Below are 115,343 nucleotides of genomic sequence, written 5' to 3' on the forward strand. Positions count from 1 at the left end.
GCCGATTATACCGATTTTTCGCTTCCAAATTTACAGGGAGGAAGTACGACTGCACTTGATATGATTAACGAAAGCAAGAGTAAAAGTATTTCAGCGGGAGTTTCGGCAGGTCAGGCAAACATTGGTTACAGCAAATCCATAGACGGTGATTCGTATGTAACGCAGACCATGAGCGATTTCAATGGTGACCGTTTCCCGGATTATATTCGTGGAGGAAACATACAGCTAACAGCTCCTGTAGGAAAGGTTTCAGATGAAATAATTAATATTGGAGATAATTTCAGTCATTCTAAAACAAGTTCTGAGGGACCAAATTTTGGCGGAAGTTACAGTCACGGAGCACCTTCAAACTCTTTGAGTGTTACCGTTGCAAAAGCGGATGTGAAAGAGAAATCCTCTGAAGGAACTGCTTCAAAAGAAGCCGAAAAAGGAGGAAACAGCATTTCGGTAAGTGCTTCACAGGGGAAAGGTGAAGACCGTTCTGCAATGATACACAGCGATATTAACGGTGACGGACTTCCGGATAAAATCTCTGAAAACGGTGATGTTTATTTAAATACGGGTTATGGTTTTTTACCTGCTGAAAAATGGAATTTTAATACGCTGAATAAAGGAAATTCAATCGACTGGAGTGCCGGATTAGGATTTAGTATTAAGCAAGGTTCTATTTCTGGCGGAGCAAATTATGCCAGATCACAATCGGATAGCGATGAATCTTTTATGGATATTAACGGTGACGGACTTGGCGATAAAATTCGATATGTTGGCAATACCATGCTAGTTTCATTAAACTTAGGAAATGCTTTTGATGCGCCGGTTGTATATCCGAGATTTCCAGAAATGAGTCAAAATAAAGGGGTGAGTTACGGAATAAATGCCAATGTTTCTATTGATATAATTGCTTGGTTATTGCGTATTACGCCAACAATTGGAGGAAGTAAAGGTTGGAGTACAAATCGTTCTGAAGGAACTTTTACGGATATCGATGGTGATGGAAACCTGGATTATATTGTTTCTAAAGATGATGGACATCTGACAGCACAGCTTTCTAACATCAAAAGAACCAATAAACTAAAAAGCGTTAAAAATGGTGCAGGAAACAGCTATGTGGTAGATTACGAACTGACTAAACCAAGCTACGAAAATCCATCAGCAAAATGGGTTTTACAGTCGGTAGATGTTTTTGACGGACATACCGGAGATGGTATTGATCATTCGATAGCAAAATTCAGATACGAAGACGGCTTTCAGGATCGTCGTGAAAGAGATTTTTACGGATTCGGAAAAGTGATTCAGGAACAGATTGATGTTGCGGATAATTCTGTTTTTATGACGACAGTTCAGGAATTTTACAATCAGGATTATTTTAGAAAAAGTCTTTTAAGACACAGTTATACTTTAGACAAAAATGGCAAAATGCGTCAGGAGTCTGAAAACGAATACAGTTTTGTTGATGTGGCAACTCAGGCGAGCGTTCCGGTTTCAGAATTAAATTTACCTTCCTGTGATGCTAAAAGAATTTTCATAGGATTAATTCATGCCAATCAAAAAGTATACGAAGGAGGAAGTGAGTATTTAGAAACCAATACTTTCAATACTTATGATGCCAACGGAAATATTATTCAGTACGAAGATTTAGGAAATGGTTCTGCAGATGATAAAGTAACGGCAAAAATTAGCTATTACGAAAGTACTACACCATATTACGGTGGAATCCCAAAACAACTGGAAGTATTTACAACAGAAGGATTAAAGCGAAAAAGAGCTACAACAATCAATACTACAACGGCAGAAGTAACACAAATTAAAAATTACGCTGCTGCAGATAAAATTGCGATTACGGATATTGAATATGATACTTACGGAAACCTGCAAAAAATTACAGGACCATCAAATCATAAGGCACAGCGTATGACATTGGAATATGTATTTGATACTGAGAATCATCAATACATGACCGAAATCAAAGATGCATTTGGTTACCAGAATAAAATGGAGTATGATTACCGTTTTGGAATTCCGTTAAAAACAACTGATCGTAATGACCAAAGCACGATTTACACATTAGATGGAAAAGGTCGTATAGCAACTATTAAAGCACCTTATGAAATTGCTTCGGGTAAACCATACACGATTGCGTATGAATATTTTCCGGAAGCCAAAGTACCTTACGCTAAAACCAAAAATTACGATCCAGAGTTTGACAAGGATATTGAAACCTATACCTATACCGATGGTTTAGGAAGAGCTTTGCAGGTTAAAAAAACAGCCAGTTTGTTTACTCAGGCAGGCAGTGCCGATCAGGAAGCTCTTATCATTTCAGGAAAAACAATTTATGATGGATTGGGAAGAGCAACAACAAGCTACTACCCAACTACGACAACAACAATAGATAATAATTTCAGTACAGCAGTATCAAACGTAACACCGACTAAAACAGAGTACGATGAGGTAAGCCGTGCAGTAAAAGTAACGTTGCCAGACGGAAGTACCAATTCGACAGTTTTTGCAATAGAAAGTTATGATGGAGTTCCTGTTTTAAGAACAACTCAAACCGATGCTTTAAACAAAACAACTGGGACTTTTACCGATGCTACAGGACAAAATTTAGCCAGTATGCAGAACGATTTGATCACAAAGTTTGAAACCAATGCGCTGGGCGAAATGATCAAAGTAACCGATGCGATGGATCATATTACCCAAAGCAGTTACGACTGGTTAGGAAGACGTGTTGAGTTTACGCATCCAGATGCAGGAACAACAAAAATGGAATACGATTTGGCAGGTAACCTGACGACTCGTATCACACAGGATATTAAAAATACAGTTCCTAATGGTGGTGCTATACAATATGTATACAATTACAACCGTTTGGAAAGCATAAAATACCCTAAAAATCCGCAGAACAATGTACAGTACAATTACGGAAAAGCAGATGGAACCCCATCTCGCCGTGGCAGATTATGGTTTGTACAGGATGCCAGTGGTGGACAGGAGTTTTTCTATGGAAAATTAGGCGAGATCGAAAAAGAAATTAGAACACTTCGTATTACGCCAACCGATATACAAACCTATATCTCGCAATACGAATATGATACTTGGAACCGTATCCAAAAAATGACGTATCCTGATGGCGAAGTGGTCGAGTATACCTATAACCGCGCCGGAAATTTGCAAAGTATGCAGGGTAAAAAAGAAAGCCATACCTATGATTACATCAAACAATTAAGTTATGATGAATTTGAACAGCGCAAATATTTAAAATACGGAAACGACACCGAAACCAATTATACTTACGATCCTGTTATGCGCAGACTACAGCAGTTACAGGTAAAAAGCGGCACAAGACAAGTCATGAATAATGCCTACGGTTATGATTTGGTCGGAAATGTATTGAGTATAAAAAATACCGCGCCTGTAGTAAATAATACATTAGGAGGAACTTCTGCTCACGAATACCAATACGATGATTTTTACCGATTAAAGTCTGCAAAAGCAGTTTATCAAGGAGAGTTTACCAAGGCGAGTTATGAGCTGAATATGAGCTATAACAAAATGCATAATATTACCAAAAAAGATTTAATTCATACCGTAAACAATGAGCAGAAAGGTTATGTGTTAGATTACAATTACGATAACGAACTGCATCCTAACGCGCCGAATAAAATTGCCGAGACAGGAAAAGCAGAACCAAGACAATACGTTTACGACGGAAACGGAAACCCAACAAGTTACACCGAAGAAAAAAGCTTCAGAAAAATGACATGGGATGAAGATAATCGTTTAATGGGAATCAATGATAATGGAAGAATTCATCAATATACTTATGATGCAGGAGGAGAAAGAGTAATAAAAAGCTCAGGAGATTCTCAGAATGTAGCCATAAACGGCGAAACTGCAGCAACGATTGTGCATACTGATGATTACACGGGTTATGTTTCTCCGTATTTTGTGATTAGTAAAGGAAAGTTTACCAAACATTATTTTGAAGGTGCAGGACGAATTGTAAGTAAATTGGGCAATGGAGCATTTGCACAACCTTTGAAAATAACAGCAGGAGGTGTCAATTACGGCAAACTAACGGCAGAACAGCAAAAAGCATTAGACACTTATGTAAAAAGCTTAGGATTACCGCCAGGCCCGCCAACACAACAAGGAATTTATGCAACCCCAGAATTTACGGGTGATCCGTACCCTAGCGAAGTCATAAAACCGGTAGAAGAAAACCAGGAACCTCCCGAAGGATGGCCAAGAAACCCAATTTTCAATGCTCCGGGTGATGTGCCAGGACCTCCAGTACAGTTTGGACCTCCTGTAGAACCTACAACAGTAAAAGGCGGAGAAGGTTTTACCGGAACAGGAATGCCGGAAAATGATATTTTTTATTTTCATCCGGATCATTTGGGAAGTACTTCGTATATTACAACCAAAAACGGAAGCATAAGCCAGCATGTGGAGTATATTGCTTTTGGAGAGATTTTATTTGAGGAGCATTCATCTAGTTTTTCTTCACCTTATTTGTTTAATGGGAAGGAGTTGGATAGGGAAACGAATTTGAGTTATTATAGTGCGAGGTATTATGATGCTAAGACTAGTTTGTGGTTAAGTGTTGATCCAAAAATGGAAAAATATCCAGATATTGGTTCATATGTTTTTGTAGCCAATAACCCTCTCAATGCTGTTGATCCAAATGGGGAAGATATCGTCTTTTTTAACAATCAAGGGACTGAGATTCACCGTATAAAAAATGATAAAGTATTTGAAACATATGTTTCAAATCCAAAAGGTATAATTTATCCAGGAACATCTCCATTTGGAACTTTTGTTCAGGTACCAATGCCTAAGACAATACAGTCATATACAGATGGAAACGGAAACACTAAAAATACGACAGGTTCTAAATATCAGAAATTTGATTATATGATTGCAGCCCTAACTTATATTTTTAATCAAAACAAAGAAAAAGACATAGTGCCTACAACAGGAGGGAAAATGTTGTCAGATGCATCAACTAAAGTACCTGACCTAGACCCAACAATTGTTAAGGCTATAATTATGGAAGAGACTGTAATGGGAAGTGGTAAAAGCAGAGGAAGCAATGATCCTACCCAAGACATTATGCAGTCAAATGTTTATTATAGTTCAACGAGTAATGATTGGAATTCTGATAAAAAGCAATTTGGATTAACAAAAGGAGGGGGGGCAACACCTTCCCAAAGTATTAAGGCAGGTATTGGTATTTTGTTTCAAAAAGGTTTAAGAGATCCTAGTAACAAGGGTTATACTCAAACAAAAGAATGGTTTGGTGGTGAAAATTGGGAAAATGCTATTCGAGACTATAATGGCTCAAAAAGAAAAGAGGATTATAGGGACGATGTATTAAAAATGATTAATGAGGCGCAATAGTAAACAATTAAGAGAAAAATATAATGAAAAATATAGTGAATATAAAATATATATTAATTTCGTTAGCTGCTTTAGTATTTTACAGCTGTAATTTTTGTAAACAGGAAAAAAAAATCCACAGCAATGTTCGAAATGTTTCTTCGGAAAAGGTAGATAAAGAATTTTTTATGTTAAAAAATATAACAGATAGTATTTTGCAGTGTTTGTATCAAGATTCTACTAAAAGTTTTATCACAGGTGAAAAGAATTTTTTTGCCGTTTATAAATATTCGCAAAAAGGGAATAATTCTAAAATATATCAAGAAGTTCTAAAAAAAGAATTTGATTTAGATAATTCCGAATATATTTCTAGATTTCACGAATCTAAAATTAAATTAAATCCAACAGGGATTAATTTGAATGTAAAGATATTTGAAGATTCAGATATTAAGTATAATTCCTTTCCAGGTTATCAAAAAGTACTTTTGTTAAATGAAAATGCAAAAACAATATCGTTATATTTTTCCGATAGTTTAGTCTTTTCAAATGATAGAAAAATGCATATTTATATGAATGTTAGGGATAAAATTTTTGTTTCTAACTATGAGTATGATGTAAAGAAAGAATATTTTGTAAAAAAGAATGAGGAGTTGTATAAAAAAATAGAATAGTTGAACTACATGTTAGCAAATGTTTAAAATTAGATATTTTACAAAATAATGCTAAATTATAAATTTTGAACAATTGAAAGACGACTTGTTGGTCGTCTTTTTTGTTTTCCTCCCGTCTTTCTAGCAGATCCCTTTATTGTCAAAATGGTTTCGATATCATTTGGGAAGTACTTCGTATATTACAACTCGAAACGGTTCTATTTCGCAACATGTGGAGTACATCGCTTTTGGAGAGGTTTTGTTTGAGGAGCATTCTTCCTCATTTAGTTCGTCTTACCTTTTCAACGGAAAAGAATTGGATAGGGAGACGAATTTGAGTTATTATAGTGCGAGGTATTATGATGCTAAGACTAGTTTGTGGTTGAATATTGATCCTTTGGCGGAGAAAATGCCAGCTTATGGTACTTATGTATTCAATTTTAATAACCCAGTTCGTTTTACTGATCCAACAGGTTTAGAAGGAGAAGATAGTATTGATCCACCGAGTAAGAAAAAAGATTTTGATCTATCTAAACAGGATGGTTTTTATAGAAGACATGGGGATTACGTGAATTCTGATTCAAAAGGTTTTTCGGGTGTTACTATTGGTTATAATAAGGAAAAAAAGAATTTTTCCACTAAAAGTAATGTGAAATTATTTAATGTTGAAGGTAAAAATGTAAGTGGTCGATATTCTAAGTCACTTTCTGCAAAAGCTAGAGGGATTCACGGGGAAACGAAAAATAGATTAGGCACTGAAGACTTTAATATTTTCTATAATGCAGAAGGCTCTGTTTTATATGCTGAAGCAACTGCAGATAATGGTATATTAACAGGAGAGACGGGGAAATATGGATTTAATTTTGGAGGAGGTGCTGAAGCAGGAGCATTTAAAGGAGAAGTGAATTCTGGAGTAACTTATTTTGGTTTTAAAATGGCAACAACTAAAGGAGGGTGTATTGAATGTGTAGGTGCTGCAGCAAACGTTGGAATATATTTTGATGCTAAAAAAGGAAATTTAGTAATAAAGGGTACTGAAATGTTAGGTCTCGAAATTGGAGCAAAACTTGGAGTTTTGGTAGAGATACCGATCGTAAAAATCACAGAAAAAGTAGTTAAAACATTTAATAAATGATAAAGTTGTCTAAACAAGCTAATAAATTAGCTTTGTGTTGTATTTTGGGAGCATTTATTCTAATATTTATATTAGGCTCTTTGGATTTATGGGGAATAGATTTTAATAAGAAGATTGTTGATTTTTTTAAAACGGCGCTCCTTGTTTCGCTTCCTTTTTTAGGTTATTGGGCTGCAATCAAATTGGTTAATCCGAAAGGTGTCAGTAATGTAAATTTGCTATCGAATACAAAAAAAATCAGAGTCAGTTGCTACATAACAAAAGGTTTTATAGAACGTAATAATCAGATATCTTTTGTGAGGTTTTTTTTTGACGATCAAGTTATGTATATGTATTTTAGTAATTTCATAGGTATATATGAAGGGCCCTTTTATATTAAAAGAGAGATTGAAGCTGAATCCGGTATGTTTTATATAGATTCGATAAGTACTTATGTAAATGGTGAATTAACAATTGAAGTAAAACCTAAAAATTCATTAGATCCTTTTTATAAGTTAGTTTTAAAAAATGTTACTAAACCCGATTATGATTTGCTTATAGAGAATAGTAATAAAATTTTATAAAATTAAATATTAACAATGAAAAGAATATTAATAATTACGACATTTTTTTTCTGTAAATTGACATATTCGCAAGTGTCATCAGATGAAATTATCAAAAATTTTTTTGCTGAGTATTCAAAAAGTCCATCTAGAGCAGTGGAAAAAATTTACAATACAAATACTTGGACAATGAGGATGACCGATGGGATTGAAGAAATGAAAAATGAAGTTAATAAGCTTACTGTTGATTATGTAGGGAAATATTATGGAAACGAGTTAATAGTAAAAAAACAACTATCAGATAGCTTTATTTTGTACTCCTACATGCTTAAATATGATAGGCAACCAATTAGATTTATTTTTAAGCTGTACAAGCCAAATGATAAATGGATTTTATTTTCATTAAAAATTGATGATTCCTTAGATGATGAAATTGAACAAGCTGCGAAAATTTTTAATTTAAATTTAGATAAATAATTTATTTTTAAGTTGAAAGCATTTTAACGGAGTAAATAATTATACTTCGGGTAATGTTTCAGATTAGGTATTTTTATAAAAAAGTACTGTAAATAGCTGATAAAGAATTAAACGTTAGTGAAATTTACATAAAATTGAGACGACCCGTTGGTCGTCTCTTTTGTTTTTTTGCTTTTAATGAGCCTTAAAATTACAGTACCCAAGTGAAGTTTTACAACCGGTAGAAGAAAACCAAGAACCGTCGGAAGGTTGGCCAAGAAATCCAATTTTCAATGCTCCGGGCGATGTGCCGGGACCACCTGTACAATTTGGACCTCAAGTAGAACCTACCACTGTCAAAGGTGGAGAAGGTTTTACAGGAACGGGAATGCCCGAAAATGATATTTTCTATTTTCATCCTGACCATTTGGGAAGTACTTCGTATATTACAACCAAAAACGGAAGCATAAGTCAGCATGTGGAGTATATTGCTTTTGGAGAGATTTTATTTGAGGAGCATTCATCTAGTTTTTCTTCACCTTATTTGTTTAATGGGAAGGAATTGGATAGGGAGACGAATTTGAGTTATTATGGGGCGAGGTATTTTGATATGAAGACTTCGCTTTGGTTGAGTGGAGATAAATACAGTGAAAATGATTTAAGTATTGGTAGTTATGTATATTCGTTTAATAATCCCATAAGATTTGTTGATCCAGATGGAAACTGGCCTGATTTACCTAGTTGGAAAGATGTTAAAAAGTCTTATAATGAGGCTAAAAAGTCTACTGCTAACTATATATCACATCAAAGAGAAAAAATTAAAGGAGATCTTAAAAATATTAAAAGAGAACTTTATAACGGAAAAGGTTGGGATGATACTGTTAAGGATGTCAAGAAAATTGGGCATGATATCAAAAAATGGAGTAAAGAAAATAAAGATGGTCTTTTAAAAATTGCGAAAGTAATGCAAAAAACAGGAGATGCTACAACAACAGTTGGATTAGTAGGAGCAGCTGCAGGAGCACCATTTGCAGGTGTCGGAGCTGCACCAGGTCTTGCAGTTGCTGGTTATGGAGGAACAGTTAGTACTATAGGTTCGGTTCTAGAAATTGGGGTCAAATTCATAACAGATGATGATGAAGCAACTAAAGATTTGGGAGTTTTTCTTGTTAGTAAAGGATCTGAAGCAGCAGTAAATAAAATATTACCTGGTGCCGGTACTGAAGCTTCGCAAGCTATTAAGGAAGCTGCTAAAGTTTCGAGAGAAATAATAAAAGGAGAAGTTGGAAACGCTGCTAAAGGAGCGGCAAAAGAAGTTGTTAAATAATTTAAATAAATTTTTAATATGAATTATAAATATTTATTGTATAGTGTGTTATTCCTTATAGGAGCATTTTTATATCACAAATTTAATAAATGGTCTTTAAAAGATCGAGATGGAAATAAAAACCCAGATATATATTCAAAACCTCAAACTAACCTACAAAATTTTAATAGTTGGGCTATTATTTTTTGTCTTGTATTGGCTTCAATAATATATTTTTTTAAATCAATAGGATAGTTTTAAAGAGAATTTTATGATGATATATGAAAAATTTAGATGGATTTTAGCACCTGCTGTATTTATTTTTATTGGTTTGATTATGAAATTTTCAAATAATGAAAAGCAATTTGGTTTGATTTTAAAATATAATAAGTTTTGGTTAGTGTTAATTATCATTGGCGTTTTATTATTTGGAATAAGGTTGTATATGTTTTTAAAAAGTTAAAAATTTGATATTTCTAGAATAATTATTTTGTAGAATCTGAAATTCAATTAACAAAATAGAATAGCAATTCACTATTTATGAAACAAAGGCAATTCATATAGAATTGCCTTTGTTTTTTCAAGCTTCGTCAGAATGAAAATTATCACTAACCAAAAATGGCTCTATTTCACAACATGTAGAGTATATTGCATTTGGGGAAGTTTTGTTTGAGGAGCATTTAAGTTCTTTTCTTCACCTTATTTATTTAATGGAAAAGAATTAGATAGGGAGACAAATTTGAGTTATTACGGAGCCAGGTATTTGGATATGAAGACTTCGTTGTGGTTGAATACCGATCCTTTGATGGAGAAATATCCAAATTACTCAGCTTATAACCTCTGTTTCAATAATCCTCTAGTCTTTATAGATTCTGACGGATTGGATCCTACTCCTTTCTTTAGGAATTTACTTGGACATACTGGCTATTATGCCTGGCGGGCAAGAGATTTTATGAGACAAAATCCAGGTAAACCCGTGCCTGATTATTATATGGGATACGGACACAAATACATTAATCGTTTTACAACTGAAACCAACAAAACAATGTCGAGTTCAGGTAAGACTTGGTTAAAAGAGGCTCGTAAAAACTTGCAAGTGGCAATTGAAGACAGATTAGATCCAAAGAAATATAAAGATGCAAATACTATTGAATTGAATAATGATAAATTTAGATCTTTCGCTTTTGATTCCCACGTTGATGCATATTGGAATGAAAATGGGAAAGTACCATTGTATACATTAGGAGCAGTTGATTTGACAAAAATATTGCTAACACCAGATGTTAAAGACTTAGCAAGTGCAGATGGATTGCGTCAGGTAAAAGATATGATGGGTAAGTTTATAAAGGAAAAACCTAAAGATTTATTACGTATTTTGGGCGATGCTTATGATAATATGGACACAATTCAAACCCTGATGGAAAATAAAGCAAAGAAAGAAGGAGTGCCTGTAGATGAAATTAAAAGGATTTTGAATCCATTATTAATACTTATCCCAGGTAAAGAACAAAAAAAGACTGATTAATGAAAAAACTATTAATGTGCTTATTAGTAATGCTAATAGCGATAGGATGTAAAGATTTTAACGAAAATAATTTAAAGGTTGAAATCATTGATTTTAACGGAATGAAAGGTAAATCGGAGTATATGTACTTTATAAATCCGAAAGAAGGTTATTCATTTAATTATATTACAGAATCGAAAGAGCAGACAGAAGAACAATTAAATGACCCTGATTTTTTTCCTGAATCTACAGATATAGCTAGTATTTATAAAACTACAGATGGTGGTCAAAATTGGAAAAAAGTTACTTCTATTGAAAACAGAAAGTTTTTTAATAGAGTTTTAGTGTTTCAAAATGCTGTCTACATAACATCGAATGATTTTTATAATAAAAAGGTTTTTATTGTAAAGTTTAATGTTTTAACCGATAAAATTGAATTTGAAAAAGAATTTCCTGTTATAGGAGGAATATATGACGATAAATCGGATATATATATTCAGACTGAAAAAGGTAGTTCAGTTACAAAATTTGATAAAAATTTAATCAAAAAAGGCGAAATGCCAATTGATATTGGAAATGACGCTGTTTTTTTAAATAATAAATTATTTTCTATTTTAAGAAATAAAGATGGAAATTCTTATTTACGTCAATATAGTAAAGAAAACATTAAAAGTGTAGAGACACTAATCCAGCCTGAAAATATTGTAAAACAGAACAACGATAAAATTATAATTGCAGGAAACAACAAAACGAATAATAAAAAAATTAGTTTAATTAGCTACGATGTAAAATCAGAGAATACACAAGACTTAAAGGAATTCGATGGCTATACTATTGTACAAGGTTTGCAGAGCAACGACAAAGTAATATGTGGTCTTGTAGGGAATATAGAGGGAACATTTACATCTTATGATTTGTTTTATAGTTTAGATAAAGGTAAAACCTGGCAAATACAGAAACTTACAGAGAATAGTTATATACGTCCCAGTGTATTAATAGATGACATATTGTATATTTTCAGTGGAGGCAACCGAATACAAAAAATTTCATTTAACTAAAAAAGGATAGTTTTTCAGATTAGTATTTTTTTAAAATAACAATTATACTCTTCATTCTAAAAAGAATTCCTTACAAAAAGCTTCTCAATCCCAAAAAAACTTTTGAGATTGAGAAGTTCGTTTGTGCAGTAACGGAGAAAGAAAAGGTAGTTGTAAATAAACTTCTCGAATAATGGAAAATAACAATCTCGAAAAATTTAAGATAAAAGTATTCAATACTTTAAAAAAGAAAAATGAACTCAGGTATTTGGATTACGAAATTGATCTTTCAAAAAACCGAAGTAGATTTAATTTTGGTAATGATATTTATTTAGAGTTTGATCATAAAATATTTGTTTATTATAAAGAAGAAGAAGTTTTAAATAACTCGGGCTATGGTAAAAGACAATACCTAAGTCGCGAAAATACCCTTAGAGAGTTTGACAGTATAGAAGATGCTTTTGATTATATAGAATATCTACAAAATATTATCGCCTGTAAGCAGCTGGAGCAATTTTTTTATTTTGAATTTAAAGTAAGAAATCAGTCCTTGTTTCAGAATTTTTCATTCAAGATAGTAAACAACAAAAGTACTGATGATTATATTATCAGGATAGATAGTTCGGGATCAGATTTTTACATTGTAATTTGTTTTTTTGCCACATATGAATTTAAAGTTGATTTTACACCGACTGATGAAAATTGGGTCAAACATAAAATAAAGAGATATAATCATATTGATGATTTAATTGCCAATTTGGAATGTTTTACTTCTTATGATTTAATTACAATTGAAGAATCAGGAAGAGATATGTTTTAAAAATGAGTTTATGAAGTACATAATGATTATTGTTCTTTTTTCTATCGTATCATGCAAAAACAAAGATCAGAATATTGGTGTAGCTGATTCTTATATGTTGACAGAAAAACATATTTCAGAAGATTGTAGTGCTTATCAAATGCGTTTTAAGAAAGGAGATTATATGTTTAATTTTGCATTATCAGGTACTTGCAAAAAACTTACAATGAAAGATTATACAAATGAATATTCTATGTATTTAGATCTTTATAAAGATAGTTTGATTGTAAAAAAAGGATCTATTTTGATACAGTATTATGGTATTGAAGGTGATACTAAAAAATTTCAGGATTCTATAATAGCTATAACAAAAAGAAATTTTAAGACAAATGTATCTGTTGTAGAGTCAGGAAATGAATTCTTTAGAATTAAAGTAGATAATTTTTCTAAATAGATGAATAATAATCGGAATAAAAAAAATATAAATCCTATCAGTCAAGAAAAAACAACTGTTAAAGATTATTTTAAATTAGGTGTTATATTAGCTATTATAATACTCTTTTTTGTATGGATTGGTGTGTATCTCATTGAAGAAAAATCAGATGAGGTTCAATATATCCGGGAAGATTATACTATTACAAAAGGTATAATAACTGATATAACCTTATATAAAGGGAAATCAGTTACTGTTAAATATTTAGTCAATGGTAAGATATATAAAGAATCTGACGGGATAGATAAAAAAATGACTAAAGTAAGAGGAGATTCCATAAATATAAAATACTCTAACAAAAAACCAGAATTAATGATCAGTGAGTACAATTGGGACTATTAGAAGTGCGCTGGATTATTTAAATGGATTTCTAAGTTTAGGACACGGATTTGGCGATTTATGTTTTTTAATATTTAGTGTTGTGATTTTATTCATAATTACGAATATTTTCTTTATTAATAAATTTGACTCAAATAAAAATTTACTTAGTACTAATTTTGGAATACTTCTTATTTTAATGTCAATACTAATTTTGATATTAAAATTTGCCACATTAAAAAGATCAGAATAATAAAGATTAACTCTTTTAGTAATTTATTGCGAGAAGATCATGAGAGCTAAATCTTTCAATTAAATTGGAAGTAAATCCAGTATGATTTTTCTTGAATTTTTCAGAATAAAGAATGTAAACAACATATTCTTCCATACTACAATATGTTATAAACAACAAATTTGTAGCGGGAAGCAATTCAATTATCTAACCAAATTATCGAAGATTTTTGTAAGATTATTGGATTGGCTTCTTAATTTGCTCCTATAAGAATTCTAATAAAGTAAAAAATAACTTATAATTTAATTTTAAATAGAAAGAAAATGATTACATTTGATTTTATTTATTAGGAAATTATGAATGATCAATCTCATTACAGTTTTATGTTTTCTTATTTAGAGAAAGAAGGTATTAATATTGATTTTAAGGAATTTGCATTTCAACTTAATACTCATCCTGATTTCCCTTCCCTTTATGCTTTTAGTGATACTCTCAAGTTTTTTAAGATTGATAATATTGCAGCCAGTATAGAAAATAAAAACATAGACTATCTACCTGGAATGTTTGTAGCTTTATTGCAAGAGGATAATCAGGCTCCTTTTTTGTCATTTATAGAAAAATCGAATGATCGTTACATATGCAGTAATGAAAACTATAGGAAATCTGTAGATGAAAAGGAATTTCTTCATATCTGGAAAAATATAGTTTTGGTTGTTGAAAAAGCTGAAGACAAATTGATTTACAATCCAAAAAGAAAAATTGCGATAAAACAATTTACTTTAATATTACTGTTTTTTGTAGTATTCGCGATAACTCTGGGATTTAAAATGTCTTCTTTGTACAACATTTATATAATTTTAGGTTTAGCCGGGGTATACTTATCTACAGAAACATTAAGGCAATTTTTTGGAGGTAATTCTTCTTTTGCAAAAGCAGTTTGCAATTCTAATTCGTCAGCAATATCAAACTGTAAAACTGTAATCACGTCAAAAAAAACTTTTAATTTATTCAGTTTAGAATTAAGCGATCTGAGTATTATTTTTTTTGTTGGTCAGTTATTATCTTTTTTTTTAATGGAAATTGGAGGTATGATTGACTATTATTCATTTTATCTTTTGGTATCTTTAACTTTAACCTTACCTGTAGTTATTTATTCTATCTATTACCAGAATTTTATTGAAAAAAAATGGTGTGCCATCTGCCTTATGATAATAAGTGTTTTAATATTGGAGGCTGTTACTTTAGCTGCTGTTTTAAATATCCCTAATCACAGCATTTTTAATTGGATCCCTTTTATGCTTTTTTTCTCTGGATTTATAATTTCGATAGTAATTTGGACCAATCTAAAACCATTTATAAAAGATTTTATTGCATTGAAAGCCTTAAACATAGAACTGTTTCGTTTTAAACGAAATTATCCATTGTTCAAAATGGCTCTTCAATCCTCTAAAAATTATGAATATTATACTTTGGAGTCTGCTATAATTGTTGGCAATCCAAATGCAGGCCTGAAACTAAGTTTGGTAACTAATCCGTTCTGCGGTTATTGCTCAAAGACGCATGAACTTATCGAGACGCTTGTGTTTAAATATCCTAAAGATATTTTGGTAAATTTTCGGTTTAACCTTGATGACAGTGCCGATGAACTATCAAAAGCATTACATTATACCCTTATTGATATTTACTTTAAAGAAGGACAGTTTGCATTTATGGATGTAATTGGAAATTGGTTTAAAAATAAAAATCTTGATGCTTTTTTTGAAAAATATGGAAAAAAAAATTATGCTGATAATAAAATATCTGGATTTCTTAGTAAAATGTACCAACAGAATAAAGATAATGAATTAATGTTCACTCCAGCAATTATCATTAACAATAATTTATTTCCAGAAATGTATAATAGAGAAGATTTAGTCTATTTCATAAATGAATTGATTGACGATGAGGAATTAATTGTAAATGACTATAAACAATTGCAGAAAATAAAATAATAATATACAAAAATAAATGTAAAAAATTATTAATTAATATATCACGATTATGGAAAATTTAAAGTTTTTAAAAGGAGTTGAAATTCTTACAAAAGAACAGCAACGGAGCATTAACGGAGGGGCTGTTGGAGGCGGCTGCGGTGGACCTCTAGTATGTTTACCATTTGCCTGTATATGCGGTCCTGAAGGCACTAATCTCGCCAAAAATTGCTGTCCCGGCTATATTTGTCGAAAAGCAGATAATGATCCAAATATAGGGGTTTGTCTTTCGGCTTAGGGTTTATAAATAATATAAACAATAACTTGTTAAATTAAATTTATGATAAAGTTTCGTTTATTATTAGGTATTCTTTTTAGTGTTATTACAATAAATGCTCAAAGTTTTCAGGGAAAAGTAGTGTATAAAAGTATAGCACTTGATAAGGAACGTTATTTAAATCAATTGGCAGACTTTAGCATTTCTCCATCAAAAAAGGCTGAGCTTCAGGAATCAATTTCAATTTTGGAACGTATGTTTGAAAATTCATATGAACTGATCTTTAATAAAAGTTTATCGAAATTCAAAAAAAAAGCAAAAATTGGTAGTGACGGGAAAGAAGATATTTCTGCTATGTCATCTACTATTTACAAAGACTTTGATAAACACATATATTATGAAGACAAGGAAATTGTAGGCGATAATTTTTTAATATGTGATAGTCTGCCAAAATATGATTGGAAGGTATCTACCGAAGTAAAAAAAATTGGAAAGTATACTTGTAGTAAAGCAAATTTTACCAATTCTATTATTCGATATAAAAGAATTCCCAGTCCAAATGGAGGATTTGAGACAAAGCCTGAGACAGAGGTAATATCAGGGGAAGCATGGTATGCTGCTGAAATACCTGTCAGTAATGGTCCTGATAGATTTCATGGACTTCCAGGATTAATTCTTGAAGTAACTTATAACCAAGGAAAATCAAAAATGATTTGTACCGAAATTGAAATAAATAATGACCAGAAGCAAAAAATTGAGCTGCCTACTGATAAAAAAGCAATTTCGGAAGAACAATATTGGAAAGAAAAGGATATGTAGCTTGATGAATAATGTAGTATTTATCCAAGATATGACTTTTAGGTGGCACTTCTTCCAAGGATAATGTATCAGATGGGTAGCGTTACAGATTAGGTCTTTTTTATAATGTAACTATGTAATGAGCTGAAAAAGAATATAAAATTTTAATCATTAAATAAAAAAGAGGCGGCTCGTCGTCTCTTTCGTTATTATCTTTAATAAGCCTTAAAATGCTTTTGCTTTAGCGTTTCAAATTAGATAATGGAAAATATATGGATGAGCTAATGAAATTTGAAGTAAAGTTAGGAGTACAATTTTACTCTCATTGTAAATTCTCTTCTTCTTTCTTTGTTTAAATTGTCTCAAAACATAATCATTTATTTTTATCCGATTACTCCAATATTTAGACAACGATAGCGCAGATTTTTAATCTGTGTCCGCAAAGAGAATCAGAAAAAGGTAAAAACAAAAAAAGCTCCAGATTTCTCTGAAGCTTTGTCTTAGTAGCGGGAACAGGACTCGAACCTGTGTCCGCCGTGGCGGATATGCCCCCGACATATTAAATTTTAGAAATAAGATTTTTAATAAATTCTCTTCCCACACCAGTTTTTAAGTATTTTTCTCTTTTCATTGCCTCAGATTTTGAGTTGAAAAATTCAACATAAATTACAACCCAAGGTCTAAATTTGAGAGTATAACCTTTTTTTTCAAGAAGATTATGTGATTTAAATCTTTCAATTAAATTGGAAGTAAATCCAGTATAGTTTTTCTTGAATTTTTCAGAATAAAGAATGTAAACAACAAATTCTTCCATATTGCAATATATTATAAACAAAAAAAAAACACCACTTGTAGTAAGTGGTGTTTTGGTTGTAGCGGGAACAGGACTCGAACCTGTGTCCGCCGTGGCGGATATGCCCCCGACATATTAAATTTTAGAAATAAGATTTTTAATAAATTCTCTTCCCACACCAGTTTTTAAGTATTTTTCTCTTTTCATTGCCTCAGATTTTGAGTTGAAAAATTCAACATAAATTACAACCCAAGGTCTAAATTTGAGAGTATAACCTTTTTTTTCAAGAAGATTATGTGATTTAAATCTTTCAATTAAATTGGAAGTAAATCCAGTATAGTTTTTCTTGAATTTTTCAGAATAAAGAATATAGACAACAAATTCATCCATAATACAAATTGTTATAAATGAAAAAAACACCAGCTTTTTCAAGTGGTGTTTTTGCTAGTAGCGGGAACAGGACTCGAACCTGTGACCTTCGGGTTATGAGCCCGACGAGCTGCCTACTGCTCTATCCCGCGATGTTTCGGGTGCAAAGATACACACTAAATACGGTTATGCAAACAATTTTTGTACTTTATTTTTTATATTTTTGAGAAGTGCTGTTTTTTCTAGATTTCAAAATCCAGTAATTCCTGGTAAACATTCCCCTTTAAGCCTAATAATAAGCCGAATGCGGGTTCGGTTTTTATCCCTTTTTCTTTGAGTCTGATAATTTCCAATCGAAAATTTTGGTCTTTTGAAAGTAGGATTTTATTTTCAATAACCATGTGTTTATATCCATTTTGAAGTTCGGTTGGAATATTCTGTCCAAAGATTTCTATTTCAAAAACGTCAAGAAAGAAGTTTGCAACAACCGATTCCCGATCATCAATCAAAACTTCCCTGATTGTAAAATTCATTTCTTTTCCAAAAAGTTGCTTAACTATCTCAATAAAATCCAGTTTGTTTTTCCAGTAACAAATAATATCAAGATCACTGTTTTCAATATCAATATGTATTGGAATAGTTCCTACGAGAATAGGATCAAAATCAGCTAAACTTTCTAAAACTTTGTATTTCGTCAAAACCTCAAAAGCCAATTGTTGTTTTTGATTTCCTGTTTTTAAATACGCTAAATTCTTGAAATCGGTCATTTTGTTAATCCTTATAATTTTTTTCTTTGGCAATTTCCTGCTCTAATCTTTTGTTGATATTGACTTTGGCATTCGTAAAAACAAAAATAGTCGTTCCGTATTCTCTCGCATATTTATTGGTAATCTGCCCCCCAACAAAAGCCTTTTCAAAAAACGGGCTTGTTGTTTTAAATTCGTCACTGTTTTCTTCAAAATTTTTAACGCGAATTAAGTTTTTGTAGTACACATTCAAATCAAACCAATTCACATAATCGGCATTGAAAGAAACGGCTTTAATTCCTTTTTTGGTATAATAATTTATAGCTCCGGCCTGACCGTAATTGTCGCAAAGTACCAAAGTATTTTCTGTTTTTGGAAACAAAGCATAAATCGAATCAGTTTTGCGGGCAAGTTCTTTCCAGCCCAGCATATCGGCAAAATCTTGTGCTAAGTCGTGTTCTTTTCCGTCTTCCCAACGGTGTGTTTCTAATTTTTCGGCAACCAATTGTTCCGGACTTCTATTCGGAAAAGCCATGAAATACATCGGAATAAAAAACAACAATGGAAGCGCAATAAATACAGGTTTTAAAAAGCGTTTCCATCCATTCTGTAAAACGTCTGAAAGAAATACTGACCCGAAAGCAATGTATATGGGATACAAGCCAATGGCATAATAAGATTTCGCTTTGAAGTACAAAAAGATAACCAAAGTGAAAATGATCGAACCAAAAAAGAATCGGTATTTCTCAAATGGTTTGTAAAATAACAACGCATACAAAGAAGCCAGAATTACAAAAAAACTTCCAATAAAAAATAAAACCTGTTCTTTTAAGAATCCTGCTCGTTCAACATTCACCAACTGTGTTTCTGCCAGTTCTTTCATATGATGCACTATCGGAAAGTGATTTCTGTACTGCCATAAAAGATTCGGAATTATAAAAAGAAATCCCATAATCAAAGCAAAATAGAGTTCTTTTTTAACTAATATTTTTCGCTGATTCGAAAGTAAAATAGCAGGAATTAATCCCAGTAACAAAAACAAAATGTTGTATTTATTCAGAAAACCAAATGCAAAAACAAAAGCGCCTAAATAGAGCCAGTTGTTTTTTTCTGAAGTGATGTACTGAATCAGAATATAATAAAATAGCGTCCAGCACAAAACGTCAAGTGAGTTTGGCTGATAAAGCATATTAAGACGCAACAAAGAAGAAAAAACAATGCCCAATGCGCCAAGAATTAGAGCATAAAGATTTCCTTTTAAAAGCTCAATAGTTTTCCAGACAACCAAAAGTGTCAAAGCACCAAAAAGGGCAGGGAAGAACTTAATCCAGAAAACCGAATTACCCAGTACTAAAATAAGACACGAAAACCAGGAAGTTACAGGTGGAACCGATAAATATCCCCACGCCAAGTGATGCGCCTGATCCAGATGCAGGTATTCGTCTCGTTGTAAATCATATTCAGGACTAATTAAAACATATTGTAAAACAAATTTTAGAAGTATAAACCCAATTAAAATCAGTGTCTTTTTGTTCATGAAGTTTTTGGTTTTAAGCGTAAGTGGTTTGGTTTCAGTTAAAAGTATAACGAATATAAAATTTATTTTGATTGAAAGGCTGAATCTGAGTTTGTTATTTGAAAACCGGCAGAATTTCGTCAAGAAATTTTTAGCATTTAGACTAGGTGCATTTATGCAAGTGAAATGCCTTTTAACGTAAAGTAAATTCTATTTTTCTATGTGTTTAAATATAAAACAAAAAAGCTCCAGATTGCTCTGAAGCTTTTGTTGAATTTTATTCCTCTGTTGCCGTTTCAAATTCCATGTGGTCGATCATTTCGACTTCTGGTTTATCTGGTTTTGAAGCTTTTAGGGCATTAAATCTTTCCAGCATTTCAGTTTCTCCTTCTTCACCACTGAAATAAGGGAAAACATCCATAATTGGTGTTTCTGAAATAGATGGAATAGAATATTCACCCATTGTATTTTTCATTATGTGAAGTGTGTTGTCGTAAGCTTCGCGAACATCGTTTGCCTGAACAAGCATATACATACTCGTTTTTCTTTCCTTGCCGCTTTCTTCATCATAAGCAATTAATGTAATTTTAGACTTGAACCATCTGTCAGCATTTTCAAAAGGATGAATTTCGGCATAATTTGCTACTTTTATAGCTGTGATTTTAAATTCTTCACTAGTATAAGCGGCCATTTCTTCGGTCATTCTTTTTTCTGCTTCTGTATAAGACAAAGCATCGACCAAATAAGGTTCGGTTAAAACTTTTTGTCCGCCGGTTTCGTCTGTTTTTCTATATTTTACTTTGCATTCGTACCAAATTGCGCTCATTTTCTTCTAAATTTTAAGGATGCCAAAGATAAATCATACTGCAAAATAAATAGTTAAATATCGAAATAGATATTCACAATTTTATATAGTTTTTGGTAACGTTTTGAGGTTCTGTAAGTTATCTTTTTTACTTCAAAAAAGCTTTGTAATCTTTGTCATTCTTTTAGAATTCTCTGAAAAAATAAAATAAAAGTTGAGTGTAATTTGTTGTATTTCAATGCTTTGTTTGTAGAGTTTTAAAAATGATAAAAAAAAATAATTTAGCTTAAAACCAAATGGTCAATTTGAACGTAAGTGTGGGAAGATAGTGGTCGGGAATGAGGTAAATTCGAATGATAATTAGTTTTTGGAACATACTGAATCTTACCGCATTTCTGGCTACTATTTTTTATGAATTTTAAGAATACTACATGACAGGAAAATTAAACGTTCAGAGATTAAAAGAAACTTTAGATTACTTACAAAGCAAACAGCGTGAGTTAAACAGACAAGGTGAAAATGATACGAGAAGTATCGAATCCATGATTAAATATCTTAAAAAAGACATGCTGGATCAATACAATTTGGCAGATCATCATTTGTCCATCAAACAGGAAATCAAAGACACCGAAACGTTTATACAAAACGTCAAAAGTATTATTGATATCAACTCTTAAACTTTATTTTATAGAAAGAAAACTACTTTTATTCCAGTTTGTATTTTTCGTTTTTACAATCCAGAACGAGTTTGTGATGGAGGAAAAGTTTATTCCCAATCATTCCCTGCATTCCGGAACGTTTCATTAAAAATTTTTGAAGTTCAGAAGTGCCTTCGATATAAGTAACTTCAGAAAGGTCTAAGACTAGATTTCCAAACTGTATTTTCTTTTTCGCGGAAGCGGAATAAACATCCAGCATATTTCCCCAGGAATTTCCTTTTTCGATTTTCAGCGGACTATTTTTGATTTTGTATTGTTTCCAGATTTCCTTTTGTGTAATCAATTCGTAACCGCTACTTCCGGTATCATATAGCAGTTTCAATTCCTGATTTTCAATTTTTGACGGAATCAGTATTTTACGTTTTTTGAATTCAAAAGCGGTAAAATCTTTTTCTTTTATCTGCTCAAGAAAAGAACATTTATTGTTTTTAAAATCTAAAATAGTGATTCGTTTTTCGAGTAAATCAGTTCCAATTGTGCCAATTATATTTTCTGCATTTAGATTATCAAAATCAACATTACTTCCATAGTTTAAAACCTGAAAAGTAGTCGAATTAATCTTCATATTTCCAATTGTAAAAGCAGTTGAAATTTGTTTCTTTTCGGAATCAGTTTTGATTGGATTCGGAAATTTTTCAGAAATTGATTCTAATGATTTTTTATAAAAAACAGTAATTGGCGAACCGGAATCAAACTGCATATAAAAGGTTTTGTCGATTCCGTTAATTTGTACCGGGATCAGTAAAGCTTCATGCTGATTTTCATTACTCGAAATCCATTTTATTGCAATATTTTCTGCTGTTCCTGAAACGTTCAGATAATTCTCCGGCGGTGCGAATTTGTTTTGGAAATAAAAATATCCTCCTAATAAGGATAAAACGATAATCGTTAAAATAATAACGGCAACTTTCTTAAATAGTTTCATGATTGATTTTTTTTGCAACATTCGGATTTAGCTTCCGATTTTCGTGCAAAAACAATGCGACATTTTTACGTCAGTTTTATGACTCTGGTTATAAGAAGTTGTGTTTTAGTTTGATAGCTAATGTTTGGTCTTGATTCAGACTAATGCCATTCAGAACTACAATTACCAGTTTCAAACCCAGAATTGTAATTAACGGAATAAGAAAAAGAGGAAATTTTATCAAAAAAGCACGTTGAATAAACGGACTTAGAATCAATAAAAAGGAAAGTATAAGACTTAGAAAAATTTGAATGGTGATGATTTGTTTTCCTAATTCACGGTTTTTATGATCTTTGGTTTTGTAAGTTAAAATTAAAGGAAAAATGATACTTCCAAACGGAATAATAAGTCCCATTAAAGCTGAAAGATTGATGATTTTGGCTCTTTCTACTTCGCTTTTTTCATTTTTCTTTTTGATGAGGTTTTCCGGTTCTGTTTCCAGAGACTGAGCAAGAGTTTTGAGTGTAAATCCTTTTAGAATACTTCCGGCTTCGATTCTCTGGATTGTTCTTAACGAAAGTCCCGATTTTTCGGCCAGTTCATTTTGAGTCATGTTTTGGTTTTCTCTCAAAATTTTTACGTTGTTCTTCATGTTTTAGGATTGGCAGTTTGATGACGAAAATAAAAAAAAAGTTTAAAATTTTTTCACGCAGATTTTACAGATTTGGGCAGATTCAGCAGATTTTGATTTCAATAATCTCTTGGATTTAATTGTTTTAACATAACTTAAGAGATAGATTTTATAGCCGTTAAAGGCATTTCATTCGCATCAATACACATAGCAAACTATGTGTTAGAAACTAGTTTCTTTTTGTCTCCTTTTTAGGGAAGCAAATAACTATGCTTCTATGTGTTTAATATTTTTTTAAAATTACTTAATGGGTTTATAATAATCTGCTTTTATCTGCTCAAATCTTTTTTAAATCTGCGTGAAACTCTTTTAAAGATTTTTAAGAGAATGTTTAGAAGAATACAATCTTTATAAATAGCATTTCAAAAGTTAAAGTTTAATAAAAATTAAGCCTTTTTCTTTAACAAAATGATTAACTTGTTATAGAATAAATGATTCACCTATATTAAATATCCTAAAAAATACCACTATGCGCGTATCAGTAGTTCGAAAAAACATAAAATTTACACCAGATTCCAGAAGAGTAGTTGCCCGATATTTTATGAATGGGCACGAAAGAACCCAGCAAATGGTGCTTCGGATCATGATGCTCGACGAAAAACAAGTATCACAGACTTTAGAACAAACGCTTCGTGAGTTCGCCAGACGTCATAGAAATATTTCGACAGTTTTCTTTAAACATTGCGAAAGAATAAGGCCTATAATCGAGGAAATGAAAATTGATTATGAAGGCATGTCTCTTGATCGTAAAATGCTAATTGGTTCTTATTGTACAATGGAATATGCAATCGAATCGGCTGCGATTTTTAATCCCTCAATTGTAGAAGATTTTGATCAGACGGGCTTGGAGGCAGGCGAAAAACGTGTCGTGATTTCGTTCAGAGCTACGGGAGAAGGGCATATTTCATCGATTGTTTTTAGAAGAGGAATTCTCGATAGAAATAATGACCTGCATATTATGAAAATTGGAAATCATATTGATAAGGCCGAAATCGAACATAAGACCTTATTCAATAAAGAAAGATTTCTAACAAAATTGGCAGAAATGCATACTACAGATAAGTATATCGAACAAATTATGCACGATCTTCCGGATGAATTTGAGTTTGCCGTACTTAAAAATTTGCTGACAGAAGCGCTGAGCGATCCAGCCATCAGAGAGGAAAGAAAAACAGCTTTACAGGAAATATTATGGCTCGCCAATTCATTTTACGATTTACAGTTCAAACATGATTCGGATATCACGGAACGTGTTATTTTCCCAATTTCCGATTCTGAAAGCCGTGGAATTGAAGACGCCCGTTTTGTTCGTTTTGTTGATGACGATGATTCGGTTCGCATTATGGCAACTTATACAGCTTATAATGGACATACGATTTTACCAAAATTAATTTCTACCGAAGATTTCTATAGCTTTAGAGTAATGCCGCTTCATGGAGAAGGAGCACAGAATAAAAATCTGGCTTTGTTTCCACGAAAAATTAAAGGCAAATATGCTATGCTGGCGAGAATCGATGGTGTAAACAATTACATTATGTATTCTGACAGAGCAACACAATGGAATACACCGATTTTGCTGCAGGAACCTCGTTTTACGTGGGAATTAACGCAGATAGGAAATTGTGGTTCACCGCTTTGGACAGAAGAAGGCTGGCTGGTAATTACACATGGAGTTGGAACAATGCGACGTTATTGTATTGGAGCTTCTTTATTTGATTTGGAAGATCCGTCTAAAGAAATAGGAAGACTTACAGAACCATTACTCGCTCCGTTGGAAGACGAACGCGAAGGTTATGTGCCCAATGTAGTGTATTCCTGCGGTGCTATAATTCACAATAACAGTTTGATTTTGCCTTATGCCGTTTCAGATTATTGTTCAACTTACGGGGTTGTTGATTTGGCGGAATTGCTGGATGCACTTCGAAAAAGTAAATAAAATATTGATTATACACTAAACATTAATAATTCAGTATAAAGCATATTGGTAACGCGGATAAAACGGATTTACTTCGTAAAGACACGGATTAAAACAGATTTATGGCTATTAAATTTAGATAGATTAATAAAAAAATCCGTTTTAATCCGCGTCTTCGCGTTAGCGAATCGGTATCATCCGTGTCTGATTCCATAGATTTTTACTAAGTTCATTCAAAAAAAAATGTTTAAAGAGAAATAATTATTTTCTGCTTTTCAAATCAGGAATCTTTTCAGTCAGATTCTTCCAGTATCTTTTTGGCATGTGTTGGATGTGGAGTTTTGTGTTTTTGCGTGATTCAATGTTGACACTTTTAAAATAATTACGCCATAAACTCTGAAAGAACTCTTCGTTATCATCACATATTTCCGCAAGGAATTTAGAGGAAGAAGAGTTGGCGTCAAACTGCATTTCTACTGTTGATACATTTTCGAGATCATAGTAAATTCCGTATTTGCGTTTAGCATCGTAAATTAACCAGCGTTGGTCGGCGTAACGATTTTTAAAATGATTTTCTATCAGAGGCAATACATTGCAATCTGGCTCTACAATGGCATAATACAAATTGTCTTTAGTCAGCTTGAAACGAACAAAAGCTTTCATTCTGTGGCTTTCTTTACCCGTTAATTGCATTGCTTTTTGCACATTTAAAACACTACTATTGCTGAAATCCTGTTCGATATTAATTCGACTTGCCAAAACATATTGTACATATCGAAACAGGGTTTCTTCAATCTGATTCATTTCAGATAAAAAAGCATAATACAAATTCGAAAATCCGCTGTTGGAAAGGCGTTTTTGAAGACCATTCAAAACACGATCGGCTTTTGCATGATCTGTATCTACAAAATGTTTATTGCAAAAAAGCAAAGCAGTCGAAGTTTCGTCTTTAGCGAAAGCGACATCTTTGAATTTGTATTCATAGATTTCAAAAACAGCCGTAAGCCAGCCTTCATAACTTCCATCGTAAATTATTTGTGTCATTTTGATTAAAATAAAGCCAGCTGATTGGAGAAATTATTTTGGTATTTGCTCTTTTGAAAATTCAAAATATGCTCTTTGATCTGAGCCGAAGTCAGATCTTTTCGAAGTTGAAAAGGAGAAGCAAAAGCCAGAAAATATTTGGAACGGCTGTATGCAATTCCTAATTTTTGTAAATCGGTTGCCTGTAATTTTTTAAACTTTCTGGCAGCAACAATTTTCTTGGCGCTCAAAACTCCAATTCCTGGAATTCTCAGAATCAGTTCTAAATCCGCAGTATTAATATCAACTGGAAACTGATTTAGATTTCGCAATGCCCATCCTAATTTTGGGTCAATATCCAAATCAAGATTCGGTTGGTCAAAACCAACAATTTCATTGACCTTAAATCCGTAAAAACGCATTAACCAATCGGCCTGATACAAACGATTTTCCCGAATCATGGGAACCGGAGTTCCAATGGCAGGCAGTCTGTTGTCATAACTTATTGGAACATAACCCGAATAATAAACCCGTTTCATCTGCATGGTATCGTAGAAATAATTGGCCATTCCCAGAATTTCAAGATCATTTTCCTGAGTAGCGCCAATGACCATTTGTGTGCTTTGTCCGGCAGGAGCAAATAAAGGTGCTTTGTAGTTGGATTTTTTTTCTTCTTTATAACCCGCAATTTCATTTTTAAGATATTCCATCGGTTGAATCACGTCTTTGTGATTTTTGTCAGGAGCAAGCAGTTTTAGGCTTTTTTCTGTCGGCATTTCTACATTTACACTTAAACGATCGGCATATAATCCGGCTTCTTTTAAAAGTTCTTCACTTGCGCCCGGAATGGCTTTTAAATGAATATAACCGTTGAAATTTTCTTCGAGTCGTAATTTTTTTACAATTCGTACTAGACGTTCCATAGTAAAATCAGGATTATCAAAAATCCCCGAACTCAAAAATAAGCCTTCAATGTAATTTCTTCTGTAAAAACCAATGGTAAGATCTACGACTTCCTGAACTGTAAAAGCAGCGCGTTTAATGTCGTTACTTTTTCGGCTAACACAATACGCGCAGTCAAAAATGCAATGATTGGTTAGTAGAATTTTTAGCAGTGAAACACAGCGTCCGTCTTCCGTATAAGCATGACAAATTCCGTGTCCGGTGTCACCCAAACCTTTGTCTTTGTTCTTTCGGGTGCTTTGACTGGAAGAACAGGAAACATCATATTTGGCTGCATCCGCTAAGATCGCCAGTTTCTCCATTACTCTTTTGTGTACCATTTTGATCTTATTTTTTTGTTTTGGAAATGAAAATTCATTCCTTCAAAACTACTCAATTGATCAAAAAATGACTGGAAACCAGCTGTTCCAAATTGTACCAAATTTGAATCTGCTAGAAATTGGAGCTTAAAAATTTTAACGTTTCCAGATATGAAAACAGGTATAAATACCTGTTTTCGGGTTTTTCAAACTTTTTATATTGCGCCTCAGTAAGAAAAAAATCGGTTATCCCCCTTAACAATTGATTTTTGTCTGTAAAAAGGCTTACTAGTATTAGCGAATACTTTATAAACCGAATAGCTAAAACGATGAAATTTGTAAAAGGACAAGATGTCTCCTACACGGCATTGAGTGGGAGGTCTTATGAGGCAAAAGTGATAGAAAGAAAAATGGATTTCAAAAAAGGGCTGATAATAAAATCTACTTCCAAACAGATAGATTTTCATTATCTGATTGAAATTCAAAAAAATGGTACAACAGAAAATATTCTATGTGCCGAGAATAATCTTGAATTATTAGAGAAGAAAAAACGACGGGTAAAGAAAGCAGCCTAAAAGTACTGTTGTTTTTACATAAGTCTAAGATTCAAAACGAATTACACCAATTAGCACGAATTCAGACTAGTGAAATTAATTTCAATAAGTACTTATTTATATAAATTTGTGAAAATTAGTGGAATTAGTTTTAAGATCGATTTGCTTTTTGTGCACATTGCAACCTAAAAATGACAATTTATAAAGGCTTTGGATTTTTATAAAATGTTGTGGTTTTTAGCATGCAACTGTTTCGTTTTGAATTACTTTTTCCTTTTTGGCTTTCGAAATATTTAAGTAAATAATCGCGCCAAGCATTATGGCAATTCCTAAAAGCTGTAGTAAAGTTACTTTTTCACCCAGAATAATATGAGCACAGAAAACCGCGGCAGGTAATTCTAAAGTCAGCAGAACAGAACTTAATCCAGCACCAATTTTAGGCATTCCGAAACTAAAACAAATAGGAGGAATTACAGTTCCGAAAACGGCTAAAAAAGTTCCCCATTGCAATAATCCAAAATCCAAATGGGTACTTGAAGTGATAGCTTCGCAGTTGATTAAAAATATAATCATAGCAGACCCGCTGGTCATTAAAGCGCTTTTTTCGAACATTGGGATTTTCTTTCCGATTTTGCTCGTAAAAACAATATAAAGTGTATAAAGTATTGCCGATAACAAGCTTAAAAGAATTCCTGTAAAAGAAATAGTAGCATTATTTAAGTCTAAAAGATCACCTGCCAGAATTGTTCCTAAAATGACCAATAAAGAAGAGCCAACTTCAACGGTACTTGGTTTTTTCTTAAAAACGATCCATTCAACCAAAATACTTAGCCAGGTTATCTGCATTAATAAGACAATTGCCAGAGAAGCCGGAATATAAGAAACAGACAAATAATAACTGTAAGCAGAAGAACCCATTGTAGTTCCTGCTAAAAGCAATTTCCAGTCTAAAGCCAGTTTCTGACCATTTTTTAGCTTTTTGAAAATCGCAATCGACCATAAAATTAATGTTCCAATAAGTGCCTGGGTTAAGGTAATTTCAGCCGGACTGTAACCTTCTCCGTAAGCGATTTTAGCAAAAGAAGACAACATTCCGAAACTCAAAGCGCCCAAAGCGACAATAATAATATATTTGTTCATTCTGTATTCTAAAAATATGTTTTGTACCGTCAAAAGTATTTATTGTGGAATTATGAACGAAATTTTTAAATTAAATATGTATTTAATTCTTTAAACTGATTTTTTTTATGTTTTTTGTCCTAAAATGAATTATTTTTTATACTTTAACTGGAAAAAATCCGATGCAGGAATTAAGCAAACAAGAAATAGAGCTACTTCGAATCCTTCAGCAAAATGCCAGATTCGATATTACAGATTTAACCGAAAGACTGAATATGTCGCGAACTTCTGTTTACGACCGAATAAAAAAACTCGAAAATGAAGGTTACATCAAAGATTATGTCGCGATAATCGACCCGAAAAAAGTAGGATTGAATTTCACTGTAATTATAAATCTTTCTTTAACAAGTCAGCGTTTAGAATTGGTCGAAGAATTTTCAAGACAAGTTTCAGAATTAGATGAGGTCGTAGAAGGTTATATAACAGGTGGTATCTTCGATTATGTGCTGAAAGTTGTGGTAAAAGATCCGGAAGCATTTAATGATTTTATTCGAAAATTATCTAATATTCCGAATATTAGTAAAGTGCAGAGTTCTTTTGTAATGAGTTATATTAAGCAGTCTACTAAGTTGCATTTTTAGGAGAAATAGTTTTGTAGATTATTCCTGATTAAAGCGAATTTTATTTTCTTTCAGACAATTTTCGATATTGGTTAATGTACCACTTTTTCTGTTTTCGTTGGAGTTGATGTCATGGGCGAGAAAGTGCGTACACATGTTTATTGCCATAGCATCTCTTTCTGCATCAGATTGAAATCCTCCAATAAACTTCCATTGACTTGCTTTTGTTTTGTATTTGTCGGGCGCGTAACGTGGTTTTTCTCCAATGTGTAAGACGGTTACATTTGGAGTTGCACATTTCAAAACTTCCATTGTTAAAGTGTCTACACCTTTAAAATCGCAAACTACAAAATGGGCATTATCCATTTCTAATAATTTATCAATTGCATTTTTATAATAGAACATATAATCATTAAAGCTGAGGTTGCCATTTCCGAATATGTAGACTTTTGGTAGCATTGGTGTTTTTTTAAAATTTAAATAGTTCAGTAAAATCTATCTGTAATGCGTTACATACTTTTTCTAAAGTTGAGAGCGTTGCATTGACATTTCCTTTTTCCAGTCGCGACATATTACTTTTTTCAAAATTACATTTTGATGCTAAATCTTGCTGAGAAAGATTTTTCTGGATTCTGATTTCCTGAATTCGTTTTCCGACTTTTTGTTGTATGGTATCGTTCAAAATAAATTATCTTTTATGATAATTCAAATTTTGTTACATATTTGCCTTACTTGGTTATCATTTATGATAACTATAAAAAATAATATTATGGAAATGAATGAAGTGAAAAAGTTAGAAGAAATTAGAAAATTATCTGCTCGATATTTAAATACACTAAAGTTTTCTGCTAAAAATTCTCCTAGTGCAGAAATCAAAATGTTGAATTATTCAGAGCTTGGCTGTGTTATTACCAATATGTTAAAGCTTTGTATTTTGGCATTAGAACAAGATAATGGTAAAAACAAAGTGATTGATATTGGATTGATTTTAGAACAAGCACTTCATTTATTTCCAACAGATGAAATGGAATTGTTGGATTTGGTTCAGGAAATGTTGGTTCAAGAAGCATAAAAAGAGGTTGTCTCAAAAGAATAGCTTTTTTGACAAGGAAAAATATTCATAAAAAATATTTCACCAAGAAAAGCCCCCAGCGGGGTGAAAATATTTATAGAATTCCCAAATGATAAATGAAAAAAGCTCCGGAGGAGCGACATATATTAAAATTGTAAAAATATGTCGCTCCTCCGGAGCTTTATATTGTAAAAATCTATTCTTTTCTATAAATATTTCGCTTCTCTGAAGCGGTTTTTGTCTAATACCTTTCGGACAAACTCATGCGTTGTAGAATAGTTTGAATTGTTTTTAAAGCTGTTTCATTACTAAGAAGCGTTTTTGGGATTTTAAAGAATAAAAAAAGCTCCAGATTTCTCTGAAGCTCTAATAATTTATTAAATGAAATACTTTTAGAAATTAGTATTAATTTTTTTAGAACGCTCTGCAATATAAGAGATTAACCAGGTTACCTGTCCTTCTTTTACGAAATAGACTTTTTTGGTCGCTAAATTTGGAATACTTTCCAAACACGCAATTAAAATGTTGTTTGCCGAAATAAGATATTTTTGATCGTACGTGTTTAAAACTCTTGCTGCTTCTTTATTCGTTTTAGCAAGGTTCGTAAACTTTCCAAAGTTGTTTTTTAAGATAGCATCGTAATCTACAGCATCTTGTAATGTCAAAGGAATGTAATGGTCTTTAACGTTTTCATCATAATAAAGAGTAGAAAAAGCCCAAACGGCTCCACCAGATAAATACAATTTATCTTTCTTCATCAAAAGCGGATTGGCATCAAATAGTTCTTGTGTTTTTTTACGTAAGATGGTGTTATAGTCAAACGATTTTTCCTGATAAGCAGACATATCATTTGCCTGACTTTTGTTTACTACTGTTTTTTCTACAGCATCGGTAAGCGTCATCGTTCCAAAACTAAGTTCTAAAGGAATAAACTCTAATTTATTGTCTTTAAGTTCGTCGATATAACCACCTTTAGTAGTTTGAGCACCAATATCAAGAAGAAATGCATTAGCATAATCAACAGGAGGGATGGCACCTTTTACTAATGTTTTTGCTTCTTCATTAACGTCAAGAACTTCAAGTTCTTTGTTTGTAAGAGTCGCAATTTTATTTTTTAGAACATCAACGTTGCGGGCAGATGCAAAAACAGGAGCAGCAACGATAAAGATATTTTCGTCAAGCATTTTGTAATCAGTTCTGATTTTTTTCAACTGATCTACTACAATAATACTGGTTTTGTTGATGTCTTCCGGAGTAAGTTGTCCATTTGCACCAATATGATCTGCAAACGGAATTCTCTCAGTCCAGAAAGAAAGAATTTTATAATCTGCTTTTTTTATGTTACTTACATCAATAACAGAAACTTTAATTGCTCTTCGGCCAATTTCAATTCCTGCATAAATACTTTTTTGAGCAAAAGAATTGAGAGTGAAAATTAAATTGAAAAGAATAAAAAATAGAACTTGGGGTTTGTTTTTTTTAAGCATTGTGTTGAATTAGTAATTATAATATAATTTGTTTTTAAAAATTGTACAGCGTTTTTGTGGTATTGATGTGAAAGTCACAATTTTGTATTGAAAAAAAAGGGTTTCATTACAGGATTACAAATTTATAAAAAACATTTGCGAATATAAAGTCGGTTCGTAAGAAAACAATGTTAAGTTTTGCTTTTACGTTTTGTAGCTATGAAAAGACAATAAACGAACTAAACTCTAATTAACTGGTAATGTTTAATTAAATTTGATGTTGGCTTAATAAATGTCTTTTCAAAAAATAAGCGGTATGAAGAGATTGAAATATAACATAATATCCCAGAAGATTGTTGCAGAACAAAAAGACATTCCTTTTATTAGAACGAATAGTAAAAGTAACAGAGAATACAATGTCTTTATTGAAGTATTTGATACAGATTATATAAAGTCTTTTTTCGAAACATTTGATGTGTCTGCTTTATATGCAATTCTAATTTTAGATTTGGAGCATATTTTTATCGATGCTAATTTGAGTTTTATTTCAAAATTTAAAACTCATGATAAACAAATTGCGATTGTCAAAGTAGAACCTAATTTTTTTACTACCGTAAATCATAACAATAGAAATGAAATATCGAAACCATTTTTCTTTCGATCAAATGATTTTGAACAATTGGATTTGGATAAGGTTTTGAGTAAATCTTTATATGAAAGAGAAATTATTTCAGGAAATTTCAGGAAAATCGTTTTAACAATTGATCCTTTAAAAATTTTAGCAAATAAACAAATTGATACCGTTGTTGAATTCTATATCAATAGAACCGAAGCTTTTTTAGAAGAGGTTTTAAAATTAAAAGAACATACCTTAGATGTAAATGCAGATTATATTTCAAAAATTGAAATCAGTTTAAGATAAAAAAAGTTCCGCGTTTCCCTGAAGCTGATTTTATTGTGAAACTTAAAAGTGATATAAGTTTTTTATTTCTCTACTCTTTTGAAATCTAAATCCTGAAAATCAAAACTAAAATCCATATTTGGAGCAATACCTTTCATTTTAATGCCTTGAGCTTTACCCGTTTCGTCAAGCGAAAACAGAACAAGAGCATCACAATTCATGGCTTGGTATTCCCATTTTACGGCAAAGGTGTTGGCATTATAAAAAGCCATTGGACCATTTAATTTTGGAGAACGCAGACATTTGATCCATAATTGTTTATCTTTTAGAAAAACTTCTGCTTTTCCAAACCAGCTGTCTTCGTAAATACCAATAAAGTCTTCGTTTTTAATTTTAATGTTTTTTGCAGAAGCTACTTTTTTCCAAACTTTTTGGGTTACATCATCGCTTTCAGTTTTATCTTCATTCAGCCATTGGGCTACTTTATCTGTCCAGCCATAATCCTCCAGGCCTAAATAGCTGTCCTCAATAGTATTTGATACTGCGGTAAAAAGACCTCCGCCACCGTTTTCAGTATTAGTCAGAATCACAATTCCCAAGTTTAGATCAGGGAACAACGTTACTTTTGATAACATTCCCGGAAGGCCGCCTGTATGTTCTACTTTAAGATTTCCTTTTGTATCTGATAAAAACCATCCTAAACCGTAACCATTAAAATGAGAATTATATCTCGGATCAGAATCAGCAGGCATAATGGTGTGCAGACGCCACATTTCTTCGTGGTTCTTTATAGAGAACAAAGACGATTTCAGATCTTCGCCATACTTACCTTTATTTAATCGTACAATCATCCATTTTGCCATGTCAGCAACGTTGGAATAAATACCTCCTGCGGCACTTGCAATTCCTATATCATAAGCTTCGATTGTTTTGATGGTTCCGGATACTGAAGAATGTGGTACAGCCAGATTTGTTTTGTCTTTCAAAAGATTTCCAACAAAGGTATGATTCATCTGCAAGGGAGCTATAATTCTTTGTTGTACAAATTGCTCATAAGACATTCCGCTGACTTTTGCGATTATTTCTCCGGCAATTATATAAAGTAAATTATCATAGTCAAATTTTGTTCTAAAGGCAGAAACAGGTTTAAAATGCTGAAAACTTTTTGTCACATCTTGTACTGTAAAGTTAGCTCCGTCGGGGAAAAACATCAAATCACCAACACCTAATCCAAGTCCGCTACGATGCGTTACTAAATCCTGAATATTAAAATTCTCTGTAACATAATCGTTATACATTTTAAATTCGGGCAAATAATTTTTAACCTTATCAGTCCATTTCAATTTACCTTCGTCTTCTAAAATTGATAAAGCTGCTGTTGTAAAAGCTTTACTATTGGATGCAATTTGAAAATTGGTGTATTCGTCTACGGCTTTTTTGGTTTCAACAGAATTAACTCCATAACCTTTCGAGTGAATTATTTTTCCATCTTTAACTACCGCAATGGATGCTCCGGCAACTTTAAATCTTTGGAGCGTATTTAGCATTAAAGAATCAATTTTTGCAGATGATAATTGAGCAAATGATGCCGAAGAGACAAAACAAATAAAAAGTAATAAAGCGAAACGAATTCTCATTTTTTTCATATTAATTTCATTTTTGGAGGTATCTAAAAACAATTCAAAAAAGTATAACAGTTTTTAAAATTATAAGCGGATAAGGTATTTAGTGATGACGAATATAAGAAATATCTTTAATCAATTAACAAATTAAGAAAAGCCTGAGAAATATAGATTTCTTAGGCTTTTGTTTTTTAGTTTTTTAATGAGAAGCATCGAAATAGCTAATCAGATTTTCAAAGATTTTTATTTTATTTAGTTTTAGAAAAAGAAGTAACCAACGGATACTTGAAATACACTGTTTTTATTTTTAATTGAAGAGCCCTCTACATTATTAATGTCAGTTAGTCCCAGATTGTATCTGATACCAAAATTAAGTCCGTTTTCAAGTTTGTAACCTACGCCAAAATTAACACCGAAATCAACAGTATTAAACGAATCTTTTAGATCAGTTTTTTCATTTTTAGCAGAAACTAAAAAACCTATTTGCGGTCCGGCTTCAAGACTCAATCCTTTTGTTACATAGTATTTTCCCATTAAAGGAATGTTCAGATAATTTAAGGCAACTATATCATTATCGAAACTATAACCCTGGCGAGAGTACATTAGTTCAGGTTGGAAAGAAAACTTTTCGGACAATGGAATTTCTGACATAACACCAATATTATAGGATGTCACAGAATCAACATTTTCGGTGTTGTCTCCGCCGACAATTGAGAAGTTTAAACCTCCTTTAACACCAAATTTAATTTCTTGGGCATTGACATTTGCAAACCCTAAAACTGTAAAAACAGCTAGTACTAAAATTTTTTTCATAAAAATTGATTTGATTTATTTGAAGCCAAAATTCATAAAAGCAAAATCAGCAGAGGTATCAAAAGCTTAAAAGTGGATAAATTGGCACTTATTTATTGATGTTTTTCTTTTTATTAATGCAACTAGTAAAGCTATTTTCGGTTATTGGGTTTATAATTTATCAAACATACCACCGCTTACTATTTAGCTGTTTGTTAACTTTTTTTTAGCAGTGTGAAACGTTGAAATAGACCAACTCTATTAAAGATTTAAGAGAATAACCGAATGATAATTTGTAATTCAGATCTTATTAATTCTCATTTTGTTTAGTTTTAATTGTAATTCCTTTAACAGTAAATAAAATCAATTAAGTATAGTTTCGTCATGGAAAATTATAGGTAATTACCTAAAAAAAAACAGAAACAGCATCCTAACTAAATACTACGATATAGATTGAACTTTACTATTTTTTTTAACACGGCAATTTTTCAAGGAATAGTTCTTGGAGCAATTATTCTAAAATCACCACTATTTAAGAGTAATGCCAACAGATATCTGGCTTATGCAATATTTGCACTTTCAGTGCTTATTGCCAATCTCATCTTTGAGATAATTGATCTTTACAGCACTATGCCTTTCCTGCGTTTTCTGGATGATGTTGAGTGGGCATTTCTCTTTCCGGTTCTCATTTTTATGTTTGTTGTACATCAGGTAAACCATCCAATTAGAAATTCCAAAAAGATTCTATGGCTGTATGCTCCGTTTCTATATTCGGCCATTACAAATATTTTTTATGATTGCGATGCTGTTGCGCATATTTTTACAATTCCGCACTTTCTTAAAAGTATTCTAGAAACTATAGGAAGTTTTGATTTTTATCTTATTCTGGTATTTATGCCCTTTATGGCTTTTTACACTTACAGTTTTATTAAATTTTCAAAAGATAAACAAGAAAAAAAATGGATCACTTTTTTATGGTTTTTGGTTTATGCATTAATGTTGTCTTGGATGGTGGCTATTCTGACAGGACTGCTTTTTGAATATGATGTTTCGTATGTTATGCAGATTCTGGCGTTGTTTGCTACATTTTTAATTCATTGCACCGCTTATTATGGTGTGTTCAGATACAGATTGGCAGACAATAAAACAGGGATAGAAGAACTGTTAAATAAAAAAACTTTATTAGACAATGAAATAGCTGCTGAAGAAGTAATCCTTAAAAAAGGAAATGATGCAAATGGTTTAGAAATCTTTACAAAAGAAAATCCTTATTTTAAGAGACTGGAAATGCTTTGCGAAGAACATCAAATTTATAAAGACAGCAATCTAAATCGAGAAAAAGTAGCAGAGCAGTTAGGAATAAGTGCGGGATATGTTTCGCAACTCGTTAATGTGATTACGGGAGATAACTTTGCTAATTACATAAATAACTATCGGGTCGAAGCGGTGAAAGAAATGATTCTCGATTCAGACTACGAAAACTACAGTTTATTGGCAATAGGATTAGAATCTGGATTCACTTCGAAGACAACATTTCACAATGCCTTCAAAAAATCTACAGGTATGACGCCAAACAGTTTTCGGAATACCAATAAATAAGTTCGGATTTCTTCAGTCTTAAGCTATTTGGACTTTATCGGTTTTTATTTCATCTAGGTTTGCCATGATAATCAACTTAATCATCTCAAATTTTTATGAAATTAAATCGCCTCATTTTTACGACTGCGATTTTGTCTGCAGTAACGGTTCAGGCACAAACGACCGAAAAAAGGAACCAGCTGGAATTTTCGGCAGGCTATAATTTTGGCTATCTGAAAAATCTGGAATTTGCTCCGGTGGCAATGTACAAGTATGAAGGTCCGGTGTACAAATTGAACTATACACGCACCAGTAAAAAAGAAAATTTATTTGAAGTAAAACTGGATTATCTTTCGTCAGAACTTAAAACAGATAAATTGTCTAATCTTAACTCTGACTATGCGAAAGTTGGAATGGGTTTTTCTTATCTCAAACAGATTTATAGTAAAGATAAAATTGCTATTCATTTAGGGCTTCAATCGCAAACCAATACCTCTGTTTATCTTAATGAGAATTATTCGATTTATGATGATCAGTACTATTTTACGCTTCATCAGGAATTTGGCATTGCAGGCCGATTCAGTTATCAAATCAATGATAAGCAATATATTTCCTCGAAACTAACTATACCGATAGTGCTTCTTAGAGTTACAGATGCACAAGGCAGATTTTTTGCTCCGGATAATTACCAAAGTGTTTTGTGGGATTTTCATTATGCTTACAAACTTTCATACCATTTTGACATAAAAGTAGCATATAACTTCAATTATGCACGGCTTCGAGTACCAAGTGCTTATAGAGAACTACAGCATCAGATTAATTTAGGGATTAATTATAAATTTTAATTATGAAAAATAGCAAAGCCGCAGTTTATATTTTCACTTTATCTGTTAGTTTGTTGCTTATTTCCTGTGCAGATATGCTGATTGGGGATGAAGGCAAATATGATGAAGACATTTATTTAAATTATAAAACAAAAACAATTTTAGAACTTCCTTTTGATGGTGATTGGTATATAGTTGCGGGAGGAAAATCTCTGGAATTAAATCATCATTTTGCTCCTAATCGTCATCAAAGATATGCATTGGATATTATCCAAAAAGAAAATGAAAAGATATATACCGGAGATGGAACAAAAAATGAAGATTATTATTGTTTTGGAAAACGCTTAAATGCACCTGGAGACGGAAAAATAGTAACCGTTGTAAATAATATAGAAGATAATGTTCCTGGAGTTTTAAACACGAAGCAGGCATGGGGAAACTATATTGTTATAGATCATTTAAATGGAGAATATTCCTGTATGGTTCATTTTAAAAAGAATTCTATAATAGTAGCGGTGGGTGATGTTGTTGTAAGAGGTCAAATGGTAGGTCAGGCAGGAAATAGTGGTAACTCCACAGGGCCACACCTTCATTATCATATGCAAACAACAGCGTCTCGTACAACAGGTGTTGGTCTTCCAATCCAATTCTTAAACTATTATGCCGACGATGTTTTTACAGAAAGAGGTGAACCAATTAAATCTCAAACCGTAAGGAAAAACTAAACTCTTCCGGAAGTATTTAGTTTATTTGTAAAGTATTTTTATAGGATAAAAAAGCTTCAGAGAAATCTGAAGCTTTTATTATTAGTATCTCATTTTTTAATTAATCCTTTGAAACTTTTGAGAATAACCTTCATTTGATATAAAGTTTAAAATCAGGTAATCGTCTTTCAATTCAAAAAATATTGTTGCAATATTTGGGTTTTGACAATTAGTAGTTATGGTTTTGGAGTCAAGGCTAAAACTTCCCGTACTTTTTATTTCATTTGAGTAAGGATCGCATAAAGAAGTGTTAGTTATTATAGTTCCGTTACTTTTAAATTCTATTGTTTTGTTGCTCTCAACAGCTCTGAACTTACCACTTCCCGTGCCGGGATCGGCTAGAATTTCAATTAATTTCCAGTTTCCAATTACTGCACTTTCTAAGTTTTGTTTCTCGTCATTACTACAAGAAGATAAAAGAGCAATTAGCATTAAAAACAAAATATTCTTTTTCATATTTATTAAGTTAATGGTTACAATAAGTAGATTGTGAATTATGAAAAAGGTTGCGTCTGATTTTTAAAATAATTGAATTTAGCACTAAGACATGAAAGATAAAGAAAAGCTTATAATTTTGATTTTGCTGAGTAGTAATTCTAAGAAAAAACTTTATAAATTGAAACTGAATTCTTATCTTGTTCTGCTAAATTAACAATTCTCAAAGTAGTTACTTTCAAACGTATTTCAATTCATTTTTAATAGAAATCATCCAGCTTATGAAAAATTCATTAATGCTCTTTATTGCATTCTTAGCTTTTACAGCTTGCTCAAAACATCCGGGAAAAAAAGATGTTGTTATTACAGGAATAGATTCCACATTACGACCTGGTGATGATTTTTTTAGATATGTAAATGGCAAATGGTACGATTCTGTATCAATACCTGCCTCTCAATCCGGAGTGGGTGCTTATATGTTTATGAATTTTCCGCAACGAATTCGGCTTCAGGGAATATTGGACAGTGTTTCGAAAAGCAACAATCCTGAGGGAAGTATAGCGCAAAAGGTAGGAGATTTTTATACGTCAGGCATGGATACTGTAACTATTGAAAAACGTGGTTACGGACCTATCAAACCCCTACTTGCTAAAATTGAAGCAATTAGCGATTTACCATCATTAATGAATTTTGTGGCTAATGAAGAAAAAGCGGGCAATTCATCGATTATAGGTTTTGGAGTATTTACCGATGATAGAAACAGCAAGATGAACATTGCCCAACTCTATCAAACAGGTATCGGTTTGCCTGACAGGGATTATTATTTCAAATCAGATTCATCAACTGTTGGTATACAGAAAGCCTATAAGAAATACCTTACTGTATTGTTTCAACAAACAGGAAGTGAGGCTAATGAGGCTAAAAAGAATGCTAATTTGGTTTACGATATTGACAAACAAATCGCCGTTTCGCATAAAACAAAAGTAGCACTTAGAGACGTACAGGCAAATTATAATAAAATAGCTGTAGCAGATCTTGTAAAAAGACATCCCAACATAGACTGGACAACTTTTTTAAATAATTTAGGAGCTAAAACAGATTTCATTAATGTAGGTCAGCCTGCCTATTATGATGCTCTTAATAAGCTTTTAAAAACGATTCCTATTAATAATTGGAAAATTTATCTGAAAGCAAATGCTATAGAAAGATATGCAGATTATTTAAGTAAACCTTTTGTAGATGCCTCATTTGAATATACAAAAGTACTTTCCGGTCAGGCTGTCCAAAAATCACGTGGCGAAAAAATGGCGAATGTTATTGATAATTATTTAGGTGAAGCGCTGGGAGAATTGTATGTAAAGAAATATTTTTCAGAAGATGCCAAAAAACGTATGTTGGTACTCGTGAATAATTTGCAAAAAGCCTATGCCAAAAGAATTGATAAACTGGAATGGATGAGTCCAGTTACAAAACAAAAAGCAAAAGAAAAATTGTTTGCCATAACTAAGAAAATAGGCTATCCGGATAAATGGAGAGACTATAGCAATGTACGTGTCGCAAGAGGTACCTATTTTGAGAATATGGTTTCGGCTGCTAAAGCGTCATATCAGTTTCAATTGGCAAAATTGGGTAAACCAGTCGATAAATCAGAATGGTATACGACAACTCCAACAGTTACGGCTTATAACAACCCGACTGCAAATGAAATTGTTTTTCCGGCTGGTATTTTACAAGCCCCATATTTTGATAATAATGCCGATGATGCTCTTAACTATGGAGGTATTGGAATGGTTATAGGTCACGAAATAACGCATACTTTTGACGATCAGGGCGCGCAATATGATAAGGAGGGAAATTTGAAGGACTGGTGGACAAAAGAGGATTATGCAAAGTTTAAGGCAAGAATACAACAAGTTATCGATTTATACAGCACCTATACTGTTTTAGGCGATTTACATATTAACGGTGCCATGACTGTTGGCGAAAATACAGCAGATATTGCCGGAATAGCAGTTGCTTATGATGCTTTTAAAATGACAACCCAAGGAAAAGGAAACGAAAAAATTGACGGTTTTACTCCAGATCAACGCTTTTTCATTTCGATAGCCAAAATTTGGAGAGTAAAGATGAAAGACGAGTTTTTGCGTTTGTGGATTAACAATAATCCGCATTCTCCACCAAACTGGCGCGTTAATGGTCCTTTAATGAATACAACACCTTTTTACGATGCATTTAATGTAAAACAAGGAGATAAAATGTTTTTGCCAAAGAAAGACAGAATAACAATTTGGTAGTAAACGTGTTGAAACTTTCCTATAAAAAGCTGCGCAAATGTCTCTGTAGACTTTGCGCATTTTTTTTAATCAATCTCAAATTTATTTGCCCATAGCATAAGTAATTCCTCCGAGTAAATGCTGTACAAAAAGAGGGTCATTGTAACTTTCAGGACTGTGCCCTAAAGCAGTGTAAAATACTCTTCCGCCATCATATTCCTGATACCATGCCAACGGATGATTATCACCATGTTTACCACCTTTGTATGAAGATTCATCAATTTTTATCAGCACATTTACATCTGGATTTAAATATTTAAAATTATACCATTCATCTTTTCGTTCCCAAATTGCCGGAAGATGTTTTGTAGAAGGATGTTCATGATTTGCGATTATAAGTTTAGCATTCTGCGGAACAGGATGCCCTTCAAAAATTCCACCAATCATTTGTGTATACCAAGACCAGTCTGGTTCACAGTTTGTAGCCGAATGAATCCCAACAAAACCATTTCCGTTTTGTATAAATTTTTGCAAAGCCAATTTTTGATTTTCCCCTAAAACATTGCCAGAAGCACTTAAAAATAGTACGACTTGATATTGCTTTAAGTTTTTTGAATTAATTGCGAGAGAATCTTCAGTAGCATCTGCAATAAAATTATTTTCTTCCCCCAGTTTTTTTATCGCTGCAATTCCGGCAGAAATGCTTTCATGTCTGAAACCGTTAGTTTTAGAAAAAATCAGCACTTTTTTAATTTTATAAGAAGCGATTTGTTCTTTGTTTTTTATATGGAAAGAAACCAGGAAATAGCTTGTTAGTACAATGAAGCTGAATAAAAATGTTTTTTTTATTGAAAACAGATGGTTCATTTTGGAAAGTTTTATTTTGGGAAGATAGAAAAAAAAATCTGTTTGCTGTATTTCCTTGACTATTACAAAATGCTATGAATAAAAAAAGCTCCAGATTTCTCTGAAGCTTTTATCTTGTAGTACCAACGGGAGAATTTTCGAACTATTTTATTAATGATTTGAAAAAATGTAGATTTAAGTGATTGGTTGTTAGGTAAATAGCTTAGATACAGTTCTTCTTCTGGCTTACATAATAATTTTATGCCTTATTTTTTTTGGTCATTTTTTTCCTTTAATCTTTTTGCATTCTTTAGGCTATTATTAAGCATCCATTCAATCTGACCATTGACACTACGAAATTCATCATTAGCCCATTTTTCAATTGCTTTCATCGTTTCTGAATCAATTCTTAATGCAAATGACTTTTTTTCAGACATCTTTTATTGATTTAAAGTACCGGTATTTATTACTGGTTTAGTTTCACTATCGCCACAAAGTACAACCATTAAATTACTTACCATTGTGGCTTTTTTATCTTCATCAAATTCTATAATTTCTTTATCAGCTAATAGCTTTAAAGCACTGTCAACCATGCCAACTGCACCTTCTACAATTTTATGACGCGCGGCAACAACAGCCGATGCTTGTTGTCTTCGTAACATAGAATGAGCAATTTCAGGAGCATATGCCAGATACGCAATTCTTGATTCTATAACTTCTATTCCTGCAATCTCTAATCGTTGTGTGACTTCGTTTTCAAGGGCTATGTTTACATCATCAAAATTAGTACTTAATGTTATTGTTGCTCTCTCATCTTCAAAATGATCATACGGAAAAGAACCTGCAAGTTTTCTTACCGCCGAATCTGTCTGAATTCTGATAAATGCCTCATAGTTGTCAACTTCAAAGGTCGACTTAAATGTATCATTGACTTTCCATACTAATATAACACTAATTAAAATAGGATTCCCCATTTTATCATTAACCTTAATTTTTTCGCTTTCAAAATTTCTTGCACGTAAAGATAAACTCGTTTTATTATAAAAAGGGTTTATCCAAAACAAACCACTTTGTTTAATACTTCCTCTGTAATCTCCAAACAATAACAGAACTTTTGAGCTGTTTGGTCCAATAACAACAAAGCCCTTTATTAAAAGAATAGATAATAGTAGTGACGCGACTGCTAATACCAAGTAGTTTGTAATAAAGCCATAAATAGTTGTTCCTATTGAAAATAGTAGAACAACAGCCACCAAATAGCCGTTGAAGGGTATTAAAACTTTTTCTGTTTTCATAATAAATAATATTTAAATGATATTAAATTGATATCATAAAGATATGTAATATTTTAATGCAAAAATATTTTTTTTACAGAATTTAGGCATTTGAAAAAAGAGAGGAATTGAACTTAATGTATAAATTTCTGTTTGTAAAGAAAACCCAATTACTGGAATATGTAGAGAACGTTAGCGCAGATTGAAAATCTGCGTTAACGAGTAAGTATATGTATAATTAGGAATAGATTATCTGTTCGAAAAATTGGAAATTCTCTATAGAAAAAGCATAGTTTATACACGTAATCTTTCTATTTTAAAATAGGCGAGTTCTTCTCCATTTCGGATCAAATTGTTTAATCTTTCAAATCCGGCTTTTTGCAGCACATTTTGCGATCCAGTGTTGTTGAGATCTGTTATGGCTACAACTTCTTTTGTATTTGTATTTGCAAAACTATATTGTGTTATAGCCTTGCATACTTCTGTAGCAATACCTTTTCCCCAATATTCTTTGCTAAGCACGTACCCAATTTCTATTTGATTTGTGTTGTGTGCAAAAATACGAGCAACACACATTCCTATAAAATTGTTGTTTGTAGTGTCAAATATTGCCCATCGGCTAAGATTTTTCTTTTTATAATTTTCAAGCAGTTCATTAAACATCTCTATATATCTTTCTGGAGAAGTCTCAGGAAGATATTGTGTAACTTGATTATCTTTAAAAAGATCTAAAAACGTTTGTTGTTCTTGGGGGAAAAATTCGCGAATAATTATTCTTGGGCTTTGGTGAAGAGTAGACATTGATTAAAGTTTGATAAAAAGTTTAGAAGTTGTCTGCTAAAATTAATGAGTAATATTTTTCTGTTGTAAATACAGTCAAATTTACAAAATATAAAGAGAGTAAATTTCTCATTCTCCAAAACGCTTTAGGATTTTGTGTAATTCTTTTAAAAGAGTTTATGCTTTACTGCATAAAGCAGTCTAATTTGGATAGCTTTGTGTGGATTGAAAAGCTGCTGGTGCGAGCGCCTCGCTCGTGAGCATAACAATATTCTGTTTTTAAAAAAAGCTTAGAAAACAAAAAAAAAGCTCCGGATTTCTCTGAAGCTTTTTCTCTGTGTAGCGGGAAGCATTAAAATATCTAACCAGATTACTTTCGATTATTACGCAATTTTTATGTTTTTGTAAATTAGGGTTGAATCCAATCAAAATCGATTAAGTGACTAAATTGTCAGTTAGTTTATTGTCTGGATTTGATCGCAAATATTTTCCATGAGCCCCATTAACGACTAGAACTTTTTTTTCCAACATTCCAAGAACATTGACTGTAATTCGATATCCAAGTGGTAGCAGTGTTGTTATTAGTTTCTAATATTGAAATTGCTCTGATTTAGTTTTTTTTTATTGCTCTAGAAGTTGAGCTTTCGCCTACAGTATGAAAAGCGTAATGTGTTATAACATTGTTGGAGTCTTTCTAAATTTCGGAAATCTAAATTGTCCCATAGTTTTTTAATTTAATAATTTATAATCAAATTTAAGTTGTGTGAAAAAATGTAATTTATGGAAAACCGTAATTGCAATATTTTTCTTTGGAGGAAAATAATATTAGTAAATAAGATCATTTTTTTTCTTATGTTAATTATTTTTTAATTTGTATAACATTTTTGATATATGTGTCAAAAATGTTATGTATTTGTTTCGTAAAATTAAAATACAGTTTGGGGTATGAGTAGTGATGATTTGTTTAAGATACTAAAAGCTGACGGATGGGAACTCGATAGAAAAAAAGGAAGCCACCATATTTTTAAACACCCGGAGAAAAAAGGAATAGTTGTGTTGCCTCATCCGAGAAAAGGATATTCCGAAAGGCACGGAAAACAGCATTTTAAAGCAAGCGGGACTGAATTAATTCAGTCTCCGACTTGTGGGGATCATTAAATACGGAAAACCATAAACTAAATCAAATAAAATAATTTTTATAATAAAAGGAAGAAGTAAAAATTAAATCAACACCTCGAGTTAAATTTAACTTGGGATAAGACTCGTATATAATAACAAATCGCATAAAGTGTTAGAATATTCAGGTTTTAAAATCACTCGAATAAATATTGGAAAAACAAATTGTAAAATTATTAACCACTAAAAATGAAAAACATGGGAAGGTCAAGTAAATTTAATCGTCAAAAAACTTAAATCGAAATTTAAAAATGATAAATCAATAAAAACAAAAACTATTAGAAAATTTAAGTATGGCAATCAAAGTAAAGATTGAGAAATCTGCTGACGATCGCTATTGGGGAACAACGCAAAATGTACCTGGTGTAGTAGTAGCAGACGGAGAGAGTATCAATGAGCTAAAAGAAAACTTGAAAGAAGCAGTTGAGTTATATTTAGAGACAGCTGAAGAATACGACAAAGAAACTTATGAATTATATAAAAACGGATTTGAATTTGAATATGATTTAGATGTATCGGAAATATTCAGGGTATTCGAAGTAATTAATAAGTCTGAATTTGCAAAAAGTATAGGTTTAAATGCATCATTATTTAGACAATACACAAATTCAAAAACGCAAACATATATATCTGAAAAAAGAGCAAAAGAAATTGAAAATGGTTTACACCGTTTAGGAAAAGAGCTTTTAAAAGTGAAGCTTTAAAAATGAAATTTCTGCATAATTATTTTATGCTTCTTTTAAGCCCCTCATTCGAGGGGTTTTTTGATTGCCCAAAAAGATATATAGATAAAATGAATTATAGGCCAAATAAGTGTTTGCAACTTTATCCATTTAGTTTCAAAAATAAATATTATTTTAAACATTAGATTTATTTTGAGAATGACTAGTTTCTCAGGAAATAGGAAATTTAATTGCATAAAAAAAGCTCCAGATTTCTCTGAAGCTTTGTCTTAGTAGCGGGAAGCATTAAAATATCTAACCTAATTATCTGGGATTATTACAGTATTTTAGCATGCGTGTATTAAGTTTTTAAAAGAGGATAATGATTTGCAAATGATTATTATGAATAGCATTGGCTTAATAACAAGATTAATAACTAATACTAAATAAAGTATTATGAAATTTATTTTTAAGAATAAAATTAATGAGGTAGATTCTTTTTCAACAGATGATTCTGGCGAATTAACATATATAAAAGAAAATGTGCTTTATGCTAAAGACCAAAACGCTATATATGATGCTAAAATAGAGATATCAGGACTGAAATCTTCAGGAGATTGGATATGTTTTAATCATACATTAGAAAATCCAAAAGGATTTGTTGGAAATAGTAACAACAATTTTGAAATACTAGATAAACAAATAATTAAGGAATTAAAAGACAGCTTTATTTATTATGGAGATAGATTTTCTACTACAAAGCTTCAACTAGGAAACTCATTTGCTAAGGTATGGACAGTTGAGGAACGATTAATTTTTTTCACAGTCAGTAACGGATTTTTAATTTATACAAAAGATGATTTAAATATCAATTTTTACTCAGATGGTTTGGATTTAAGATTGCTTTGGCAATACGATTTAAAAACTAAATACAATTGGAAACAAAGAGCAGATTACAAAGATGAGCCACCAGTTGAAAAACAGGCTAAAGTTATTAAGTTTTTGGGTGTTTACAGTAACGAACTTTGGGTTGTGTTAAACAACGGAGCATTGTTAGCAGTAAATATAGAAACAGGGGAAGAATCTCGTTTTATAAAAGAGGGAAAAATGATAGTGGGAGAAAGTGAGTTTGAAGATTTTAAAGGATATTTTGGCTATGAAACGGTATTAGATGAAAAAAATGGTTTTATTTTTAATCTTAGCAGCCATTTTTACATAGAATACAACTTAGTCGCTGCGAATAAACATTTTGATAGTTATAGTTTTAAAGAATCTTCGGAGACTCATAAACTCAGTTTAAATTATATAGGAGGATTTGACGCAGAAAATATTTATTCCTATGAAGGAAGCGATAACAATCGTTTTGCTGTTTTTAACAAACTGAAAAAAGAAATTATTTGGAGTGAAGAAATTGAAGAAGTAAAAGGTAAATTCCCTGCTATTAGAGACATGAAATATGGCGGTGAAAAAATATATATTTTAGACCACAACAATGCGTTACATGTTTTTGAAAAATAAAATAAGCTCATTCCCTCCGCTAACGCGAGCTTTACGCTATTGAGCAAGACACTTTTTTTTCTGCTTTTTTGGTTTGCATATCCATATATTTGAAAATTAATCAATGTGTTTAGAATTATCTAATGGAAATAAAAACTAAAAATAATAGGGTATTAATTTTTAGACAAATTATAGATGAACAAATATGGGAAACTAAGCCCGAATTGTCTGCAGGTGATGACTTCCCTAAATCAAATTATCAATTCTCCTTTAAGGAAAAAATAATTTCTAAAAAATACATTATCGAAGGTTATGATTTCAATTTATATTTAAAAAAAATTATCGATAGGTTTATTGAAAACGAAGAAAAGATATTAAAGATTTCCAGAAAAATTTTAGATGATATTAAGAATGTAAATGACAATTTTGCATTGAAACATAATTCAGAGAATTCACCATTGTTTTATGTGCGCATTTTGAACATTGTAAATTATTCTTTTAAAGTATATTTTTCAACAGATTATGGTTATGAAGAATATATTATAAAGTATTTATTATATGATAATGGAGATTTTGTTATAACTAAAGTAAAAAGGAAACTTTGTTATTAGACATCTAATTCAATAATCTGAACTAGAATTATAAAAAAAAGCTCCGGATTTCTCTGAAGCTTTTTCTCTCTGTAGCGAGAACAGGACTCGAACCTTTGTCCGCTGTGGCGGATATGAGCCCGACGAGCTAAATTTTAGAAATGAGATTTTTAATAAATTCTCTTCCCACTCCAGTTTTTAGATATTTTTCTCTTTTCATAGCTTCAGATTTTGAATTAAAAAACTCAACATAAATTACTGTCCAAGGTCTATATTTTGGAGTATAACCTTTCGTTTCAAGAAAATTATGAGATTTAAATCTTTCAATTAGATTGGAAGTAAATCCAGTATAGTTTTTCTTGAATTTTTCAGAATACAGAATGTAAACAACAAATTCATCCATATTGCAAAATGTTATAAAACGAAAAAACACCACTTGTAATAAGTGGTGCTTTCCTTTAGTAGAGGGAAGCATTCAAAAATCTAACCAACTTTCTAAAGATTATTATAGTATATTCGCATGTATTCTTTGATAAATAACAAGAGTATGATATTATGGGGGTAAATATATATTTGAAAAGCTTTAAAAAAAATGAAAAAACGATAATTTCTCATCTAAAGTCATTAGATATTTATGATGGTAATGATGATGAAATTGACAACTACAAAATTGAAGAACAAGTAATATCTAATTTAGAAATAATTGAAGTTGTAGTCTCATATAATCTTTTTAAAAGTTTTTATGATATAAATATCTTTTTGACATTAAACGAATTAGCATTTTATAATTTCGCATACTCACCTATTTCAGGTGATGGTTTGGTTGACAATTCAATAGTTTGTTTTGATTCAAAGACTTTATTAGTACCTATCGAAAAACTTATACTGATGTGTGAAAACTGGTATGAATGTGCAAATGTTAAAATTGATGTAGAGTATAATTTAAAACATTTAAAAGAATTAAAAAAGTTTGTAGAAAGTAGTATTGAAAAAGGCTCTTTTGTAACTGTAACAATAGGATAGTTAATTGATATAAACCTTCACCACTTTGAGTATTATGTTTACTGAAGCGTACAATATAAAAGTCTACAACAAAAAAAGCTCCAGATTTCTCTGAAGCTTTTTGTCTGTGTAGCCCTAACGGGACAATTCTCGAACCATTTTGTGTATGATTTAGAGGGATTAGGAAAATCTAAAATTAAATTATGATAGATCTAATATATCATCACATTTGTTAATCAATGGGTCTAACCAATCTGCTTTGTCGCAAGCCCATTTTATCCATTCATCTTTTTCAATAGTTAAATTGTTACTTCTGATTGCTTTTTGCTTTTCAGCTTCGATGTATTGTCTAATTAAGAGCGCTTTATTGTATTGCTCAGATAGGGCTAATAATTTGTTGAATTTTTCAACTTCTTCATTTTTTAGTTTTTTAATTTCTTCTTTTCGCTTTTGTTCTTCTTCATATTGTAAATGCCACAGTCTGTTTTTTTCTTTTCGAATTTTTTCTGCCTCTGCATAGATTTCTAATTTAGCCATTATTCTTGCTAAAAGTTCTTCTAATTTCGTTTTTCCATCTCTCCATTCCTTTTCATCTGAATATTTACCCATTTTGAAAATTAACTCTCCTGTTGGAACATAATCAGAAGTATAATATTGCTTTGTGGAAGGGATTCTTTTAGTTGCTTCTCGTAGATCAATTTCTATGAAAATAGTGTCAATTACCACACCTGTATTATCATATTCTTTTCCCCAATCATGTCCTCTGTAACGTAATAATTTTGTAAAAGCATCCATAAAAAGTAGTGCTCTTTTTCTGCAATTATCACCGACTCTAATTGGATATACAATTGTATTATCATTGTGGTATGAGCTGAATTTAATTTTACCCTTCCAGTACTCTTTCGTTTGAATTGTTATAATATCTGGTTTTATGATAGTATCGGGAACAACTATAGGGGCTTTTTTGTCATTTACAATTTCTTTGGTTCTTATTGTTAATGGTGTTTGGTCAATATTAATTGGTTCTCCTTCTTTCCTTAATGCTAAAATAATTTTATCATTACCATCGAAATTAGGATTAAAATCTACTTTCTTTACTAGCTTATTGAATTTAAGTTTTGACCAATAACTTCTATCTGGAATTGGAATTTCAAATTCTTTGCAGATTTTTTTTAAGCCTTCGTTTGTATAAGCATACTGCAATGTAAGTTTGGTAAGAGGTGTTGACCAAACCAAATCAAATAATTCTTTCCTTTTCAATTCCTTTGTTTCCATATCTTTCATAAAAAAATAATTGTTTAAATTTATGAAAAGTGTTTTTGATGTTGACAAAAGATATTGAAAATGAAATATAAGTGATTTAATAAGTTTTTTAATGGTTCTAGCTCTCTAAAAAGGCCTAAATTGTCCAAGATTTATATTGACCCCTGAGGTACAGAATAATTCGAACCATCTTTTAAAAACTTGGCGATTTTGAATTATTGATTTTTCTTTTTTTAATCTATTAAGATATGTTTGGGCGTACAGATTACAAATCTGTGCAATTGAGTTTTAAAAAAATCAAAAGAAATTAAATATTTTTTACTGCGCAAAAACATTGCGTATTAAGGAAATATCTTTGATAAATAAATTTAGACGGAATTTTATTAAAACGAAAAGCAAATGAAAAAGAGTGCTACAAAAATACTAGCTAACAATACTGAAATTAATTTGTATTGTTTCATCGGAGAAGCTGTCTTGAAAACCCAAATGGTTGAACAAGCACTGAGTTATTCAATTACTCTTAAAATGAACCCCACGGAAACAAAAGAACGAGCAGATGAATGTTTAAAACAAAACCAGAGTTATACATTAGGTAAAGCTATTACAATTGCAATTAGGGAGAATCTATATAATTTGTCTTTGCAAGATGAATTAAATGTTTTTTTAAAGCAAAGGAATTGGTTGATTCATAAAGTTGTCATTGGAAACGAAGAAGATTTCAATGCTGGTAACATAAAAGAGGAATTGTTAGATAAAATTAAATCTATTTCAGATAAAGCAGAAAGTATTCAACGTTTATTAGAATATGATATGATAGACTTTTGTTCTTCTAAAGGAAAAGATATGCCAGAAACCCAAGCATTATTAAAATTACAAGAACAAGGAATAAGAATTCGAAAGTAGCATTCAAAACCTGATCCTCCGCTGGCATCACGCTTGTAAACAAAACCCAAGATGTTTAAAGGTAAGTAAGCAAAAAAGCTTCAAATTTCTCTGAAGCTTTTATCGTTGTAGCTGGAAGCACTCAATAATCTAACAAATTATCTTTGATTATTACAATGTCTTATCATGCGCATTTTAATTTTTTTGTTTTTTATGATAGTTGCTCAAATAAAAAATTCTCTTGATAATTTGTTGCTAAAAAAAATAGGACTTGAGAAATTTGCTCAATTTTCAATAGAAAATAAATATATTTCTTTTTAATCAGGATTAAAGCTTTTTAAAATTTCCCAGTTTTTAGAATTTTCTTTTAAATATTTAAAAGCAATTTGTTTTTTATTTTCTAAATCTACATTCTGATTTTTCATTTGATTATAATCCGTAAGAATCCAGTAGTATATCATATAATTAAACAGAGGCTCCGTAGGATTTAATTGGGTTGCTTTCTCAAGTAATTCAATGGCTCCACTTAATTCATTGGAATAGTTTTTTTTCAATGAAGCTTTAGTATATAAATAAATTGAATAAAATATATCATTGTTGAACTTTTTAAATAAATCTTCAATATATTTTTCATTTTGTTCTTTTAATAGAACTTTGTAAATTACTTCGAAATAGGTAGAGACTATTTCGATATCTCTAAAATTTGGTAATTTTTGTATGATCTTATCGCCCATTTTAATTTCAGAATATCGATGATGAACCCTTATTTTTGAATGCCACTTAAAAAGAATATTCGTGATATCTAATGTGTTTTCAAGTATGTTTTCTTTGCGGTGAATATTTTCGTCAAAATTGATTGCTGATAATTTATAATATTCACATAATGATATTACATCCAGTTCGTTAACTATGTTAGTTTTTAAATATTCAATCTTCTTTAAAATATTAATATAAATTTGATTTTTCCGAGATGGAAGCTTTAAAATGTTCTTAAGAGATTCTATTTCTTGAATTAATAAATCTGCTGAATTACTTTTGTCAAAATATTCAAAATTAAATTTTAATTTGTCTGCGGTTACACTGTCAATTTTTTCCAATTCTGCTATTAATGCATCATAAAGATCTATAGCAGATGCTCTTTCAGTAGGATCTTCTTTAAGGCATTTGTTAAGAATCAACTCCAAATTCTTATTAGTAAACGAAATTTTAGCTGAAAATGCCCAGTTCGAAAAATAACTTGAACTTGTATTTTTATTCAGTGCCCTTTCTTTGCTTAAATCATTAGGATGTTTATTCGTAAAAAGCATGTAAATCATAGTTGCCAGTGCAAATACATCGGGATTATAACCTAAGTATTTTTTTCTATCATATTGTTCTGGTGCTTTAAAAGGAAATTTTCCTCCTCCACCTCCGTAAGTAGGTCCGATTCTTTCAATTAGATCAGCAATTCCCAAATCTGAAATTTTAGGAACTAAGTTTAAAGCATTTAATGATTGATAGTTAGGGTATTTATCTTGTAGATCCTCGATTAAAATATTTGGGGGATTAAAATCTTGATGATACTTGATGCCACTTTTTTGCATTTCTACCAATGATTTCGTAATCTTACAAGAAATTACCAAGGCTTCTATGTACGAGAAACTTCTTTCAAGCATCAAAGTTTTTAAATCTTTTTTGAAGTATGGCATGCAAATAAATGGAATGTCCTTTATAATTAAAGGGTAAAATGCTTTAACTAAATAACTATTCTGTCTCGAAAACCATAGTTCGCACTCATCTATAAAATACTTTTCTTGATCTGTATTTAATTTATTAACCTTTATTGTTTTGTAGGCAACCCTTCTTGGAGTGGTATGTGCATCATGCTCAACAATAAAAACCGTACCACTCGCACCTGATTTCTCTTCAACTATATTTCCTGTTATATATTCCTCTAATATTTCCCTAATCATTATTAATTATTTAAGTGCAGGTTACAATTTACTAATGTAGAAATTAAAACTTGCATGAAAGTCGAAAAATAATTCTTTACTAAAAATTTTTTCTTTTTTTAATTATATAACTATTTAAATTAACTTTATTTAAATTAACCCTTGCAGGTTTAATATTAGATTGTAATTATGATTAAGATAAAAGAATTTCAAGTAAGAGATTTCTTGTGTGATAATTTTAATGAATTTCATAAGAAAATAACTAATCTAAAAGACTTTAAAAGAGCATTAATCGATGAAAAAAATGCAATCTATCAGAGTAGTGAACAGATATGTATTACCGATTTAGTGAAATTAGTACTTGGAGAGAAAATTATTCATTCAACTGAAAATATTGAGTTCTACAAATTAATTGATAAGGAGTTTAAACTTCTAGAAACAAAATCCAAGAAGGGGAAACAGCCTTCAGTAGATATTTTAGCATACAATACATGTAGTTTAAATCTCGCTTTAGTTGAACTAAAGATTAGTGACAGCAGTGAACGAGAGGCGATTACCGAATTGTCGGCTTATACTTTAGGTCTACAGAATAGATTTCATGGATTGTCAAACTTACAGATTATCTGGATCCCCATTTCAAATGAATGGAGGGTAACTTTAATGTCTGCTGTGGAGTTGTCAATGTTGTGGAAAAACATTCTTACCCTCCCATTGCAATTAGAAGTTCATAAGGATAATAAGGATTTAATTAAGGATCTTTCTTTCACAATTATAAATCCGATAAGAGAAATATCCGAAATAGATTATCTGAGTTTGTTTTCGTACGAATGTTTTGATACGTTCGATTATTATACGCGTTCAAAAGTAAAAAACAAGAACGGATTTATTAATTATGTAACATCAATCTTTAATCGTCAGAATATTAATGGATTCATTATATTTCATAAAAACAGCCCGAGAGCTGTGTATCCGCATGGATTCACACTATGTATTTATAATCCCTATAAAGGATACCTTCATAAGAAAGTATTAAAGAACATTTTAGAATATAATAAAGATTTGCACTTTTCTGAAATTATCAAAGAAGGTAGATTTATAAATACTGATTTTATCGATGTCGATTTTATAACGGATGAGGTTAAACATTTTGAACCTGAGGTTAAAGATTTGATTGGGAAAAGTTTAAAAGCTGATGCACACTGGAAAAAAAAGTTTTTAAGTGTAGGTGATTTTACTGACCCGGAAGATGATCCTAACACAAGTTATGGTGTAAAATATCTGAAAGAAGCGATAGATAGCGCTAAAGAAAATCCAAGAGCATTTGGAACTCCTAATTTTGAAATTTGGTTTAATAACCTTGAAAGTAAAGATGTTTCATCTGTTTCTTATCTCGGGATTTTTCATGATTTGATTTCTAAAAAAATTCAGATTGAACATAAAAAAAATCTTCATTCCAAAGATTTTTTTTCCTGTTTAACCTCGTTTTATTATCTGAAAAAAACATTTAAAATGTTTAATCATCATTAAAAATTAAAATGAGAACAAACAATCGCACCTTAAAATTTTTAAAATTGAAGAACAGTAAAATTATTTAATTTCAAAAAAGTTTAATTATTTGAATTAGCAAGGACTAGAGGAAAATAAGCTTTTTAAAAGAATATAAAATAATTGAAAAGTCAGAAATCTTCCTATTTTACAGCAGAAAAGCTGTTAAGTTAGTTTAGGATTATATTCTTCAGAATCAAGATTTATTTAATAAATTGTAAGAGAAAAACAATATATTTGAAATGTAATTTACAAAATAAACTTTCAGCAATTAGTTTTAAAATAGGTATGTTTTTAATATTCTTATTGCCTTTATAATTGTTACCAATAATTTTATCGAATATCAACATTAATGAAGAGTTATAATAAGGAAGAGAAAAAGAGATTAAAAGAAATTGATGAGCAATTGACTGCAGAAATGAAAAAGATGCAGGCAAATGTTTTAAGAAAATATCATCGTGAACGCGATGATTTTGATTTAAGCATATCATCTTTACATGGAACTATTGGAGGAAAGAACAATACATATGTCGATAGTATAAATATGCAATTTAGTGATCCAAATGATTTCAAAGCTAAATGGATAAGGGGATTTAGAAAGTATGTTGAGAACAGATATTCCCCACTAAAGAAGCTTATGAAAGATGAAGTTTTTAGAAACTATACTTTAAAATTTCTTGAGCGTAATTTTTATAGAAACTTAAAAGAAAGGACTAGAGTAAAACCAAATGAAAATCTATGGTCTGTATGGTTTGGTGGCGGTAAATTTGTTTGGGGTTTGGTAATAGCTCCAGCATTTCGCGACAAAATATGGACAAATGATGTAAGTGAAATAAGAAGAGCTGAATATATGTATTGGACAATTGGACATGTTCTTAATACAGGTTTGGTTGATCCAGAAAATAATGAATTGGTAAAGTTTGATGATTTTCCTGAATTACTGAGATTTTACAAGAATATCTTGAAGAGAGTTTCCAATTCACAATACGAAAAAGCAGTATTTGATTTCTACGTAGAATATCTTGAAATGTCTGATGATGTTTTATCAGAACCTTTCCTAATCCCTGAATTTAGATATGAAGGTCTTGAAGTTGATCACAAATATCGTTTGGACTTTACAATTTTAAATTCTCATACGATGGAACTGATTGGCTTTGAATTAAGCCCCCATTCTTCCCATATGTCTGTAGCTAAAATAAAAGATAAGAAACAAGTAGATGTCAATGCAGAATTGTCAAAGAAATGGAATAAAGAAATGCAGAAAAGAAATGATTATTTTGAAGAATTTGGAATTACTACTGTTACTTTTTCTGATGACAATCTAATTGATATAAAAAGATGTTTTGCTGTTATGAAAAAATACTTATCTGCTCGACCGAAAGAAAAAATTAATTTAGCTAATGAAATAACCGAATTGGATAATTTGTGAAGTTTGGTTAGTGATATGCGCTGAATTTCTATTTATAGATGAAATAAAATGTGATTTAGAGACAGGAGATTTAGAGTATGATACAAAGATGGGAAGTCTTGAATTAATTAAAATATGTAGTAGAAAGAACGATATGAAAAGAATAATAATTTCTCTGTATATTTTTTTGGCTACAGAATCCCTCTTCGCGCAAAATCAAACAAATCAAGTTCTACTTGTATCATCCAATAATGCAATTGTATATCGACTTTTTTCGACACGAAATACTTGGTGTTTTTAAAGCTAAACACGAGAAATTGACAGTTATGGCAGGTTAGTGGAACACAGGAAATAATCAGTTGAAACACCTATAACTTTAGTGCCTAGAGTTCAAATTGAAGAAGAGGCAAATGGAAGATTCTTTCTCTATCCTACGCAAAATATATACAATTTCATTTTGATTGACCAAGCTGATGGTCGCAAGTGCAGTGGTCAACAGAAATTAAAGATCGGACGGTCATTAAAATAAATTAACAAAACATATGTATTTTCTATTGAAATTTTAAGTTGCAAAGTCAATTTCTGATTAAATCAGAATTTCAATTTATTTTAACATAAAGATTAAATGATTGTAAAATCGAAGTGTTTTTATTAAAAGTTAATTCGAATGTTGGGTAGTTTTGGGATGAATAGGAGCCTCCAATTTGTCTGATTTAATAACGGGAGTGCTTTTAATTTGATTAGAAATTTTTATTTCTAAAAGCTTTATTCTTAAACTGTCTATTTCTTTTAATTGCTCACCGTTTTTTATTTTTAAATTTTCTATGGTTTTTGCCTTTTTATCATTATCTAAAAAAAATGAGGATACGAAAAATACACAAAAAATTAAAATCAGAGGAGCATAGAAAAACCAAAATCTCTTTTTTGAATCTAATTTAGTTTTAAATCTGCCAAATCCAACATAAAAACCGCTTTGCTTTGTTATTGCATTACTAAGACCAATTTCAGGTATTATTTTGTACCATTTATTTTCTATAAATGATGCTTGACTAACTGCTCCGATAAGAAATTTATGATACCAATATCGATCCATAAAACAGAAGCAAAAAATAATCAAAGCTCCTAAAAAGCTAAATACAGTAATGGAATTAATTTCCTTTCCGCCAATATAGAATACAATATTTTCTTTAACGATATAGCCTAGAGTTGCAATAATAAATGTAAATGCTGTTAAGGCAAGATTTCTTATTCTTAGGGCAATATCATTAAAGTGTTGTTGAACTTTAACTACATCACTCCAAATAGAGATTATGTTTGGAATTAGATCTTTGTTCAGTTTTTTTTCATATGAAGTAAAAGAAATATAATTTAGTAATTGACTGAAAGACTCTTCCAGAATTAGATCAGGTTTTATTTCTTCGTTTCTGTGTTTTTCGTGAAATTCTTGTTCTCTTTTTACATCCTCATCAGTCCAGTGAGTAACTTCTTTGAGAAGCTTGTATTTGTCACTGGCGATTTCACTTCCGTATTTCGCATAGATACTTGTCACGCCAGCGTCAAGAGCCATCCTAATATCTCTATCGATTTTATCTCCAATGTAAATTGCATTCTCTTTAGCAACTTGAAAATCCCTTAGAATAATCTCCAAGATTTCACTATCAGGTTTTTTTATGCTTTTTGACAGGTATCTTATCTCTGTTTTTATTGGTTCCCAATGTTCATCATCATAAAATTTGTCAACGCTTTTTGGGGCTCCAGTATCTAAAGGAGTATAGATACAATCAAATATTCCATCTAATTCTAAATTTTTTATTCTATATTTTGTGAAGAAAGCATTGGATTCAGTAAATCCAATTATCAAAACTCCCTGAGATTTTAAATGCAATAAAGTTTTTAGAACTCCATCATAAAGTCTTAAATTTGATTTTTTATTTGAATTATATTTATGTAATATACTTTTACCTGTTAATGGTTTTTTAGTTATTTTCTTCTTATTCTCATCACTTAAGGATGTAAGTTCTTCAAAAGCAAATGAAACTTCTGTAGTCTTATATTGTTGATGTAGATTTTTAAAATCAGCTTTTAAAACGTCTTCATCAATGTTAAAAGATTCTCTGATTTCGTTAAAATAAGGATTAAATGAATTGTACCACATTCCTAGCCAATCCCACATTGTATCGTCTAGATCTGTTACTACGCAATTTTTAATATTGTGCTTAGTCATATTCATCTTATTTAAACAAATGTTCTTTTGAATTTTATAAAACTATTTTCCTCTATTTAATCTTCTCTGAGATAACTTTTTCCAAATATTATCAGCCAACACTATTTCTTCGTTGCTTAATCCAAAATTTTCTTTAAGAATTATTTTATTTGTTATTTCTAATATTTCGGAAATATCCTTTTTAGCTCTAATCATTTCATCAATTAGTGGCAGAAGCTCTTTATTATTAGCATTATAGGGTAAGAGAATTTCTTCAACCTCATTAGGCATTAATTCTAAAACACCGCCCCCATGGCTTCGACCACATATTTCTGTAAATGCAAGAGATAATGAGTTATAGTAACTAGCAGTTAACGCCTCTAAATTAATATTTGATTTTACTGTGACCCTATGCATTGTGTCTGTAGTAAATGCTTTTGCTTCGTTTATAATTAATTTAGGGTAAAGATTATTCCTCCTAATAAATAGTGCATCTGAAATCCTCAGTGATGGGATTATTTGCCATTCATCTCTAATTCCACATTTATATCCTTTATTAACGTTTTGTTCTTCCCCTTTTTTTATGTATTTTCTGGCACCTAAACTACCATTTAATTCAGATGTTTTCGGAAAAGTTAGTAAATGTGTTCTTGCTTCAATTGCTTTATTTTTATCCCAGTCTTTCGAAGTGAAAATTACGCTTGGAACTTGGACACTTCTCCCTACTAATGGTTTTGCATATTTTTCTAAATTGTATTCTTTTACAGTGGAAGAAGGGACAGTGAAAAATGGATTTGCACCAGTTGTTATTCCTACTTCTACAGTGGCAAAAACACCAAGTTTAGAAATTAATTTAGATTCTTGTAACCTTTCTAAAAAATCTATTTCGTTTTGTTCTAAAAAATAAAAAGTCCATTTATTTGATTTGAAGTCAATTTTCTTTTTTGGACTTTTCAATTTATTAATATCAAGCTTTTTTAAAGCACTTGCATCTTTTATTTCTAGATGTTCTATTAAATGTTTATTTGTTTTATTTTTTTCGCATAAAAGCAACACTACTTCTTGTTGGATGTCAGGAAATACAAGTTTTTCAAATGAGATAATATTAATTTTATTGTAAAAATGTGCAAGAAAATTTCTTAGTGGCTTTGCAAATGAAACCTGCAATATTTCTGCAGGCAATACGAATCCTATTTTTCCTTCATTTTTTAATAATAAAGAAGAGCCAACAACAAAAGAAACCCATGCATTAGTTAGTTTTGAATATTTTAAATTTGCTTTATTAAAAATATCTCCAGCATAACCTTGTTGTTCCTTATTGAAATATTGGTATCTAATATACGGTGGATTTCCAATAACTAAATCAAATTTTTTAGTCGTATTGATACAATAATTATGAAAATCTGTATTAATAATTTCAGCATCTAAAAGGTTTATGCTTTTGGATTTGTTAGCCTCTATTTCGTCTAGCTCTATTGCTGTTACAGAGTTGTATTGAAATTTACCCTTTTTTATTGCTTTAAGAAAGATTCCGTCTCCACAACTAGGCTCTAAAATATCTAATTCCTTATTTCCATTAAAAGCCCACTTTAGAATAAATTCTGCTATAGGTTCAGGAGTGTAAAACCCACCTCTCAATTTATCATGTGATGCTTCTTTTATTAATTGCATTGTATTCTATTTTCTAACAAAAATAAGCACATAAGAATAAGATACAATGTAATAATTTCATTTTTTATAAAATAAATTTCAACAATTATTTAATAACTAAAGTATATTTATCTTTAGATGTTACGTCTTTTGATAATGTTAAAGTTTTTCCTAGCAAGTCACGATTTTTTACTAACGTTTTTGCTTTTCCCCAGCTTAAGCTCGTAACAGAGTTATTTTGAATGTAGCTCTCTGTATCTGTTCTGGGATTATGTGTTATTTGTAGTGGAAATTCTCCCTTGTCTTCTTCGTCAATTATTATATTGAAATATGCTATTGCTTTTTCCAAATGTTCACTGTTTTTACGAGTGCTATTATTCCAATCTAAAGAATTAAAAACCTGATCTCTAAAATAATGCCTTTGGTCAATATTATCTAAAAGTCCTTTGCTTAAGGACATTGATCCAGTTTCGTTTGTATTACTTCCTCGAGGAATATTTAGATCTCTTTCGGTAAGAGGTTTGCTTTTCCAAATTTCAGTAAAGTTGCTAGTAAATGCATTAGCAGGAATTAATACAGTACTTATATTTTGGTCGTCAACTGCACTTATCTCCTCGTTGTAGTTTTGTTCAAGTTTTTTTGATTTCTTCTTGCCAGCAAAATTTTTGGGGAGCTTTGAAACTGCTCTTTGAGGTATTTTTAAAATTCCCTTTTCTAAATTTTCATTTGCTTCTTTTTTTCCTTGTCTTTTTAACCAAACTTTTTTAAGTGGAACCACTCCTAATTTAACAAAAGAATCAATTGTACTTTGTGCTATTTTGAAAAGATTAGGATCTGTGAAATTAAATAAAGTACTGTAGTAACTTTTTAAATCTATTAGTAAATTCTCCCCATCTTTATCTGAATTATCAAATTCGAATAAAATCGATGATTCAATATTATTAAAAAGCCCCCTTGCCGTCAGGTTCGAAGAACCAATAATTAATGCTGTTTTTTCAAGTCCTTCAAATAAATAGATTTTTGGATGAAAAATAGGTTCTTCTGATTGATAAAAAATATAACTGTTAATTTTCAAATCTAAAATTTCTTCCAAAGCTTCTTTTGATGTACCCTGTTGATCTATACCGACAATTAAGTTAAGATTTTTGAATGAAGTACTACTTGATATACAGCTAGAAAGTCCATTAACTCCAGCTTCACTTGCGAATGCTGATATTCCAGTAAATGTTTGATAATGGTTTGTGCTAAAAAATTCAATCAATTTGTTTCCAACAGCTTTATCCAAAGATGGATTAAAGCCTTGGCTTAGTAATGTTACTTTCATTAATTTTCATCTTTAAGTTTATGAAAAACGAATTCCATAGTAACTTCAAGACCTTTACAAAACTTATCAATATTTTCAAGAGTTATGTTTTTCTCTCCTCTTTCTATCATACCAACATAAGTGCGATGAACATCAGCACGAAAAGCTAATTCTTCTTGTGAAAGTTTCTTTTCATGCCTTATTTCTCTTATTAATCTACCGAATTTTAAAGAAAGGTCTTTGTTCATTTGAATACTACAGTTATCACAAAGTAACAATGTCGGCAGATAGAAAACTACATACTAAAGTTAGCATTATTTGCCATCAAGTTCAGCTTATATAAGTTGGATTTTTAATTTAAGGTTTATAAAATTATTCATTTTTCTTAGTTTCCTAGCATTAAATAAAAATGATTTTTGATTATTCCATGTATAGCTAAATTTGTTAATTTAAACATACCTATCAAGGATAGAATAAATGAAAATTAATGCTCAAGAAATTTTAAATTCCTCTTCGCAATCTTTTTCTTTTTTTCTGTATAAGTTCTTTCGGGATAAAATCATTTATCCTTTCCCCGCGAATGAGTATATCTGCAAGATTTTCTTTCACATACTCTCTTGATTCAAAATCTTGAAAGCTCTCATAATCTGTCGAAATTGAGTTTTGATACTTTCTTTCAAGTGCAAGAATATTCATTGCACAGCTTTCCTGAATTCCTTTTGCGCTGAATTTTTTACCCAGACTGCTTCCATTGATAACCGACTTTGTTTTAAAGTCTATAAAAGTAATTCCATAAAGCTTTCCCTCACTGCTTTTTCGTAAAATAGTATGAATAGCTTTATCTTTGAGCCTTTCGGATAATCTCTCAACAGAAGTAATTCTTTCATCAAAAAAAAGCCTCTCTCAAAGCATTTTTAACGTGGCTTTTGCCGTATTGCTTCTTTGTTTCATTTGCCCTGAATTTTTCTTCCAGAAATTTTAAGGTAGGTCTGCTGTAGAATTCGCTGGCTTTTATCGGCACGCCTATCGGTTTTGAATTATGGTCAAGTATCTTGTAAAGCAGTCCGTTATTTTTAAAAACTCTCGATTCCTCGCTTCCCTTGTCAGCATGAACATTATAGAGATTTAAAACCGCGTTGAGTTCAGGCAGGCTCGAATACTTATAATCAAACAACACCTGATTTAAAACTGAATTGATCGCCTTTTTGGACTCTGCTTTTCCGTATAGGACTCTGCCGATATCTATCGGATTTAACGAAAATTGTTCTTTCTGTTTTCTTCCTTCGGCTTTTACAAGTCCGAATATTTCCTCAATTTCTTTTCGGGCAGGCTCTGATTTTCTGATTCCCAGTAAATGTAGATCGATTCTTTTTCCGTCTCTCTGGATGTTGTTTGTCACGATATGGCAGTGCGGATGTCCCGCATCATAATGCTGGTATACCAGGTAAGGCTGTCTGCCGAAGCCCAGTTTTTCCATATAAGTGTCTGCAATTTCAGCCAGTTTTTCTTTCGAATGATTCTCCGAAGGGTCAAAGTTGAGCGAGATATGCACCGTATTCCGCTTCGCATTGGTATTGAGTTCTGCCAGTTTTAGAAAGCGGTTTAATTTTGAAGTGAAACTCAGTTTTTCCAGCTCCAGAGGATAATTCACAGCACTTATGCATTCCGCTTTTCCGATATCAACTTTCTTTTCGTTGTAATTCAGAATGCCTCTTATGGACGAGCTTGTTTTTATCACTGCAACCATTTTTCTGCTATTTTCTGGGTATGGTCTGAGACCTCTTCCATTTTATCAAAAAGCCTTTCTCTTTGGATTTCGAACAGATAAAGATGCCCTTTGAATTCGGGAACTGTTTTGAGCGTGTTTATCTTTCTGGCAATCTGATTGATATTATTGCCGATTGCCCGTAATTCGGAAGTAAGTACAGCTGTTTCTTCCATCAGTTCGTCTAAAGACTGGTTTCTGTAAGTTGCTACAATTGGTTTGTTGAATAAGTGTCTTCGGATATGATCACTTAATTTTCGGCAGGTGCTTGCTCTGAATCTTTTTTCCAGTTCGACATACTCCAAAGGAGTGAATCGCAGTCCTACGATTCGTGTTCTGTTTGAATTTTCTCTTTTCATCATCTTTCATTTTCATTGTTATCAAACTCTTTTGTTTTTAAGTTTCTCCACCGCCGAGTTCCGAGGCAATGGGTGGCAAGATAGGCGGTTGTTAAACAACCGTTCATCTTGCTGATTGCAGGTACGTGGCAATCTTTGGAGATTTTTTAAAAGCAGGCTTCTAATTTAAAGAAAATATTTGAATGTATCATGCGCAAAATATGGTCATGATGGCCGTAGGCTGTTACATCAATAAATACTTAAAAAAAGAAAAAGGGAAAAAAGAAAGCAGTCTTAAATTGGACAGTCAGACAGTTGAAGTGCTATAAGTCCCGAAGGGCATTTTTTTGAGGAACGAAGAAAAATGTTATGCGCACTTCTCTGGCTGTGTCCAATACCTTGCTTTGCTTTTTTTAATTTGAAATCCTTTAATGTTAGTCTAATAGTCTTTTTAATAAACGAAATAGTTTGGCTTTTTATGTTATAAAAAATAAATCTAGATTATGGAAAACCGTAATACACATGTGATTTTTTTGTGTAGTATTGTAGCACTTAGAATGATTATAGTGCACAATATAAGCATAGCTAAATGTCTTCTACAGTAGAAGCGCAGACGCACTTAGCAAAGGATTATGATATACTAACTTTTCAATAAAAATAAACCATGAAAATTGACTTTGTAAGAATAAAAAATTTTAGAAAACTTAAATCTTGTAAAATTGAGTTTTCTGACAAAGAAACCATATTTGTTGGTGCAAATAATAGCGGAAAAACAACTGCTATGGATGCTCTTATCACCTTTTTAGAAAGAAAAGAATTTAAAACTCAGGATTTCACAATCGCAAATTGGACGGAACTAAATAAGATTGCTGAAGTATGGGTCACAAAAGAAACTTTAGAAGATGAGGATAAAAGCATCAAATTGCTTGAACCGTATTTACCATCTTTAGATTTATGGTTTAATGTCGATATTAAAGAATTAAGATACGTAAGTCATATTATACCTACACTTGAGTGGAATGGAGGTTTACTGGGTTTAAGATTAGTATTGCACCCGAAAAACTTAGAAAAACTTATTGAAGAATATAATCTTGCGAGAAAAAAGGTAATAGATCTTAATGCAAAATCAGGAAAAGCTGTAGAACTTTGGCCTATGAGTTTTTGGCAATTTTGTGACAAGAAGATAAATACTTTGTTTGAAATAAAGTCATATCTATTAGATCCTGATAAATATGATGAAGTACAGGATTTATCAGATAATAATGTAGAACTTGAAGGCAATCCCTTAAATGGTTTAATTAAAATTCACACAATAAATGCTCAGCGTGGTTTTAGTGATGCTAATTCAGATAATCCAGAATCTAATAGTACTAAATCTTTATCTTCCCAACTTCGTTCTTATTATGATAAACATTTAAATCCTTCAATTGATCCTAATGAAAAAGATTTGGAAGCACTTGAAAAACTAAATGAGGCGCAGATAACATTTGATAATAATTTGACTTCAAGTTTTAAAGCGCCACTCAAGGAATTAAGTGACTTGAATTACCCTGGATTTGGAAATCCACAAATAACATTAGCATCACTTATAAAAGCTACAGATGGCCTAGAACATGATTCAGCAGTTAGATACAATTTGGCTGAGGGACTAACATTACCAGAAAAATATAATGGATTAGGTTATCAAAATTTAATTTCTATTGTTTTTAAATTAATTCGATATCGAGATGAATGGATGATGAATGGTAAAAATTTATTAGAAAAAGAAAATATAATAGAACCGATTCATTTAGTTCTAATAGAAGAACCCGAAGCTCACTTACATGCACAAGTCCAGCAAGTGTTTATAAAAAAAGCATACGAAATTTTAAGAGCACATGAACATTTAGGAATCAAAACAGATTTTACTACTCAGTTAGTAATCAGTACCCATTCTAGTTATATAGCGCATCAAAAATTTGAAAGTTTAAGATATTTTAAAAGAAATAATATTACATCCACAACGCCTACCTCTGAAGTGTTGAGTATAAAATCAATATTTGATTCTACTATACCAGCGGAAAAAGAAACTGAAAAATTTGTAGTAAGATATCTAAATACAACGCATAATGATTTGTTCTTTGCTGATGCAACTATTTTAGTGGAAGGCCCAGCGGAAAGGATGCTAATTCCTCATTTTATTAAAAATCATCACGAAATTCTAGACAGTTGCTATATAACAATTTTAGAAATAGGAGGAAGTCATGCGCATAGATTAAAACCACTTATTGAAAAGTTAGGGTTAATTACTTTAATTATTACAGATTTAGATTCTCAAGAAAAATATTCAGATACTTCTTCCGACCCGCCAAAGGACAAATACAAAAAATGTCAGCCAAAATTAAAAAGTGATCAAATTACTAATAATGATACTTTGAAAAATTGGAATCCTAGGTTGAAAGAGATTGATGAACTGATAAAATTAGACTTTGATAGTAAATTGTTAACAGATTATCCTATTCGAGTTGCTTATCAAGCAGAAATCGATTTATCGGGAGTTAAAGTCTATCCTTACACATTTGAAGATGCACTAGTCCTAGAAAATATTGAGAAGTTTAAGGGAATTGAAGCAACATCTGGTTTGTTAAAAAAAATGGTTCAAGCTGTTAAGGAAGATAATCCAAATAATGCTGCAGAAAAAGCTTATACAGCTATAAATAGTGATGGTGCAAAAAAAGCTGAATTTGCACTTGATGTGTTGTACTTTGAAGCACCTGAAGAATTAAATGTACCAACTTACATTAAAGAAGGTTTAGATTGGTTAGAAGATGTTTTAAAACCTATTAAAAATATTGTTGAATCTGAAACTGCAACATCATGATAGCTGAAAATAATGATATCGATTTACAAATTGATGAGGATATTTTTAATTGTTTAAACCCCATATCTTTAAAGAGTTTCTTTCTTTTTGCAGGTGCAGGTTCTGGCAAAACAAGTACATTAGTTAATGTCTTGACTAAATTTAAGGAAACTTTTGGGAATGAATATAAGTTTAGGAATCGAAAAATTGCGATAATAACTTATACTAACGCTGCTGCTGACGAAATTAATCACAGGCTTTCCTATGATTCAATTTTTGAAGTAAGTACGATTCATAGTTTTTGCTGGGAATTGATTAAAAACTTTACAGCAGATATAAAAATATGGATTGAAAACGATGCGAAAGAATCCATCGTTGATCTTGAAGACAAGTTGTCAAGAGCTAGAGATCCTAATAATAAAACTGCGATATCTAATAGAAAAAAATTAGACTCTAAGAATAAAAGACTGCTTGCACTGCCAACGATAAATAAGTTTGTATATAATCCCAATGGAGATAATTACAGCAAAGCATCAGTAAATCACTCTGAAGTCATATCAATAGCTTGCTATTTTTTAGTTTCAAAGAATTTATTTAAGCAAGTGTTAATAAACAAATATCCAATTGTTTTAATCGACGAAAGTCAAGACACTAAAAAAGATTTAATTGAAGCTCTTTTCAAAATTCAATCTGAATATAAAGAATCTTTTTCGCTAGGGTTATTCGGAGATACTATGCAGCGTATTTATAGTGATGGTAAAGAGAAACTTGGAGAAGATCTGCCTGAAGATTGGTTGGAGCCAGCCAAACAAATGAATCATCGATCAAAATCTAGAATTATTGAATTAAACAATAAAATTAGAAAGGAGATTGATGGGCAAAAACAGTTGGCAAGGGTTGAAAAGTCAGGTGGCACTGTTAGGTTTTTTATTGTCCCAAGAGGATTAGAAAAAATGACAGTAGAAAAAAAGATAAAAGAAAGTATGATTGAATTTGCTGAGGATGAAAAATGGAATGATGATAGTTCAATTAAAACATTAACTCTAGAGCATCATATGGCAGCGAATAGAATGGGGTTTGGGAATTTTTTTAATCCTTTATATCAGGTTGATAAGCTAAAACAAGGTTTATTGCAAGGTAATTTATCTTCTGTCAATTTCTTCATAAAAACGATACTGCAATTATATAATGCTCATAAAGCAAATAATAGATTCGAAATATCAAATATTGTAAAACGAGATTCCCCGTTATTTGACAAACGATATATTATTGATGCAGTAGACAAAAAAGCTGTCTTAGATAATGCCAAAACAAGCGTTGACAAGCTATTGAAATTATGGGAAAATGAGGAGCAACCAACTTTAATGGATATACTATTGGAAGTTAGGGAATCGAGCATATTTACTATTCCAAGTGATTTAAGCATATCTATTGATAGGACAAAAAGTTTAGGTGAAGAAGAAGAAAATGAAGAAGATGAGGATGACGGTAAAGCATTATTAGCTTGGGATGTAGCATTAAATGCCAATTTTGATGAAATAATCAGATATAATGAATATATATCTGGCAGTTCAAATTTCGGAACTCATCAAGGGGTTAAAGGATTAGAGTTTGAAAGAGTTTTAGTAATTATTGACGACGAAGAATCTAAAGGATTTATGTTCAGCTATGACAAACTGTTTGGTATAAAAGAACTAACAAAAAATGATAATGAGAATATTGCAGGAGGGATTGAAACTGGAATTGATCGAACCTCACGACTTTTTTATGTGGCGTGCAGTAGAGCGAAAAATAGTTTAGCTATTGTAGCATATACTGACAAACCAGAGCAACTAATGGCTAATTTGTTAGAGTTAGAATGGTTTAGTAAAGATGAAATTGAAATTGTTAAATAAGTACTAAAAACTTAGTAACAATTATCAATTTAAATAATACATTAAAAAAGGAGGCTCTCTCAATTTTGAGAAAGCCTCCTTTTTTTTGAATTAATCTATCTTTTATAAAAGCTTATTTGGCTTTTAGTAATTTTTCCAAATATTCAACCTTATCTTTTTCTGCTTGAACTAATCGTTCATAAAGCTCAACAACCTTGTCGATAGGATTAAAGTTAATTGTGTCTTGTCGCCCAAAATTATTATTTGCAACGGCTTCATTAAAAGTGTTGAAATAATTAATCACACCTTCATCAGAAAAATTCTTAATTGCTTCTACAGTTACTCCCAAGGCTTTTGCTACTTCTGCTAATTTTTCATCGTCAATATCTTCACTATTTTCTAATATCGAAACAGTCTGCTGGTTTGTTCCCATAGCCTGCGCCAGTGCTTCCTGTTTCATGTCTTTCAGTTCACGGATACGGCTGATTTTGCGTCCCATGTGGTTTGGTTTTGTTAATGTACTCATAGCTCAAAGATAATAATTAAGAATAAAAAAGTAGGATTCATGTATGATACAAGAAATCTCATGTACGGTACGGGAAAATTTGATACCGTACGGTACAAGTAATTGCTTACTTGCCTGTGTGTTAAACAAAAATACAATTTTTCAGACAAGTATTAACTAAAATGAGTAAAATTATGAAAGCAATTCAAAACACCACATCCGATTTAATCTATCGAGTTATTTCGCAAAACATCGATCCGATAGGTATTTACTGTTTTGCAGAGAAGAAGAGCAGTTATACTTTTAATGAGCCTTTTCAGAAGCCTGTTAAAAAAGAAAAGCATGTCCACCTTTATCTAATGGTCATAGCAGAAGAGTTTGAGGATAATATAGCAAATGATATTACAGATAAGATTAAGGGCAGATCGAAAGGTTTGATAACAGTTACTATTCTCATGCACAGCGTGCGCAATATTGTGAAATTATACGGTGACCAGCAGTTATTCTTATGTAATATTATTAAGAACTCGCAGGCTCTGTTTATTGATGCTGAAAAGCATCCTAAAATAGATATTAATTCTGGGATGCGCCATATAAAAAGCACCACATTATATGCAGGAGACAGAAGCAGTGTTTCTGCATCGATCTGGGATCTTATTTACAATAATGACCAGTATTTTTCCTATGAAGTTAGAATGAGTTCCCTTCATCAGATCGTAGAGCAGACTTGCCTTTCACTTATAAGGGTATTTCTGGGGTACACTCCTAACCATTTTTCTATGGGCTACTTATTTGAACTGTGTGAATACTTTACAAGTATAACTTCTGATTACTTCCCCCGAAACAGCAGGGATGAAAAAAATATGTTCAGACTTCTGAAAAAGAATCCGAACACGCTTCGATTCAGCAGAAGAAACAGCTCTGATTATCTGTACTATCAGCTGATGGAAGACAGATGCCGTGATTTTATGAAAGAGGCAGAAGTTATGATTCAAAAGGAATTGGAGAGACTTGCGGAAATTCATCAAAATGTGACTTTATCAGCATAAAAAATGAAGTTATGGAAACTGATGAAATCAAAAGACTGGACAATATAAGGGTATTAAGCGGAAGAATGCTTAATACCCTGAAACCAGCAGACGATAAAAGGGGAATGTACAATGCAGAGATAAGAGTTTATGACTATCAAGAGCTTGCTTGTGTTATAAGAAACCTGATGAAGCTCTGCATTATCGCTTTAGATCAGGAGAGCGCAGAAGTTCCGCCCACGATTGAAAACCAATACATTGATGTGGGGCTTATACTGGGAATTGCTCTTCAGCTGTTTCCAGTTGACGAGTTTGAACTTTTAAATGAGATTAGCGATCTTTTTTCGGCAAATAAAGAAGAAACAGAATAGCTAACGTTAAGTTTTAATATTTAAAATTATGGAAACTGATAAAATAAAAACATTGGAAGAATTTAAAGATTTTGCATCCTATCATTTTAAACTGCTGAAACCTGCAGGGGACAAAGTCGGGGAATCAACACGCGAGATAAGATTTTATGGTTATACAGATATGACATGTCTGGGAGTGAATCTTATTAAAATGTGCTTGAATGTGGTTTATTCGGATGAACTTGATAACAGGGAAATATACATAGGCTCTGTTCTGGAGCTTGCCCTTCAGCTGATTCCAAGTGCAGAAATAGAGGTTCTGGATGAAATATACAGAATGCTCAATGAGAAGAGCGAAGATAAATGAACATTAAACTAAATAAGTCTATCCATAATGATAAAACTATTTTTATGGACATATTATGTCCATGACATTGTGAAAAAAGGGACTTATCTTTATAATAATCTAAATAATGATTAAGTGATGATAAGTAAATTTTGCTTATGATCCTCAGTGAATTAGGTTTTATATTTGTATTATCCCCACCATATTTTGATCAGGATAAAATGAAAAAAGTTTTTTAACTTTAGAACGGACAGTGATTGTGGAACAAAAAAGACCGAGGTTCGGTCTTTTTTTAATGAAGAGGAATTTCAAATGGAGAAGGATGGAAGAGAAGAAAGAGGAAAAATGACAGCAGAAAAGACCAGAAAAATGCTGAAAGATGAAGGAATGGAAGTAACGCTGGAACAGGCGGAAATGATTTTAGAATTTTTAAGAAAACTGGCAAACATGGCAGTTTCAAACTATTTAAAGAGAAAAGATGAGAAAAATAGCAGACCTATACGTGAGAGTGAGTACCGATGAGCAGGCAGACAGGGGCTACTCACAGAGAAATCAGGAAGAAATGCTTCGCAAGTACTGCGAGATAAATGCAGTTGAAGTAAGACATGTTATTTATGAAGACCATTCGGCAAAGACATTCAACCGTCCGCAGTGGAAGAAACTGCTTGCAGATCTAAAGAAGCATAAGAATAAAACCGATCTTCTCCTGTTTACCAAATGGGACAGATTCAGCAGAAATGCGGGAGATGCATACCAGATGATCAGTATCCTCAGAAAATTGGGAGTTGAGCCTCAGGCAATAGAACAGCCTTTGGATCTATCAATACCTGAGAACAAAATGATGCTGGCTTTTTATCTGGCTGCTCCCGAGGTGGAGAATGACCGTAGAGCCCTGAATACCTTTCACGGTATGAGAAGAGCTAGAAAAGAGGGAAGATACATGGGAATTGCTCCCATTGGATATATTAACAGAGTAAAAGAAGACGGAACAAAATACATTGCATTCGACCAGCCAGAAGCCTCTATTTTAAAATGGGCTTTTGAAGAACTTTCCAAAGGAATTTTTAATACGGAACAGGTGCTTCACATGGCAAAAGAAAAAGGACTTAAAGCAGGTAAAAATCATTTCTGGAGAGCAATCCGTAATCCTCTTTACTGCGGTAAGATCGAAGTCCCTAAATATAAGGATGAGGAACGCACTTTAGTGAGAGGACAGCATGAAGCATTAATCTCAGAAATGCTTTTCTATAAAGTTCAGGATGTGCTTGACGGGAGATCCCGCAAATACCTTCCAAAAGCTCTTTCAGCGAAGCCTTTTCCGCTGAGAGGTTTTTTCATCTGTCCCGACTGCGGAAAAATATTGACAGGGAGTATATCCAAAGGACGCCATAAATATTATCCTTATTACCATTGCAGTGCAGGCTGCAGATACAGAATAAATTCGGAAACAGCCAATGAGATATTTATACAGAACCTGAAAAAATATGTTCCTATTCCTGAAATCAAAAATATCTATGCCAATGTCATAGGTGACTGTTATAAAGAGCAGATTAAGGATGTCTTAGAAGAAAAAACTAAAATCATAAGCCAGATCAAAGATTATGAAGCCAGAATCTCAAATGCAAGAGATCTTCTTGCAACAAAACAGATAGATGCCTCGGACTACCGAGATATGAAATCAGATTACGGAGAGATGGTAAGGAGGCTTGAATTAAAATTATCTGGTATCGATGATGAGAATAAAGATATTCAAGAGCTTTTAAAAGCGGGAGTAGACAACCTGATGAAGCTAAACGAATATTATGAAAACGGCAACTGGATTGAATCAAGGGATTTATTAGGTTCGATTTTTCCTGAGAATTTTACGATCTCAGAAAACAGGTTTCGAACCGCTAGAGTAAACGAAGTGGTGCATCTCATCTACAGTATTAACAGGCTGATAGGGCTAAATAAAAAAGGGACAAAGAAGAAATTTTCTTCTTTGTCCCAATTAGTAGCGGGAACAGGACTCGAACCTGTGACCTTCGGGTTATGAGCCCGACGAGCTGCCTACTGCTCTATCCCGCGATGTTTCGGGTGCAAAGATACGCCGATTTTTTAAAAATCCAACGAAAACTTTAAAAAATGTTTTATTTTCTGTATTGAGTTGATATGACTACCTTTGCAGACTAAAATATTATGCAAATGTCACATAAAGCAGGTTTTGTAAACATTATCGGAAATCCAAATGTTGGAAAATCAACATTGATGAACGCTTTCGTTGGAGAGCGATTGTCAATTATTACATCAAAAGCACAAACAACTCGTCATAGAATTCTTGGAATTGTAAACGGAGAAGACTTTCAATTGGTTTTGTCTGATACTCCAGGAATCATCAAGCCGGCGTACGAAATGCAGGAATCGATGATGAACTTTGTAAAATCGGCTTTTGAAGATGCTGATATTTTAATCTACATGGTCGAAATAGGCGAGCAGGATCTTAAAGACGAAGATTTCTTTAAGAAAATCATTCATGCTAAAATTCCGGTTTTATTGCTGCTAAATAAAATTGATAATTCAAACCAAGAACAATTAGAACAACAAGTTTCTTTCTGGAAAGAAAAAGTGCCAAATGCAGAAATTTTTCCAATCTCAGCTTTGCAGAATTTTAATGTTCCTGAAGTTTTCGGAAGAATTATCGAATTACTGCCGGAATCTCCGGCCTATTATCCAAAAGACCAATTAACAGACAAACCGGAACGTTTCTTTGTTAACGAAACAATCCGTGAAAAAATCTTATTGAATTACGCTAAAGAAATTCCATACGCAGTAGAAATCGTAACAGAGGAGTTTATTGAAACGGATCAGATTATCAGAATCCGTTCTGTAATTATGGTGGAACGTGATACGCAAAAAGGAATCATTATCGGACATAAAGGTGCAGCGCTTAAAAAAGTAGGAACCGATGCCCGTGCTGATTTGGAGAAATTCTTCGGAAAACAAATTCACATTGAACTTTACGTAAAAGTGAATAAAAACTGGAGAAGCAACGCCAATATGTTGAAACGATTTGGTTATAATCAGTAGTTTTTGTTTAATCGGTTAATCGTTGATTTGTTTAATCGTTATACGAAAGGTTCTTTTGAAAATGAGTGCCCTAGCCCAGATAGGAGCGGTATCCTTTTTCTGGCTTCTTTAGCCAGGAAAAGATATAGCGGATAGCTGGATTAGCTCCTGAGAATTATACAAAAAAACAATAAAAACTTAGATACTTAGAAACTTAGCATCTTAGCAACTTTTTTATGTACCTTTGCAAAAAATTTAAATAAGGCATTTTGGATTATAAGTGATTAGATTTTTAGGAAGCTAAGAATCTAAAATCTAAAGTCTGAAATCTAAAATTCAAAAAAATGAGTAATAACATTGTTGCGATAGTAGGAAGACCTAATGTGGGGAAATCAACCCTTTTCAATAGGCTGATACAAAGAAGAGAAGCTATTGTAGATTCAGTATCTGGGGTTACCCGTGATAGAAACTATGGTAAAAGCGAGTGGAACGGAAAAGAGTTTTCTGTCATTGATACTGGTGGATACGTTCGAGGGTCTGATGACGTTTTCGAAGGCGAAATCCGTAAGCAGGTAGAACTTGCTATCGACGAAGCCGATGTTATTATTTTTGTGGTTGATGTAGAAGAAGGAATTACACCAATGGATGAAACTGTTGCAAAATTACTTCGTAAAGTAACAAAACCAGTTTTATTGGCTGTAAACAAGGTGGATAATGCGATGCGTGAGAAAGATGCAGTTGAGTTTTATAATCTTGGTTTAGGTGAATATTTCACATTCGCGAGTATCTCTGGAAGTGGAACGGGAGATTTATTAGATGCTTTAATCGAAGCTTTTCCTGAGAAACCGGAAGTTGAGGTAAAAGAAGACTTGCCTCGCTTTGCAGTTGTTGGACGCCCAAATGCAGGAAAATCAAGCTTTATCAACGCTTTGATTGGTAAAGATCGTTATATTGTTACAGATATTGCAGGAACAACTCGTGATGCAATTGATACAAAATTTGATCGTTTTGGTTTCGAATTTAATTTGGTTGATACTGCGGGAATCCGCCGTAAAGCAAAAGTAAAAGAAGATCTAGAGTTTTATTCTGTAATGCGTTCTGTTCGTGCAATCGAACATGCTGACATCTGTATTTTGGTTATCGATGCAACACGCGGGTTTGAAGGTCAGGATCAGAGCATTTTCTGGTTGGCAGAGAAAAACCGTAAAGGTGTTGTAATCTTGGTAAACAAATGGGATTTGGTTGAAAAAGATACCATGTCGACTCGTGATTACGAAGAAAAAATCAAAAAAGAATTAATGCCTTTTACAGATGTGCCGATTTTATTCGTTTCGGCTTTAACAAAACAACGTTTGTTGAAAGCACTAGAAGCTACAGTACAGGTTTTTGAAAACAGAAAACAAAGAATTTCTACTTCAAAATTCAACGAATATATGTTGAAAGTTATTGAAGCTTATCCGCCACCTGCAATGAAAGGGAAATATGTAAAAATTAAATATTGCATGCAATTACCAAGTCCTACGCCGCAATTTGTATTTTTTGCTAATTTACCTCAATACGTAAAAGAACCGTACAAAAGGTATTTAGAAAATAAGATTAGAGAAAAATGGGATTTTTCAGGAGTTCCAATCGATATTTATATCAGAGAAAAATAAAAAAAAAGTCCCCGAAAATAGGGGACTTTTTTATGTTTGGTGACTATGTAATTATAAGATTGGTTTTTTATTGGCATTATATTTGAATAAATGTGAAAAACACAATTAAACCTTTTGCATTTTTTTAAGTCTTACTGTTCTAACTAACCTAATTTTATGACCAGATTAATTTCTTTTTTATTGTTTTTATTTCTTTTCGTTTCGGCAGCAAATGCTCAAAACGATATTACTGTTAAAGGAACAGTCCTTGATGTCAATACGCAGTTACCATTGGAACTTGCAACGGTTTATTTTACTACTGTAAAAGATTCTACAGTGATTGAATACGCTACTACAGACAAAAACGGTGCTTTTAGAATGAATATTAAAAAGTTTGAGAAACCTGTATTTTTAAAAGTGAATTACATGGGATATCAAACTTATTATGAAGAATACAAAGGACTTACCGAAAGTAAGGATTTTGGAAAAATTTACTTAATAGAAAATGTAAATGCTCTTAATGATGTTGTTATTAAGTCTGAAGCGCCACCAATTACCATCAAAAAAGATACTTTAGAGTTTAACGCTGCTTCTTATAAAGTTCGTCCGGATTCTAATGTAGAAACATTACTGAAACAACTTCCAGGGTTTGATGTCGATAATGACGGGAAAATTACCGTAAACGGAAGAGAAGTCAATCAGGTTTTGGTAAACGGAAAAACGTTTTTTGATAAAGACGGGGCTATTGCCATAAAAAACCTTCCTGCGGATATTATTAAAAAAGTTCAGGTATCCGATTTTAAAACCAAAAAAGAAGAACTTTCAAAACAAGAATCGACCTCCGATTTTTCAAGTATCAATATTACAATTGACGAAAAGAAAAATAAAGGTTATTTTGGTAAAATCATGGGCGGATATGGTACTGATGACCGCTATGAAGCCAATGTTAATCTAAATTATTTCAACAATAAGCAAAAAATAAGTTTACTGGCATCTTCTAATAATATCAATTCAACCGGTTTTTCTATGGATGATGTTTTTGATAATATGGGCGGTGGACGAAACAGCAGCGGAAGAGGCGGAAGTACAAGTTCTGGCGGAGGCGGAAAAGGAATTACTCAATCTAATTTAGTGGGAGTGAATTATTCTGACGACTGGACAGAAAAATTATTGGCTATGGGAAGTTATAATTTTTCGAATACTGTAAATAAAAATGACAGTAAATCAAATGAAGTCGTTTTTCAGCCAACAGGAAATAATATTACACAGAGTGAGTCTAAAACCAGAAATGAAAACACGGGTAATAATGCCAATTTTGAACTGGAGTATAGATTAGATCCTAAAACGCGAATAGTTGTAGCGCCAAAAGTAAGTCAATCACGAACAAATGGTATTTCGTCCTCTTCGAGCTCTACTGAAGATGAAAACGGAAATGAATTGAATAAAAGTGATGGGAGCTCAATTTCTGACGGTACAAACTTAAATTTTTCCAACACGATAAATTTTAATAAAGCTTTTGATAGAAAAGCGCGTAATTTAAGTTTCGTTTTCACGAATAATAATACAGACAGTGATTCTGACGCTTTGAATATGTCTGAGACTATTTATTTTGTAGGGAGTACACCAAATGATTTAAGAAATCAGAATGTAAAAAAGAGAGCTGTAAGTGATGCTTATTCTGCGGATATTGAATACACAGAACCCATAACTGATTCATTAAGAATTAGAGTGGGAGCCGATTTAGACTGGAAAACTACCAGTAATGATCAAAAAACGTATAATTTTAATGAAGACACTCAGGAATATACGGATTATGATTCAAAATTTAGTAATTATACAAGTTCGATTCAAAATTCAGTTACGCCAAAAGTTGGAATTACTTTGCAAAAAAATAAGTTTACTGTAAATCTGGACAGCAGAACTTCAATTGTAAATTTTGAAAATTATTCACTTTATCAAAATGAAGCAACAGATTTAAGTAAAAAATATGCGTTACCTTTTGCAACTGCTTTACTGCGTTACAAATTCAGTCGCTCTAAAAACTTATCATTCAAATATGATTATTCAAATGCTTTGCCTGCAGCTAATCAGTTAATGCCAATTGTGAATTTAAATAATCCTTTGAATACTATTGTCGGAAATCCTGATCTAAGTCCGGTTGAAAAAAACAGTGTTAATTTCCAGTTTAGAAACTATGATTTTAGATCTCGTTCCGGATATAGTTTTAATCTAAAAGGAGATTATTACAATAATGATATCGTTTCTATTTCCAGCTTTAATACAAGTGGTCAAAAGGAAACTACTTATACCAATATTTCGGGAGTTTATAATCTTTCCCTTGGGGCAAACTGGAATCAGCAGATTAAAAAAGATGCACACGTACTTCGATATGGTGTAGGTTTAAGCGGAAACTATTCTTTTGATAAAGGTTATACTAATGATATTTTGTATAATTCTAAATCTGTCGGAATCACTCCAAAAGTTTATATGTCTTATGATTATGGAGAAGTTTTAACAATTGCGCCATCGTATAATTTATCGTACAATCAGTCTAAATATGAAAATTATTTGTTGGGTAAAACTTCAAATGTGGTGCACAGAGTTAATTTGCAGACAACATCATACTGGCCGGAGAATTTAGTTTTTGGAAATGATTTCGGATATACTTACAATTCCAATATTTCGGATGGATTCAAGAAAGATTTCTTCCTTTGGAATACAAGTTTGTCATACGGATTTTTAGATAAAAAATTATATGCTAAAGTTAAGGTCTACGACTTGCTGAACCAAAATCAAAGCGCAACAAGAACAATTTCTGCAACTTCGATTCGTGATGAGGAAAATACAGTTTTAAGACGTTATGTGATGTTTTCTTTAGCTTATAAAATCGGAAACTTTGCTGAAAGCAAAAAAGGAGGGAAGGGAAGACCGAGAGATTAGTGAGTTTTTTAAGCTTCAAAGCTTCAAAGCTTCAAAGCTTCAAAGTGACAAAGTTTCAAAGTTTCAAAGTGACAAAGAATATAAAAAACGGCAAATCATTTTATGATTTGCCGTTTTTTATAGAAAAATCTAAAATCTAAAATCTAAAATCTAAAATCTAAAATCTAAAATCTAAAATCTAAAATCTAAAATCTAAAATCTAAAATCTAAAATCTAAAATCTAAAATCTAAAATCTAAAATCTAAAATCTAAAATCTAAAATCTAAAATCTAAAATCTAAAATTTAAAATCTAAAATCTAAAATCTAAAATTTCCGATTAATTCTATGATAAACGGTAAACCGGATAATATCACGATCATAAAAATCTACACCGCTGGCACGTCTTTGAAAATTCTTTAGATAGCCTAATTCTAAACCTAGATTGGGATTAAAATGGTAACGTAAAGCGAAATAAATGCGATTTTGATCGAAGGTGTTTCTGCGATTATCTTTTCCGTAATTGAATAAAATTTCATCCGAAATAGTTCCTTTAATACTTTGTTTTTCTTTTTCCCAAATGGTAAACATGGATTGTAAACGATATCTAAATCGGTAAGCAAATGAAAATTGATTCAAAAGACCATTTTTATCCGCTTTTTGAATAAAACGCTCTTCTAATTGAAAACGATTATGAAAGGTAATTTTAGCAATATCATTAATGAGAGTCAAATCCTGTTGGGCGCGATATTCAGGAACAGAATAATCAGGATCTACATTTGGATTTTGTGTATTGACATTAAAATAAGCAAATCCAGCACCAAAATCCATCAGTTTAGTAGCTCTGTAACGAGCTTGTGAGCGTATTACAAAAAGATTTTCGTGAATGGGATTGATAAAACTTCGATTGTCAAATTCAGAATGAATCGCCCATTTTTCGCTTAAAGGAAATATATTATAATAACGAATCCAGGTCAGTGTCTGCTGATCGGTCTTTTTTATATTTTGTGCTGATAAAATGGGACTAGCTAAGCTTAAAATAAGTACTAATTTGAAAAATTTCATTCAATCAATAAACTTCAGGCTGCGAATATATACAAACAGAATTATATGATTTGAAATTTGATTTGTTTTTTATTCTGCTTTTTGTTTGATTTTGTGATTGTTTCGGGATTGATTTTTTTTCTTTTAAATGAAAGAACCATATTTTGAATCTGTTGCTATTAAAATTTCTTTGTTTAGATTTAAGAACAATTCAAGTTGGGGCATTATCTCCATCTCTAAAAAACGGACTTCAGGATTATTTTGATATTCATTTTTTATGTTATTGGTCAAGTAATTTCTTGTAATTGTAGAATCTGTTTTGGAGGTTAAGACATAACAGAAAGTGCGAGATGTTGATTTTGTTGTGATGTTTAAAATTGTATTTAATACTACGATTTCCTTTTTGCCATACGGAGTAATTTTGTAGAATTTATTATCAATTTTGTCAAATAAGAATGTTGTTTTGTGTTTTATTTTTAATCTGTAAATAGAACTCACAAAGAAAATTACGCTAACAATTAGAGCAACAACAATTCCGTTTTTAGATTCATAAACATAAAAATAAATAAGTCCAAAAGTTAAAAAGCAAATTATTATAACTGAGTTGGACAGAAGATTCAATTTTACATACCAAAAAGGGTCATAAGAAATATGATTTGTAGAAACTGTAAAATTGTAGTAATTCGGCATATAGATATTGAAATAAATTTATTTTTTTAAGACTATATCAGTTTGGCTGTGATGAGATTTGTGAAGTCTTAAATAGTAAATTTCATTTCTTTACATAAAATAAAGAGCTACTTTAAGGTTTTAAAATAACAGTTTAAGGTTTTTAATAAAAAAAAGATGAGATATGCTTTAAAACATATCTCATCTTTACTAACCAATTTACCTATTTTTTATAGCGAATATTTCAAAGTAATTCCATAAGTTCTTTGATCACCTAAAACTCCGGCATATTGTCCTGTATTTCCACCTGCAGGCAATAATTGCTCGTAGTAATCTTTATTTAAAAGGTTGCGTCCCCAGAAATGAACAGATAAACCCTGTGAAGCACGGAAACCTAAACGAGCATTGAATATAGCATAACCTTGTACAACCAAATATTTAGAAGCAGAAGGGCTTGATGAAAACTCAGAACGAGCATAAGAATCAACCGCTAAGAAAATTTTTCCAGCATTTCCGAAGAATCTCGCACGATCAGAAAGTTCTCCTCCTAATGATCCAGCCCATCTTGAAGCACCTGGAAGAGCAGATCCGGAAACATCTTTAAATGATACTGGAGCTCCGGTTTCTTCTAGTGGAAGAGGTGCATTCGTGAATTTCACATATTTACCATCGGTATAAGTTACAGCACCATTAACAGTTAAATGTTCACTGAATACAAAACTGGCATCTACTTCTACACCTTGTACACGAACTTTATCTGCATTCGCAAGATAACCACGGTTTACACCCAATTCCGCAGCCTGAACGTTCGTTTGGAAATCATTGATGTCTGTTTGGAATAATGCTAAGTTGAAAATTGAATTTTTGAAGGGAGAAGTTTTTACTCCAACCTCATAATGATAAACTTTTTCAGGTTTGATAACTGCAAGTTCCAATAACGGCTGACCGGCAGAGTTTGTTGGAAGACCCGCAACGTTTACACCAACTGGTTTGTAGCTTTTTGCGAAAGTTCCGTAAGCATTGATTTTATCAGTGGCTTTAAAAGTAACTGTAATGTTTCCGGAAAAGTCTGTGTTGTCAATAGCCGAATCAAATGCTTGATCAGAGTATACTTGTTTTTTTAGAGCCAATAATGCTGGATCTGTCGTTTGTAAACCTCCGTATGTTGTACGGGCATAATGCGCATCTTTTTTATCAAAATTATAACGTAAACCTGGTAAAATATGCAGGCGATCTGTAACTGCCCAGTCAATTTGACCAAATACTGCAGCACTGGAAGCTCTGATTCTTGCATCCGTTTTGATTCCGTAACCTTCAAAAAGACCCGGAGTTTTCCATAACGGACTAGTTGAACTTTGTGCAAATCTCCATTGTGCATTTCCGGATTCTTCAGTACCGTCAGTTTGAGAGGTTTGATCAATAAAGAATACTCCCGCAACACCACTAATTTTTGATGTTAATTGTCCAGCATAACGAACTTCCTGCGTAATTTGAGTTTGTCTAGTTGGGTTTTGAGATTTAGCTAATACTTGTAATCCTGTAAAATCTCTGTCATTTGAAGGATCCCAGTTCCAGAAACGCCATGCAGTTGTAGAAGTTAATGTTCCGCCTCCAATTTTTGTATCCACATTCAAAGAGAAACCTCCCATATCCTGATTTGATCTCCATGGAGTATCATGATCAATTTTACGATCAAAAGCATTTAAGCTTGGAAGCTGATAATTTAGATCAGCAATAATAGCATCAAATTGTCTGTAAGCCGCTCTTTGAGTTGGAGCAACACCAGCAACTACCTGAGCGTATCCATCAGGACGCTGTGTTGTGATATCAGCAGCAAAAATAACATTGGTATTTACAGTTGGAGTCCAAAGCAATTGTCCTCTAATTCCTTGGTTGCTTAAAGTATTTGTTGGTCTGCCAGTTGCAACATTGTCCACTAAACCGTCGCGAGAAGTACCAGAGAAAGATATTCTACCGGCAACTTTACTTCCTAAAGCTCCAGTAACAGATGCTTTAGCCTGTAAGAAGGAGTAGTTTCCGTAACTAAGTTCAAAATCAGCTCCTGAATTAAAACTAGGTTTGCGAGTTGTAATGTTGAAGGCTCCTGAAGTAGTATTTTTTCCAAACAAAGAACCTTGTGGACCACGTAAAACCTCAATTTGTTCAACGTCAATAAAGTCTAAAGTAGTGGCAGCCGGACGTGCAAAATAAACACCATCAACATAGAATCCAACTCCAGGATCAATACCGTCGTTGGTTAATCCGAAAGGAGAACCTAAACTTCTAATATTGATACCAGTATTTCTTGGGTTTGAAGAATAAAGTTGTACAGAAGGAACTAATTCTTTAATACGGTTTACGTTAAAAGCTCCGGTTTGTTCTGCTTGTTTTCCTGTAATTACAGAAATAGCAATTGGCACATCCTGAACTTTTTCGATTCTTCTTCTTGAAGAAACTACAACTTCAACAAGTTCGTTTTCTTCTTTCAATGCAACCTGAATTGGATTTGCAGGAATCGCAGTCAATTCAATTTCTGTTGTTTTGTATCCAACATACTGAATTAAAAGTGTCAATGGTAATCTTCCCTGAGAGTCAATTACAAATTTACCGCTGTTGTCTGTAACAGCGCTATGAGTAGTTCCTTTAATTACCACGTTTACGGCTTCTAAAGGAATGTTTTCAGTTGTTGTAACTACACCTTCAATGTTTTGTGCAAACGAGATAGAGAAGGTTAAAAAAGATAATATTGTAAAGATATTTTTTATAGATGCTTTCATTTTTATATTAAGTATATATGATTAGTAGAGTTTAAAAATAAATTTTTTTAACAGCACATACACATCATACATGAATTGCCAGAAGCAATCCTGAAAAGCTTAGTTTTATTTTGCAAAAGTTTTGTTACACCCGAGGGATTAAAATGTACTTTCATGAGATAGAATTTGTTATTGGTTTGTTAATTATTTTTTGCAAATATATATAATTAATTCTATCGATTTACTAGACTTTGTGAAATATTTTTTTATTTCTTTACCAATGAAGCGATTGTAATACCTTCCATAGCCTTCAAAGTTTTGTCTCTAATGAGCATTAAACCGTGACGCAGACTGCATTCAGACTCGGTTTTGCAATCAGAGCAAGGCTCGTAAAAATTTAGTGAAGCGCATGGCAAAAGAGCAATTGCACCGTCAAATAATCGGTGAATTTCTGCCAGAGTGATGTCATTTTTGGATTTAATTAGATAATATCCACCAAATTTTCCCTGCTTACTGCTTACAAAACGACCGCGTTTTAGATCCAGTAAAATCTGTTCTAAAAACTTCTTGGGAATGTTGGCTCCATCAGCAATTTCCACCGTTCTGGAAATGTGATTTTCGTCTTGTTCTGCTAAATAAAGTAAGGCCTTAAGGGCGTATTTTGCTTTATGTGATAACATCTATTATTAATTGTAAAGTGTAAATGTATGATTTTTTAATATTGAAACCTAAACTCGAAGTCTGAAACAAAGAAAATTAGAAACATACTAAATTACCAGCTTCCTCCAGAACCTCCTCCAGAGAATCCACCGCCGCCAAATCCACCGCCGAAGCCGCCGCCGCCGCCAAAACCACCGCCAGATGATCCTCCGCCGAAACCTCCAAATCCGCCTCCGCCACTTCTTCCAAGATTGCTTAGAATAATAACATCGAGTAGACTAGGGCCGCCGCCATTGTTGCCGGAATTTCCGCCACCGCCTCTTTTATTTTTGGCAAGTAAAATCAAAACAATTACAACAATTACAATAAATGGAAAGATTGGAAAGTCTTGTCCTTTGGCTTTTTTGCGTTCGCCCTTGTATTTCCCTTTAAAAACATCAAAAAGAGCATCGGCTCCTTTGTCAAGTCCACGGTAATAACTTCCGGCTTTAAATTCAGGAATAATAATGTTTCTTGTAATTTCACCACCAATTCCGGCAGTTAAACGGTCTTCTAGTCCGTAACCAGGAGAAATCCAGATTCGTCTTTCCTGTTTGGCTAACAAAATTAAAACACCATTATCTTCTTTTGTCTGACCAATACCCCATTCCTGAGCCCATTTTGGCGTAAGAATTCCAATGTCTTCACCTTTTAAGCTTTCTATTGTGATAACTACAATTTGAGTAGAAGTAGAATCAGAATAACGAACTAATTTTTCTTCTAATTGTGTTTTCTCAGAAGCGCTTAAAACATTAGCATAATCATAAACAGAAGTTTGGAAATCAGGTTTTTTCGGGATGTCAAATTGAGCAAAAATAGTATTGCAGATAAAAAACGCGACAAACAAAAAGGTTAACTGAAAAATTCTATTGGAATTTGAGATTTTATTTTGAGAATTTTTCATCATTTATCCTTTTGAAATTTCGTTTGATAATTCGTTTATATCATCTTCCTGAGAAGGGAAATATTTTTTCAATTGTTCTCCGGCATTTAAGATGCCGTCAACAATGCCTTGTTTAAAGTTTCCAGCTTTAAAATGATTTACCATAACGTCTTTGGTACAGTCCCAAAAATCATCAGATACTAAATCATTAATTCCTTTATCTCCACAAATTACAAAGTTTTTATCTTCAACAGCAAAATAAAGCAGTACGCCATTTTGCAATTTAGTTTCATCCATTCGTAATTCATGAAAAACTTCTAAAGCTCTATCGTAATGAGCTTTAGAAGTTGTTTTTTCTATGTGTACTCTAATTTCGCCAGAAGTATTATTTTCGGCCATACGAATAGCTTCAACAATTTCATGCTCTTCTTCTTTGGTTAAAAAATCTTCTACTTTTGACATGGAAATGATTTTAGAGTTAAGATTGTAGATTTTAGAATTTTACTTCAACTGGTTTATCTGCACCTGTAGAAGCTTCAAAATATGGTTTTTCTTTGTATTCGCTCAAGAACCAGTTGTTTGGAATCTTTAAAACATATCCGTTATAAACTTGCACAGATTCGTTAAAACGTGTTCTGGCCGTTAAAATCTGATTTTCAGTACTAGCTAATTCGTCCTGTAATTTTAGGAAGTTTTCATTAGCTTTTAACGTCGGATATTGCTCAACAGAAACCAATAGTCTTGATAAAGAAGAGCTTACGCCACTTTGAGCTTGATTGAACTCTTTTAATTGTTCTGGAGTTACATTGCTTGGATCAATTGTTAAAGATGTAGCTTTTGCACGTGCTTCGATTACAGCTGTTAAAGTCCCTTTTTCAAAGTCAGCAGCTCCTTTTACAGTGTTTACTAAATTCCCAATAAGATCATTACGTCTTTGGTAAGCCGTCTGAACATTTCCCCATTCTTTGTTTACAGCCTGACTGTGTTGTAAAGCAGTATTTTTAATACCAATCGACCAAAATGCGATAATAGCAATAAGTGCTATAATAATTCCTACAGGGATTAACCACTTTTTCATATTTGTTTTGATTTAAGTTTATTTCAATTTTTAATTACAATTCGTTTTTGATATCGTTTAACTGTGTTTTGATGGACTCTAATTTACGTATTATTTCGAATTTATCTAACGTTTTCTTTTGTCCTTCTTTTAAGTGTATTTTAGCGCCTTCAAGCGTAAAACCTCTCTCTTTTACAAGATGATATATTAATTGCAGGTTGGTAATATCTTCGGGTGTGAACATTCTGTTTCCCTTTGCATTTTTTTTGGGTTTTAGAATATCAAATTCACTGTCCCAAAATCGTATCAAAGAAGCATTGACATTAAAAGCTTTGGCTACTTCGCCAATACTGTAATATCTTTTGTCTTTAGAAAGTTCAATATGCATGATTCGTTTTTTTCTATTTTACTTCAAAAATACTATTTTTTCGGAATATTAATCTAATGATTGATTTTCTTGATTTGCCATTTGCGAAATTGCCACATATTCTACAGCCGAAATATTTCCATAGTAGAAATTAAGCGGATTGACAACTTTACCGTCTTTGTGCACTTCATAATGACAATGCGGACCTTCAGATCTTCCTGTGCTTCCAACATAACCAATTACATCTCCTCTTTTTACTTTTTGGCCAGGTCTGCAGTTGTATTTGCTTAAATGAGCGTACAGGCTTTCGTATCCAAAACCATGCCTGATCACTACATGGTTTCCAAAGCCCGAAGCGGTGTTGTCAGCTCTTGCTACAATACCGTCACCTGTGGCATAAACCGGAGCACCTGTGTTGGCAGTAAAATCCATTCCGTTGTGCATTTTTCTCACTTTCGTGAAAGGATCGATTCTGTAACCAAATCCGGAAGCAACTCGTTTTAAATTTTCGTTCTGAACGGGCTGAATGGCAGGAATTGCTAATAATAAACTTTCTTTGGCTCCTGCTAATTTTAAAATATCATCTAAAGATTTGGACTGAATGGCGAGCTGTTTAGAAAGTTTATCTACTCTTTTTGTTGTACTTAATACCAGTTGAGAATTATTATAACCTTCTAACGTTTTGTATCTCTCCGGATTTCTAAAACCGACTTTTCTAATCGAATCCGGAATTTCAGCTTTATTAAAATAAATTCTGTAAATATTATTATCCCGCTCTTCCAAAGCATCTGCAACAGCATCAATTTCATCTAATTTTTTATTTAGAATGGAATATTGAAGTTTTAAATTTTCAATTTCCCGTGCCTGCAAACGATCTTTGGGAGTTTCAAAATAAGGCGTATTAATTAAAAGAACGAAAACTAAAAAACCAAACAATGCTGAAGCCAGTAAAAACAGTAATGCGTAGCCTATTTTTATTCTTTTTCTGGTTTTTATTTTCGTATAAGCCAGATTTTCTGAGTCGTAATAATATTTTACTTTCGCCATATTTTAAAATACGCTATTTTTGCAGCTTGTAAAATAAGTTAGACGAACAAAATGGCTAAATGTTTCAGCAGTTCGGCAATTTTTTTTACAAGAATTAATGATTAGATATTGGGGCTATTTTATCATTAGATAATGCGCAAAATAGGCAATTTATTGTTTATAATATAAGTTTTTTGAATTCATTATAAAAAACTTAACGCATTACGGAATGAATAAATATCTAATCGTCTAATTTTCAAATTGACACATTAAACAGACACATTTTTTCTAATTTAAATATGAAATCACAAGACGTACGTAAACAATTTTTAGATTTTTTTGAGAGTAAAGGGCATACTATTGTTCCTTCAGCTCCTCTTGTCCTTAAAGACGATCCAACCTTAATGTTCAACAACTCGGGAATGGCCCAGTTTAAAGAATTTTTCTTAGGGAACGGAACTCCAAAAAGTCCAAGAATAGCCGATACACAAAAATGTCTTCGTGTTTCAGGAAAACATAATGACCTTGAAGAAGTAGGTATTGATACCTATCACCATACTATGTTTGAAATGTTAGGAAACTGGTCTTTTGGCGATTACTTCAAAAAAGAAGCTATCAACTGGGCTTGGGAACTATTGACAGAAGTTTATAAAATTCCAAAAGAGAATCTTTATGTTTCTGTTTTTGAAGGAAGTAAAGAAGATAATGTTCCATTTGACCAGGAAGCTTGGGATATCTGGAAAGAGTTAATCGATGAAGACCGAATTATACTTGGGAATAAAGATGATAACTTCTGGGAAATGGGAGATCAGGGACCATGCGGACCTTGTTCTGAAATTCACGTTGATTTACGTTCTGTTGAAGAAAAAGCTCAGGTTTCTGGAAAAAGTTTAGTAAATAACGACCACGCGCAGGTGGTTGAAATCTGGAATAATGTATTCATGGAATTCAACCGTAAAGCGGATGGTTCATTAGAAAAACTTCCAGCGCAGCACGTTGATACCGGAATGGGATTTGAGCGTTTGTGTATGGCTTTACAAGGAAAAACATCAAACTATGACACTGATGTTTTCATGCCTTTAATTAGAGAAATCGAAACTATTACCGGAGCAAAATACACAACTAATGATGTAACAGGTATTAGTGAAGAACAAAATAAAATGAATATTGCGATTCGTGTAGTGGCAGATCACGTTCGTGCGGTAGCATTTGCTATTGCTGACGGTCAGTTGCCATCTAACACGGGAGCAGGATATGTTATTCGTAGAATTTTGCGTCGTGCAATTCGTTACGGATTTACTTTCTTAGGAACAAAAGAGCCGTTTATTTTTAAATTGGTTGAAACTTTAAGCGAGCAAATGGGAGATTCTTTCCCGGAAATCAGAACGCAGAAAGCACTTTGTTCTAACGTAATTCGTGAAGAAGAAAATTCATTCCTTAAAACATTAGATCAGGGACTGATTCTTTTAGATGCTGTAATTTTAAACAATACAGGAAATACTGTTGATGGTAAAAAAGCATTTGAATTGTATGATACTTATGGATTCCCAATCGATTTAACCGCTTTAATTCTTTCTGAAAAAGGATTGAATTTGGACGAAGAAGGATTTAAGGAACAATTACAATTACAAAAAGAAAGATCTCGTGCAGCATCAAAAGTAACGGCTGGTGACTGGAATGTGCTTGTTGAAGATGATATTCAGGAATTTGTTGGTTATGACAGATTATCACAACAGGTAAAAATCACGAAATACCGTAGAGTTGAAAGTGCGAAAGACGGTGAAATTTTCCAATTAGTTTTCAATGCAACTCCATTTTACGGAGAAAGCGGAGGACAAACAGGAGATAAAGGATATTTAGAAGCTCAAAACGGAGATATCGTTTATATTATTGATACGAAAAAAGAAAATAATCAAACGATACATTTAGCAAAATCGTTACCAGATAATCTTACTGGGACTTTTAATGCTGTTGTTGACGCTAATCAAAGAGCTAAAACTTCATCAAACCACTCGGCTACGCATTTATTGCACCAGGGTTTACGTAAAATTTTAGGAACTCACATAGAGCAAAAAGGTTCGATGGTTCGTAATGCTTCTTTACGTTTTGACTTTTCTCACTTCTCTAAAGTTTCTGATGAAGAATTGTTAGAAGTAGAGAACTTTGTAAATGCAAGGATTCGTGAAAGTTTACCTTTAATTGAAAAAAGAGCAATTCCTAAAGAACAAGCTTTGGAAGATGGAGCAATCGCTTTGTTTGGAGAAAAATACGGAGATTTAGTTCGTACCATTAAATTTGGTGATTCTGTTGAATTGTGCGGAGGAACTCACGTTGCGAATACATCTGATATCTGGCATTTTAAAATTGTTTCTGAAGGAGCTGTTGCAGCCGGAATCAGAAGGATTGAAGCAATCACAAGTGAAGCTGCAAAAGAATATTTTGAGTCACAAGCTGTTTCTTTAGCTGAAATTAAAGAAGCGCTTAAAAATGCTCAGGATCCGGTAAAATCTATTTTAGCTTTACAGGATGAGAACGCTCAATTGAAAAAGCAGTTAGAGGCTTTATTAAAAGATAAAGCTAAAAACATGAAAGCTGATTTGGCTAAAGAATTACAAGAAATCAATGGTGTTCAATTCTTGGCTAAACAAGTAGATTTAAACCCAGAAGGAGCAAAAGATTTAGCTTATGAATTAGGTGGTTCTTATAACAACTTATTTGTAGTTTTCGCTACTGCTCACGAAGGAAAACCAATGTTAACTTGTTACATTTCTAAAGAAATTGTAGCAGCCAAAAACCTAAACGCAGGACAAGTGGTTCGCGAATTAGGAAAATATATCCAAGGTGGAGGAGGAGGTCAGCCTTTCTTCGCTACTGCAGGAGGTAAAAATGTTGATGGAATTGCTGAGGCTTTAACTAAAGCTGTGGATTTTGTAAAATAATTAAAGATGCTAAGGTTCTAAGATACTAAGGTTCTAAGTTTTTATAACTCACAACAAACCCGACAGGTTCAAACCTGTCGGGTTTTGTATTTGTAGTTTTTACGTATTTTATGTCATTTCGACTGAAAGGAGAAATCACACTAGAAACTCTACAAAGATTGGCAACTCACTTTGCGGATTTACGCGTGTGATTTCTCCTTTCAGTCGAAATGACAAATAGGACGTTTATAGATTGTTTTTAAAAAACTTAGAACCTTAGCAACTTAAAAAAAACTATTTTCGCTCCCCAATTTGCTGGCGCCACATAGCATAATAAAGTCCTTTCTCTACAATTAAATCCTCATGTTTGCCTTGCTCGATGATTTTACCCTGCTCCAAAACGAATATTCTGTCAGCATGCATTACAGTTGACAAACGGTGCGCAATTAAAACGGTGATTCGGTTTTTGTCTGAGATATTTCGAATAGTGTCATTAATTTCTTCTTCCGTAATCGAATCCAAAGCAGAAGTAGCTTCGTCAAAAATCAATAAATTCGGATTTCTAAGAATTGCTCTGGCAATAGATAAACGTTGTTTTTCCCCGCCCGAAACTTTGATTCCGCCTTCCCCGATTGTGGTATTTAAACCATCTTCAGCGCGTCTAAGCAGTTTTTCACAGCTAGCTCGTTTTAGTGCATCGTATAAATCTTCATCGGTTGCATTTGGTTTGACAAATAACAAGTTTTCACGAATTGTTCCAGAGAATAATTGTGCATCCTGAGTTACGAAACCTAATTGCTTTCTCAAATCTAAAAGATCAATATCTGTAGAATCAATATCATTATAGGTAACCTGACCTTCTGCAGGTGTATACAGCCCAACTAATAATTTGACCAAAGTAGTTTTACCAGAACCAGACGGCCCAACAAAAGCTACTGTTTGCCCTTGTTTAATTTCGAAATTGATATTTTCGACCGCTTTAAATTTAGCTGTTCTGTGCTGGAAACTTACATTAGAAAAAAGCAATTTTTGAATTGCCCCAATGTGTTTTGGATTTTTAGGACGAAATTCTTTTGGAGCGCTTAATAAGGTTTTAAAGTTCTCCATAGAAACTTTCGTTTCATTCAAAGCAATAATAAAGTTTCCTAATTCCTGTAAAGGGCCAAAAATAAAGAATGTAAAAAATACCATTGTCAATAAATCTCCAACTATAATTTTTCCGCCAAATAGAAAGTAATATAAAGCAAAAACAACGCAGGTTCTTAAAAAGTGAACGGTTGTTCCTTGGATGAAACTTAAACTTCTAATAAAACGTATTTTCTCTAATTCTAACTGAAGGATTTTAAATGTATTCAGATTTAAACGTTTTTCTTCTTGATATGTCAAACCAAGACTTTTTACCAATTCAATGTTTCGTAAACTTTCTGTTGTAGAACCTGCCAAGGCATTGGTCTGATTGACAATTTTTCGAGAAACAATCTTAATCTTTTTTCCTAAATACAAACTGACCAGAGCAATAATTGGTGCCGTAATTAAAAAGATAATCGAAATTCTGAAATCAATTCTCGCAACATAAACGATTACGAAAATGAAACCGATAATAGTCTGGAAGATTAAAGAAATTGAAAGTGTTATTAATTTTTCAGAATCAATTCTAACTTTAGTCAGTTTGCTTAAAGTTTCACCGCTTCGCTGATCTTCAAATTCGGCATAAGGAAGATCCAGAGATTTTTTGATTCCGTCGGTGTACATCTGTGCACCGGTTCTCTGAATCACAACATTGGTAAAATAATCCTGAAAGTTTTTGGTAATTCTGGAAATCATGGCTGCTCCAAGCGAAAGCCCGAGCCAAAATGCAAGAGATTTTATAAATCCCATCTCGTTGCCTTTATATTTTGCGATTCCGACACCGCAATCCTGCATTAATTTACCTGTAATTACAGAGTCTGATAAACTGAAACAGATGTTGATAGTAGCCATTATCAAAGCAAAAAACAGAAGCATTTTATGTTTGACGATGTAAGTATATAATAATTTCATAAGTGATTTAAAAAAATGGAAGATGCAAAAGTAAGGAATTGTTTTAGTTTCTGAAGTTGATTTTTGTTATTAAAAATGTAATTTTTTTATAGCTGAAATTGCCATGTACTTTTGAAATCAGGTCTGTTTTTTTATGTGTTATTATTTTTTTTACAGGAAAATTAAAAAATATCTTACTTGTAATTAGTGTGTTAAGAGTTTTACGAATTATTTTCTGCTTTTGATGTGGAATCACGTAAGGTTTTGGTTTTGGGTTGTAGTAGGTTTGCTACGAATAACAAAAACAAATTTAACCAAATCAAAATGAAAAAAATTTTATGCCTTTTTGGTGCTTTAGCACTAGTTTTAACATCTTGTTCAAGTGATGATTCTTCATCAGAATCTGCAGATGCAGTATTATTACCAAAAAAAATTACTGAAACAACTGTAGAAGACGGCCAATCTGGAAGTCTTACTTACACTTTGTCTTATGACGGAAACAAATTGAAAGAAATCTCTCTTTCAGATGCTTCAAGATCTGCTTATACTTATACAGGGAATCAGATTACTAAAGTTGAATTGTTTAGGTCAGGAGTTTTATACGCTACAGAAGTTTACGCTTATGATGGTGAAAAGCTGGTTTCTAAAATTACTACAAGAGAAGCGAATAAAACTATTCAGGATAAATTAACTTTTGTTTATAACGCAAACGGAACAGTTAATGTGAACCAATCTCAAATCATCGACAGACAGGAAATTAAATACGATACAACTACTCTTTACACTCTTTCAAATGGAAACATGATTTCTTCTGAGCTGATTGATGGTGTATTGGTCGAAAAAATAACATCTACGTTTGACACTAAGAAAAGTCCATTTATTAACATTACTGGAGTAAAAGCCTTATTAGATTTAGATTTTAATACAGGGTTTGACTTTTATTCAGCAAATAATACAGTAAAAAATGTTACAGTAACTTATAGCAGTAATGGTGCAGTTACTCAAACTGCAACTGTAGAGACTAAGTATAAGTACAACAATAGCAATTACGCTACTGAGATATTTTCAGGAGATGCAAGAGATTCATACAAATTAGAAGTTGTTTATTAATTAGTTTCTAAATTATAAACAGAATCCCCAATTAGCGTTATTACTGATTGGGGATTTTTTTTATGATTTTTTACATTTTCCCATTTTTAGAAGACCATTTTACTACTCCATTGTATATTAATTGCAGATCTCCATCATTCTGTAAATATAATTTTGCTCCCGGAAATTCAGAAGTATTGCTAGTCCAAATAATTACTTTAGATGCGCTTAAATTACTAGTCCTTGCTCCTTCTAATACTAGATTACCATTTGTTTCTAATTTGCAAGTCGATCTATAATATCTACCATCTCCAGCTTCCCAAATAAAAGTATTGTTTGAAAGATCAAAAATACATAGACTTCCAGAATGAAAAAAAAGTAACTGATATTTTTCATTGGGAGACTTGATAGTTTGTGTCCAAGGAATAAAATCTATCCTCTCTCCTGAATTTATAATTGATCTTGCGGGAAAAGGATACCATTTGTTTATAGATTGTTTATCAATTTCTGATAAAATATTTTGTTCATAAACAGCAACTTTATTTTTTGTAATTGATGCAGGAATATAATAATGCATGATGGACAAAGGGTCATACTCGCTGTAATCGGTGGTGTTTTCTTTGTTGATTATGTAGTTATCTACTTCATATTTAGTAAATTGACTACTGTAGTATTGGTAAGTCTTTGGTAAATCCCATTGAATATTTGCCGCTGGGTTTGTTGTTTCATGGAATAGGCCTAAAGCATGTCCAAATTCATGTAAAATTGTTCTTCTTGTTGAGGCTTCATCAATAGAGCTAAGAGGCCCTAGTCGCATAGATTGATGGTTTGTATTTCCATAAGCAGATTTCATTCCTAGGTCTGACCATGCGCCATATCTATTGCCATTTTCTCCTGCTCGCTCAAAACCAATTCTAATGTCTGCATATCCATCAGAAACATATTCAAAATTTAAGTTAGCGTAATTTAGCCATTCACTTGCAACTTCTTTTACTTTTTCATGCTCAATTTGATTACCGTCTAAAAATTTAATTTTAATAGTTTGACCAGTTTGCCATCGAGGCCAAGTGATAATTGCGGCAGTTGTTTTAGATGTACTATTAGAATTAGCATTAATTTGATCAAAAGTGCATATAGTAGCATTGTCATCAATTAATTAAGAATATCCAAATTAGATTGATTAAAAAGTAAGGATTTTTCATAAGATTTTGATTTAAGTTAAATACAATGTTAATGAAAAATTAATCCTGAATATAGTACTGATGTAAGTTATGTCTTAATCTGTTATAATTATATCTTTTCGTGGAGTTTAAAGGAGGTAAATATCATTCTTTTTGCATGAAATCTTATAGTCATAAAAGAATATCTCATGAATAAAAAGTTTTTTTTTCTATCTCTATTTAGTATTTTAATTTCCTGCAACAATGATGCGGAAAAAAACTCTGAAAAAAGATTAATTCTGCCAAAAACAATAATTTATAAGGATGCTGAAAGTGATTATATAAGTATTACAAATTTGGTTTATAAAGAAAAGAAGCTTTTAACTATTGGAAATAAAAATAGGAGAAACGATTATTTGTATGATGGAGATAGAATTGTTAGAGAAACAAAATATGATTACAAATCAGGAAAAGAAATTGAAGTGTCCAAGAAATATTTTACTTACATAGGCAATAAATTACTCTTTACTAATAAAATTGAGAATGGAAGATGGTATAAATACTCGTATATTTATAATGAGGATGGAACAATTAAAAGAGAGAGTTATGAAATAAATGATATAACGGGTGAGGAATTAAAAAGAAATACATATGAGATTTTAATTTTTACTGATGGGAATTTGATAAAAAAAATTTCATTCACTGAATCAAATTCTATCACATTTACCAAAACTTGCTTTTATGAATATGATTTAAGTAGTAATGTATTTAAAAATGTTTTAGGTCTTAATTTGTTATTAGATGAATTAAGTTTTGATTCCGTGGGATATTTATTTTCTACAAATAATTTGAAAAAAGTGAGTGAATATTCTTCATTTCAATTTGATAATAATATGTTAGACTATTTTAGTTTTTTTGATTATGAATATAATATTAATGGCTATCCGATTAAAAAAAAATGTTATGGTTTGCAAGGTGTCAATTCAATAATTGAATATAGATATTGAATACATGTCTTTAAGTTTGTTCTGGATTTTTATCTTAATGATTATTTACATTTTCCCATTTTTAGAGGACCATTTAACAACTTCATTATAGATTAACTGAAGATCTCCATCATCTTGTAAGCGTAATGTAGCACCGGGATATTGAGCTGTATCAGACATCCAGATTATTTGTTCAGGAGCATTAAAACCTGCAGAATGACCTTTAATAACTAAATTTCCATCAGACTGTAAGTAGCAAGAAGAACGAATGCTATATTTCGGATTTCCTTCCTGCCAGATTATTCTATTATAGGTTAAATCTTTTACAGACAACATTCCCGAATCAAATTGTAAAACAAATAATTCATTTGAAGACTTAATAGCTTTTGTCCAGGGAATAAAATCTATTCTTTCTCCGGATTCTATCACAGATCTGATAGGAAAAGGATACCAATTATTGATAGATACAATATCTGTCATTGATAAATCGCTCATTTCATTTACACCGACTCCGTTTGTGGTAAGAGATGCAGGAACATAATAATGCATTATAGAGAGAGAATCATATTCGCTGTAATTGGTTGATTCAGGACTTTTAATCACATATTGATCGACTTCATCTTTAGACCAGCCGTTTAAATCACTGTAGTATTTGTATACTTTGGGTAAATCCCATTTTATGGTTGAGACAGGACTTGAATTTTCATGAATAAGACCAAGTGCATGTCCAAACTCATGTAAAATAGTTCTTCTAACAGAAGCTTCATTAACAGAGGTTAATGGCCCTAATCGCATAGATTGTGCATTGATGTTGCCATAAGCCGATTTCATTCCTAAAAGAGACCATGCTCCGTAACTACCAACATTAAATCCTATTCTAATATCGGCATATTCTTGTGCAGTAACATATTCAAAATTTAGGTTGGCGTATTTTGTCCATTCGGCTGCAATTTTTTTTACTTTCTCCTGCTCAGTGACATCTCCGTCTAAAAATTTAATTTTAATGGTTTGTCCAATTTCCCATCGTGGCCAGGTAATAATTGCCGCGTCAGGTTTAGTATTAGGATTGGATTTCGAGTCAATAAAATTAAAACTGCAAAGTTCCATTTCATCAACAGATATTTGATTTTCTTCATGATTACATGAAAAAAATAGCATAAAAGAGAAAAATATTAAAAGCTTAAAAAATCTTTGCATGTTCATTTGTCGACAGAAAGGACAAAATTAAAAGAAGATAAAATATCTTTTAAAGAAGAGTATTAAATATGTCTTATAATGACACAATTATGTCTTTTTGTGGAAAGAATGTCTTACTGGAAAAGTTTCCTTTTGCATGTTATTCAAATGAACATGAAAAAGTATTTATCATATTGTTGGGCAATTGTTTTGTTTGTTTTGTTTTCCTGCTCTAATGAAGAGTATGTCGAAAACCAAAATATGATTTTGCCTAAAGTTTTAAAAACAATATATCCTGATAGTCCATCAGATAATTTTGAGACCAATATTGTTTACAATGAAAATAAGATTGTAAAAGTCAGTAATAAATTTGAAAGGATTGATTACTCATACAGTGGTAATTTTATTTCAGCAGAAGTGAAATACAATATTCAAAACGGTAAAGAAGTCAAGTATTCCGAGACATTTTACGAATATGAAAATGAAAGTTTAAAAACCGTTTCTAAAATATTGAATGGAGAACAAATGAGATATGTTTACAGTAAAAATGACGATGGTTCGATTAATATGGAAAGTTATATTTTTGACACTCAAACTAAGAAAGAGTCAAAAAATCCGGGATTAAATGTTTTAACAATTGATAATGGAAATTTAATAAATATGGTTTCGGAATGGGGGTATAATGATGTTATAACCTGTTCCCGTTTTCAGTATGATAAATATAATAATGCATTTAAAAATGTATTAGGATTTAATTTGCTTTTAGGTCAGGAAATTTTTGGTTCTGAAATCAATATTTCTTCTTTTAATAATTTAACAAGACACTCTTATTCTCCAATTGTTTCCGGAAGTATTGTATTCGAACCGTATTCCTGTACAATGGTTTATGAGTACAATAAAAAAAGTTATCCAATTAAGAAAATAACTTATGATTATGCAGGCAGGATTATCAATATTACAGAGTATGAATATTGAGTTTTTCTAGTACTATTATTCAAAATTTATTTTCATAATTGCTACAAAAAGTTTTTTTAGTATTAAAATAAGGTAAGATTTTATTGCTTTTTTTATTTGGTTTGATTTTCTTTGAAAGAACAAATTTAACCTACTAAAAAATGAAAAAACTATTAATCCTTTTTACGGCATTATCCTTTATTGCAATTTCCTGCTCCAGTGAAGACGGTTCCTCCTCAGGAGATACTTCTGTTTTACCTAAAACCATTTCCTTCATTTATCCTGGTGCTTATTTAGGGAGAAACGGAACAAGTACGTTAAGTTTCAATGGAAATAAAATTGTAAGCACTATCGATGAAAGTTCGAAAACAGTATTTACCTATACTGGTGATGTGATAACGAAACAAGAAGTTTTTGATTTGGATGAGCAAGGAAAAGAAACCAAAACTGATGAAGTAGTTTATACATACGAAAACGGAAAACTAAAAACCAGAATTTTTAAAGAAAATATTACTGCTCAATATCCTGACGGTTACTATATTGAAAAAGTGGTTTACAATCATATTTCAAACGAATCCATTTCTTATATCAATTACAATGTAGACAAAGACACAAAAGCTGAAATTAAAAGCAGCGAAGGAAGCCTGACTTATAAAAATGGAAATCTTGTAAAAGAACAAAGAACCAGCAGTTCTGTAACAATAACGAGAGAGTATGAGTACGATACCAAAAATAACCCTCTGAAAAATGTTGCAGGTTTCAAACAGTTATTAAACGAAATCAGTGAAGTTGGTCAAAACAATGTTGTTAAAACAACAGCTAAATCATCAGAGAATGCGAATACAGCTGTTTATTTGACGACTTATGATTATAATGACAAAGATTACCCGACAAAGCATACTTCTTATGGTAGTTCGGGTGTTTCAATCGAATATGAAATGTACTATACTTATTAGCCTTACAATACTTTTAAACCCCCAATATTTAATCTATTAAAAATGAAAAAACTTTTATTCCTTTCTACTGCGCTATCTTTATTTATAACATCTTGTTCAAGTGATGATAATTCAGCGAAAGACAGTTCTGTATTACCAAAAACAATTACCTATACTTACCCTCCGGAAACTGAAAAAGCGATAGAAATTGGTTTAGTTAAATATGATGGCAACAAGATTAACAGTATCATAGGAGCAAATAAAAGAACATTGTTTACTTATACAGATAACCTTATAACAAAACAAGAGGTTTACGAAAAAGACAGACAAGGAAAAGAGTTTAAATCAAAAGAAGCTTTTTATAATTATAAAAGTGGAAAATTAGATACTAAAATTTCCAATACGAGCGATGTACTTAATCCTGATTGGGTGTATACTCAAAAAACAGTCTACACGCATTCATCAACCGAATTAATTTCCTATGTAACGTATTCGATTAATAATGAAACTAAAGTAGAAACTAAAACCATTGAAGGAACTCTAACCTATGAAAATGGTAATCTTGTAAAACGTGCAGGAAATATATGGTCTTATGTTTATGAATACGATACTAAAAGCAATCCTTTAAAAAACATTTTAGGTTTAGATTTATTGTTGGATGAAATCAGAGAAATTGGTAAAAACAATGTTGTAAAAATTATCAACAAGCCTTCTCCGACTTCTAATCCCGCTATTTTTTTAAGAGACTACACTTATGATGACAAGAATTATCCAACAAAAAACAGATCATATTCTAATGGCGGAAATGTTGAATTTGATATAGAGTATACTTACTGATTTAATTCTATTTAAATGAAAAAAATAATATTACTATTCTGTATAGCGATTTCTTTAGTGTCTTGCTCAAATGATGATAATTCTTCTCCAGATGAAAACTCTATTCCCGCTCAAAAGCCTAGTAGAATAGTTACTCTTGGTTTATCTTCTTTGGGAGTTAGTAATATAGAATATGAAAACAATAAGATTTTAAGAGAAAATTATATGAATGGTGCATTTACTGAATATACTTACACTGGTAATTTTGTAACTAAATTGCAAAAATTCAATTCTGATAAGTCAATACAATTTACAATCGAGTATTCCTATACTAATGGAAAGTTAGCTTCTTCTGTTAATTGGACGGGAAAAGATGATACAGAATATTATAAAATAAAATATGTTCATAATAATGATAATACCGTTACTTTTCAGGAATTTTACAGAAATTCAATAAAAAGAGTAGAAGAAAAAACGGCTTTTTCAGGTACACTTATTTATAAATCTGGAAATTTAGTAAAGTCTGAAGTGAAAAATTTCGATACTTTTTCGGTTTACAATTATGAGTATGATACCAAAAATAGTCCGTTGAAAAATGTAGTAGGATACAATTTGCTATTAGACAGAGAACATGATTTATCAGTCAATAATGTTATTAAAATAGCAGGAACTGTTACAAAGACTACAGGAAATAAAGAAACTTCAGATTATTTAATTACCTATACTTATGATTACGATGAAAATGATTTTCCAATAGAGAGGAAAAATTTTGATGGAACAGGAGCCTCTGCCGGAGGTGCTATATTTAACTATTAATCTTTTAAAAAAAACAAATACTTTCTGTATTTGGTTTTTTTATTGCTGATAATTGGCGAAATTCGTGTTCAAATAAATTCTCATGCAATTCAGAACTCCAATTCCCATTTCAAAAAGTAATTCGCCAATCGATTATCATTCGAAAATACTTTCTGTTGGTTCCTGTTTTGCAGAAAACATGGCGGAGAAATTTGATTATTTTAAATTCCAAAACGAAACCAATCCGTTTGGGATTATTTTTAATCCGGTTTCAATAGCCAAATTATTTGGAAGAGTTTGTAAAGAAGAAGTATTTGAAGAAAAAGACGTTTTCTTTCACAACGAACGCTGGAATTCTTTTGAAGTACATTCTGATCTAAGCAATGCTGACCGACAAGAATTGCTGGAGACACTTAATAAAGCGATTTCAGAAACACACAAACAACTTAAAGAAGCAACGCATCTCATTATTACTTTTGGAACTGCCTGGATTTATAAAATTCTGGAGAAAGACGAAGTAGTGGCTAATTGCCATAAAGTACCGCAGAAACAATTTTCAAAAGAATTGTTATCAGTAGAAATAATCCAAAAAAGCATTCAAAATACAATTGATTTAATTCAGACAATAAATCCGAAAATCAATTTTATTTTTACGATTTCACCTGTAAGACATATTAAAGACGGTTTTACAGAAAATCAATTAAGTAAATCACATTTGTTTACAGCTCTGCATTCGGTTCTCAGAACTGAACACTTAAAACTGATCACTGAATACTTTCCCTCCTACGAGATCATGATGGATGAACTTCGCGATTATCGTTTTTACAACGAAGATATGTTACATCCCAACCAAATTGCAATTGATTATATCTGGAAACTTTTCAGTGAAAATTATATTTCACAGGAAAGTACAGCAACAATGCAGGAAGTAGATGAAATTCAAAAAAGTCTGCGTCACAGAAGTTTCAATCCGGAATCAGAACAACATCAAAAATTTTTAGCAAAACTTCAGCAGAAAATAAATCAGCTGGGAGAAAAATTACCGCATATTAAATTCTAATCGCAGTGACTGGTTAAAACCAACAGTTTAAAAATTAGCCGACTTTTTTTTGCCACAGATTATAAAGATTTCAAGTTTTTTTTAATAATCCAGCTTTATTTTAATTTGTGTTAATCTGTGTAATCTGTGGCAAAAAACAACTCAAAACTTCGCGTCTTAGCGTCTTCGTGGCAAAAAACAACAATAAAATTTTAGAATAATTGCTCAGAATTATGTAAATTGTTAAGGTTTAAATTTTACATTTTTGTAAGATGTCTAACCCTGCTTTTTTCAGAAGCAATTTTAATCGAACCGATTTTATTGACGTATGAATAAGAAACCCGCTTATTTTCTTAAAAAAACACTTCGTATCCTCATGTGGTGCGTGGTTTCTGTAATTGCACTTTTATTACTTCTTATCATTTTAATTCAGGTTCCGTCGGTTCAGAATTTCGTTAAAAATAAAGCGATCACCTACCTTCAGGGTAAAATAAAAACCAAAGTTTCCTTAGATTATATTTCGATAAAATTTCCAAAAGATGTAGTTCTGGAAGGTTTTTATTTTGAAGATCAAAAAAAAGATACTTTGCTGGCCGGTAAACGATTAGAGGTTGATGTTGATCTTTTTAAACTCGTTAGCAGTGAACTTGAAATCAATTCGGTTTCACTTGAAAATGTGAAAGCCAATATTTCCCGAAATAAAGACGGTGTTTTTAATTTCGATTACATCATAAAAGCATTCGAATCCAAAGAACCAAAAGTAGAGGATCCAAATGCAAAACCTTTCAAAATCTCGGTTGTCAAAGTAAACCTCGATCAGGTTAAATTTAACTTTAAGGATGATTTCGCTAAAAATGATATTCGGGTAAACCTGACGCATTTTGATACCAAATTCAAGAAGTTTGATCTGGATCAGATGGATTTTAATATTCCGACAATCAATTTAAATGGCTTAAAAGTAGTTTTAGATCAGGATGTAGTCGAGAAAATTGCTGAAGTTTCAGTAAAAACAGTTGATACGATTTCGAAACGTCCTGATTTTAAATTGGCGTTAGACAAAATAGCTTTGTCTAAAATCGATATTTTATATGATAATAAAGATTCGAAACTAAATTCGGGTATTAGCTTAGGAAATTTAAAATTAATAGTAAATGAGATTGATCTTAATAAACAGTTTTTGGATTTTAATACTTTTGAAGTTAAAAATCTTAAAGGAAATTTACGTCTTGGTGCAAAAGATAAGCAGATTCAAGCCCCTGACCTGGATACAACAGCCATAAAACAAGCGGGCTGGAAAGCAAAATTAAATAAGGTTGATATCCAGAATGTCGCCTTCAAATTTGATGATATGCAGTCAAAACCTGTCGCAAAAGGTTTAGATTACAGTCATTTGGATTTGAGTAAATTCAACTTCGAAGCAGAGAAATTGTATTATGGAAATGATACCATTTCGGGAAATATAAACAAACTTACAGTCAACGAAAAAAGCGGTTTGCAAATCCAGTCTTTAAAAACTAATTTTTTCTACGGACCAAAAAATGCATCCTTAGAGAATCTGTATTTAAAAACTCCGCAAACACTTGTTCAGGATAAAATTAAAGCTGAATACAAATCGCTTGATGCACTGCAGAAAGCTTTAGGAAATCTGGCTATTGATGCCAATCTGAAAGAATGCAAAATTGGTTTCAAAGACATTTTATTGTTTGTTCCAACGCTTCAAAACACCAATCCGTTTAAGAGCAATCCAAACGCAATTTTGTCTGTGGATAGCCGTGTAAGCGGAAAAGTAAAAGATCTGAATATTTCCAAATTTGAAATGAGCGGAATTGGAACGACAAAAGTTTCCTTGTCGGGGAAAATTACCGGATTGCCCGATGCTGAGAAAGCGTATTACGATCTGGATATTAAAAAGATTTCGAGCACAGCAAAAGATATTAATATGTTCGTGCCGGCAGGAACAATTCCAAAAAACATTCAGCTTCCTTCGCAGTTGAGTTTACAGGGAAAATTCAAAGGTTCAGTTCAAAACTTCAAAACCAATTTAGCTTTAAATAGCAGTTTTGGAAATGCAAAAGTGGATGCTTTATTTGATCAGCGTGTTAAAAAAAGAGAAAAATACGATGCGACGGTTTCCTTAAATGAGTTTGATCTTGGACGATTAATCAAAAATGATTCGATTGGAAAAATAACGCTTAATGCGAAAGTTAAAGGAAACGGTTTAGATCCTAAAACGGCAAATGCAGCTATTGACGGAATTGTTCAGAAAGCAGTTTTCAACAGATATACGTATAAAGATTTAACGCTGAAAGGAAATATCGAAAACGGTTCTTTTGCAGTGAAATCAGGAATGGAAGATCCAAATCTGAATTTTAATTTAACAGCTTCAGGCGATACAAAAGACAAATATCCAACTGTAAAACTGAAATTAAATCTCGATATAGCCGATTTAGAAAAACTAAATCTGCATGCCGGTCCAATGAAACTCCGTGGAAATGTAGATGCTGATATCGCCAACAGTAATCCGGATTTTCTGAACGGAAAAGTGTTCTTATCCAATATTCAGATTTTACAGGACAAAGAGCCAATTGTTTTAGATTCTATCCGTGTTTTTGCGTTTGCAGACAAAGACAGCAATTCGATTAAAATTTCGTCTCAGTTTCTAAAAGCAGAAGTAATCGGAAAATACAAATTGACGACTTTGGCCAATTCGGTTCAAAAATCATTATCTAAATATATTAATCTTCAAAATCCTAAAGTCAACGCCGAATCAGATGAACAAAGACTAGCCTTTACTTTGAAAGTGGACAATGATCCTGTGCTTTTGAAATTATTGCCAAAATTAACGAGTTTAGAACCTTTTAGCATAAACGGAAAATACAACAGCCAAGCCGATTCATTAGAAGTAAAAGGAACAATTCCGCGTATTGTTTATGGAGGAAATACTATTTCTGACGGAAAAATAAATATCGAGACCAAAGAAAATGCGCTGGAATATTTGGTTTCTGTGGCGACTATAGAAAGCGGTTCGCTTAAAATTCCGTTTACGAGTTTATTAGGAAAAGTAGAAAATAATGAATTAACGTATGCTTTGGAAGTGAAAGATGCCAAAGAAAAACAGCAGTATTTTATTGCCGGAAACCTGAATCATGAAGACTCCAAAAACATCTTTAAAATCGATGCAGACAGTTTTGTTTTAAATTATGATAAATGGACTGTCGATCCGGAAAACGCAATCGAATTTGGAGATAACCGACTTTATATCAATAAATTTTTCCTTAGCAATTCCGGAAACGAATTAAAAATCCAATCGCAGGGAACTCAAAATAATGCACCGCTTCAGGTTGATTTTGTGAATTTCAAAATCGAAACCATTATGAACATGGTTAAAAAAGACGAACTGTTAATGCAGGGATTAATTAACGGAAATGCTTTGGTCGAAAATGTAATGACCAAACCCACTTTTACATCCGATTTAAAAATAGACGATTTTACTTTTAAAGGAGAAAAAGTTGGTGATTTAGAAATAAAAGTAAATAATAAAACCGAAGATACACTTGCCGCAAATGTAGTTTTAAGCAATGAAGGAAATGATGTAAAACTCACTGGAGAATATAAAATTGCGGAAGGGACTTTTGATTTAGATATGGCGATTAATAAGCTGTACATCAAAAGTATTCAAGGGTTCAGTATGGGGAATATTACAGAAGGAAACGGTTTTCTGTTTGGAAATTTCAAGGTGACAGGAAATACTTCTGCACCAAAAGTGAATGGAGAATTGAATTTTAATGATGCCGGTTTCAGAGTAACACAATTGAATTCGTATTTTAAAACGGGACAAGAAAAAATCACTTTCAATGAAGGAGTAATTTCGTTTGATAAGTTTTCTCTTTTAGATGAAAATGACAATGAATTGTTTGTCAATGGAACCGTTCAGTCAGCTGATTTTACAAAGTACAATTTTAACCTTTTGGTTGAAGCCAATGATTTTAGAGCGATTCATTCTAAAGCCGCCGACAATGATTTGTTCTACGGCGATTTATTTTTGGATACGAAACTGAATATCAAAGGAAGTTTAGAAAGTCCGGTTGTGGATGGAACCTTAAAAATAAATAAAGAAACCAAGTTTACGGTTGTAATGCCACAGTCAGATCCGTCAATTGCAGATCGTGAAGGAATCGTGGAGTTTGTTGATGAAGATAATATGTATCTGAAACAAACGGTTGAAATGCAGACTAAATTGGATCAGTCGGAACTAAAAGGAATGAACGTGAATGTTGCTATTACGATTGACAAAGAAGCCGAATTGACTTTGCTGATTGATAAATCAAACGGTGATTATCTGAACCTGAAAGGAGAAGCGGAATTGGTCGGTGGAATTGATCAGTCCGGAAAAACAACATTGACTGGAAAATATGAGTTCTCGGATGGAGCTTATCAAATGAATTTTAACGGAATCAAAAGAAAATTTGATATTCAGGAAGGAAGTTATATTACCTGGAATGGTGAACCAACTATGGCAAATGTAAGCATTACGGCTATTTATAAGGTTGATGCTGCTCCGATTGATCTATTAGGTAACCAAATTCCAACTGATAATACAGCAGAAAGAAATACATACAAACAAAAACTTCCGTTTCAGACTTTATTGAAAATGAACGGAGAACTGATGAAACCTGAAATTTCATTTGGAATTGTATTGCCAGATGGAAATTATAATGTTTCTACAGATGTAGTTACATTAACACAAACCAAACTGAAACAATTAGAACAAGATCCTGCCGAATTGAACAAACAGGTTTTTGCGCTTTTATTATTAAACCGATTTGTGGGAGAAAACCCTTTTCAAAGTGAAAGCGGTGGCGTTAATGCAGAATCTTTCGCAAGACAAAGTGTGAGTAAGATTCTTTCACAGCAATTGAATAATCTGGCAGGTGAATTAATTACAGGATTTGAAGTCAATTTTGATTTAGAATCGTCTGAAGATTATACTTCTGGAACTATGCAAAACAGAACCGATCTGAATGTAGAAGTTTCTAAAAAACTGTTGGATGACAGATTGAAAGTAACTGTTGGAAGCAGTTTTGGAGTAGAAGGTGCAGAGCGCGCCAATGAGGAAAGCACCAATATTGCCGGTGATGTAGCGTTAGATTATCAGCTTACAAAAGACGGCAGATATATTGTTCGTGCCTACAGAAAAAATCAATATCAGGTCGCAGTAGAAGGACAGGTGGTAGAAACAGGTGTTGCTTTTATTATTACGATGAGTTACAATAAATTCAGAGAGCTTTTCCATCGAACTGAAAAAGAAAAAGAATTAATTCGAGAAGAAAAACTTCGAAAAGAAAAAGAAAAACAGAAAAAAAAGGAAGAGAAAGAGAAGTAAAAATTGCAGGAAAATCAAATTGAAGGAAATGAACAAAAAACATAATCATATAAGAAATCATATTACAAAGTATTTTGTACTGATATCCCTTTTTTTTGTTTTTGGATGCAGTAATACAAAATATCTTCCTGAAGGCGATTTGCTCTACACGGGCGGTTCGGTAAAAGTAAAAGATTCTATCATGAAAAAGAAAGATAGAAAAGCATTACAAACCGAGCTGGAAGGTCTTCTTCGTCCAAAACCAAATAAAACGTTTTTAGGTTTACGTCCAAAATTATGGTTTTATAATATTGCCGGAGAGCCCAAAAAACAAAAAGGATTTAGATATTGGCTTCGAACTAAAGTGGGAGAAGAGCCGGTGCTTTTTAGCAAAGTCGATTTAGATTATAATGCTTCGGTTTTACGAAACTTTACAGAAAACAGAGGTTATTTTAAAACTCGTGTCAGTGCCGATTCTACTGTAAATAATAAAAGAGTAACAGCAGAATATACCGTTGTTCCCAAAAAACAATACATCATTAAAAGCGTGACTTTTCCGGATGATTCTTTAAAAATGTCAAAAATAATCGCCAGATCAAGCAGACGCAGTTTGTTGAAAGTTGGAAAACCTTACGATTTGGATGCTATAAAAGCAGAAAGAGAACGTATCGATGCCAGATTGAAAGAAAAAGGGTATTACTATTTCAGTCCGGATTATCTTTTGGCAAAAGTAGACAGTAGTAAAGGCGATCATGAAGTAAAAATTAGATTGGTTATTAAAGACGAAACTCCAGCAAAAGCCTTAAGAGCTTATACCATAAATAACATTTTTGTTTATCCGAATTATTCTCTGGCGAACGATAGCATGGTTTACAGAAAAAAGAATATAACACAGTATAAAGATTTTACGATTATTGATACGGCAGAAACTTTTAAACCGCGAGTTTACGATAGAACAATTTATTTCAAAAAAGGCGATTTATATAATAGAACTGATCATAATTTGACTTTGAATCGTTTTGTAAACCTAGGAACGTTCAGTTTTGTTAAAAATGAATTCAAGCCTTCTGACAGTATCGACAATGCTTTGGATTCTTATTATTACCTAACACTTTTACCTAAAAAATTTATTCGTGTTGAGGTTTTGGGTAAAACCAACTCGGCAAGTTATACAGGTACGGAATTAAATTTGAATTGGAATAATAGAAACTTCCTTCGCGGAGCAGAATTGTTTACAGCCTCGATTTTTGGAGGTGCCGATTTTCAGTTGGGTGGAGTTAATAAGGGAAAGAATATTTATAAACTTGGAGGGGAAGTCAGTTTGACCTGGCCAAGATTTATTACGCCTTTTAATATCGAAGGAAACAGCGAATATGTACCAAGAACCAAAGCAACGATTCGTTATGAATATCAAAAACGAACGCAGTTGTATGCGCTGAATTCTTTTAATACTTCCTTTGGTTATTTGTGGAAAGAAAATATCCGAAAAGAACACCAGCTGAATGTAATTGATGTGACGTATGTGAGTCCAAATCATGTTACAGCCGAATATCTAGAAGATATTCAACAAGATCCTGCATTAGGAAAAGTAATTGAAAAACAATTAATTTTTGGTCCTACTTACAATTATACGTACACCAATACGATGCAAAAACGCCGAAAAAATACCATCTATTTTAATGGTGAATTAGATTTGGCGGGTAATATTACAGGTTTGGTAACTGGTGCCGATTATCCGGATAAAGTAAAAACAATATTCGATGTTCCATTTAGTCAATACGTAAAAATCAGAACCGATTTCAGACATTATTTAAAACTAGGAAAAGAAAGTGAACTTGCCAGCCGATTAATTGTAGGAGCAGGATTTGCCTACGGAAATTCGAATACAATGCCGGCTTCTAAACAGTTTGTAGTAGGAGGAACCAACAGTATTCGAGCTTTTAGAGCCAGAACGTTAGGTCCGGGAAGTTATGTGATTCCAGAAACCACAACCAACATTAATTATACACCAGATCAATCAGCCGATTTGAAATTAGAATTTAATACCGAATACAGAGCAAAACTTTTTAGTATTGTAAGAGGTGCAGTATTTTTGGATGCCGGTAATATCTGGCTTTTGCATGCTGATCCCAACAAACCCGGAGCTGAAATTTCAAAAGATTTTATGAAAGAAATTGCTGTTGGTGCAGGGGCCGGTTTACGTTTTGATTTGTCATTCTTGATTTTAAGAACAGATTTAGCAATTCCACTAAGAAATCCAGCTCTTCCAGACGGACAAAGATGGGTTATTGACGACATAAATTTCGGAAGCAGTTCCTGGAGAAAAGACAACCTGATCCTGAATATCGCTATTGGATATCCTTTCTAAACGTTTTTTGTTTGCCACGAATTTCACGGATTTACACGAATTTCATCTTTTGCTTATCTTTAATTTCATGACTAAAAATTCGAAGAATTTTTAGTTTAAGTATTCCAAAAAATTAGTGTAATTCGTGAAATTCGTGGCGAAAAAAACTAAAAAAAGAAGTAAATTGGTCTAAAATATTTTAGAGGAATGCAAAACTTAATCAAAAGAATTATTGGTGTTAGTGTAATCGTTTTAGTCATTGTTCTGGCTTTTAAATATTGCCAGTTTAAAAAAGAAGACGATTCTGACATTCAATATAACACCAATTTAATTCAACAGCAGATTCTCAACGTTGGAAAACTGGTTGTAACCGAAGGACATTTTTCAGAAGTGATCACCTATAAAAATCAGCAGAAATATTTCTTAGACATGATTTCTTTCGAGAAAAAAGCATTGGTTGTCGTAAATGCAAATGTCACAGTTGCCTACGATTTACATCAAATGAAATACGATATTGACGAAAAAAATAAAACCATTACGATTTTAAATATCCCAAAAGAAGAAATTACGATTAATCCGGATATTCAGTTTTATGATGTAGAGCAAAGCAAACTGAATCCGTTTACGGGAGACGATTACAATAAAATCAACAAATCGGTAAAGGCGAACTTAGCCAAGAAAATCGAAAAATCAACCCTAAAAACAAATGCTCAAAACAGATTAATCAGTGAATTGTCTAAGATTTTAATCATGACCAATTCAATGGGGTGGAAACTGCAATACAACGGAAAAACTATTGAATCTGAAACTGAATTAAGTCAGGATTTGGGATCAAAGCTATAAAAGAATCTCGCAAAGACGCAGAGTCGCAAAGGAAACTTTTTAAGTAAAATACTTTGCGACTCTGCGTCTTTGCGAGATTTAAAAATCTGCAGAATCAGCTTTAATCTGCAAAATCTGCGTGAAACAAAACCTTAAAAACCTTAGCGCCTTTGTGGCAAATTAGGCATAGAACTATCAAAAATCAAATCCAGTCCGCCAGCAACCAAATGCGCAATTTCAGGACGATTGACTTTCAGTTGATCTAAATGAACCAATACTTCCTGTAAAAGCTGTTTCTCGTCAGAATCTTTCAAAAGTTCTGTAATTTCAACAGCTAAAAGCCAGTCATTTGAATGACTATTTTTAAGTTTTTCAAAAACAGTTTTCAATTCTGTTTTAGAAGATTTATTATTTCTGATTTCGCGAACAGTTGCATATAAATGCTCTAGTTCATCGCGTTCATCAGTATGTTTTGCTTTGATGGTTTTGGTTGACGGAACAATATTAATTAAGTCAAAACTATTTACATCGGCAGGGCCAGAGAAAGCAGAAATGACTTTTTTACCAATTGCCATATCATAATTGCCCCATTCAGGCTCAAACAAAAGAGTTTCGCCATGAGTAACCGTGCAGTTTTTAAAACTGATTAGAATGATTTCTCCATGAAGATTTCTGGAGCCGGTAATAATTTCACCTTCCACAATAATATTGCCTTCAAATTCCAGTTTTATCTTTTCGCCTTCAACAATGCTGTAAGCCTGTAAATCTTTCGGACTCATATCTTCAATCGCTAGATTAAAACCTTTCAGTTTCCCAATCGGACTTCCAAATCCGTGTGGATGGGTTAAAGTTCCGTGGCCGACTAATTCTTTTTCACGGTAAGCCAAAGCTGTTTTTCCAGTAGTCTGAATGTAAACCGGTTTCCCTTCTTCTTCAATAACATTCGTAAAAACTCCCGAAATCTGCAAACCAGTACTCAATTCAATTGTTCCTAAAGCATTCGATTGAATCAGTTTTTTAATTCCCGAAAGCCCTCCGGTACGTAAAGCCATTTTGTTAGCAAACTCTTCCAGAATCAAACTTAAATGAGAAAAAGTAGGTGTCACATAAAGCTGCGGTTGTAATTGTGTAATATCAAAATTCTGATTAGCCGCCGAAATATCATAAGGGATTTTCTTCACATTATCGGTCATACAGTGTGCACTTTCGCCAATTGAAGAAAGTAATCCAGCGCCATATATTTTTGGATCTTCGACCGTTCCGATCAAGCCGTATTCAACTGTCCACCAATGCAAATTTCGAATTTGAGCCATTTCAGACAATTCGCCCATATCATTTTGTAAATTGGCCACTGCTTTTTCAGCTTCGTCAATTTTTTCCTGCGGAGTATCTTCGGCTTCTTTTAAAATAGAAAGCAGACGAATCGCTTCATACATTTGATAGTCTTTATGAGAAGAAATCGCTTTACAGCCAATTTCACCAAAACGTCTTAAATATTCCGCATATTCTGGATTGGCAATAATAGGAGCGTGGCCGGCTCCCTCGTGAATGATGTCCGGAGCAGGAGTATATTCAATATGTTCCAATTGTCGAATATCCGAAGCAATAACCAGAACATTATAAGCCTGGAATTCCATAAAAGCATTCGGTGGAATAAATCCGTCAACGGCAACCGCTGCCCAGCCAATTTCGCTTAGAATTCGGTTCATGCCGTACATACTCGGAATAGAATCTATTTCGATTCCCGTTTTACGTAAACCTTCCAAATACGAATGATGTGCTACTTTAGAAAGATAATCTACATTCTTGCGCATAACATATCTCCAAACCGCCTGATTGATAGGACTGTAATCGCTATAATCTTGAGGTTTAATAAATTGCTGTAAATGTTTAGGCAATCTTTCTAATAACGGATTGGTTTCAATATTTGGATTCATTTCGAAACGTTGTAGATTAAAATGTAAAATTACAAATTTAGACCTCTAATTTTTACATTTCATCACAATATTTTTATTTGAAATTACTTTTTATTGCGTTTTTGTAAGCTTTTAATAAAAGAGAGAAGTGATGGATTTAGCAGTCGTTATTTTCGAAACTTACTCTTTCCAGAGTCTGTTCATAGCTTTCAATTTCTTTTTTGGTCATTGAAGTTTCTTTTACTTCTATTTTTAGCTGTTTTTTAGTGTCAGGGCTAATCCATAAACCGGAAAAAGTATTTCCTACTTTCTTTAACATCAAAGCACCGCTAAAACCATGTTCAACCATGATAAATTCATTTTCAACTTTTCTGTTCTGTGTAACATTCAGATAAATCCATTTGTTTGATTTATAACGGTAAATTGCAATATAGTCTAAGTCAGCAGTGCATTGATTTTCTTGCGTTTTAATATAAAAGGTTACGGGAGTTTTACCATCAACGGTTCCTTTGTATAAATTAGAAGCTGATGCTTGAGATTGTGCTGTTAATTGATTTGAAAATGAGAAACAGATTGCAATAAAGAAAATTACTTTTTTCATAAATAAAAGAATATAGATTTGGGTTTAATTCATTTAGCCAAATATAAAGTTCTGCTTTCTATTTGAGAGAAATCTTCTAAGATTTTTTTATTGCATTTCTCATTTCATTTTCAGCATTTCTGAAATATTCAATTTTGTGGCTGAACATAAACGCCATATTTGTAGCTCTCATTTTAGCTTCTTCGGTAATTGGACCTGCAAACTGTGAATCGATTGTAGTATTAAAAATGGCAATCCAGCGATCAAAATGCGTTTTATCAACAGGCAATTGTTTGTGCGGCGGAAAAGGTGTTCCGGAATAAGCGCGAACATCAAAAAGAATAGTCTGCCAGAAATTATACATTTTTTGCAAATGCGGTTCCCATCGATCTTGCAACTTATCGTTAAAAATAGGACCAATTAAATCGTCTTTTCTAACATTTGCATAAAAGCTGTTTACCATTTGCTGAATGTCTTCTATGGTGGAAATATCTTTTAAATCTGCCATTGTATTTATTCTAAAGTTAAGCTGCAAAAATACACCATAAGTTCTTTTTTATTTACTGACAATTATCATTTTGAAAACGATTATCCAATCAATTGCGTAAACAAATCCTGATTATCATTCAAATATTGAAATTCAAAGCCGTTTTGTGTCATTTTTAGTTTAATTGGCATGATGTCTTTTTTGTTTTTCAATTCTAAACCAACAACAACAGAGCCCTTTTCACGGCTATTTTTCTTGGCAAACTGAAAATAAGTAATGTCATCATCCGGACCTAAAATATTATTTACGAATTCTTTTAAAGCTCCCGGACGCTGTGGAAATTGAATCATAAAATAATGCATTAAGCCTTCATACAATAAAGAACGTTCTTTTATTTCGGCCGTTCTTTCGATATCATTATTACTTCCGCTGACAATACAAACTACATTTTTGCCTTTAATTTTATCTTTATAAAAATCCAACGCAGCAATCGTCAATGCTCCTGCAGGTTCGACAACCATAGCCTCTTCATTGTATAATCTTAAAATAGTCGTGCAGACTTTTCCTTCGGGAACCAAAATAATATCTTCCAGATTATAACGGCAGATTTCAAAAGTTTTATCGCCAACTTGTTTTACTGCGGCACCGTCCACAAATTTGTCGATTGTTTTTAAAGGTGTGTTTTTATTTTCTTCAATAGAAGTTTTCATTGAGGGAGCTCCTTTTGGCTCAACTCCAATGATTTTAGTATTAGGGCTTAAGTGTCTGAAAACTTCAGACAAACCCGAAGCCAATCCACCACCGCCAATTGGAACAAAAACATAATCGATAGGTTCTTTGGAATTTTCCAGAATTTCTAAGCCAACAGTTCCTTGTCCGGCAATTACTTTTTCGTCATCAAAAGGATGAATAAAAGTTTTGTGATTTTTGATGGCATCTGCGGTTGCCGAAGCATAAGCATCATCAAAAGTATCTCCGGTCAAAACAATTTCAACAAACTTTTTTCCAAACAATTGTACTTGTTTTACTTTTTGTTTTGGAGTTGTTTTTGGCATATAAATTTTACCATTTATTTTAAGAAGATTGCAGGAATAAGCAACTCCCTGTGCATGATTACCAGCACTGGCGCAGACAATTCCGTTTGCACTTTCTTTTTCGTTTAACGAAGAAATCTTGTTGTAAGCCCCTCTAATTTTGTACGACCGAACAATTTGTAAATCTTCTCTTTTTAATAAAATCATCGATTTAAATTCGTCTGAAAGATTTAAATTTTGGGTTAGAGGAGTAGCTGCCACTACATCTTCTAGTTGCTTTTTTGCATTAAGTACTTCGTTAAATAAACTCATGATGTTTTTGTATTTTGCCACTAATTACACGAATCGACACTAATTTTAATTATTTTAAAGAAAAAATAATTCGTGGAAATTTGTGTAATTCGTGGCGACTTTTAAATTGTTTTTAAAATAAAAAACCTCCCAATTGGGAGGTTTCTATAAATTATATTTTACAAACTTATATAACACCTCGCCATTATTGCTGAATTGCAATAATGCTAATAATAGCGATAATAATGTTGTTAAAGTTTTTCATTTTTTTAGCTGATTGAATAGCAAAAGTAAATAATTATTTTTTCACAGGCGGATATTGAGCCAAAATTTTGCCTACAAATTCAGCAATTCTTTCATCTTTCTTGTCAATGTTTCTAGTCAAAGTACCAATTCCTTCACCTTGCCAGATCATTTCTTTCTTTTTAGCATCGATTAAATCAATATATAAAGTTCCTTCTGTAGAAGTCGAAACAGTAGTTTGGTTTCCATACATCATCCATGGATTCCAGCCCCAGCCCCAGCCATAACCCCAGCCAGCGCTAAATTGGTTTACATCGACTTGTTCTCTTGATTTTGTAAAGATGTTTACCAACATATCAGGATTGTCGCTTTTGGTAAAACCTTTAGCCTGCATTTGATCATCAATAGCGCGAAGAATTCTTCTTTTATCTAAATCGGATATCTCAACCTTGTCAATTCCGGGCTTAAAGTAAGCGTATGTTTTATAAGGCGCAAAATCGACAGTTTTGTCGTAATCAGAATAAACTGTAACACTGCTGCATGAAGAAAGAATCAACAGCAGGAAAAACGGAATTAACTTAAGTGTTTTCATATTTTTAGGAATTAAATGTTCTATTAATTTAGTAAATTTTCATCAACTATATTAGGTAAAGTTACTTTTAATAAAGGCTCAACTTCCATTGCTCTTTTTATGGCAAAAACAGCACCTTCATTTCGGGCCCAGCTTCGTCTTGAAATTCCGTTGTTAACATCCCAGAAAAGCATTGATGCTAAACGCTTTGAAGCCTCAGTAGAACCATCAAGAACCATACCAAATCCACCGTTTATAACCTCTCCCCAGCCAACGCCTCCGCCGTTATGAATGGATACCCAGGTTGCTCCTCTAAAACTGTCTCCAATTACGTTATGAATCGCCATATCGGCTGTAAAACGAGAACCGTCATAGATATTTGAAGTTTCTCTGTATGGAGAATCCGTTCCTGAAACGTCATGATGATCGCGCCCCAAAACTACTGCACCAATTTCTCCTTTTGCAATCGCCTGATTAAAAGCTTCTGCAATTTTAATTCTTCCTTCGGCATCAGCGTAAAGAATTCTTGCTTGTGAACCTACAACCAGTTTATTTTCCTGAGCACCTTTAATCCATTTGATGTTATCCTGCATTTGCTGCTGAATTTCGTTTGGAGCCGTTTTAGCCATTTCTTCTAAAACATCACAGGCAATTTTATCTGTTTTTAGTAAATCTTCTGGTTTTCCGGAAGTACAAACCCAACGGAAAGGACCAAATCCGTAATCAAAACACATTGGTCCCATAATATCCTGAACATAGCTTGGATATTTAAAATCGATATTATTTTGTGCCATTACATCGGCTCCTGCACGTGAAGCTTCTAATAAAAATGCATTTCCGTAATCAAAAAAGTAAGTTCCTTTTGCGGTGTGTTTGTTGATTGCAGCTGCATGACGACGTAACGTTTCCTGAACTTTTTGTTTGAATAATTCTGGATTATTAGCCATTAAATCATTTGCTTCTTCAAAAGAAATTCCAACAGGA

103 protein-coding genes and 2 tRNA genes (2 of these 105 only partly in view) are annotated in these 115,343 nt (G+C 32.2%); 54 read left to right on the forward strand and 51 right to left on the reverse strand.

Annotation, left to right across the window (positions count from 1 at the left end; all coding sequences use genetic code 11):
* The 14 genes from HYN56_RS09780 to HYN56_RS09860 all read left to right on the forward strand — a co-directional run.
* Positions 1–5,406, forward strand: the 3' portion of a protein-coding gene (locus HYN56_RS09780; protein WP_109192004.1) for a SpvB/TcaC N-terminal domain-containing protein. 4,446 nt of this gene lie to the left of the window's left edge; the window shows 5,406 of its 9,852 coding nt (coding positions 4,447–9,852); its start codon lies beyond the left edge, outside the window; it ends in the stop codon at positions 5,404–5,406.
* 23 nt (positions 5,407–5,429) lie between these two features.
* Entirely contained in the window at positions 5,430–6,056 is a 627-nt protein-coding gene (locus tag HYN56_RS09785) for a hypothetical protein (RefSeq protein WP_109192005.1), read from the forward strand.
* A 136-nt stretch (positions 6,057–6,192) separates the two neighbouring features.
* Positions 6,193–7,170 carry an RHS repeat domain-containing protein gene (locus HYN56_RS09790; RefSeq protein WP_240622684.1) on the forward strand — a complete coding sequence of 326 codons (978 nt, stop codon included), beginning with the start codon at positions 6,193–6,195 and terminating at the stop codon, positions 7,168–7,170.
* Positions 7,167–7,733 carry a hypothetical protein gene (locus tag HYN56_RS09795; RefSeq protein ID WP_109192006.1) on the forward strand — a complete coding sequence of 189 codons (567 nt, stop codon included), beginning with the start codon at positions 7,167–7,169 and terminating at the stop codon, positions 7,731–7,733. Before HYN56_RS09790 ends, HYN56_RS09795 begins: the two co-directional genes overlap by 4 nt.
* Before the next feature lie 15 nt (positions 7,734–7,748).
* Positions 7,749–8,189, forward strand: coding sequence for a hypothetical protein (locus HYN56_RS09800; protein ID WP_109192007.1), 441 nt, complete (start codon positions 7,749–7,751; stop codon positions 8,187–8,189).
* Positions 8,190–8,475: 286 nt separating this feature from the next.
* On the forward strand, positions 8,476–9,495 hold the full coding sequence (locus HYN56_RS09805; protein WP_109192008.1) for an RHS repeat domain-containing protein: 1,020 nt from the start codon (positions 8,476–8,478) through the stop codon (positions 9,493–9,495).
* 250 nt (positions 9,496–9,745) lie between these two features.
* Positions 9,746–9,937 carry a hypothetical protein gene (locus HYN56_RS09815; RefSeq protein ID WP_109192010.1) on the forward strand — a complete coding sequence of 64 codons (192 nt, stop codon included), beginning with the start codon at positions 9,746–9,748 and terminating at the stop codon, positions 9,935–9,937.
* A 276-nt stretch (positions 9,938–10,213) separates the two neighbouring features.
* Entirely contained in the window at positions 10,214–10,999 is a 786-nt protein-coding gene (locus tag HYN56_RS09820) for a hypothetical protein (protein WP_109192011.1), read from the forward strand.
* Positions 10,999–12,036: a beta propeller repeat protein gene (locus HYN56_RS09825; protein WP_109192012.1), complete on the forward strand. Its 1,038-nt coding sequence runs from the start codon at positions 10,999–11,001 to the stop codon at positions 12,034–12,036. Before HYN56_RS09820 ends, HYN56_RS09825 begins: the two co-directional genes overlap by 1 nt.
* Before the next feature lie 172 nt (positions 12,037–12,208).
* The gene (locus HYN56_RS09830) at positions 12,209–12,835 is read left to right on the forward strand and encodes a hypothetical protein (protein ID WP_109192013.1); all 627 of its coding nucleotides are present in this window, start codon (positions 12,209–12,211) and stop codon (positions 12,833–12,835) included.
* Between the two features lie 10 nt (positions 12,836–12,845).
* Positions 12,846–13,268, forward strand: a complete 423-nt coding sequence (locus HYN56_RS09835) for a hypothetical protein (RefSeq protein ID WP_146194582.1) — start codon at positions 12,846–12,848, stop codon at positions 13,266–13,268.
* Entirely contained in the window at positions 13,269–13,649 is a 381-nt protein-coding gene (locus tag HYN56_RS09840) for a hypothetical protein (RefSeq protein WP_109192015.1), read from the forward strand.
* Between the two features lie 564 nt (positions 13,650–14,213).
* Positions 14,214–15,848, forward strand: a complete 1,635-nt coding sequence (locus HYN56_RS09850) for a vitamin K epoxide reductase family protein (RefSeq protein WP_109192016.1) — start codon at positions 14,214–14,216, stop codon at positions 15,846–15,848.
* A gap of 319 nt (positions 15,849–16,167) precedes the next feature.
* Complete coding sequence (locus HYN56_RS09860) at positions 16,168–16,923, forward strand: GLPGLI family protein (protein ID WP_109192018.1); 756 nt, start codon at positions 16,168–16,170, stop codon at positions 16,921–16,923.
* 538 nt (positions 16,924–17,461) lie between these two features.
* Here the strand turns inward: HYN56_RS09860 and HYN56_RS09865 are convergent.
* The 6 genes from HYN56_RS09865 to HYN56_RS09895 all read right to left on the reverse strand — a co-directional run bounded on the left by HYN56_RS09865 (position 17,462) and on the right by HYN56_RS09895 (position 21,152).
* Entirely contained in the window at positions 17,462–17,716 is a 255-nt protein-coding gene (locus tag HYN56_RS09865) for a GIY-YIG nuclease family protein (RefSeq protein ID WP_109192019.1), read from the reverse strand.
* Positions 17,717–17,830: 114 nt separating this feature from the next.
* Positions 17,831–18,085 carry a GIY-YIG nuclease family protein gene (locus tag HYN56_RS09870; RefSeq protein WP_109192020.1) on the reverse strand — a complete coding sequence of 85 codons (255 nt, stop codon included), beginning with the start codon at positions 18,083–18,085 and terminating at the stop codon, positions 17,831–17,833.
* Between the two features lie 58 nt (positions 18,086–18,143).
* Positions 18,144–18,216: transfer RNA gene (locus HYN56_RS09875), tRNA-Met, on the reverse strand.
* 90 nt (positions 18,217–18,306) lie between these two features.
* Positions 18,307–18,831 carry a DUF4269 domain-containing protein gene (locus HYN56_RS09880; RefSeq protein ID WP_109192021.1) on the reverse strand — a complete coding sequence of 175 codons (525 nt, stop codon included), beginning with the start codon at positions 18,829–18,831 and terminating at the stop codon, positions 18,307–18,309.
* 4 nt (positions 18,832–18,835) lie between these two features.
* Entirely contained in the window at positions 18,836–20,347 is a 1,512-nt protein-coding gene (locus HYN56_RS09885; RefSeq protein ID WP_109192022.1) for a glycosyltransferase family 39 protein, read from the reverse strand.
* Positions 20,348–20,603: 256 nt separating this feature from the next.
* Complete coding sequence (locus HYN56_RS09895; protein ID WP_109192024.1) at positions 20,604–21,152, reverse strand: DUF4494 domain-containing protein; 549 nt, start codon at positions 21,150–21,152, stop codon at positions 20,604–20,606.
* Positions 21,153–21,562: 410 nt separating this feature from the next.
* On the opposite strand from HYN56_RS09895, the gene HYN56_RS09900 reads away from it, so the two are divergent.
* Entirely contained in the window at positions 21,563–21,808 is a 246-nt protein-coding gene (locus HYN56_RS09900; RefSeq protein ID WP_109192025.1) for a hypothetical protein, read from the forward strand.
* A gap of 28 nt (positions 21,809–21,836) precedes the next feature.
* Here HYN56_RS09900 and HYN56_RS09905 read toward each other — a convergent pair whose 3' ends face one another.
* Positions 21,837–22,775, reverse strand: coding sequence for a hypothetical protein (locus tag HYN56_RS09905; RefSeq protein ID WP_109194768.1), 939 nt, complete (start codon positions 22,773–22,775; stop codon positions 21,837–21,839).
* Between the two features lie 88 nt (positions 22,776–22,863).
* The gene (locus HYN56_RS09910; RefSeq protein WP_109192026.1) at positions 22,864–23,406 is read right to left on the reverse strand and encodes a helix-turn-helix domain-containing protein; all 543 of its coding nucleotides are present in this window, start codon (positions 23,404–23,406) and stop codon (positions 22,864–22,866) included.
* Between the two features lie 508 nt (positions 23,407–23,914).
* On the opposite strand from HYN56_RS09910, the gene HYN56_RS09915 reads away from it, so the two are divergent.
* Complete coding sequence (locus HYN56_RS09915) at positions 23,915–25,381, forward strand: glycoside hydrolase family 130 protein (protein WP_109192027.1); 1,467 nt, start codon at positions 23,915–23,917, stop codon at positions 25,379–25,381.
* Between the two features lie 240 nt (positions 25,382–25,621).
* Here the strand turns inward: HYN56_RS09915 and HYN56_RS09920 are convergent, their stop codons facing one another.
* Both HYN56_RS09920 and HYN56_RS09925 read right to left on the reverse strand, forming a co-directional pair.
* Entirely contained in the window at positions 25,622–26,404 is a 783-nt protein-coding gene (locus tag HYN56_RS09920; protein WP_109192028.1) for a TIGR03915 family putative DNA repair protein, read from the reverse strand.
* 5 nt (positions 26,405–26,409) lie between these two features.
* Positions 26,410–27,666 carry a putative DNA modification/repair radical SAM protein gene (locus HYN56_RS09925; RefSeq protein ID WP_109192029.1) on the reverse strand — a complete coding sequence of 419 codons (1,257 nt, stop codon included), beginning with the start codon at positions 27,664–27,666 and terminating at the stop codon, positions 26,410–26,412.
* 308 nt (positions 27,667–27,974) lie between these two features.
* Here HYN56_RS09925 and HYN56_RS09930 point away from each other — a divergent pair, with 308 nt between their 5' ends.
* Positions 27,975–28,220, forward strand: a complete 246-nt coding sequence (locus HYN56_RS09930) for a hypothetical protein (protein WP_109192030.1) — start codon at positions 27,975–27,977, stop codon at positions 28,218–28,220.
* A gap of 216 nt (positions 28,221–28,436) precedes the next feature.
* Here HYN56_RS09930 and HYN56_RS09935 read toward each other — a convergent pair whose 3' ends face one another.
* Complete coding sequence (locus tag HYN56_RS09935) at positions 28,437–29,339, reverse strand: EamA family transporter (RefSeq protein WP_109192031.1); 903 nt, start codon at positions 29,337–29,339, stop codon at positions 28,437–28,439.
* A gap of 161 nt (positions 29,340–29,500) precedes the next feature.
* Here HYN56_RS09935 and HYN56_RS09940 point away from each other — a divergent pair, with 161 nt between their 5' ends.
* Entirely contained in the window at positions 29,501–29,959 is a 459-nt protein-coding gene (locus HYN56_RS09940; RefSeq protein ID WP_109192032.1) for an Lrp/AsnC family transcriptional regulator, read from the forward strand.
* A gap of 18 nt (positions 29,960–29,977) precedes the next feature.
* Here HYN56_RS09940 and HYN56_RS09945 read toward each other — a convergent pair whose 3' ends face one another.
* Positions 29,978–30,397 (reverse strand): VHS/ENTH/ANTH domain-containing protein, encoded by a 420-nt coding sequence (locus HYN56_RS09945; RefSeq protein ID WP_109192033.1) that lies wholly within the window; start codon positions 30,395–30,397, stop codon positions 29,978–29,980.
* 10 nt (positions 30,398–30,407) lie between these two features.
* Positions 30,408–30,620, reverse strand: coding sequence for a helix-turn-helix domain-containing protein (locus HYN56_RS09950; protein ID WP_109192034.1), 213 nt, complete (start codon positions 30,618–30,620; stop codon positions 30,408–30,410).
* An 87-nt stretch (positions 30,621–30,707) separates the two neighbouring features.
* Here HYN56_RS09950 and HYN56_RS09955 point away from each other — a divergent pair, with 87 nt between their 5' ends.
* Positions 30,708–31,010 carry a hypothetical protein gene (locus HYN56_RS09955; RefSeq protein WP_109194769.1) on the forward strand — a complete coding sequence of 101 codons (303 nt, stop codon included), beginning with the start codon at positions 30,708–30,710 and terminating at the stop codon, positions 31,008–31,010.
* Positions 31,011–31,402: 392 nt separating this feature from the next.
* Here the strand turns inward: HYN56_RS09955 and HYN56_RS09960 are convergent, their stop codons facing one another.
* Entirely contained in the window at positions 31,403–32,497 is a 1,095-nt protein-coding gene (locus tag HYN56_RS09960; RefSeq protein ID WP_109192035.1) for a Ppx/GppA phosphatase family protein, read from the reverse strand.
* Positions 32,498–32,792: 295 nt separating this feature from the next.
* Between HYN56_RS09960 and HYN56_RS09965 the strand changes: the two genes are divergently transcribed.
* Positions 32,793–33,398, forward strand: a complete 606-nt coding sequence (locus tag HYN56_RS09965) for a hypothetical protein (RefSeq protein ID WP_146194583.1) — start codon at positions 32,793–32,795, stop codon at positions 33,396–33,398.
* A gap of 62 nt (positions 33,399–33,460) precedes the next feature.
* Here HYN56_RS09965 and HYN56_RS09970 read toward each other — a convergent pair whose 3' ends face one another.
* Positions 33,461–35,023, reverse strand: a complete 1,563-nt coding sequence (locus HYN56_RS09970; protein WP_167398293.1) for a serine hydrolase — start codon at positions 35,021–35,023, stop codon at positions 33,461–33,463.
* A gap of 234 nt (positions 35,024–35,257) precedes the next feature.
* Positions 35,258–35,812 (reverse strand): porin family protein, encoded by a 555-nt coding sequence (locus HYN56_RS09975; protein ID WP_109192037.1) that lies wholly within the window; start codon positions 35,810–35,812, stop codon positions 35,258–35,260.
* Between the two features lie 432 nt (positions 35,813–36,244).
* Between HYN56_RS09975 and HYN56_RS09980 the strand changes: the two genes are divergently transcribed.
* The 3 genes from HYN56_RS09980 (at position 36,245) to HYN56_RS09990 (ending at position 38,918) form a co-directional block, all read left to right on the forward strand.
* Positions 36,245–37,390: a helix-turn-helix domain-containing protein gene (locus tag HYN56_RS09980; protein WP_109192038.1), complete on the forward strand. Its 1,146-nt coding sequence runs from the start codon at positions 36,245–36,247 to the stop codon at positions 37,388–37,390.
* Between the two features lie 95 nt (positions 37,391–37,485).
* Positions 37,486–38,214, forward strand: coding sequence for a hypothetical protein (locus HYN56_RS09985; protein ID WP_109192039.1), 729 nt, complete (start codon positions 37,486–37,488; stop codon positions 38,212–38,214).
* 2 nt (positions 38,215–38,216) lie between these two features.
* On the forward strand, positions 38,217–38,918 hold the full coding sequence (locus HYN56_RS09990; RefSeq protein WP_109192040.1) for a M23 family metallopeptidase: 702 nt from the start codon (positions 38,217–38,219) through the stop codon (positions 38,916–38,918).
* Between the two features lie 96 nt (positions 38,919–39,014).
* On the opposite strand, the gene HYN56_RS09995 is transcribed toward HYN56_RS09990, so the two are convergent.
* The gene (locus HYN56_RS09995; RefSeq protein ID WP_109192041.1) at positions 39,015–39,413 is read right to left on the reverse strand and encodes a hypothetical protein; all 399 of its coding nucleotides are present in this window, start codon (positions 39,411–39,413) and stop codon (positions 39,015–39,017) included.
* Between the two features lie 260 nt (positions 39,414–39,673).
* On the opposite strand from HYN56_RS09995, the gene HYN56_RS10000 reads away from it, so the two are divergent.
* On the forward strand, positions 39,674–41,686 hold the full coding sequence (locus HYN56_RS10000; RefSeq protein ID WP_109192042.1) for a M13 family metallopeptidase: 2,013 nt from the start codon (positions 39,674–39,676) through the stop codon (positions 41,684–41,686).
* An 81-nt stretch (positions 41,687–41,767) separates the two neighbouring features.
* Here the strand turns inward: HYN56_RS10000 and HYN56_RS10005 are convergent, their stop codons facing one another.
* The 4 genes from HYN56_RS10005 to HYN56_RS10020 all read right to left on the reverse strand — a co-directional run bounded on the left by HYN56_RS10005 (position 41,768) and on the right by HYN56_RS10020 (position 44,586).
* On the reverse strand, positions 41,768–42,532 hold the full coding sequence (locus tag HYN56_RS10005; protein ID WP_109192043.1) for a ThuA domain-containing protein: 765 nt from the start codon (positions 42,530–42,532) through the stop codon (positions 41,768–41,770).
* A gap of 245 nt (positions 42,533–42,777) precedes the next feature.
* Complete coding sequence (locus tag HYN56_RS10010) at positions 42,778–42,948, reverse strand: Arc family DNA binding domain-containing protein (protein ID WP_109192044.1); 171 nt, start codon at positions 42,946–42,948, stop codon at positions 42,778–42,780.
* A gap of 3 nt (positions 42,949–42,951) precedes the next feature.
* Positions 42,952–43,806, reverse strand: a complete 855-nt coding sequence (locus HYN56_RS10015; protein ID WP_109192045.1) for an SPFH domain-containing protein — start codon at positions 43,804–43,806, stop codon at positions 42,952–42,954.
* Positions 43,807–44,079: 273 nt separating this feature from the next.
* Positions 44,080–44,586 (reverse strand): GNAT family N-acetyltransferase, encoded by a 507-nt coding sequence (locus HYN56_RS10020; RefSeq protein ID WP_109192046.1) that lies wholly within the window; start codon positions 44,584–44,586, stop codon positions 44,080–44,082.
* Positions 44,587–45,510: 924 nt separating this feature from the next.
* Between HYN56_RS10020 and HYN56_RS10025 the strand changes: the two genes are divergently transcribed.
* The 4 genes from HYN56_RS10025 (at position 45,511) to HYN56_RS10040 (ending at position 48,511) form a co-directional block, all read left to right on the forward strand.
* On the forward strand, positions 45,511–45,723 hold the full coding sequence (locus tag HYN56_RS10025; RefSeq protein ID WP_240622685.1) for a type II toxin-antitoxin system HicA family toxin: 213 nt from the start codon (positions 45,511–45,513) through the stop codon (positions 45,721–45,723).
* Between the two features lie 311 nt (positions 45,724–46,034).
* Positions 46,035–46,445 (forward strand): type II toxin-antitoxin system HicB family antitoxin, encoded by a 411-nt coding sequence (locus tag HYN56_RS10030; protein WP_109192047.1) that lies wholly within the window; start codon positions 46,035–46,037, stop codon positions 46,443–46,445.
* Positions 46,446–46,859: 414 nt separating this feature from the next.
* On the forward strand, positions 46,860–47,921 hold the full coding sequence (locus tag HYN56_RS10035; RefSeq protein ID WP_109192048.1) for a hypothetical protein: 1,062 nt from the start codon (positions 46,860–46,862) through the stop codon (positions 47,919–47,921).
* A gap of 122 nt (positions 47,922–48,043) precedes the next feature.
* Complete coding sequence (locus tag HYN56_RS10040) at positions 48,044–48,511, forward strand: hypothetical protein (protein WP_109192049.1); 468 nt, start codon at positions 48,044–48,046, stop codon at positions 48,509–48,511.
* A 127-nt stretch (positions 48,512–48,638) separates the two neighbouring features.
* Here HYN56_RS10040 and HYN56_RS10045 read toward each other — a convergent pair whose 3' ends face one another.
* A complete protein-coding gene (locus HYN56_RS10045) occupies positions 48,639–48,893 on the reverse strand; it encodes a GIY-YIG nuclease family protein (RefSeq protein ID WP_109192050.1) in 255 nt (84 codons plus the stop codon).
* Between the two features lie 152 nt (positions 48,894–49,045).
* Between HYN56_RS10045 and HYN56_RS10050 the strand changes: the two genes are divergently transcribed.
* Positions 49,046–49,513, forward strand: a complete 468-nt coding sequence (locus HYN56_RS10050) for a hypothetical protein (protein ID WP_109192051.1) — start codon at positions 49,046–49,048, stop codon at positions 49,511–49,513.
* 180 nt (positions 49,514–49,693) lie between these two features.
* On the opposite strand, the gene HYN56_RS10055 is transcribed toward HYN56_RS10050, so the two are convergent.
* Positions 49,694–50,776, reverse strand: a complete 1,083-nt coding sequence (locus HYN56_RS10055; protein WP_109192052.1) for a hypothetical protein — start codon at positions 50,774–50,776, stop codon at positions 49,694–49,696.
* Between the two features lie 378 nt (positions 50,777–51,154).
* Here HYN56_RS10055 and HYN56_RS10060 point away from each other — a divergent pair, with 378 nt between their 5' ends.
* The gene (locus tag HYN56_RS10060; RefSeq protein ID WP_109192053.1) at positions 51,155–51,658 is read left to right on the forward strand and encodes a hypothetical protein; all 504 of its coding nucleotides are present in this window, start codon (positions 51,155–51,157) and stop codon (positions 51,656–51,658) included.
* Positions 51,659–51,954: 296 nt separating this feature from the next.
* Here HYN56_RS10060 and HYN56_RS10065 read toward each other — a convergent pair whose 3' ends face one another.
* Positions 51,955–53,589: a protein kinase domain-containing protein gene (locus tag HYN56_RS10065; RefSeq protein ID WP_109192054.1), complete on the reverse strand. Its 1,635-nt coding sequence runs from the start codon at positions 53,587–53,589 to the stop codon at positions 51,955–51,957.
* Between the two features lie 168 nt (positions 53,590–53,757).
* Between HYN56_RS10065 and HYN56_RS10070 the strand changes: the two genes are divergently transcribed.
* Together HYN56_RS10070 and HYN56_RS10075 are read left to right on the forward strand one after the other, a co-directional pair.
* Positions 53,758–55,095: a hypothetical protein gene (locus HYN56_RS10070; RefSeq protein ID WP_109192055.1), complete on the forward strand. Its 1,338-nt coding sequence runs from the start codon at positions 53,758–53,760 to the stop codon at positions 55,093–55,095.
* Positions 55,096–55,465: 370 nt separating this feature from the next.
* Positions 55,466–56,542 carry a topoisomerase II gene (locus HYN56_RS10075; protein WP_109192056.1) on the forward strand — a complete coding sequence of 359 codons (1,077 nt, stop codon included), beginning with the start codon at positions 55,466–55,468 and terminating at the stop codon, positions 56,540–56,542.
* A 637-nt stretch (positions 56,543–57,179) separates the two neighbouring features.
* On the opposite strand, the gene HYN56_RS10085 is transcribed toward HYN56_RS10075, so the two are convergent.
* From HYN56_RS10085 to HYN56_RS10110, 7 genes are all read right to left on the reverse strand, one after another.
* Positions 57,180–58,745 carry an HAD family hydrolase gene (locus tag HYN56_RS10085; protein ID WP_167398294.1) on the reverse strand — a complete coding sequence of 522 codons (1,566 nt, stop codon included), beginning with the start codon at positions 58,743–58,745 and terminating at the stop codon, positions 57,180–57,182.
* Positions 58,746–58,787: 42 nt separating this feature from the next.
* A complete protein-coding gene (locus HYN56_RS10090) occupies positions 58,788–60,395 on the reverse strand; it encodes an Eco57I restriction-modification methylase domain-containing protein (protein ID WP_109192059.1) in 1,608 nt (535 codons plus the stop codon).
* Positions 60,396–60,480: 85 nt separating this feature from the next.
* Complete coding sequence (locus HYN56_RS10095; RefSeq protein WP_109192060.1) at positions 60,481–61,698, reverse strand: phospholipase D family protein; 1,218 nt, start codon at positions 61,696–61,698, stop codon at positions 60,481–60,483.
* The gene (locus HYN56_RS10100; protein WP_109192061.1) at positions 61,698–61,925 is read right to left on the reverse strand and encodes a helix-turn-helix domain-containing protein; all 228 of its coding nucleotides are present in this window, start codon (positions 61,923–61,925) and stop codon (positions 61,698–61,700) included. The genes HYN56_RS10095 and HYN56_RS10100 overlap by 1 nt, the downstream gene beginning before the upstream one ends.
* A gap of 253 nt (positions 61,926–62,178) precedes the next feature.
* On the reverse strand, positions 62,179–62,373 hold the full coding sequence (locus tag HYN56_RS25195; RefSeq protein ID WP_240622686.1) for a hypothetical protein: 195 nt from the start codon (positions 62,371–62,373) through the stop codon (positions 62,179–62,181).
* Between the two features lie 190 nt (positions 62,374–62,563).
* On the reverse strand, positions 62,564–63,415 hold the full coding sequence (locus HYN56_RS10105; RefSeq protein ID WP_240622687.1) for a relaxase/mobilization nuclease domain-containing protein: 852 nt from the start codon (positions 63,413–63,415) through the stop codon (positions 62,564–62,566).
* Positions 63,412–63,801, reverse strand: coding sequence for a plasmid mobilization protein (locus HYN56_RS10110; RefSeq protein ID WP_240622688.1), 390 nt, complete (start codon positions 63,799–63,801; stop codon positions 63,412–63,414). The genes HYN56_RS10105 and HYN56_RS10110 overlap by 4 nt, the downstream gene beginning before the upstream one ends.
* A gap of 182 nt (positions 63,802–63,983) precedes the next feature.
* Here HYN56_RS10110 and HYN56_RS25235 point away from each other — a divergent pair, with 182 nt between their 5' ends.
* The 3 genes from HYN56_RS25235 to HYN56_RS10120 all read left to right on the forward strand — a co-directional run bounded on the left by HYN56_RS25235 (position 63,984) and on the right by HYN56_RS10120 (position 68,514).
* Positions 63,984–64,109, forward strand: a complete 126-nt coding sequence (locus HYN56_RS25235; RefSeq protein ID WP_262510129.1) for a hypothetical protein — start codon at positions 63,984–63,986, stop codon at positions 64,107–64,109.
* 335 nt (positions 64,110–64,444) lie between these two features.
* The gene (locus tag HYN56_RS10115; protein WP_109192063.1) at positions 64,445–66,640 is read left to right on the forward strand and encodes an ATP-dependent endonuclease; all 2,196 of its coding nucleotides are present in this window, start codon (positions 64,445–64,447) and stop codon (positions 66,638–66,640) included.
* A complete protein-coding gene (locus HYN56_RS10120; RefSeq protein ID WP_109192064.1) occupies positions 66,637–68,514 on the forward strand; it encodes a UvrD-helicase domain-containing protein in 1,878 nt (625 codons plus the stop codon). The genes HYN56_RS10115 and HYN56_RS10120 overlap by 4 nt, the downstream gene beginning before the upstream one ends.
* Positions 68,515–68,626: 112 nt before the next feature.
* On the opposite strand, the gene HYN56_RS10125 is transcribed toward HYN56_RS10120, so the two are convergent.
* Positions 68,627–69,019 carry a helix-turn-helix domain-containing protein gene (locus tag HYN56_RS10125; protein WP_109192065.1) on the reverse strand — a complete coding sequence of 131 codons (393 nt, stop codon included), beginning with the start codon at positions 69,017–69,019 and terminating at the stop codon, positions 68,627–68,629.
* 161 nt (positions 69,020–69,180) lie between these two features.
* Between HYN56_RS10125 and HYN56_RS10130 the strand changes: the two genes are divergently transcribed.
* From HYN56_RS10130 to HYN56_RS10150, 5 genes are all read left to right on the forward strand, one after another.
* Positions 69,181–70,047, forward strand: a complete 867-nt coding sequence (locus tag HYN56_RS10130; protein ID WP_109192066.1) for a hypothetical protein — start codon at positions 69,181–69,183, stop codon at positions 70,045–70,047.
* Positions 70,048–70,058: 11 nt separating this feature from the next.
* Positions 70,059–70,397: a hypothetical protein gene (locus HYN56_RS10135; RefSeq protein ID WP_109192067.1), complete on the forward strand. Its 339-nt coding sequence runs from the start codon at positions 70,059–70,061 to the stop codon at positions 70,395–70,397.
* Between the two features lie 28 nt (positions 70,398–70,425).
* On the forward strand, positions 70,426–70,743 hold the full coding sequence (locus tag HYN56_RS10140; protein WP_109192068.1) for a hypothetical protein: 318 nt from the start codon (positions 70,426–70,428) through the stop codon (positions 70,741–70,743).
* A 291-nt stretch (positions 70,744–71,034) separates the two neighbouring features.
* A complete protein-coding gene (locus HYN56_RS10145) occupies positions 71,035–71,244 on the forward strand; it encodes a hypothetical protein (protein WP_109192069.1) in 210 nt (69 codons plus the stop codon).
* Positions 71,201–72,757, forward strand: a complete 1,557-nt coding sequence (locus tag HYN56_RS10150) for a recombinase family protein (RefSeq protein ID WP_109194771.1) — start codon at positions 71,201–71,203, stop codon at positions 72,755–72,757. The genes HYN56_RS10145 and HYN56_RS10150 overlap by 44 nt, the downstream gene beginning before the upstream one ends.
* On the opposite strand, the gene HYN56_RS10155 is transcribed toward HYN56_RS10150, so the two are convergent.
* A tRNA-Met gene (locus tag HYN56_RS10155) sits at positions 72,717–72,789 on the reverse strand. The two genes, HYN56_RS10150 and HYN56_RS10155, sit on opposite strands and share 41 nt — an antisense overlap.
* Positions 72,790–72,906: 117 nt before the next feature.
* Between HYN56_RS10155 and era the strand changes: the two genes are divergently transcribed.
* From era to HYN56_RS10170, 3 genes are all read left to right on the forward strand, one after another.
* The gene (gene era / locus HYN56_RS10160; RefSeq protein ID WP_109192070.1) at positions 72,907–73,788 is read left to right on the forward strand and encodes a GTPase Era; all 882 of its coding nucleotides are present in this window, start codon (positions 72,907–72,909) and stop codon (positions 73,786–73,788) included.
* A gap of 323 nt (positions 73,789–74,111) precedes the next feature.
* On the forward strand, positions 74,112–75,422 hold the full coding sequence (gene der / locus HYN56_RS10165) for a ribosome biogenesis GTPase Der (RefSeq protein WP_109192071.1): 1,311 nt from the start codon (positions 74,112–74,114) through the stop codon (positions 75,420–75,422).
* 156 nt (positions 75,423–75,578) lie between these two features.
* Positions 75,579–78,341: an outer membrane beta-barrel protein gene (locus tag HYN56_RS10170; RefSeq protein ID WP_109192072.1), complete on the forward strand. Its 2,763-nt coding sequence runs from the start codon at positions 75,579–75,581 to the stop codon at positions 78,339–78,341.
* A gap of 304 nt (positions 78,342–78,645) precedes the next feature.
* Here HYN56_RS10170 and HYN56_RS10175 read toward each other — a convergent pair whose 3' ends face one another.
* The 9 genes from HYN56_RS10175 to HYN56_RS10215 all read right to left on the reverse strand — a co-directional run bounded on the left by HYN56_RS10175 (position 78,646) and on the right by HYN56_RS10215 (position 86,840).
* Complete coding sequence (locus HYN56_RS10175) at positions 78,646–79,383, reverse strand: DUF2490 domain-containing protein (RefSeq protein WP_167398295.1); 738 nt, start codon at positions 79,381–79,383, stop codon at positions 78,646–78,648.
* A gap of 123 nt (positions 79,384–79,506) precedes the next feature.
* Positions 79,507–80,052, reverse strand: a complete 546-nt coding sequence (locus HYN56_RS10180; RefSeq protein WP_109192073.1) for a hypothetical protein — start codon at positions 80,050–80,052, stop codon at positions 79,507–79,509.
* Positions 80,053–80,261: 209 nt separating this feature from the next.
* Positions 80,262–82,808, reverse strand: a complete 2,547-nt coding sequence (locus HYN56_RS10185; RefSeq protein ID WP_109192074.1) for a TonB-dependent receptor — start codon at positions 82,806–82,808, stop codon at positions 80,262–80,264.
* Between the two features lie 245 nt (positions 82,809–83,053).
* Entirely contained in the window at positions 83,054–83,467 is a 414-nt protein-coding gene (locus HYN56_RS10190; protein WP_012023964.1) for an RrF2 family transcriptional regulator, read from the reverse strand.
* Positions 83,468–83,559: 92 nt separating this feature from the next.
* Complete coding sequence (locus HYN56_RS10195; RefSeq protein WP_109194773.1) at positions 83,560–84,390, reverse strand: TPM domain-containing protein; 831 nt, start codon at positions 84,388–84,390, stop codon at positions 83,560–83,562.
* A gap of 3 nt (positions 84,391–84,393) precedes the next feature.
* The gene (locus HYN56_RS10200) at positions 84,394–84,831 is read right to left on the reverse strand and encodes a TPM domain-containing protein (RefSeq protein WP_109192075.1); all 438 of its coding nucleotides are present in this window, start codon (positions 84,829–84,831) and stop codon (positions 84,394–84,396) included.
* Positions 84,832–84,862: 31 nt separating this feature from the next.
* The gene (locus HYN56_RS10205; protein WP_109192076.1) at positions 84,863–85,447 is read right to left on the reverse strand and encodes a LemA family protein; all 585 of its coding nucleotides are present in this window, start codon (positions 85,445–85,447) and stop codon (positions 84,863–84,865) included.
* A gap of 34 nt (positions 85,448–85,481) precedes the next feature.
* Positions 85,482–85,814 (reverse strand): MerR family transcriptional regulator, encoded by a 333-nt coding sequence (locus HYN56_RS10210; RefSeq protein ID WP_091492704.1) that lies wholly within the window; start codon positions 85,812–85,814, stop codon positions 85,482–85,484.
* Between the two features lie 48 nt (positions 85,815–85,862).
* Complete coding sequence (locus HYN56_RS10215) at positions 85,863–86,840, reverse strand: M23 family metallopeptidase (RefSeq protein WP_109192077.1); 978 nt, start codon at positions 86,838–86,840, stop codon at positions 85,863–85,865.
* Between the two features lie 278 nt (positions 86,841–87,118).
* On the opposite strand from HYN56_RS10215, the gene alaS reads away from it, so the two are divergent.
* Positions 87,119–89,758 (forward strand): alanine--tRNA ligase, encoded by a 2,640-nt coding sequence (alaS, locus tag HYN56_RS10220; protein WP_109192078.1) that lies wholly within the window; start codon positions 87,119–87,121, stop codon positions 89,756–89,758.
* A 273-nt stretch (positions 89,759–90,031) separates the two neighbouring features.
* On the opposite strand, the gene HYN56_RS10225 is transcribed toward alaS, so the two are convergent.
* Positions 90,032–91,777, reverse strand: a complete 1,746-nt coding sequence (locus HYN56_RS10225; protein WP_109192079.1) for an ABC transporter ATP-binding protein — start codon at positions 91,775–91,777, stop codon at positions 90,032–90,034.
* Between the two features lie 303 nt (positions 91,778–92,080).
* On the opposite strand from HYN56_RS10225, the gene HYN56_RS10230 reads away from it, so the two are divergent.
* Positions 92,081–92,866: a hypothetical protein gene (locus HYN56_RS10230; RefSeq protein ID WP_109192080.1), complete on the forward strand. Its 786-nt coding sequence runs from the start codon at positions 92,081–92,083 to the stop codon at positions 92,864–92,866.
* Between the two features lie 70 nt (positions 92,867–92,936).
* On the opposite strand, the gene HYN56_RS10235 is transcribed toward HYN56_RS10230, so the two are convergent.
* The gene (locus HYN56_RS10235) at positions 92,937–93,998 is read right to left on the reverse strand and encodes a M12 family metallopeptidase (RefSeq protein ID WP_109192081.1); all 1,062 of its coding nucleotides are present in this window, start codon (positions 93,996–93,998) and stop codon (positions 92,937–92,939) included.
* 216 nt (positions 93,999–94,214) lie between these two features.
* Here HYN56_RS10235 and HYN56_RS10240 point away from each other — a divergent pair, with 216 nt between their 5' ends.
* Positions 94,215–95,012, forward strand: a complete 798-nt coding sequence (locus tag HYN56_RS10240) for a hypothetical protein (RefSeq protein WP_109192082.1) — start codon at positions 94,215–94,217, stop codon at positions 95,010–95,012.
* A gap of 45 nt (positions 95,013–95,057) precedes the next feature.
* Here the strand turns inward: HYN56_RS10240 and HYN56_RS10245 are convergent, their stop codons facing one another.
* Positions 95,058–96,149, reverse strand: a complete 1,092-nt coding sequence (locus HYN56_RS10245; protein WP_167398297.1) for a M12 family metallopeptidase — start codon at positions 96,147–96,149, stop codon at positions 95,058–95,060.
* 117 nt (positions 96,150–96,266) lie between these two features.
* Between HYN56_RS10245 and HYN56_RS10250 the strand changes: the two genes are divergently transcribed.
* From HYN56_RS10250 to HYN56_RS10285, 8 genes are all read left to right on the forward strand, one after another.
* Positions 96,267–97,142 (forward strand): hypothetical protein, encoded by an 876-nt coding sequence (locus HYN56_RS10250; protein ID WP_146194584.1) that lies wholly within the window; start codon positions 96,267–96,269, stop codon positions 97,140–97,142.
* Between the two features lie 140 nt (positions 97,143–97,282).
* On the forward strand, positions 97,283–98,077 hold the full coding sequence (locus HYN56_RS10255) for a hypothetical protein (RefSeq protein ID WP_109192085.1): 795 nt from the start codon (positions 97,283–97,285) through the stop codon (positions 98,075–98,077).
* Positions 98,078–98,119: 42 nt separating this feature from the next.
* Positions 98,120–98,893, forward strand: coding sequence for a hypothetical protein (locus HYN56_RS10260; RefSeq protein ID WP_109192086.1), 774 nt, complete (start codon positions 98,120–98,122; stop codon positions 98,891–98,893).
* A gap of 15 nt (positions 98,894–98,908) precedes the next feature.
* A complete protein-coding gene (locus HYN56_RS10265) occupies positions 98,909–99,688 on the forward strand; it encodes a hypothetical protein (RefSeq protein ID WP_109192087.1) in 780 nt (259 codons plus the stop codon).
* An 82-nt stretch (positions 99,689–99,770) separates the two neighbouring features.
* The gene (locus HYN56_RS10270) at positions 99,771–100,727 is read left to right on the forward strand and encodes a GSCFA domain-containing protein (RefSeq protein WP_109192088.1); all 957 of its coding nucleotides are present in this window, start codon (positions 99,771–99,773) and stop codon (positions 100,725–100,727) included.
* 307 nt (positions 100,728–101,034) lie between these two features.
* Positions 101,035–106,089: a translocation/assembly module TamB domain-containing protein gene (locus HYN56_RS10275; RefSeq protein ID WP_109192089.1), complete on the forward strand. Its 5,055-nt coding sequence runs from the start codon at positions 101,035–101,037 to the stop codon at positions 106,087–106,089.
* 28 nt (positions 106,090–106,117) lie between these two features.
* Positions 106,118–108,436, forward strand: coding sequence for a translocation and assembly module lipoprotein TamL (tamL, locus tag HYN56_RS10280; protein ID WP_109192090.1), 2,319 nt, complete (start codon positions 106,118–106,120; stop codon positions 108,434–108,436).
* Positions 108,437–108,622: 186 nt separating this feature from the next.
* Positions 108,623–109,258: a DUF4230 domain-containing protein gene (locus tag HYN56_RS10285; RefSeq protein ID WP_109192091.1), complete on the forward strand. Its 636-nt coding sequence runs from the start codon at positions 108,623–108,625 to the stop codon at positions 109,256–109,258.
* 140 nt (positions 109,259–109,398) lie between these two features.
* On the opposite strand, the gene HYN56_RS10290 is transcribed toward HYN56_RS10285, so the two are convergent.
* From HYN56_RS10290 to HYN56_RS10315, 6 genes are all read right to left on the reverse strand, one after another.
* Entirely contained in the window at positions 109,399–111,174 is a 1,776-nt protein-coding gene (locus HYN56_RS10290; protein WP_109192092.1) for an aromatic amino acid hydroxylase, read from the reverse strand.
* Positions 111,175–111,310: 136 nt separating this feature from the next.
* Positions 111,311–111,754 (reverse strand): hypothetical protein, encoded by a 444-nt coding sequence (locus HYN56_RS10295; RefSeq protein ID WP_109192093.1) that lies wholly within the window; start codon positions 111,752–111,754, stop codon positions 111,311–111,313.
* A gap of 76 nt (positions 111,755–111,830) precedes the next feature.
* Positions 111,831–112,241, reverse strand: coding sequence for a group III truncated hemoglobin (locus HYN56_RS10300; protein WP_109192094.1), 411 nt, complete (start codon positions 112,239–112,241; stop codon positions 111,831–111,833).
* Positions 112,242–112,321: 80 nt separating this feature from the next.
* On the reverse strand, positions 112,322–113,566 hold the full coding sequence (gene ilvA / locus HYN56_RS10305; protein WP_109192095.1) for a threonine ammonia-lyase IlvA: 1,245 nt from the start codon (positions 113,564–113,566) through the stop codon (positions 112,322–112,324).
* Positions 113,567–113,843: 277 nt separating this feature from the next.
* On the reverse strand, positions 113,844–114,380 hold the full coding sequence (locus tag HYN56_RS10310) for a DUF4136 domain-containing protein (protein WP_109192096.1): 537 nt from the start codon (positions 114,378–114,380) through the stop codon (positions 113,844–113,846).
* Between the two features lie 23 nt (positions 114,381–114,403).
* Positions 114,404–115,343: the final stretch of a urocanate hydratase gene (locus HYN56_RS10315; RefSeq protein ID WP_109192097.1), read on the reverse strand. The gene runs 1,040 nt beyond the window's last position; 940 of the gene's 1,980 nt are visible here — the last part of the coding sequence; its start codon lies off the right edge, out of view; its stop codon occupies positions 114,404–114,406.

This window comes from Flavobacterium crocinum (genome assembly GCF_003122385.1).
Classification (GTDB): domain Bacteria; phylum Bacteroidota; class Bacteroidia; order Flavobacteriales; family Flavobacteriaceae; genus Flavobacterium; species Flavobacterium crocinum.

Excerpts from the sequence above, each read along its gene's own strand:
- HYN56_RS10095 (WP_109192060.1), bottom strand. The coding sequence starts at position 61,698 with ATGAAAGTAACATTACTAAGCCAAGGCTTTAATCCATCTTTGGATAAA.
- HYN56_RS10075 (WP_109192056.1), top strand. The coding sequence starts at position 55,466 with ATGAAGAGTTATAATAAGGAAGAGAAAAAGAGATTAAAAGAAATTGAT.
- HYN56_RS10260 (WP_109192086.1), top strand. The coding sequence starts at position 98,120 with ATGAAAAAACTTTTATTCCTTTCTACTGCGCTATCTTTATTTATAACA.
- HYN56_RS10135 (WP_109192067.1), top strand. The coding sequence starts at position 70,059 with ATGGAAACTGATGAAATCAAAAGACTGGACAATATAAGGGTATTAAGC.
- HYN56_RS09865 (WP_109192019.1), bottom strand. The coding sequence starts at position 17,716 with ATGGAAGAATTTGTTGTTTACATTCTTTATTCTGAAAAATTCAAGAAA.
- HYN56_RS10225 (WP_109192079.1), bottom strand. The coding sequence starts at position 91,777 with ATGAAATTATTATATACTTACATCGTCAAACATAAAATGCTTCTGTTT.
- HYN56_RS10185 (WP_109192074.1), bottom strand. The coding sequence starts at position 82,808 with ATGAAAGCATCTATAAAAAATATCTTTACAATATTATCTTTTTTAACC.
- alaS (WP_109192078.1), top strand. The coding sequence starts at position 87,119 with ATGAAATCACAAGACGTACGTAAACAATTTTTAGATTTTTTTGAGAGT.
- HYN56_RS09995 (WP_109192041.1), bottom strand. The coding sequence starts at position 39,413 with ATGAAAAAGAATATTTTGTTTTTAATGCTAATTGCTCTTTTATCTTCT.
- HYN56_RS10180 (WP_109192073.1), bottom strand. The coding sequence starts at position 80,052 with ATGCCGAATTACTACAATTTTACAGTTTCTACAAATCATATTTCTTAT.
- HYN56_RS09900 (WP_109192025.1), top strand. The coding sequence starts at position 21,563 with ATGACAGGAAAATTAAACGTTCAGAGATTAAAAGAAACTTTAGATTAC.
- HYN56_RS09975 (WP_109192037.1), bottom strand. The coding sequence starts at position 35,812 with ATGAAAAAAATTTTAGTACTAGCTGTTTTTACAGTTTTAGGGTTTGCA.
- HYN56_RS25195 (WP_240622686.1), bottom strand. The coding sequence starts at position 62,373 with ATGAATATTCTTGCACTTGAAAGAAAGTATCAAAACTCAATTTCGACA.
- HYN56_RS10065 (WP_109192054.1), bottom strand. The coding sequence starts at position 53,589 with ATGATTAGGGAAATATTAGAGGAATATATAACAGGAAATATAGTTGAA.
- HYN56_RS10230 (WP_109192080.1), top strand. The coding sequence starts at position 92,081 with ATGAAAAAAATTTTATGCCTTTTTGGTGCTTTAGCACTAGTTTTAACA.
- tamL (WP_109192090.1), top strand. The coding sequence starts at position 106,118 with ATGAACAAAAAACATAATCATATAAGAAATCATATTACAAAGTATTTT.
- HYN56_RS10010 (WP_109192044.1), bottom strand. The coding sequence starts at position 42,948 with ATGTCTGAAAAAAAGTCATTTGCATTAAGAATTGATTCAGAAACGATG.
- HYN56_RS10000 (WP_109192042.1), top strand. The coding sequence starts at position 39,674 with ATGAAAAATTCATTAATGCTCTTTATTGCATTCTTAGCTTTTACAGCT.
- HYN56_RS10005 (WP_109192043.1), bottom strand. The coding sequence starts at position 42,532 with ATGAACCATCTGTTTTCAATAAAAAAAACATTTTTATTCAGCTTCATT.
- HYN56_RS10070 (WP_109192055.1), top strand. The coding sequence starts at position 53,758 with ATGATTAAGATAAAAGAATTTCAAGTAAGAGATTTCTTGTGTGATAAT.
- HYN56_RS10085 (WP_167398294.1), bottom strand. The coding sequence starts at position 58,745 with ATGACTAAGCACAATATTAAAAATTGCGTAGTAACAGATCTAGACGAT.
- HYN56_RS10090 (WP_109192059.1), bottom strand. The coding sequence starts at position 60,395 with ATGCAATTAATAAAAGAAGCATCACATGATAAATTGAGAGGTGGGTTT.
- HYN56_RS10205 (WP_109192076.1), bottom strand. The coding sequence starts at position 85,447 with ATGAAAAAGTGGTTAATCCCTGTAGGAATTATTATAGCACTTATTGCT.
- HYN56_RS10115 (WP_109192063.1), top strand. The coding sequence starts at position 64,445 with ATGAAAATTGACTTTGTAAGAATAAAAAATTTTAGAAAACTTAAATCT.
- HYN56_RS10060 (WP_109192053.1), top strand. The coding sequence starts at position 51,155 with ATGAAAAAGAGTGCTACAAAAATACTAGCTAACAATACTGAAATTAAT.
- HYN56_RS10215 (WP_109192077.1), bottom strand. The coding sequence starts at position 86,840 with ATGGCGAAAGTAAAATATTATTACGACTCAGAAAATCTGGCTTATACG.
- HYN56_RS10120 (WP_109192064.1), top strand. The coding sequence starts at position 66,637 with ATGATAGCTGAAAATAATGATATCGATTTACAAATTGATGAGGATATT.
- HYN56_RS09895 (WP_109192024.1), bottom strand. The coding sequence starts at position 21,152 with ATGAGCGCAATTTGGTACGAATGCAAAGTAAAATATAGAAAAACAGAC.
- HYN56_RS09825 (WP_109192012.1), top strand. The coding sequence starts at position 10,999 with ATGAAAAAACTATTAATGTGCTTATTAGTAATGCTAATAGCGATAGGA.
- HYN56_RS09880 (WP_109192021.1), bottom strand. The coding sequence starts at position 18,831 with ATGACCGATTTCAAGAATTTAGCGTATTTAAAAACAGGAAATCAAAAA.
- HYN56_RS10245 (WP_167398297.1), bottom strand. The coding sequence starts at position 96,149 with ATGCTATTTTTTTCATGTAATCATGAAGAAAATCAAATATCTGTTGAT.
- HYN56_RS10055 (WP_109192052.1), bottom strand. The coding sequence starts at position 50,776 with ATGAAAGATATGGAAACAAAGGAATTGAAAAGGAAAGAATTATTTGAT.
- HYN56_RS25235 (WP_262510129.1), top strand. The coding sequence starts at position 63,984 with ATGTATCATGCGCAAAATATGGTCATGATGGCCGTAGGCTGTTACATC.
- HYN56_RS10150 (WP_109194771.1), top strand. The coding sequence starts at position 71,201 with ATGAGAAAAATAGCAGACCTATACGTGAGAGTGAGTACCGATGAGCAG.
- HYN56_RS10025 (WP_240622685.1), top strand. The coding sequence starts at position 45,511 with ATGAGTAGTGATGATTTGTTTAAGATACTAAAAGCTGACGGATGGGAA.
- HYN56_RS10190 (WP_012023964.1), bottom strand. The coding sequence starts at position 83,467 with ATGTTATCACATAAAGCAAAATACGCCCTTAAGGCCTTACTTTATTTA.
- HYN56_RS10125 (WP_109192065.1), bottom strand. The coding sequence starts at position 69,019 with ATGAGTACATTAACAAAACCAAACCACATGGGACGCAAAATCAGCCGT.
- HYN56_RS10285 (WP_109192091.1), top strand. The coding sequence starts at position 108,623 with ATGCAAAACTTAATCAAAAGAATTATTGGTGTTAGTGTAATCGTTTTA.
- HYN56_RS10175 (WP_167398295.1), bottom strand. The coding sequence starts at position 79,383 with ATGAAATTTTTCAAATTAGTACTTATTTTAAGCTTAGCTAGTCCCATT.
- HYN56_RS09925 (WP_109192029.1), bottom strand. The coding sequence starts at position 27,666 with ATGGTACACAAAAGAGTAATGGAGAAACTGGCGATCTTAGCGGATGCA.
- HYN56_RS09830 (WP_109192013.1), top strand. The coding sequence starts at position 12,209 with ATGGAAAATAACAATCTCGAAAAATTTAAGATAAAAGTATTCAATACT.
- HYN56_RS10140 (WP_109192068.1), top strand. The coding sequence starts at position 70,426 with ATGGAAACTGATAAAATAAAAACATTGGAAGAATTTAAAGATTTTGCA.
- HYN56_RS10045 (WP_109192050.1), bottom strand. The coding sequence starts at position 48,893 with ATGGATGAATTTGTTGTTTACATTCTGTATTCTGAAAAATTCAAGAAA.
- HYN56_RS10300 (WP_109192094.1), bottom strand. The coding sequence starts at position 112,241 with ATGGCAGATTTAAAAGATATTTCCACCATAGAAGACATTCAGCAAATG.
- HYN56_RS09930 (WP_109192030.1), top strand. The coding sequence starts at position 27,975 with ATGAAATTTGTAAAAGGACAAGATGTCTCCTACACGGCATTGAGTGGG.
- HYN56_RS09940 (WP_109192032.1), top strand. The coding sequence starts at position 29,501 with ATGCAGGAATTAAGCAAACAAGAAATAGAGCTACTTCGAATCCTTCAG.
- HYN56_RS09905 (WP_109194768.1), bottom strand. The coding sequence starts at position 22,775 with ATGAAACTATTTAAGAAAGTTGCCGTTATTATTTTAACGATTATCGTT.
- HYN56_RS09885 (WP_109192022.1), bottom strand. The coding sequence starts at position 20,347 with ATGAACAAAAAGACACTGATTTTAATTGGGTTTATACTTCTAAAATTT.
- der (WP_109192071.1), top strand. The coding sequence starts at position 74,112 with ATGAGTAATAACATTGTTGCGATAGTAGGAAGACCTAATGTGGGGAAA.
- HYN56_RS09960 (WP_109192035.1), bottom strand. The coding sequence starts at position 32,497 with ATGCTTAAAAAAAACAAACCCCAAGTTCTATTTTTTATTCTTTTCAAT.
- HYN56_RS10130 (WP_109192066.1), top strand. The coding sequence starts at position 69,181 with ATGAGTAAAATTATGAAAGCAATTCAAAACACCACATCCGATTTAATC.
- era (WP_109192070.1), top strand. The coding sequence starts at position 72,907 with ATGTCACATAAAGCAGGTTTTGTAAACATTATCGGAAATCCAAATGTT.
- HYN56_RS10295 (WP_109192093.1), bottom strand. The coding sequence starts at position 111,754 with ATGAAAAAAGTAATTTTCTTTATTGCAATCTGTTTCTCATTTTCAAAT.
- HYN56_RS09985 (WP_109192039.1), top strand. The coding sequence starts at position 37,486 with ATGAAATTAAATCGCCTCATTTTTACGACTGCGATTTTGTCTGCAGTA.
- HYN56_RS09785 (WP_109192005.1), top strand. The coding sequence starts at position 5,430 with ATGAAAAATATAGTGAATATAAAATATATATTAATTTCGTTAGCTGCT.
- HYN56_RS10240 (WP_109192082.1), top strand. The coding sequence starts at position 94,215 with ATGAATAAAAAGTTTTTTTTTCTATCTCTATTTAGTATTTTAATTTCC.
- HYN56_RS10255 (WP_109192085.1), top strand. The coding sequence starts at position 97,283 with ATGAAAAAACTATTAATCCTTTTTACGGCATTATCCTTTATTGCAATT.
- HYN56_RS10110 (WP_240622688.1), bottom strand. The coding sequence starts at position 63,801 with ATGAAAAGAGAAAATTCAAACAGAACACGAATCGTAGGACTGCGATTC.
- HYN56_RS09860 (WP_109192018.1), top strand. The coding sequence starts at position 16,168 with ATGATAAAGTTTCGTTTATTATTAGGTATTCTTTTTAGTGTTATTACA.
- HYN56_RS09910 (WP_109192026.1), bottom strand. The coding sequence starts at position 23,406 with ATGAAGAACAACGTAAAAATTTTGAGAGAAAACCAAAACATGACTCAA.
- HYN56_RS10035 (WP_109192048.1), top strand. The coding sequence starts at position 46,860 with ATGAAATTTATTTTTAAGAATAAAATTAATGAGGTAGATTCTTTTTCA.
- HYN56_RS10015 (WP_109192045.1), bottom strand. The coding sequence starts at position 43,806 with ATGAAAACAGAAAAAGTTTTAATACCCTTCAACGGCTATTTGGTGGCT.
- HYN56_RS09815 (WP_109192010.1), top strand. The coding sequence starts at position 9,746 with ATGATGATATATGAAAAATTTAGATGGATTTTAGCACCTGCTGTATTT.
- HYN56_RS09965 (WP_146194583.1), top strand. The coding sequence starts at position 32,793 with ATGAAGAGATTGAAATATAACATAATATCCCAGAAGATTGTTGCAGAA.
- HYN56_RS10170 (WP_109192072.1), top strand. The coding sequence starts at position 75,579 with ATGACCAGATTAATTTCTTTTTTATTGTTTTTATTTCTTTTCGTTTCG.
- HYN56_RS10275 (WP_109192089.1), top strand. The coding sequence starts at position 101,035 with ATGAATAAGAAACCCGCTTATTTTCTTAAAAAAACACTTCGTATCCTC.
- HYN56_RS10210 (WP_091492704.1), bottom strand. The coding sequence starts at position 85,814 with ATGCATATTGAACTTTCTAAAGACAAAAGATATTACAGTATTGGCGAA.
- HYN56_RS10200 (WP_109192075.1), bottom strand. The coding sequence starts at position 84,831 with ATGTCAAAAGTAGAAGATTTTTTAACCAAAGAAGAAGAGCATGAAATT.
- HYN56_RS09945 (WP_109192033.1), bottom strand. The coding sequence starts at position 30,397 with ATGCTACCAAAAGTCTACATATTCGGAAATGGCAACCTCAGCTTTAAT.
- HYN56_RS10250 (WP_146194584.1), top strand. The coding sequence starts at position 96,267 with ATGACACAATTATGTCTTTTTGTGGAAAGAATGTCTTACTGGAAAAGT.
- HYN56_RS09800 (WP_109192007.1), top strand. The coding sequence starts at position 7,749 with ATGAAAAGAATATTAATAATTACGACATTTTTTTTCTGTAAATTGACA.
- HYN56_RS10050 (WP_109192051.1), top strand. The coding sequence starts at position 49,046 with ATGGGGGTAAATATATATTTGAAAAGCTTTAAAAAAAATGAAAAAACG.
- HYN56_RS09970 (WP_167398293.1), bottom strand. The coding sequence starts at position 35,023 with ATGAAAAAAATGAGAATTCGTTTCGCTTTATTACTTTTTATTTGTTTT.
- HYN56_RS10195 (WP_109194773.1), bottom strand. The coding sequence starts at position 84,390 with ATGAAAAATTCTCAAAATAAAATCTCAAATTCCAATAGAATTTTTCAG.
- HYN56_RS09870 (WP_109192020.1), bottom strand. The coding sequence starts at position 18,085 with ATGGATGAATTTGTTGTCTATATTCTTTATTCTGAAAAATTCAAGAAA.
- HYN56_RS09990 (WP_109192040.1), top strand. The coding sequence starts at position 38,217 with ATGAAAAATAGCAAAGCCGCAGTTTATATTTTCACTTTATCTGTTAGT.
- HYN56_RS09835 (WP_146194582.1), top strand. The coding sequence starts at position 12,846 with ATGAAGTACATAATGATTATTGTTCTTTTTTCTATCGTATCATGCAAA.
- ilvA (WP_109192095.1), bottom strand. The coding sequence starts at position 113,566 with ATGAGTTTATTTAACGAAGTACTTAATGCAAAAAAGCAACTAGAAGAT.
- HYN56_RS09795 (WP_109192006.1), top strand. The coding sequence starts at position 7,167 with ATGATAAAGTTGTCTAAACAAGCTAATAAATTAGCTTTGTGTTGTATT.
- HYN56_RS10290 (WP_109192092.1), bottom strand. The coding sequence starts at position 111,174 with ATGAATCCAAATATTGAAACCAATCCGTTATTAGAAAGATTGCCTAAA.
- HYN56_RS09935 (WP_109192031.1), bottom strand. The coding sequence starts at position 29,339 with ATGAACAAATATATTATTATTGTCGCTTTGGGCGCTTTGAGTTTCGGA.
- HYN56_RS10040 (WP_109192049.1), top strand. The coding sequence starts at position 48,044 with ATGGAAATAAAAACTAAAAATAATAGGGTATTAATTTTTAGACAAATT.
- HYN56_RS10030 (WP_109192047.1), top strand. The coding sequence starts at position 46,035 with ATGGCAATCAAAGTAAAGATTGAGAAATCTGCTGACGATCGCTATTGG.
- HYN56_RS10100 (WP_109192061.1), bottom strand. The coding sequence starts at position 61,925 with ATGAACAAAGACCTTTCTTTAAAATTCGGTAGATTAATAAGAGAAATA.
- HYN56_RS09850 (WP_109192016.1), top strand. The coding sequence starts at position 14,214 with ATGAATGATCAATCTCATTACAGTTTTATGTTTTCTTATTTAGAGAAA.
- HYN56_RS10265 (WP_109192087.1), top strand. The coding sequence starts at position 98,909 with ATGAAAAAAATAATATTACTATTCTGTATAGCGATTTCTTTAGTGTCT.
- HYN56_RS09955 (WP_109194769.1), top strand. The coding sequence starts at position 30,708 with ATGGAAATGAATGAAGTGAAAAAGTTAGAAGAAATTAGAAAATTATCT.
- HYN56_RS09920 (WP_109192028.1), bottom strand. The coding sequence starts at position 26,404 with ATGACACAAATAATTTACGATGGAAGTTATGAAGGCTGGCTTACGGCT.
- HYN56_RS09915 (WP_109192027.1), top strand. The coding sequence starts at position 23,915 with ATGCGCGTATCAGTAGTTCGAAAAAACATAAAATTTACACCAGATTCC.
- HYN56_RS10145 (WP_109192069.1), top strand. The coding sequence starts at position 71,035 with ATGGAGAAGGATGGAAGAGAAGAAAGAGGAAAAATGACAGCAGAAAAG.
- HYN56_RS10310 (WP_109192096.1), bottom strand. The coding sequence starts at position 114,380 with ATGAAAACACTTAAGTTAATTCCGTTTTTCCTGCTGTTGATTCTTTCT.
- HYN56_RS10270 (WP_109192088.1), top strand. The coding sequence starts at position 99,771 with ATGCAATTCAGAACTCCAATTCCCATTTCAAAAAGTAATTCGCCAATC.
- HYN56_RS10020 (WP_109192046.1), bottom strand. The coding sequence starts at position 44,586 with ATGTCTACTCTTCACCAAAGCCCAAGAATAATTATTCGCGAATTTTTC.
- HYN56_RS09840 (WP_109192015.1), top strand. The coding sequence starts at position 13,269 with ATGAATAATAATCGGAATAAAAAAAATATAAATCCTATCAGTCAAGAA.